108 protein-coding genes and 1 tRNA gene (2 of these 109 only partly in view) are annotated in these 112,340 nt (G+C 61.3%); 64 read left to right on the top strand and 45 right to left on the bottom strand.

The features are described from left to right. A protein-coding gene (locus B5M07_RS10610; RefSeq protein WP_120351281.1) for a DsbA family protein crosses the window boundary here: on the bottom strand, window positions 1–244 show its start. It extends 506 nt beyond the left edge of the window; the window shows 244 of its 750 coding nt (coding positions 1–244); it begins with the start codon at window positions 242–244; its stop codon lies beyond the left edge, outside the window. A gap of 96 nt (window positions 245–340) precedes the next feature. On the opposite strand from B5M07_RS10610, the gene B5M07_RS10605 reads away from it, so the two are divergent. The 5 genes from B5M07_RS10605 (at window position 341) to B5M07_RS10585 (ending at window position 8,161) form a co-directional block, all read left to right on the top strand. Next, complete coding sequence (locus B5M07_RS10605; protein WP_120351280.1) at window positions 341–1,483, top strand: pyridoxal phosphate-dependent aminotransferase; 1,143 nt, start codon at window positions 341–343, stop codon at window positions 1,481–1,483. Window positions 1,484–1,542: 59 nt separating this feature from the next. Next, window positions 1,543–2,763 (top strand): N-acetylmuramoyl-L-alanine amidase, encoded by a 1,221-nt coding sequence (locus B5M07_RS10600; RefSeq protein ID WP_120351279.1) that lies wholly within the window; start codon window positions 1,543–1,545, stop codon window positions 2,761–2,763. A 128-nt stretch (window positions 2,764–2,891) separates the two neighbouring features. Further along, the gene (locus B5M07_RS10595; RefSeq protein ID WP_120352225.1) at window positions 2,892–5,456 is read left to right on the top strand and encodes a penicillin-binding protein 1A; all 2,565 of its coding nucleotides are present in this window, start codon (window positions 2,892–2,894) and stop codon (window positions 5,454–5,456) included. Between the two features lie 120 nt (window positions 5,457–5,576). Continuing rightward, complete coding sequence (prfB, locus tag B5M07_RS10590; protein ID WP_120351278.1) at window positions 5,577–6,701, top strand: peptide chain release factor 2; 1,125 nt, start codon at window positions 5,577–5,579, stop codon at window positions 6,699–6,701. A gap of 50 nt (window positions 6,702–6,751) precedes the next feature. Beyond that, window positions 6,752–8,161, top strand: coding sequence for an amidase (locus B5M07_RS10585; protein ID WP_120351277.1), 1,410 nt, complete (start codon window positions 6,752–6,754; stop codon window positions 8,159–8,161). A 6-nt stretch (window positions 8,162–8,167) separates the two neighbouring features. Here B5M07_RS10585 and B5M07_RS10580 read toward each other — a convergent pair whose 3' ends face one another. Then, complete coding sequence (locus B5M07_RS10580) at window positions 8,168–8,965, bottom strand: helix-turn-helix domain-containing protein (protein ID WP_162931843.1); 798 nt, start codon at window positions 8,963–8,965, stop codon at window positions 8,168–8,170. 217 nt (window positions 8,966–9,182) lie between these two features. Between B5M07_RS10580 and B5M07_RS10575 the strand changes: the two genes are divergently transcribed. Further along, entirely contained in the window at window positions 9,183–9,539 is a 357-nt protein-coding gene (locus B5M07_RS10575) for a hypothetical protein (protein WP_120351276.1), read from the top strand. A gap of 12 nt (window positions 9,540–9,551) precedes the next feature. Here B5M07_RS10575 and ilvN read toward each other — a convergent pair whose 3' ends face one another. The 6 genes from ilvN to B5M07_RS10545 form a co-directional block, all read right to left on the bottom strand. After that, window positions 9,552–10,112 (bottom strand): acetolactate synthase small subunit, encoded by a 561-nt coding sequence (ilvN, locus tag B5M07_RS10570; protein ID WP_067626213.1) that lies wholly within the window; start codon window positions 10,110–10,112, stop codon window positions 9,552–9,554. A 71-nt stretch (window positions 10,113–10,183) separates the two neighbouring features. Then, a complete protein-coding gene (locus B5M07_RS10565) occupies window positions 10,184–11,938 on the bottom strand; it encodes an acetolactate synthase 3 large subunit (RefSeq protein WP_120352223.1) in 1,755 nt (584 codons plus the stop codon). 399 nt (window positions 11,939–12,337) lie between these two features. Next, window positions 12,338–13,156, bottom strand: coding sequence for an arginyltransferase (locus B5M07_RS10560; protein ID WP_067626217.1), 819 nt, complete (start codon window positions 13,154–13,156; stop codon window positions 12,338–12,340). Window positions 13,157–13,228: 72 nt separating this feature from the next. After that, window positions 13,229–13,666: an RDD family protein gene (locus B5M07_RS10555; RefSeq protein WP_067942431.1), complete on the bottom strand. Its 438-nt coding sequence runs from the start codon at window positions 13,664–13,666 to the stop codon at window positions 13,229–13,231. A gap of 58 nt (window positions 13,667–13,724) precedes the next feature. Continuing rightward, entirely contained in the window at window positions 13,725–14,132 is a 408-nt protein-coding gene (locus B5M07_RS10550; protein WP_067942433.1) for a DUF2852 domain-containing protein, read from the bottom strand. A gap of 124 nt (window positions 14,133–14,256) precedes the next feature. After that, window positions 14,257–14,739, bottom strand: coding sequence for a YbaK/EbsC family protein (locus B5M07_RS10545; RefSeq protein WP_120351275.1), 483 nt, complete (start codon window positions 14,737–14,739; stop codon window positions 14,257–14,259). Between the two features lie 115 nt (window positions 14,740–14,854). Here B5M07_RS10545 and B5M07_RS10540 point away from each other — a divergent pair, with 115 nt between their 5' ends. From B5M07_RS10540 to B5M07_RS10525, 4 genes are all read left to right on the top strand, one after another. Next, window positions 14,855–17,656, top strand: coding sequence for a glutamine-synthetase adenylyltransferase (locus tag B5M07_RS10540; protein ID WP_120351274.1), 2,802 nt, complete (start codon window positions 14,855–14,857; stop codon window positions 17,654–17,656). Continuing rightward, a complete protein-coding gene (locus B5M07_RS10535) occupies window positions 17,653–17,919 on the top strand; it encodes a hypothetical protein (protein WP_067630323.1) in 267 nt (88 codons plus the stop codon). Before B5M07_RS10540 ends, B5M07_RS10535 begins: the two co-directional genes overlap by 4 nt. A gap of 62 nt (window positions 17,920–17,981) precedes the next feature. Beyond that, window positions 17,982–19,208, top strand: coding sequence for an RSP_2647 family RNA methyltransferase (locus tag B5M07_RS10530; RefSeq protein WP_120351273.1), 1,227 nt, complete (start codon window positions 17,982–17,984; stop codon window positions 19,206–19,208). Continuing rightward, window positions 19,208–19,759 carry an RSP_2648 family PIN domain-containing protein gene (locus tag B5M07_RS10525; protein ID WP_120351272.1) on the top strand — a complete coding sequence of 184 codons (552 nt, stop codon included), beginning with the start codon at window positions 19,208–19,210 and terminating at the stop codon, window positions 19,757–19,759. Before B5M07_RS10530 ends, B5M07_RS10525 begins: the two co-directional genes overlap by 1 nt. Here the strand turns inward: B5M07_RS10525 and B5M07_RS10520 are convergent. The 6 genes from B5M07_RS10520 to B5M07_RS10495 form a co-directional block, all read right to left on the bottom strand. After that, window positions 19,756–20,439 (bottom strand): M48 family metalloprotease, encoded by a 684-nt coding sequence (locus B5M07_RS10520; RefSeq protein ID WP_120352222.1) that lies wholly within the window; start codon window positions 20,437–20,439, stop codon window positions 19,756–19,758. The genes B5M07_RS10525 and B5M07_RS10520 overlap by 4 nt on opposite strands. 73 nt (window positions 20,440–20,512) lie before the next feature. Further along, complete coding sequence (locus B5M07_RS10515; RefSeq protein ID WP_067630331.1) at window positions 20,513–20,944, bottom strand: OsmC family protein; 432 nt, start codon at window positions 20,942–20,944, stop codon at window positions 20,513–20,515. Window positions 20,945–21,018: 74 nt separating this feature from the next. Continuing rightward, entirely contained in the window at window positions 21,019–22,209 is a 1,191-nt protein-coding gene (locus tag B5M07_RS10510; protein ID WP_120351271.1) for a vWA domain-containing protein, read from the bottom strand. Further along, window positions 22,209–22,379, bottom strand: coding sequence for an apolipoprotein acyltransferase (locus B5M07_RS10505; RefSeq protein WP_067630337.1), 171 nt, complete (start codon window positions 22,377–22,379; stop codon window positions 22,209–22,211). Before B5M07_RS10505 ends, B5M07_RS10510 begins: the two co-directional genes overlap by 1 nt. Window positions 22,380–22,406: 27 nt before the next feature. Then, on the bottom strand, window positions 22,407–23,777 hold the full coding sequence (locus B5M07_RS10500) for a DUF2927 domain-containing protein (protein WP_120351270.1): 1,371 nt from the start codon (window positions 23,775–23,777) through the stop codon (window positions 22,407–22,409). A 208-nt stretch (window positions 23,778–23,985) separates the two neighbouring features. Continuing rightward, window positions 23,986–24,825, bottom strand: a complete 840-nt coding sequence (locus B5M07_RS10495; RefSeq protein WP_067630343.1) for an AAA family ATPase — start codon at window positions 24,823–24,825, stop codon at window positions 23,986–23,988. Window positions 24,826–24,993: 168 nt separating this feature from the next. Here B5M07_RS10495 and dksA point away from each other — a divergent pair, with 168 nt between their 5' ends. Both dksA and B5M07_RS10485 read left to right on the top strand, forming a co-directional pair. Further along, the gene (gene dksA, locus B5M07_RS10490; RefSeq protein ID WP_067941887.1) at window positions 24,994–25,416 is read left to right on the top strand and encodes an RNA polymerase-binding protein DksA; all 423 of its coding nucleotides are present in this window, start codon (window positions 24,994–24,996) and stop codon (window positions 25,414–25,416) included. A 136-nt stretch (window positions 25,417–25,552) separates the two neighbouring features. Further along, on the top strand, window positions 25,553–26,719 hold the full coding sequence (locus B5M07_RS10485) for an FAD-dependent monooxygenase (RefSeq protein ID WP_120351269.1): 1,167 nt from the start codon (window positions 25,553–25,555) through the stop codon (window positions 26,717–26,719). 32 nt (window positions 26,720–26,751) lie between these two features. Here the strand turns inward: B5M07_RS10485 and B5M07_RS10480 are convergent, their stop codons facing one another. From B5M07_RS10480 to B5M07_RS10465, 4 genes are all read right to left on the bottom strand, one after another. Then, window positions 26,752–27,801, bottom strand: a complete 1,050-nt coding sequence (locus B5M07_RS10480; protein WP_120351268.1) for an ornithine cyclodeaminase — start codon at window positions 27,799–27,801, stop codon at window positions 26,752–26,754. A gap of 15 nt (window positions 27,802–27,816) precedes the next feature. Further along, a complete protein-coding gene (rocF, locus tag B5M07_RS10475) occupies window positions 27,817–28,740 on the bottom strand; it encodes an arginase (protein ID WP_120351267.1) in 924 nt (307 codons plus the stop codon). A gap of 132 nt (window positions 28,741–28,872) precedes the next feature. Beyond that, the gene (locus tag B5M07_RS10470; protein ID WP_120351266.1) at window positions 28,873–29,340 is read right to left on the bottom strand and encodes a disulfide bond formation protein B; all 468 of its coding nucleotides are present in this window, start codon (window positions 29,338–29,340) and stop codon (window positions 28,873–28,875) included. After that, window positions 29,337–29,915, bottom strand: a complete 579-nt coding sequence (locus B5M07_RS10465; RefSeq protein WP_120351265.1) for a YqaA family protein — start codon at window positions 29,913–29,915, stop codon at window positions 29,337–29,339. Before B5M07_RS10465 ends, B5M07_RS10470 begins: the two co-directional genes overlap by 4 nt. A 127-nt stretch (window positions 29,916–30,042) precedes the next feature. On the opposite strand from B5M07_RS10465, the gene B5M07_RS10460 reads away from it, so the two are divergent. Continuing rightward, window positions 30,043–30,126: transfer RNA gene (locus B5M07_RS10460), tRNA-Leu, on the top strand. Window positions 30,127–30,537: 411 nt separating this feature from the next. Here B5M07_RS10460 and B5M07_RS10450 read toward each other — a convergent pair. Further along, window positions 30,538–31,548, bottom strand: a complete 1,011-nt coding sequence (locus B5M07_RS10450; protein WP_120351263.1) for a nuclear transport factor 2 family protein — start codon at window positions 31,546–31,548, stop codon at window positions 30,538–30,540. A 148-nt stretch (window positions 31,549–31,696) separates the two neighbouring features. Here B5M07_RS10450 and B5M07_RS10445 point away from each other — a divergent pair, with 148 nt between their 5' ends. The 23 genes from B5M07_RS10445 (at window position 31,697) to B5M07_RS10335 (ending at window position 58,363) form a co-directional block, all read left to right on the top strand. Beyond that, complete coding sequence (locus B5M07_RS10445; RefSeq protein WP_120352221.1) at window positions 31,697–32,752, top strand: ABC transporter ATP-binding protein; 1,056 nt, start codon at window positions 31,697–31,699, stop codon at window positions 32,750–32,752. A gap of 54 nt (window positions 32,753–32,806) precedes the next feature. Further along, window positions 32,807–34,030: an ABC transporter substrate-binding protein gene (locus tag B5M07_RS10440; RefSeq protein WP_120351262.1), complete on the top strand. Its 1,224-nt coding sequence runs from the start codon at window positions 32,807–32,809 to the stop codon at window positions 34,028–34,030. Window positions 34,031–34,175: 145 nt separating this feature from the next. Beyond that, window positions 34,176–35,198, top strand: a complete 1,023-nt coding sequence (locus B5M07_RS10435) for a carbohydrate ABC transporter permease (RefSeq protein ID WP_120351261.1) — start codon at window positions 34,176–34,178, stop codon at window positions 35,196–35,198. Between the two features lies 1 nt (window position 35,199). Further along, a complete protein-coding gene (locus B5M07_RS10430; protein ID WP_120351260.1) occupies window positions 35,200–36,357 on the top strand; it encodes a carbohydrate ABC transporter permease in 1,158 nt (385 codons plus the stop codon). A gap of 128 nt (window positions 36,358–36,485) precedes the next feature. Continuing rightward, window positions 36,486–37,025: an ester cyclase gene (locus B5M07_RS10425; RefSeq protein ID WP_120351259.1), complete on the top strand. Its 540-nt coding sequence runs from the start codon at window positions 36,486–36,488 to the stop codon at window positions 37,023–37,025. 31 nt (window positions 37,026–37,056) lie between these two features. Then, window positions 37,057–38,061: an ester cyclase gene (locus B5M07_RS10420; RefSeq protein ID WP_254693994.1), complete on the top strand. Its 1,005-nt coding sequence runs from the start codon at window positions 37,057–37,059 to the stop codon at window positions 38,059–38,061. A 62-nt stretch (window positions 38,062–38,123) separates the two neighbouring features. Further along, window positions 38,124–39,140 (top strand): LacI family DNA-binding transcriptional regulator, encoded by a 1,017-nt coding sequence (locus B5M07_RS10415; RefSeq protein WP_120351257.1) that lies wholly within the window; start codon window positions 38,124–38,126, stop codon window positions 39,138–39,140. Then, window positions 39,140–40,108, top strand: a complete 969-nt coding sequence (locus B5M07_RS10410) for a nuclear transport factor 2 family protein (protein ID WP_120351256.1) — start codon at window positions 39,140–39,142, stop codon at window positions 40,106–40,108. Before B5M07_RS10415 ends, B5M07_RS10410 begins: the two co-directional genes overlap by 1 nt. 79 nt (window positions 40,109–40,187) lie before the next feature. Continuing rightward, window positions 40,188–41,156, top strand: coding sequence for a cupin domain-containing protein (locus B5M07_RS10405; protein ID WP_120351255.1), 969 nt, complete (start codon window positions 40,188–40,190; stop codon window positions 41,154–41,156). Then, entirely contained in the window at window positions 41,149–41,853 is a 705-nt protein-coding gene (locus B5M07_RS10400) for an alpha/beta fold hydrolase (RefSeq protein ID WP_254693916.1), read from the top strand. The genes B5M07_RS10405 and B5M07_RS10400 overlap by 8 nt, the downstream gene beginning before the upstream one ends. A gap of 68 nt (window positions 41,854–41,921) precedes the next feature. Continuing rightward, the gene (locus tag B5M07_RS10395) at window positions 41,922–42,902 is read left to right on the top strand and encodes a LacI family DNA-binding transcriptional regulator (protein ID WP_120351254.1); all 981 of its coding nucleotides are present in this window, start codon (window positions 41,922–41,924) and stop codon (window positions 42,900–42,902) included. Between the two features lie 111 nt (window positions 42,903–43,013). Next, window positions 43,014–43,982, top strand: coding sequence for a TAXI family TRAP transporter solute-binding subunit (locus B5M07_RS10390; protein WP_120351253.1), 969 nt, complete (start codon window positions 43,014–43,016; stop codon window positions 43,980–43,982). 66 nt (window positions 43,983–44,048) lie between these two features. Next, the gene (locus tag B5M07_RS10385; protein ID WP_120351252.1) at window positions 44,049–45,953 is read left to right on the top strand and encodes a TRAP transporter permease; all 1,905 of its coding nucleotides are present in this window, start codon (window positions 44,049–44,051) and stop codon (window positions 45,951–45,953) included. Between the two features lie 21 nt (window positions 45,954–45,974). Next, the gene (locus tag B5M07_RS10380) at window positions 45,975–46,739 is read left to right on the top strand and encodes an HpcH/HpaI aldolase family protein (RefSeq protein ID WP_120351251.1); all 765 of its coding nucleotides are present in this window, start codon (window positions 45,975–45,977) and stop codon (window positions 46,737–46,739) included. A gap of 105 nt (window positions 46,740–46,844) precedes the next feature. Continuing rightward, window positions 46,845–48,176, top strand: a complete 1,332-nt coding sequence (gene hisD, locus B5M07_RS10375; protein ID WP_120351250.1) for a histidinol dehydrogenase — start codon at window positions 46,845–46,847, stop codon at window positions 48,174–48,176. A gap of 25 nt (window positions 48,177–48,201) precedes the next feature. Next, window positions 48,202–48,966 carry an SDR family NAD(P)-dependent oxidoreductase gene (locus B5M07_RS10370; protein WP_120351249.1) on the top strand — a complete coding sequence of 255 codons (765 nt, stop codon included), beginning with the start codon at window positions 48,202–48,204 and terminating at the stop codon, window positions 48,964–48,966. A gap of 531 nt (window positions 48,967–49,497) precedes the next feature. Then, the gene (locus B5M07_RS10365; RefSeq protein ID WP_120351248.1) at window positions 49,498–50,472 is read left to right on the top strand and encodes a LysR family transcriptional regulator; all 975 of its coding nucleotides are present in this window, start codon (window positions 49,498–49,500) and stop codon (window positions 50,470–50,472) included. A 139-nt stretch (window positions 50,473–50,611) separates the two neighbouring features. Next, window positions 50,612–53,050 (top strand): GcvT family protein, encoded by a 2,439-nt coding sequence (locus B5M07_RS10360; RefSeq protein WP_120351247.1) that lies wholly within the window; start codon window positions 50,612–50,614, stop codon window positions 53,048–53,050. Between the two features lie 104 nt (window positions 53,051–53,154). Further along, complete coding sequence (locus tag B5M07_RS10355; RefSeq protein ID WP_120351246.1) at window positions 53,155–54,168, top strand: D-cysteine desulfhydrase; 1,014 nt, start codon at window positions 53,155–53,157, stop codon at window positions 54,166–54,168. Between the two features lie 14 nt (window positions 54,169–54,182). Beyond that, complete coding sequence (locus B5M07_RS10350) at window positions 54,183–55,376, top strand: DegT/DnrJ/EryC1/StrS family aminotransferase (protein WP_120351245.1); 1,194 nt, start codon at window positions 54,183–54,185, stop codon at window positions 55,374–55,376. Beyond that, a complete protein-coding gene (locus tag B5M07_RS10345) occupies window positions 55,373–56,065 on the top strand; it encodes an aspartate/glutamate racemase family protein (RefSeq protein ID WP_120351244.1) in 693 nt (230 codons plus the stop codon). The genes B5M07_RS10350 and B5M07_RS10345 overlap by 4 nt, the downstream gene beginning before the upstream one ends. Window positions 56,066–56,078: 13 nt before the next feature. Continuing rightward, window positions 56,079–57,356 carry a histidinol dehydrogenase gene (gene hisD / locus B5M07_RS10340; RefSeq protein ID WP_120351243.1) on the top strand — a complete coding sequence of 426 codons (1,278 nt, stop codon included), beginning with the start codon at window positions 56,079–56,081 and terminating at the stop codon, window positions 57,354–57,356. Window positions 57,357–57,376: 20 nt separating this feature from the next. Continuing rightward, window positions 57,377–58,363 carry a YeiH family protein gene (locus tag B5M07_RS10335; RefSeq protein WP_120351242.1) on the top strand — a complete coding sequence of 329 codons (987 nt, stop codon included), beginning with the start codon at window positions 57,377–57,379 and terminating at the stop codon, window positions 58,361–58,363. Between the two features lie 51 nt (window positions 58,364–58,414). Here the strand turns inward: B5M07_RS10335 and B5M07_RS10330 are convergent, their stop codons facing one another. Beyond that, the gene (locus B5M07_RS10330) at window positions 58,415–59,419 is read right to left on the bottom strand and encodes a glycoside hydrolase family 113 (protein ID WP_120351241.1); all 1,005 of its coding nucleotides are present in this window, start codon (window positions 59,417–59,419) and stop codon (window positions 58,415–58,417) included. A 259-nt stretch (window positions 59,420–59,678) separates the two neighbouring features. On the opposite strand from B5M07_RS10330, the gene B5M07_RS10325 reads away from it, so the two are divergent. Beyond that, window positions 59,679–60,224 carry a YaeQ family protein gene (locus B5M07_RS10325; RefSeq protein WP_120351240.1) on the top strand — a complete coding sequence of 182 codons (546 nt, stop codon included), beginning with the start codon at window positions 59,679–59,681 and terminating at the stop codon, window positions 60,222–60,224. A gap of 38 nt (window positions 60,225–60,262) precedes the next feature. On the opposite strand, the gene B5M07_RS10320 is transcribed toward B5M07_RS10325, so the two are convergent. Then, window positions 60,263–60,709 carry a hypothetical protein gene (locus tag B5M07_RS10320; protein WP_067627385.1) on the bottom strand — a complete coding sequence of 149 codons (447 nt, stop codon included), beginning with the start codon at window positions 60,707–60,709 and terminating at the stop codon, window positions 60,263–60,265. A gap of 153 nt (window positions 60,710–60,862) precedes the next feature. After that, window positions 60,863–61,429: a carboxymuconolactone decarboxylase family protein gene (locus tag B5M07_RS10315; protein ID WP_120351239.1), complete on the bottom strand. Its 567-nt coding sequence runs from the start codon at window positions 61,427–61,429 to the stop codon at window positions 60,863–60,865. A 99-nt stretch (window positions 61,430–61,528) separates the two neighbouring features. Here B5M07_RS10315 and B5M07_RS10310 point away from each other — a divergent pair, with 99 nt between their 5' ends. Next, window positions 61,529–62,101, top strand: coding sequence for a TetR/AcrR family transcriptional regulator (locus B5M07_RS10310; protein WP_120351238.1), 573 nt, complete (start codon window positions 61,529–61,531; stop codon window positions 62,099–62,101). Window positions 62,102–62,113: 12 nt separating this feature from the next. Here B5M07_RS10310 and B5M07_RS10305 read toward each other — a convergent pair whose 3' ends face one another. Beyond that, on the bottom strand, window positions 62,114–62,728 hold the full coding sequence (locus B5M07_RS10305; RefSeq protein WP_120351237.1) for a hypothetical protein: 615 nt from the start codon (window positions 62,726–62,728) through the stop codon (window positions 62,114–62,116). A 120-nt stretch (window positions 62,729–62,848) separates the two neighbouring features. On the opposite strand from B5M07_RS10305, the gene B5M07_RS10300 reads away from it, so the two are divergent. From B5M07_RS10300 to arsH, 3 genes are read left to right on the top strand one after another with little or no spacing between them, the layout of a single operon-like run. Next, entirely contained in the window at window positions 62,849–63,178 is a 330-nt protein-coding gene (locus B5M07_RS10300) for an ArsR/SmtB family transcription factor (RefSeq protein ID WP_120351236.1), read from the top strand. Window positions 63,179–63,207: 29 nt separating this feature from the next. Continuing rightward, on the top strand, window positions 63,208–64,266 hold the full coding sequence (gene arsB, locus B5M07_RS10295) for an ACR3 family arsenite efflux transporter (protein ID WP_120351235.1): 1,059 nt from the start codon (window positions 63,208–63,210) through the stop codon (window positions 64,264–64,266). Between the two features lie 39 nt (window positions 64,267–64,305). Then, window positions 64,306–65,016: an arsenical resistance protein ArsH gene (arsH, locus tag B5M07_RS10290; protein ID WP_120351234.1), complete on the top strand. Its 711-nt coding sequence runs from the start codon at window positions 64,306–64,308 to the stop codon at window positions 65,014–65,016. Window positions 65,017–65,081: 65 nt separating this feature from the next. Here the strand turns inward: arsH and B5M07_RS10285 are convergent, their stop codons facing one another. The 10 genes from B5M07_RS10285 to B5M07_RS10240 form a co-directional block, all read right to left on the bottom strand. Further along, a complete protein-coding gene (locus B5M07_RS10285; RefSeq protein WP_120351233.1) occupies window positions 65,082–66,521 on the bottom strand; it encodes an aldehyde dehydrogenase family protein in 1,440 nt (479 codons plus the stop codon). Window positions 66,522–66,695: 174 nt separating this feature from the next. After that, a complete protein-coding gene (locus tag B5M07_RS10280) occupies window positions 66,696–67,832 on the bottom strand; it encodes a sensor histidine kinase (protein ID WP_082849486.1) in 1,137 nt (378 codons plus the stop codon). Further along, a complete protein-coding gene (locus B5M07_RS10275; protein WP_120351232.1) occupies window positions 67,832–68,842 on the bottom strand; it encodes an ATP-binding protein in 1,011 nt (336 codons plus the stop codon). The genes B5M07_RS10280 and B5M07_RS10275 overlap by 1 nt, the downstream gene beginning before the upstream one ends. Next, complete coding sequence (locus B5M07_RS10270) at window positions 68,839–69,279, bottom strand: ATP-binding protein (protein WP_120351231.1); 441 nt, start codon at window positions 69,277–69,279, stop codon at window positions 68,839–68,841. The genes B5M07_RS10275 and B5M07_RS10270 overlap by 4 nt, the downstream gene beginning before the upstream one ends. Next, window positions 69,251–69,604 carry an STAS domain-containing protein gene (locus tag B5M07_RS10265; RefSeq protein WP_067627401.1) on the bottom strand — a complete coding sequence of 118 codons (354 nt, stop codon included), beginning with the start codon at window positions 69,602–69,604 and terminating at the stop codon, window positions 69,251–69,253. The genes B5M07_RS10270 and B5M07_RS10265 overlap by 29 nt, the downstream gene beginning before the upstream one ends. Before the next feature lies 1 nt (window position 69,605). Next, the gene (locus tag B5M07_RS10260) at window positions 69,606–70,481 is read right to left on the bottom strand and encodes an STAS domain-containing protein (RefSeq protein ID WP_067627403.1); all 876 of its coding nucleotides are present in this window, start codon (window positions 70,479–70,481) and stop codon (window positions 69,606–69,608) included. A 304-nt stretch (window positions 70,482–70,785) separates the two neighbouring features. Beyond that, entirely contained in the window at window positions 70,786–71,829 is a 1,044-nt protein-coding gene (locus tag B5M07_RS10255; RefSeq protein WP_067627405.1) for a quaternary amine ABC transporter ATP-binding protein, read from the bottom strand. Window positions 71,830–71,837: 8 nt separating this feature from the next. Further along, window positions 71,838–72,863 carry an ABC transporter permease gene (locus B5M07_RS10250; RefSeq protein WP_120351230.1) on the bottom strand — a complete coding sequence of 342 codons (1,026 nt, stop codon included), beginning with the start codon at window positions 72,861–72,863 and terminating at the stop codon, window positions 71,838–71,840. Window positions 72,864–73,113: 250 nt separating this feature from the next. Beyond that, on the bottom strand, window positions 73,114–74,082 hold the full coding sequence (locus B5M07_RS10245) for an ABC transporter substrate-binding protein (protein WP_120351229.1): 969 nt from the start codon (window positions 74,080–74,082) through the stop codon (window positions 73,114–73,116). Between the two features lie 299 nt (window positions 74,083–74,381). Beyond that, window positions 74,382–74,654 carry a DUF1127 domain-containing protein gene (locus B5M07_RS10240; protein ID WP_067627410.1) on the bottom strand — a complete coding sequence of 91 codons (273 nt, stop codon included), beginning with the start codon at window positions 74,652–74,654 and terminating at the stop codon, window positions 74,382–74,384. A gap of 1,388 nt (window positions 74,655–76,042) precedes the next feature. On the opposite strand from B5M07_RS10240, the gene B5M07_RS10235 reads away from it, so the two are divergent. Next, window positions 76,043–78,955 (top strand): Hint domain-containing protein, encoded by a 2,913-nt coding sequence (locus B5M07_RS10235; RefSeq protein WP_120351228.1) that lies wholly within the window; start codon window positions 76,043–76,045, stop codon window positions 78,953–78,955. Between the two features lie 69 nt (window positions 78,956–79,024). Here the strand turns inward: B5M07_RS10235 and B5M07_RS10230 are convergent, their stop codons facing one another. Next, the gene (locus tag B5M07_RS10230) at window positions 79,025–79,627 is read right to left on the bottom strand and encodes a nucleotidyltransferase family protein (RefSeq protein WP_120351227.1); all 603 of its coding nucleotides are present in this window, start codon (window positions 79,625–79,627) and stop codon (window positions 79,025–79,027) included. 141 nt (window positions 79,628–79,768) lie between these two features. Here B5M07_RS10230 and B5M07_RS10225 point away from each other — a divergent pair, with 141 nt between their 5' ends. Beyond that, the gene (locus B5M07_RS10225) at window positions 79,769–81,079 is read left to right on the top strand and encodes a DUF2254 domain-containing protein (protein WP_120351226.1); all 1,311 of its coding nucleotides are present in this window, start codon (window positions 79,769–79,771) and stop codon (window positions 81,077–81,079) included. A gap of 7 nt (window positions 81,080–81,086) precedes the next feature. On the opposite strand, the gene B5M07_RS10220 is transcribed toward B5M07_RS10225, so the two are convergent. After that, entirely contained in the window at window positions 81,087–82,394 is a 1,308-nt protein-coding gene (locus B5M07_RS10220) for an HlyC/CorC family transporter (protein ID WP_067623667.1), read from the bottom strand. A gap of 88 nt (window positions 82,395–82,482) precedes the next feature. Here B5M07_RS10220 and B5M07_RS10215 point away from each other — a divergent pair, with 88 nt between their 5' ends. Then, window positions 82,483–83,313 carry a metallophosphoesterase family protein gene (locus B5M07_RS10215; RefSeq protein WP_254693915.1) on the top strand — a complete coding sequence of 277 codons (831 nt, stop codon included), beginning with the start codon at window positions 82,483–82,485 and terminating at the stop codon, window positions 83,311–83,313. Here B5M07_RS10215 and B5M07_RS10210 read toward each other — a convergent pair. Genes B5M07_RS10210 through B5M07_RS19445 form a run of 3 tightly spaced genes read right to left on the bottom strand, consistent with a single transcriptional unit; the run spans window position 83,250 to window position 86,037 of the window. Beyond that, window positions 83,250–84,233: a site-specific tyrosine recombinase XerD gene (locus tag B5M07_RS10210; RefSeq protein WP_120351225.1), complete on the bottom strand. Its 984-nt coding sequence runs from the start codon at window positions 84,231–84,233 to the stop codon at window positions 83,250–83,252. The two genes, B5M07_RS10215 and B5M07_RS10210, sit on opposite strands and share 64 nt — an antisense overlap. Beyond that, window positions 84,230–85,882 (bottom strand): hypothetical protein, encoded by a 1,653-nt coding sequence (locus tag B5M07_RS10205; protein ID WP_368073830.1) that lies wholly within the window; start codon window positions 85,880–85,882, stop codon window positions 84,230–84,232. The genes B5M07_RS10210 and B5M07_RS10205 overlap by 4 nt, the downstream gene beginning before the upstream one ends. Before the next feature lie 5 nt (window positions 85,883–85,887). Continuing rightward, a complete protein-coding gene (locus tag B5M07_RS19445; protein WP_007120408.1) occupies window positions 85,888–86,037 on the bottom strand; it encodes a hypothetical protein in 150 nt (49 codons plus the stop codon). 80 nt (window positions 86,038–86,117) lie between these two features. On the opposite strand from B5M07_RS19445, the gene B5M07_RS10200 reads away from it, so the two are divergent. Continuing rightward, window positions 86,118–86,714 carry a shikimate kinase gene (locus B5M07_RS10200; protein ID WP_120351223.1) on the top strand — a complete coding sequence of 199 codons (597 nt, stop codon included), beginning with the start codon at window positions 86,118–86,120 and terminating at the stop codon, window positions 86,712–86,714. Continuing rightward, entirely contained in the window at window positions 86,707–87,822 is a 1,116-nt protein-coding gene (gene aroB, locus B5M07_RS10195; protein WP_120351222.1) for a 3-dehydroquinate synthase, read from the top strand. The genes B5M07_RS10200 and aroB overlap by 8 nt, the downstream gene beginning before the upstream one ends. A 294-nt stretch (window positions 87,823–88,116) precedes the next feature. Here the strand turns inward: aroB and ssb are convergent, their stop codons facing one another. Beyond that, window positions 88,117–88,659: a single-stranded DNA-binding protein gene (ssb, locus tag B5M07_RS10190; protein WP_120351221.1), complete on the bottom strand. Its 543-nt coding sequence runs from the start codon at window positions 88,657–88,659 to the stop codon at window positions 88,117–88,119. A 281-nt stretch (window positions 88,660–88,940) separates the two neighbouring features. Between ssb and B5M07_RS10185 the strand changes: the two genes are divergently transcribed. Continuing rightward, complete coding sequence (locus tag B5M07_RS10185) at window positions 88,941–89,486, top strand: lytic transglycosylase domain-containing protein (RefSeq protein WP_120352218.1); 546 nt, start codon at window positions 88,941–88,943, stop codon at window positions 89,484–89,486. A 179-nt stretch (window positions 89,487–89,665) separates the two neighbouring features. Continuing rightward, on the top strand, window positions 89,666–90,193 hold the full coding sequence (locus B5M07_RS10180; RefSeq protein WP_120351220.1) for a hypothetical protein: 528 nt from the start codon (window positions 89,666–89,668) through the stop codon (window positions 90,191–90,193). A gap of 95 nt (window positions 90,194–90,288) precedes the next feature. Here B5M07_RS10180 and B5M07_RS10175 read toward each other — a convergent pair whose 3' ends face one another. The 5 genes from B5M07_RS10175 to miaA form a co-directional block, all read right to left on the bottom strand. Next, entirely contained in the window at window positions 90,289–92,379 is a 2,091-nt protein-coding gene (locus B5M07_RS10175) for a dipeptide ABC transporter ATP-binding protein (protein WP_120351219.1), read from the bottom strand. Window positions 92,380–92,442: 63 nt separating this feature from the next. Beyond that, window positions 92,443–93,909 carry an ABC transporter permease gene (locus B5M07_RS10170; RefSeq protein ID WP_162931841.1) on the bottom strand — a complete coding sequence of 489 codons (1,467 nt, stop codon included), beginning with the start codon at window positions 93,907–93,909 and terminating at the stop codon, window positions 92,443–92,445. Window positions 93,910–93,921: 12 nt separating this feature from the next. Further along, complete coding sequence (locus B5M07_RS10165; protein ID WP_120351218.1) at window positions 93,922–95,010, bottom strand: ABC transporter permease; 1,089 nt, start codon at window positions 95,008–95,010, stop codon at window positions 93,922–93,924. Window positions 95,011–95,320: 310 nt separating this feature from the next. Beyond that, a complete protein-coding gene (locus tag B5M07_RS10160; protein WP_120351217.1) occupies window positions 95,321–96,097 on the bottom strand; it encodes a helix-turn-helix domain-containing protein in 777 nt (258 codons plus the stop codon). A 100-nt stretch (window positions 96,098–96,197) separates the two neighbouring features. Beyond that, a complete protein-coding gene (gene miaA / locus B5M07_RS10155) occupies window positions 96,198–97,088 on the bottom strand; it encodes a tRNA (adenosine(37)-N6)-dimethylallyltransferase MiaA (RefSeq protein WP_120351216.1) in 891 nt (296 codons plus the stop codon). Window positions 97,089–97,218: 130 nt separating this feature from the next. Between miaA and pyrH the strand changes: the two genes are divergently transcribed. From pyrH to lpxB, 13 genes are all read left to right on the top strand, one after another. Continuing rightward, window positions 97,219–97,944: a UMP kinase gene (gene pyrH / locus B5M07_RS10150; protein ID WP_120351215.1), complete on the top strand. Its 726-nt coding sequence runs from the start codon at window positions 97,219–97,221 to the stop codon at window positions 97,942–97,944. A gap of 171 nt (window positions 97,945–98,115) precedes the next feature. Beyond that, entirely contained in the window at window positions 98,116–98,682 is a 567-nt protein-coding gene (frr, locus tag B5M07_RS10145) for a ribosome recycling factor (protein WP_007120421.1), read from the top strand. 47 nt (window positions 98,683–98,729) lie between these two features. After that, entirely contained in the window at window positions 98,730–99,467 is a 738-nt protein-coding gene (gene uppS / locus B5M07_RS10140; protein ID WP_120351214.1) for a polyprenyl diphosphate synthase, read from the top strand. A gap of 11 nt (window positions 99,468–99,478) precedes the next feature. Beyond that, window positions 99,479–100,270: a phosphatidate cytidylyltransferase gene (locus B5M07_RS10135; protein ID WP_120351213.1), complete on the top strand. Its 792-nt coding sequence runs from the start codon at window positions 99,479–99,481 to the stop codon at window positions 100,268–100,270. A 6-nt stretch (window positions 100,271–100,276) separates the two neighbouring features. Continuing rightward, window positions 100,277–101,458, top strand: a complete 1,182-nt coding sequence (gene dxr, locus B5M07_RS10130; protein ID WP_120351212.1) for a 1-deoxy-D-xylulose-5-phosphate reductoisomerase — start codon at window positions 100,277–100,279, stop codon at window positions 101,456–101,458. A 13-nt stretch (window positions 101,459–101,471) separates the two neighbouring features. Further along, the gene (gene rseP / locus B5M07_RS10125) at window positions 101,472–102,815 is read left to right on the top strand and encodes an RIP metalloprotease RseP (protein ID WP_441351411.1); all 1,344 of its coding nucleotides are present in this window, start codon (window positions 101,472–101,474) and stop codon (window positions 102,813–102,815) included. Window positions 102,816–102,955: 140 nt separating this feature from the next. Continuing rightward, on the top strand, window positions 102,956–103,084 hold the full coding sequence (locus tag B5M07_RS19675) for a hypothetical protein (RefSeq protein ID WP_276321492.1): 129 nt from the start codon (window positions 102,956–102,958) through the stop codon (window positions 103,082–103,084). A 206-nt stretch (window positions 103,085–103,290) separates the two neighbouring features. Beyond that, complete coding sequence (bamA, locus tag B5M07_RS10120) at window positions 103,291–105,624, top strand: outer membrane protein assembly factor BamA (protein WP_120351210.1); 2,334 nt, start codon at window positions 103,291–103,293, stop codon at window positions 105,622–105,624. A gap of 4 nt (window positions 105,625–105,628) precedes the next feature. Further along, window positions 105,629–106,213 (top strand): OmpH family outer membrane protein, encoded by a 585-nt coding sequence (locus B5M07_RS10115; protein WP_120351209.1) that lies wholly within the window; start codon window positions 105,629–105,631, stop codon window positions 106,211–106,213. Between the two features lie 82 nt (window positions 106,214–106,295). Then, a complete protein-coding gene (fabZ, locus tag B5M07_RS10110; protein WP_067628883.1) occupies window positions 106,296–106,766 on the top strand; it encodes a 3-hydroxyacyl-ACP dehydratase FabZ in 471 nt (156 codons plus the stop codon). After that, the gene (gene lpxA, locus B5M07_RS10105) at window positions 106,763–107,545 is read left to right on the top strand and encodes an acyl-ACP--UDP-N-acetylglucosamine O-acyltransferase (protein ID WP_067939984.1); all 783 of its coding nucleotides are present in this window, start codon (window positions 106,763–106,765) and stop codon (window positions 107,543–107,545) included. The genes fabZ and lpxA overlap by 4 nt, the downstream gene beginning before the upstream one ends. Next, a complete protein-coding gene (locus B5M07_RS10100; protein ID WP_120351208.1) occupies window positions 107,542–108,342 on the top strand; it encodes an LpxI family protein in 801 nt (266 codons plus the stop codon). The genes lpxA and B5M07_RS10100 overlap by 4 nt, the downstream gene beginning before the upstream one ends. Continuing rightward, complete coding sequence (gene lpxB, locus B5M07_RS10095; protein WP_120351207.1) at window positions 108,339–109,490, top strand: lipid-A-disaccharide synthase; 1,152 nt, start codon at window positions 108,339–108,341, stop codon at window positions 109,488–109,490. Before B5M07_RS10100 ends, lpxB begins: the two co-directional genes overlap by 4 nt. A gap of 6 nt (window positions 109,491–109,496) precedes the next feature. Here the strand turns inward: lpxB and mnmA are convergent, their stop codons facing one another. Next, window positions 109,497–110,639, bottom strand: coding sequence for a tRNA 2-thiouridine(34) synthase MnmA (gene mnmA, locus B5M07_RS10090; protein WP_120351206.1), 1,143 nt, complete (start codon window positions 110,637–110,639; stop codon window positions 109,497–109,499). Window positions 110,640–110,759: 120 nt separating this feature from the next. Between mnmA and sciP the strand changes: the two genes are divergently transcribed. The 3 genes from sciP to ligA all read left to right on the top strand — a co-directional run. Next, window positions 110,760–111,038, top strand: a complete 279-nt coding sequence (gene sciP, locus B5M07_RS10085; RefSeq protein ID WP_067939991.1) for a CtrA inhibitor SciP — start codon at window positions 110,760–110,762, stop codon at window positions 111,036–111,038. A gap of 93 nt (window positions 111,039–111,131) precedes the next feature. Then, window positions 111,132–111,839, top strand: coding sequence for a response regulator transcription factor CtrA (gene ctrA / locus B5M07_RS10080; protein WP_067626480.1), 708 nt, complete (start codon window positions 111,132–111,134; stop codon window positions 111,837–111,839). 86 nt (window positions 111,840–111,925) lie between these two features. Continuing rightward, window positions 111,926–112,340, top strand: the 5' end (the start) of a protein-coding gene (gene ligA, locus B5M07_RS10075) for an NAD-dependent DNA ligase LigA (RefSeq protein WP_120351205.1). The gene runs 1,706 nt beyond the window's last position; the window shows 415 of its 2,121 coding nt (coding positions 1–415); it begins with the start codon at window positions 111,926–111,928; its stop codon lies off the right edge, out of view.

The following is a 112,340-nucleotide window of genomic DNA, read 5'->3' as shown; positions in this document are numbered from 1 at the left end:
AGATTTCATCTGCGTTAGCGGTGACCAGATCAAAATCGGCCTGCATCTGCGCTTCGGCCTGACGGTTTTGCATCTGCTCAACGGCCTGCAGGATCACCTCGGGGTTTTCCATCAGATAGGCGCGGACTTCGGCGCGGAACTGCGCGCGCTCGGCGTCGGTTAGCTCGGTCAAGTCCATGGCCCCGGCGGGGGCGGCAAGGGCCAGCGCGCTGGCAAAGGCGGGGGCGATGAGGCGGGTGAACATGGGCGGTCCTTTCGGTAAAGCTGCGAAATAGGGGCCAAGGGTTGACGCCCGGCATCAGGCGCGGTGAAAGCATATGCCGAGAGTAGGAGCAAGCCCATGCGCAATTCAACCAGGTCCGCCGTTGATCCCTTTATCGTGATGGACGTGATGCAGGCCGCCAGCGCCGCCGAAGAGGCGGGCCGTCACATCATTCATATGGAGGTCGGCCAGCCCGGCACAGGCGCGCCCAAAGGGGCGGCCGAGACGTTGACACAAGCCATGGGAGAAGGCGCGCTTGGCTATACCGTGGCGCTTGGCTTGCCCGCGCTGCGCGCACGGATCGCGCGGATGTACGGGGAATGGTACAACGTGGATCTGGACCCGGCGCGGGTGGTGATCACGCCCGGATCCTCGGGCGGGTTTCTGCTGGCCTTTACCGCGCTGTTTGATTCCGGAGACAGGGTGGGCATCGGCGCGCCGGGCTATCCCAGCTACCGCCAGATCCTGCGCGCCTTGGGGATGCAGCCGGTCGATCTGCCCGCCGCACCGGAAAACCGCTACCAACCTGTGGCCTCTGATTTCGCGGGCGAAGACCTGTGCGGGTTGTTGGTGGCCTCTCCTGCCAACCCCTCGGGCACGATGCTGGACCGGCCTGCGCTTTCGGCGCTGACGGATGCCTGTGTGGCCAATGACATGTCCTTCATCTCGGATGAGATTTACCATGGCATCGAATACGACAAGAAGGCCGTGACCGCGCTGGAGGTCACCGACGACTGCTATGTCATCAACTCCTTCTCGAAATATTTCTCGATGACCGGCTGGCGCGTGGGTTGGATGGTGGTCCCCGAAGATCAGGTGCGCGTGGTTGAGCGGATCGCGCAGAACATGTTCATCTGCGCCCCCCATGCCAGCCAGATCGCGGCGCTGGCGGCGATGGACTGCGATGATGAATTGCAGGCCAATCTGGCGGTCTATCGCCGCAACCGCGACCTGATGATCACCGGGTTGAAAGAGGCTGGGTTCACCGACATCGCGCCGCCCGATGGGGCGTTTTATGTCTATGCAGATGTCTCCCGCTTTACCGATGACAGCCGCGCCTTTGCCGCTGAAATTCTGGAAAAGGCAGGCGTCGCCGTGACCCCCGGTCTCGATTTCGACCCGGCGCGGGGGCATAAGACGCTGCGCTTTTCCTATGCGCGCAGCACGGCAGACATGGAAGAGGGGATTGCCCGGCTCAAAGCCTTCATGGCCGCACGCTGAGCGCTGGTTTGCACGCGCGGCAGGTGGTAGAAGGGCGAAAACGGGCAGGGTGATCAATCATGCGGGCAATTCTTAAGGGACTGGCAGTGGCGCTGGTCTGTGCGGTGCCGGTGGCCGGGGCCGCACAGGAGTTGACCGCGCTGGCGCGGGTCGATCCGGTGGAGAGCGCGGTGAAAGACGGCTGGTTTGGTAAAACCGAGCTGACCGTGGGGCTTAGCCAAGGGGTGCCTTTTCGGGTTTTCCTGTTGGATGATCCTGCCCGTCTGATCGTCGATTTCCGTGAGGCCGATTGGTCAGAGGTGGCGCGCGGCGACCTGCTGAAGAAACCGGGCCGTATCTCTGCCCTGCGCTTTGGCGCGTTTCAGCCGGGGTGGTCGCGGTTGGTGGCGGATCTGGCCGAACCGATGATACCTGCGGAAATTGGCATGCCAGTGGATGCAAGCAGCGGTAAGGCGCGGCTTGAAATTACGTTGGAAACCGTCGCGGCGGAGGTCTTTGCCAAGGCCGCGGGCGTGCCCGTGGATCCCGATTGGACCACCGCGCTCACCGCCCCGCCAAAGCCCGCGGCGGTGGATAAGGACAGCTTTACCATCGTGTTGGACCCCGGTCACGGCGGCATCGACCCCGGCGCGCAGCGCGAGGGGCTGGACGAAAAAGATCTGATGCTGAACTTCGCCCGCGATCTGCGCGATGCGCTGCGGCGCAAGGGCGTGGATGTGTTGCTGACTCGTGACGATGATATCTTTGTGGCGCTGGAGTACCGGGTGGCCATCGCCCATCAGGCCGAGGCGGACCTTTTCATCTCCCTTCACGCCGACAGCCTGTCGCAGGGCGGGGCGAGCGGGGCCACAGTCTATACCCTTTCGGATGATGCCAGCGACGTGGCGACCGAACATCTTGCCGCGCGTCATGACCGGTCCGACATCATCGCGGGTGCGGATTTGACCGGCTCGGATGATCAGGTGGCGGGTATCTTGCTTGATCTTGCCCGCCAAGAGACCGAGCCACGTTCGGATGCTTTGGCCGCGACTTTGGTCGAAGGCATGCGTGCGGCGGGCGGGCCGATGAACAGCCGACCGCTGCGGCGTGCCGGGTTTTCAGTCTTGAAATCTGCGGATATTCCATCGGTTCTGGTCGAAGTGGGGTTCCTCAGTTCGAAACGGGATCTGACCAATCTGCGCGATCCGGTGTGGCGCGCGTCGATGGTGAGCGCCATGGCGGATGCGATCGTTGCCTGGCGTGATCAGGATGCGGCGCTCAAGCCCTTGATCAGAAAGTAAATTAGAATGATATGGCCGGTTTGGCGATGGGCGAACATTCGCCCTCGCTGGCGGCCATGTGTTTTGACCCGAGCCAGTGCATCCTGTATAGGCTCGGAACTGTCCCTAGCCAATGGTGGTCCGCGCGCGTGTTTCGATTTGTTCTGTCCTTTTTCGGGGGGATTTTTACCACCCTGACCCTGAGCGTCGGCATGGTGGCTTTGACCATCGGGGCAGTGTTCTGGATGTATGGCCGGGATTTGCCCAGCCATGAGTCGCTGGCGCAATATACGCCGCCGACGATCAGCCGGATTTACTCGGGCCAAGGCCGTTTGATCGATGAATTCGCCAAGGAGCGCCGTCTTTTTGCGCCCGCCAACACCATCCCGGATCTGGTGAAACAGGCGTTCATCTCGGCGGAAGACAAGAACTTTTACACCCACGAAGGCTATGACCTGCGCGGCATCGGTGCGGCGGCGGTGGATGCGGTCAAATCCCGTGGCCGCGATGTGCGCGGTGCCTCAACCATCACCCAGCAGGTGATGAAGAACTTCCTGCTGTCGGGTGACCGCCGGGCCGAGCGCAAGATCAAAGAGATCATCCTCGCCACCCGCATCGAAGAGACGCTGAGCAAAGAGAAGATCCTTGAACTTTACCTGAACGAGATTTTCCTCGGGCAGAACTCCTATGGCGTGGCCGCGGCCAGCCAGACCTATTTCAACAAAACGTTGAGCGAGTTGGCCCCGCATGAGGCCGCCTTCCTCGCGTCGCTGCCCAAGGCGCCGTCGGATTACCACCCGGTGCGCCGCAAGGACCGCTTGTTGGCCCGTCGGAACTTCGTGCTGCGCGAGATGAAGGAGAACGGCTATATTTCGGAAGCGGCTTATGAGACGGAAGTGGCGCTGCCGCTGCGCTCGGTCCAGAACGGTGATTTTGAAAGCTTCAAGGCCGAGCTGCCGCCGCGCGATTACTTCACCGATGAAATTCGCCGTCAGCTCAGCGAGAACTTCGGCGAGGGTGAGTTCTTTACCGGCGGTTTGACCGTGCGCGCGACCATCGACAATGAAATGCAGCCCATCGCCGCCAATGCGCTGCGCCGTCAGTTGGAGCAATATGACCGCGGGCAGGGCATCTGGCGCGGCACACGGTTCGAAATCCCCGCCGATCAGTTGACCAGCGAAGAGAAATGGCGCGCCGCCCTCGCGGACCTGCGGGTGCCGCGCGACATCGATCTGGAGAACCAGTGGTATCCTGCCGTGGTGCTGGAGGTCGGCAATAGCGATGCGCGGATCGGCATCGAAGGGATCGATGAAGATCAAGATGGTCACTGGATTCCTGCCGATGATGTGCAATGGGCGCGCAAGCGCTTGGACGACGGCAAACTGGCCTCCAAGGCTCAGGTGGCGGGCGATCTGCTTGAGGTTGGCGAAGTGGTGTTGGTGCGCCGCATGACCTCCGATAGCGACGGTTCCTTCATCCGCTGGACGCTGCGGCAGGTGCCCGAAGTGCAGGGCGGTTTCGTCGCCATGGACGTGCACACGGGCCGGGTGATCGCGATGCAGGGCGGCTTCTCTTATCAGGCGAGCGTGTTCAACCGCGCGACCCAAGCCAAACGGCAGCCGGGGTCGAGCTTTAAGCCCTTCGTCTATGCCTCCGCGCTCGACAGTGGCTATAGCCCGGCGACCATCGTGGTCGACGCCCCGATTGAGATCAACACACCGCAGGGTGTCTGGCGGCCCCAGAACGCCTCGCATAAATTCTATGGCCCCGCGCCCCTGCGCACCGGGATCGAACAGTCGCGCAACCTGATGACCATCCGTCTGGCGCAAGAAGTCGGAATGGATGTGGTCGGCAGCTATGCCGAGCGTTTCGGCGTTTATGACGATCTGGCGCCGCTGCTGTCGAATGCACTCGGCAGTCAGGAAACCACGCTGTATCAAATGGTATCGGCCTATGCGATGTTCGCCAACGGCGGCGAACGGGTGCAGCCCACGTTGGTTGACCGGGTGCAAGACCGCTATGGCCGCACCGTCTACAAACATGACGAACGCAAGTGCTACGACTGTGAGCAGATCAACCTCGCGCCCGGCGCAGCGCCGCGGATCATTTCCAACCGCGAGCGGGTAATGGACCCGGTGACGGCCTATCAGCTGACCTCGATGATGCGCGGCGTGGTCGAACGCGGCACGGCCCGCAATGCGGTCAACCTGCCGGTGCCGATCGCGGGCAAGACCGGCACCACCAACGATGAGAAAGACGCATGGTTCGTCGGCTTTTCGTCCAACGTGGTGGCAGGCTGCTACATCGGTTTCGACACGCCGCGCCCGATGGGTCGGGGCGCGGGCGGCGGGCGGCTTTGCGCGCCGGTCTTCCAGCGCTTCATGTCTGAGGCGATCAAGAAATACGGCGGCGGTGACTTTGCGGTCCCCGAACAGTGCCGCTTTATCAAGATCGACCGTTTCAGCGGCGCGCGGCTGAGCGATAACGCCTCGGGTGGAAATGTGGTGTCGGAATGTTTCCGCGATGGCGAAGAGCCGCTGTTTGGCATCTCCTTCGATGGCGGCTTTGCCATGGGGGCGGACCTGCCATTGGTCGAGGAACTGGGCGGCTCGGCTGCATCGTCTTCGCGTCAGGTCACCACATCGACGGGCAAAAAGGCCACCGTCGGCCCCAAGGCAAGCTTTGGCACGCTGAGCTCGGGCGGTCTCTACTAATCAGGTCGGCGGGGCGAAGGCGCGCTTTGCCTCCCCCCACTTGCCGCCGCTGGCGGGCTGGTCTATCTCTCGTGCGGCTCCGGTTTTCGGGGCCGCATTACTTATCAAAGGCAGGCACACATGCGCGCAGAGGCACAGAATACCGCGGACCAGATCAGCAAATCGCTGGAATTGCTGGCCCAGCGACTGGATGTGGAGACCGCGCCCTACCGGCTGGAAGAATTCAACGCCCGCGTCGAAGATCCGAACCTTTGGGACAACCCTGATGCCGCGCAAAAGCTGATGCGTGAGCGCCAGTCGCTGGTGGATGCAATCGACACCTATGAGGGCATCAAACAGGAACTGGCCGACAACGTCGAACTGATCGAGTTGGGCGAGATGGAAGAGGACGAGGAGGTCATCTCCGACGCCGAGGCCGCGCTGAAGGCGCTGGCGGAAAAGGCCGCCCAAAAGGAACTCGAAGCGCTGCTGAATGGTGAGGCTGACAGCAACGACACCTTCCTAGAGATCAACGCAGGCGCGGGCGGTACGGAAAGCTGCGACTGGGCCAGCATGCTGGCGCGGATGTATGTCCGTTGGGCCGAGAAGAAAGGCTATAAGGTCGATCTTCAGGCCGAAAGCGCGGGCGACGAGGCGGGCATCAAATCCGCGACCTATAAGATTGAAGGGCACAACGCCTACGGCTGGCTGAAGTCCGAAAGCGGCGTGCACCGTCTGGTGCGCATCTCGCCCTTCGACTCTGCGGCCAAGCGGCACACCTCTTTCACCTCCGTAAAAGTCTACCCCGTGGTCGACGACAACATCGAGATCGAAGTGAACCCTTCGGACATCCGCATCGACACCTACCGGTCGTCCGGCGCGGGCGGCCAGCACGTCAACACCACCGACTCGGCGGTGCGGATCACCCACCATCCCACCGGGATCGTCGTGACATCTTCGGAAAAGTCGCAGCACCAGAACCGCGACATCGCCATGAAAGCGCTGAAATCGCGGCTTTATCAGATGGAGTTGGACAAGCGTTCAGCCCTCGTGAACGAGGCGCATGAGAACGCGGGCGACGCGGGCTGGGGCAACCAGATCCGGTCCTATGTCTTGCAGCCTTATCAAATGGTGAAAGACCTTCGCACCAATTACGAGACATCGGACACCAAGGGTGTGCTCGACGGTGATCTGGATGGGTTGATGGGGGCAACGCTGGCGCTGGCGGTCTCGGGCAAAAGCCGGGCCGAGGCGCAGGGCGACTAAGCCGGTGCCGTCCCCCTTCATGGAATAATATGTAGCAATAGGGGGACATGATGGATTTGCTAGATTGGGACGCTTCGGACCTGTCCGAGGCGCTGGCCGCGCGCAGGATTTCTGCGGTTGAACTGATGCAGGCGACACTTGCGCAGATCGAGGCGGTGAATGGCAAGGTGAATGCCGTCATCTCCCTCCGCGACCGTGACACATTGCTGGCCGAGGCAGAGGCGTCTGACACCAGCCCGCGCAAGGGCTGGCTGCACGGTATCCCCATGGCGATCAAGGATTTGGCTGACGCAGAGGGGCTGCCAACGTCTCAAGGGTCCCCGCTTTTCGGTGCCCAGCCGGCCGAGCGGGATCATCCCGCTGTTGCGCGGCTTCGCGCGGCAGGGGCGATCGTCATCGGCAAAACCAACACGCCGGAGTTTGGCCTCGGCAGTCATACGTTCAATCCGGTTCATGGCGCGACGTGCAACCCTTATGACCTAGGCCGCTCGGCTGGCGGTTCCTCGGGCGGGGCGGCGGCGGCGCTGGCGGCGCGGATGGTCGCCGTTGCCGATGGGTCCGACATGATGGGATCCCTGCGCAATCCGGCGGGCTGGAACAACGTCTACGGGATGCGGCCGACATGGGGCAGGGTGCCGTCAGATGATGGCGGCGATCTGTTTCTGCACCAGCTTTCGACCTTGGGGCCGATGGCGCGCAGCCCCCGTGACCTCGCCGCCCTTCTTGATGTGATGAGCGGCGCCGACCCGCGCCAACCCCTGACCCGCTCCGGCCCGGATACGGCCCCGGATATCGATGCGGCCCTGCCCGCGCAGCGTGTGGGGTGGCTGGGCGATTGGGGCGGTGCCTTCCCCTGCGAGCCGGGGATCATTGACCTGAGCGAAGCCGCATTGAACCGTTTGGCCGGGCTGGGGCATGAGGTCATACCAATCGCCGCGCCTTTTGATGCAGATGCGCTGTGGGAAAGCTGGATCACGTTGCGGTCCTTTGCCGTGGCGGCCTCATTGGGGGCGATCTACGACGATCCGGCGCGGCAGGACGGGTTGAAACCCGCTGCGCAATGGGAGGTCGCGCGCGGGCAGGGGGTCTCTGCCTCTGATATCCAGCGCGCCAGCGGCATCCGCTCCGACTGGTTCCGCGCGGCACATGCTCTGTTTGAAGAGGTCGACGTTCTGGTGCTGCCTTCCGCGCAGGTCTGGCCTTTCGACGTCGAGATGGCGCACCCGACCGAAATCAATGGCCAGCCGATGGACAGCTATCACCGTTGGATGCAGGTTGTGGTGCCTGCAAGCTTGATCGGTCTGCCGGTGGTGAATATTCCTGCAGGTTTCGACAGCCGCGGCCTGCCATTGGGGCTGCAACTGATCGGCAAACGCGGCAGCGACGCGCGCTTGTTGCGACTGGCGCAGGGCTGGCATCAGGCGACAGGCTATCCGCAGGCGCAGCCACCCCGGCTGTAGCGGGCCTCAGTTGAACGGCGCGTCGGGCTGTAGCAGGCGGCGGTGATAGGGCATCAGGGCTTCGATGTCGATAAATCCCGCCTGCCGCGCTGCGGGCAGCACCGTTTTGGGATCCTTGCCAATGTATTCGTAGGTCAGCCGCGTCACCCGCGCGCCCGCGGCACTTTCGGGCGCGGTGCGGGTGACATACCCCACCCAAAAGTTATTCTCGAAAGAAGCGACATGGTTGAGGTAGTTGAACGACCCGGTCAGCGTGCGACGCCGCGATACGACGATGGAAACGCCATTCTCTTGCTGCGAAACGATGCCGCGATATTCGCGCGCCGTGGGGCTGGTGGGCAGCCCTTGCTGGCGCAGGGAATGCGCGCTCTCATAACCCCGCAGGAAGGTGCTGCTGCCGTCGCGCTTGATGTAGACGACCCCGGTCACAAACCTGTCGTGATCCAGAAACGACCGCCGTGCGAAGCGGTAAAAGCCGCTGGGAAAATCCGCCTCGGGCACGTTCTGAACCCCGGTCCCAAGGAAGTCCCGCAGGAAACTGTTGTTGATCGGATCTTGGTTGAGCGAAATCTCGGTGACTGGCTCCAGCAACACCCGCGCATCGATTTCAAAAAAGCGGCAGATCCGGGCCAGCACGTCGGGCCGGGGGAAGCTTTCGCCCGACAGGTAGCGGTTGAACTGCGTACGGTTGATCCCAAGTTGCCGGGCAAGATCGGAGATCGACGTATATTCCGCCGCCAACTGGCGCAGATTGGCGCCGAACATGCTGCGAAGTTCAGAAGGGGAGCGGTTGGAAGCGGACATGCGGCCTCGTTCTGATTTGCGACGCAGCCGAAGAATACGGGCTGTTATGGCCAGAGGATTGACCTGCTGACGCGAAGGCGCATCAGAGGTGACGCTGATTTGTGGTTGACCCTACTGGAACCGACACAAAATGCAAGCGGGCGTTGCATTTTAACCTATGTTACACCTTTTTGGATTGTCGCAGAATGAAGGTCAATTATCAGAAGCGGGGGGTACTATGATTGGTGTAGTTCTGTGGAGCGATAATACAGCTGGCAAAGCAGTGTTTTGGTGCGAAGATCAGGGCGATCTTGCCTATTACGAAGAGCCTGCGATCTGTATGGGGCACGGTTCGGGGTTCGACCCGGGCGACATGGTACAGTTCGGCATCACAGTGCATCGCAAACTACGCATCGCGGATAACCCAAGGGTGGTTCTGGAGGACGCGGCGTCATATCTGCCCGACGCCCTGCGCCATGATAGGCCCGCGGTGCAAGAGCCGCAGGCGGCAAAACCGCGCGGGGGCGCTCAGATCATACCCTTTACGATCAAGCCGGGACCGCGCCGATGCGGCGCGGCCCAGCTCAAAGCCTGACTCCCAACCCGATCAGACCCCGCGGGCGAGGGCGGCAACGCCCGTGCGGGCAACATCGGCCAGCCCCAGCGGGCGCATCAATTCGGCGAAAGCGTCAATTTTATCCGGCGCGCCGGTGATCTCGAAAACAAAGCTTTCCAGCGTGCTGTCGACCACATTGGCGCGGAAGATATCCGCAAGCCGCAGCGCTTCGACCCGGTGGTCGCCCTTGCCGACAACCTTGAAGATCGCCAGTTCACGCTCAACGCTTGGGCCTTCGACGGTGAGGTCATGCACCTCGTGCACCGGCACGATCCGACCCACCTGCGCCTTGATCTGCTCGATCACCTGTGGCGTGCCGCTGGTGACGATGGTGATGCGCGACAGATGCCCGGTGTGGTCCACCTCGGCCACGGTCAGGCTGTCGATGTTATAGCCACGCCCCGAGAACAGGCCAATCACCCGCGCCAGCGCGCCGGGTTCGTTCTCGACCAGCACTGCAAGCGTGTGTTTTTCGACCACATCCGAGAAATTGGGCCGTAGGTTATAGGCGGAATGCGAGGTCGCACCTTTCTTGATTTTTAGGGCAGCCATGTCTTTGTCCTTTTATCTAGCCGCGGGAATTTTTTAAAAATTCCCGGTCGTTTTCTTTGAAAGAAAACGGGTCACACCAGCACTGAGCCTTTTGCGTCGATCACACCTTGGGTCTCATGATCCCCCGGCAGCAGCATTTCGTTATGCGCCTTGCCGCTTGGGATCATCGGGAAGCAGTTTTCGTGCTTCTCAACCAGACAGTCAAAGATCACAGGCCCGTCGTAGTTGATCATCTCCATGATCGCGTCATCCAGATCGTCGGGGTCGTGGCAGATGATCCCCTTGGCGCCAAAGGCTTCGGCGAGTTTGACGAAATCGGGCAGGGCTTCGGACCAGCTTTGCGAATAGCGCTCGCCGTGCAGCAGTTCTTGCCACTGGCGGACCATGCCAAGGCGTTCGTTGTTGAGGATGAACTGTTTGACCGGCAGGCCGAATTGCATCGCTGTGCCCATCTCTTGCATGTTCATCAACCACGAGGCTTCGCCCGCCACATTGATCACGAGGGCGTCGGGATGCGCCATCTGCACCCCGATGGAGGCCGGGAAACCATAGCCCATGGTCCCGAGGCCACCGCTCGTCATCCAGCGGTTCGGCTCTTCAAAACCGAGGTATTGCGCGGCCCACATCTGGTGCTGGCCCACTTCGGTGGTGATATAACGGTCATGACCCTTGGTCAGCGCTTCGAGCCGCGACAGCGCGTGCTGGGGTTTGATGACCTTGCCGGATTGGGTGAACTTCAGACAATCCTTTGCGCGCCATTCCTCAATCTTGGACCACCATTTGGCGAGCCCCTCACTGTTGGTCTTGCGGCCGCGGGATTTCCAAACCTTCAGCAAGTCTTCGAGCACATGGCCCACGTCACCGACGATTGGAATGTCGATGCGGATCACCTTGTTGATCGACGACGGGTCGATGTCGATATGCGCCTTGGTGGATTTGGGGCTGAAACTGTCGATGACGCCGGTGATCCGGTCGTCGAACCGCGCGCCGATGTTGATCATCAGATCGCAGTCATGCATCGCCATATTGGCTTCATACAGCCCGTGCATCCCCAACATGCCCAGCCATTTGTCACCGGACGCAGGGTATGCGCCGAGACCCATCAACGTCGATGTGATCGGGAAACCCGTGGCATCGACCAATTCGCGCAGCAGCTGGCTGGCCGCCGGGCCGGAGTTGATGACGCCGCCGCCGGTGTAGAAGATCGGGCGCTTGGCCGTCTCCATCGCCGCCACCAGTTCGGTGATCTCGGCCATATCGCCCTTGACCTGCGGTTGATAGCGCGAGGTGGAGGGTTTGGGGGACTCGTAATGGCCCGTGGCAAATTGCACGTCTTTGGGAATGTCGATCAGTACCGGGCCGGGGCGGCCGTGGGTGGCGACATGAAAGGCTTCGTGCAGCGTGGCACCAAGGGTGTCGGTCTCTTTCACCAGCCAGTTGTGCTTGGTGCAGGGGCGGGTGATGCCCACGGTGTCGGCCTCCTGAAACGCATCAGAGCCGATCATAAAGGTCGGGACCTGACCGGTCAGCACCACCAACGGGATCGAGTCGAGCAGCGCATCCGTCAGGCCGGTGACCGCGTTGGTCGCGCCGGGGCCGGAAGTCACCAGCACCACGCCGGGTTTCCCGGTAGAGCGGGCATAGCCTTCGGCGGCATGAACCGCACCTTGCTCGTGGCGCACCAGAACGTGTTTGATCGAGTTCTGCTGAAAGACCTCGTCGTAAATCGGTAGCACCGCGCCACCGGGATATCCAAAGACGGTGTCCACACCCTGGTCAATCAGGGCTTGGACGATCATTTTCGCTCCGGTCATCTGGCGTTTCATCTTGGGTGCTCCGTAAGGCAGGTTATTGGCGTTTGGCATAAAAAAACCCCCGGTCTGACGGGGGCGCATGGGAAGGATTATGGTTAACCGTTACCGGCCCATGCGCGTGTGTCCTACAATAATGACTAGGTCGATCATCTCAGGGGTCCTCTTAGCGTGGCGTGAGATTATGAGGGGGAAAGGGGGGCGTCAACAGCGAAATGGCGAAAATCTTGTGCTTGGGTGGGGATTGATTGCTGTTTTATTTCGCGGATGCGCCATTTTGGGTTCTTTTCGAAAAGAAATCTGCCCTCAGGCGAATTTTATTGAATTACGGGGTGTGTTTATACACGTGATTCAATCTGGCAGCCCAACGGCCCGCCCCGGTTACGCGCAAAATCTATAGGCTTGCTCAGCGCCTTAGCGCGGGCTGACATCCGGCAGGGTGATATTGGCCACCTGCTCGGCAATGGGATCATTGCTGAGCGGATGCTGGTCGGGTACGAAACCCTCAGGGTCGCGCATCTTTTGCCACTGCCCGCCCATATAAACCTCAAGACCCGAGAACTTGGCCTTATACCCCATCTTTTGACTGCCCGGCACCCAGTAGCCAAGGTAGACATAGGGCAAACCCGCTGCGCGGGCGATTTCGATGTGGTCGAGGATGATGTAATTCCCCAACCCGTTGCGGGGCCGGTCGGGGGTGTAGAAGGAATAGACCATGCTCACCCCGTCGCCCAAGACATCCGTCAGGCAGACGCCGACCAGCGCGTTATCGGCCTCGGGGTCGGTATATTCGATGACCCGACTGCGGATCGGCGTTTCCTCGATCATTGCGGCGAATTCGAAGACATCCATATCCGCCATGCCGCCATCCGCATGGCGGCTGTCGAGGTAGCTGCGGAAGAGGTCATATTGCTCTTCCGTGGCCCAAGGAGAGGTGGCGCGCCGCTCAAGCCCCGCGTTGCGGTTCAGAATGCGGCGCTGGCTTTTGCTGGGGCGAAAGGCCGCCACGTCGATCCGCGCCGACAGGCAGGCGGCGCAATCGGCGCAAGACGGGCGGTAAAGGACGTTTTGAGAGCGGCGGAACCCTTGGCTTGATAGGCTGTCATTCAGGCGTGCGGCATTGTCGCCCTGAAGGGCGGTGAACAGCTTGCGCTCCATCCGGCCCTCCAGATAGGGGCAAGGCTGCGGCGCTGTGACATAAAATTGCGGTGTCAAAGGCAGTGTATGTCGCATGGGTTTCCAGCATTTATCGAGGGATGCTATCAACCCACCCCCGCTGCGCCAAGGGCAAATTTGCGTGATACCCTAGCGGCTGAGGCGGCGATTCACCGGCACCGTGCCAAGCGCCATATCCGTGAGGCTTTGACGGCGGGCCGTGGTGCAGATCAACACGACCGAGACGACCTGAATGATCGTGACCGTCATCGACAGCGAATAGCCGATGGTGTGCAAAAGCGCGGTCATGAAATCAAAGGGCCGGTCGCGGTGGTCGCGCAGCTCCATCGCCATCAGGCGCATGCCCCATGTGGCCGACCCGCTGGTCAGCGTGGCCACCCGGTAGGCAAAACCCACCACCAGCGTCAGAAAGGGGAAAAAGAACAGCCCGGTAAAGGCGGTGAAGGGCAGGATCAGCAGGCAAAAGACGATGACAAGCGTCACATCGACGATCCAAGCCATCAGCCGCTTGCCAGCGATGCCGTCATAGAATTGCGGGTGTAGATCAGGGTCGGGGGTCTGGGTCATGTCGCTTCCTGCGAAAGGCCCCCCGGCGCGCGGGCCGGGAGGCGGGGTCAGGGTGGGATCAGGCGCTTGTGGGCGTCTCGTCCCGTTTGGCGCGCTCGTCCATGAACTGGTCGAACTCGGCCTTGTCCTTGGCTTCGCGCAGACGCTCAAGGAAAGCCTCAAAATTGCCCTGTTCCTCTTCCAAACGGCGCAGCGTGTCTGCCTTATAGGCGTCAAAGGCGCTGTTGCCGGTGTTGCGCGACATCATCGCACGGCTGGATTTGCGGCTGCAGGATTTCGAAGAGAACATGCGTTTGCTCCAAGTCATATAGGCAAGAAGGGCGAGGCCAAGGGGCCAGAAGAAGATGAAGCCGAGCACCATGGCGGCGATCCAAGCGCCTTTGCCGCGTGCGTCCATCCAGCTTTCGGCCCGCGCCAGCCAGCTCAGGCGGGGGGCATAGGTCGGGTCGGTGGTCACTGTCGTCATTGTTGAGCCTTTCAGTCGTGACGGGCCTGTCGCCGGCCCGGGCGTTTCGGATGATGTGAATGTCTTTCACATTGAATAGATCGGCACGCCGGGGCCCTTTCGCAAGGGGCTATGTGAATGTTTTTTACATTGCTTGGGAAACGACAGTAAAATCAGTAACCTGCGCGCCGGAAAGCTGCGCCATTTTCTGCGGCTCAAGGCAGAAAACGTGGTGCGGCGTGCCTGCAGCGGCCCAGACCAGCGGGAATTGCAGCAGATTTCGGTCAAACCAAGCGCGGGGTGGCGTGATATGGCCCAGCGGTGCCACGCCGCCGATGGCAAAGCCGGTCTGCGCCCGGATCAGCGCGGCATCTGCCTTGCCCAATGGTTCCCCGGCCAGTGCTGCTGCGCGGTCCAGATCGACTTGCTGCGCGCCCGTGGTGATGAAAAGCAGCGCCGCGCCGCTGTTTTCGCCGCGAAGGACGATGGATTTGGCAATCTGATCGACCGCACAGCCAAGTGCGGTGGCCGCATCGACCGCCGTGCGTGCTAGGGCCGTCTCGCGTATCTCTGGCGTCGCCCCGGCGGCCTCCAGCGTGGCGCGCACCCGTTTCAAACTCTTGCTCATTCTCTGCCCCTTGCTGCATGGCGCCACCCTGGGGCGCGCGCCAAAGTCGTAGCAAGGCCGCGCCGTGCCGCAACCCCCATTGACGCCGCTTGGATCAGCCCGCAAAGCTGGCCCCATGACAGACCCATCGCTTGCCGCCCGGATCACCCGCTCCCCCCGCATCTATCACCGCGAACGCGCGCAGGATGCGGCGGCGCTCTTGCCCGATCTTGCGCCGGACCTGCGCGAGATGATCTCGGCTGCCGCCTCTACCGCGCCCTATCTAATGGCACTGTTGGAAAAGGAAGCGGCTTGGCTTGGCGAGGCCGTGGAAAACCCCGAGGCCGCTCTGGCCGCCAATTGCGCCGCGGCGGCAGCATTTGCGCCCGACCGGCTGGCCGATGGGCTGCGGCAGGGCAAACGGCGCATGGCGCTTCTGACCGCGCTGGCAGATCTGGGCGGGGCATGGTCGCTGGAAGAGGTGACCGGCGCGCTGACCGATTACGCCGATGCCGCTTGCGGGGCGGCCCTGCGGGCGGGGCTGGCGGCACAGATCAAACGCGGCAAACTGCCGGGCATGACGATGGACGATCTGGCCGACTGCGCAGGCATGGTTGTCTTTGCCATGGGTAAAATGGGCGCGCGGGAACTGAATTATTCCTCAGACATCGACCTCATTTGCGTCTTTGACGAAAGCCGCTTCGCGCCTGATGATTTCCACGCCGCCCGCAGCGCCTTCGTCAAGGCGACGCGGGCGATGTCGGGCACGTTGAACGACATTACCGCGCAGGGCTACGTCTTTCGCACCGATCTGCGCCTGCGTCCTGACCCGGCGGTCACCCCCGTTTGCATCGCGATGGAGGCAGCCGAGCGCTACTACGAAAGCCTAGGCCGCACATGGGAGCGCGCGGCCTATATCAAGGCCCGTCCGGCGGTCGGTGATATCGCCGCAGGGGAAGCGTTCTTGCAATCATTGCGCCCCTTCGTCTGGCGCCGCCATCTGGATTTCGCCGCCATCCAAGATGCGCACGACATGCGGCTTGCCATTCGCGAGCACAAGGGCTTGGGCGGCCCGATCACCCTTCCGGGGCATGACATGAAACTGGGGCGGGGCGGCATCCGCGAGATCGAGTTTTTCACCCAGACCCGACAGCTCATCGCCGGGGGCCGCGATGCGGAGTTGCGGCCCCATGGGACACTGGCAGGGTTGCAGGTGCTGGCCGAGAAGAACTGGGTGCCCAAAGAGGTCGCCGAAACGCTCGGCGATCACTACCGCGCGCACCGCACGGTAGAGCACCGCTTGCAAATGGTGCAGGACGCGCAGACCCACACGCTGCCCCGCAATGATGCCGATTTTGAACGTCTGGCCGCCATGATGGATATGGATGTCAATGACTTGCAGGCCGATCTTCACAACCGACTTCAAGCCGTGCACGACCTGATCGAAAGCTTTTTCGCCGCCACGCGGGAGGAGCCCGAAGCCGCCCGCCCGGCGCATCAATTCGACACCTCGGTGCTTGACCGTTGGCCCAGCTATCCCGCGCTGCGCTCGGAACGGGGGGCGGATATTTTCGGGCGGCTACAGCCGCTGCTGCTGGACCGTTTGGCGCAATCTGCCAAACCGGACGAAGGGCTTTTGGCCTTTGACGGTTTCCTCGCTGGCCTGCCCGCCGGGGTGCAGCTTTTCTCGCTCCTGCGGGCCAATCCGCAACTGGGCGATCTTTTGGTGGATATCGTCGCCACATCGCCTGCGCTGGCCGCGCATCTGTCGCGCAACTCTGGCGTCTTCGATGCGGTGATCGGGGGGGATTTCTTTTCGGACTGGCCGGGGCAGACCAAGCTGACCGAGATGTTGCAACAGCATCTCGCGGCAGAGGCCGATTACGAGTTGCGCCTTGATGGCACCCGCCGTTGGGCGCGCGAATGGCATTTTCGGATCGGCGTGCATCTGCTGCGCGGGCTGATCGACGCGGCCACCGCCGGGCGCCAATATGCCGAGTTGGCCCAAGCGGTCTTGCAGGCGCTCTGGCCCGTGGTCGTCGATCAATTCGCCACCCGGCATGGCCCGCCGCCGGGGCGCGGGGCGGTGATCCTTGGCATGGGCTCGCTTGGGGCTGGGCGGCTAACGCCGACCTCCGACCTCGATATGCTGGTGATTTATGATGCCGATGGGGTGGACAGTTCCGACGGCCCCAAACCCCTCGCCACGCGCAGCTATTATGCCCGGCTGACCCAAGCGATGATCACCGCGATGACCGCGCCGATGGCCCAAGGCAAGCTTTACGACATCGACATGCGCCTGCGGCCCTCGGGCAATCAGGGGCCAGTGGCCACCAGCCTCGCCAGCTTTGAGAGCTACCAGAAAGAGCAGGCTTGGGTCTGGGAGCATCTGGCCCTTACCCGCGCACGGGTGATCGCGGGGGCAGAGGATCTGGGCCGCGATGTCGAAGCGCTTCGGGCTGAAATCCTCAGCCGCGCCGCCCCGCGCGACAAGGTTCTGGGCGAGGTCGCGAAGATGCGCCAGCGCATCGCCGCCGCCCGCAGCCCTGCAGGGCCGCTCGACGCCAAGACGGGCGCGGGCCGCTTGCAGGATATCGAACTGTTCGCGCAGGCAGGCGCGCTTATCGGCGGCACCGGGGCGCGTGAGATCGACGCGGGCCTTGCCGCCGCGCGCGGCGAAAACGTGATTGATGGGCAGGCGGAAGCCGCGCTTTCCTCGGCCTATACCAACGCATGGACCCTGAATTGCGCCGCGCGTCTGCTGTCGGCCAATCCTATTGATGCGCGGACAATGGGGCAGGCGGGGGCGAGCTTTCTCTGTCGTGTGTTAGCTTGTGACGATCTTGCAGCATTGGAGGCCAAGATGCAGGGCGATTACGGCACTGCGGCTCAGATCATCGACGCGGCGCTGCCCGAGCCGGGACAGGAGGGGGCATGAGCGATCCAGATGACCCAAAAGGTTTGATCCGCGAATCCTACCGGATGGAGGGGATCGGCCCCGCCGAATGCCGCAGCATCTTTCTCGACTGGGCTTTGAGCTTGCCGGAAGGCCACGACAACGCGGTCGCCATCACCCGTTTGCTGGAACGCTACGGTGCGGCCGCCGCGGGTCACCCGATGACCCAAGTGCTGCGCGAGGGGCAGACGACGCTCACCACCCCGCGCCGCAGGGGCGGTTGGCGGGGGAGGGCGCGCAACTGAACGCCGATCTGGGCCTGCGAAACCTCTTTCCCCAGCCGCGCGAACGCAGTACGAGGGGCGCTATGACAACGCCCCAAACCCCCTCCGCCCCGCAGCCTGCCACGCTTCCCGTGGTGCGCCTTTTGCCCAAGGCCAATGCCCGCGCCATCCGCCACGGCTTTCCTTGGGTCTATGCCAATGAACTGGTCACCGACCGCCGCACGCGGGGGCTTGCCCCCGGCACGCTGGCGCTGCTGGAAGACGCCGACCGCAAGCCCATGGGGCTGGTCGCGGTCAATCCGACCTCCAAAATCATCGCCCGGATGATCGACCAAGACGCAGAGGCGCAGGTGGATCAGGCGTGGTTCGAGGCGCGCGTTAGTCGCGCCCTTGCCCTGCGCAGCCAGCTTTACGATCGACCCTATTACCGCCTGATCCACGCCGAGGCCGATGGCCTGCCGGGCGTCATCATTGACCGCTTTGGCGATACCTGCGTGATCCAGCCCAACGCCGCTTGGGCCGATGCGCTGCTGACACCGCTGGTGGCCGCGCTGCAATCGGTGACCGGCGTGGCCAACGTGTTGAAAAACGCCTCTGGCCGGACGCGCAAGCTTGAAGGGCTCGACGATGCTTCGTCCACGTTGGTGGGGGAGACCCCCGAAGGCCCGCTGCCCGTGCCGATGAATGGCGCGACCTATATGGCCGACCTTACCGGCGGGCAGAAAACCGGTCTGTTCTACGACCAACGCCCCAACCATGCCTTTGCCGCCAATCTCGCGCGCAATGGGGCACGGGTGCTCGATGTCTTTGCCCATGTCGGCGGCTTCTCCCTCGCCGCTCTGGCGAATGGCGCGTCATCAGCATTGGCCGTCGACGGCTCCGCCCCCGCCCTGGAACTGGCCGAGGCCGGAGCCGCCGCGATGAACATGCAAGACCGTTTCGCCACCCGCCAAGGCGATGCCTTCGACGTGCTCACCGCCCTGCGCGATGAGGGCGAGACCTTTGACGTGGTGATCTGCGACCCGCCCGCCTTTGCCCCCTCGCGCCAAGCGGTCGACGCGGGGCTGCGTGCCTATGAGCGTGTCGCACGGCTCTCGGCGCAGCTGGTGGCAGAGAATGGTATTCTGGGTCTTTGTTCCTGTTCCCACGCCGCTGATCTGAACCAATTCCGCACCGCTTCCGTGCGCGGCATCGGTCGGGCCGGACGCCGTGCCATGCTGCTGCACACCGGCTTTGCCGGGGCGGACCACCCGCAACTGCCGCAGCTTGCGGAAAGCGGCTACCTCAAGTCGCTGTTCTTCCGCCTGTGATGGAAACGCGCCCCCGCGTGCTGATCGACACCTGCGTGCTCTACCCCACGGTGATGCGCGAAATGGTGTTGGGTGTGGCAGCAAGGGGCGCGTTCGAGCCGGTCTGGTCGGCGCGTATCTTAGAAGAATGGGCCCGCGCGGCGATCAAGCTTGGGCCCACGGGCGAAGCACAAGCGCGGGCCGAGATCGCACTGCTGCGCGGCAACTGGCCGGGGGCCGAACGCGCGGCCTCCCCCAGCCTACAGGCGCGGCTTTGGTTGCCGGATGCGAATGACATTCACGTTCTGGCCGTCGCCGTGGCCAGCAGCGCCGACATGATTCTGACGCTGAACGCCAAGGATTTCCCGCGCCAAATCCTTGCCGAAGAGGGGTTGAGCCGGGCCGATCCTGACAGCTACCTGCATGGGATTTGGCAAGCGACACCGGAATTGGTCGCCCCCGTGGCCGACGCCGTCTTGCAAGAGGCGCGGCGGCTGTCGGGCGAGCAATGGGAGATGCGCGCTCTGCTGAAAAAGGCACGGCTGCCGCGGCTGGCAAAGGCTCTGGCCTAGCCCTCCCACCGCAGTTGCAGCTTGCGCAGCTCGGCGACACGTTCCTCGGTCTTGGGGTGGCTCAGCAGCCACGCGGGCGGGCGTCCAGCGCCGTTTTGGCTCAGCGCGTCCAACTTCTCGAACAGGGAAATCTGTGGGCCGATGCCGATGCCCGCTTTGGTCAGCAGGGCGGCTGCATAGGCGTCTGCCTCATACTCATCCCCGCGTGAGAGGCGGGCAGCCAGCAGGCTGGTCAGCCCGTTTGCGATCAGCACACCGATCCCGGGAATGATCCGCCCAAGCACCATCGCCAGCGCCGTGCGCAGGGCGTTTTGGCCCGAGAAATCAATCATCCGCCGCCGCGAATGGCCAAGCGCCACATGGCCCAACTCATGCGCGATGACGCTCGCCAATTCCTCAGCCGTTACAGCACCTTGGCGAAACTTGTTGTAAAACCCGCGGGTGATGAAAATGCGCCCATCGGGGGCTGCCAGCCCGTTGACCGGTTCGATCTCATAAAGATGCACCTTGATGCGCGGCAGGTCCAACGCCTTGGCCATCTTGACGCTCATGTCGTTGAGTTTGGGGTCCACCAAGGGGGTCGATTTCGCGTCCAACTCGCGCGCCGTGCGCCAAGCGGAAAAACGATACATGGCCAGCGCGTAAAGGATGGCCAGCAGGATGGGGAGAAAGCGGATCATGCCCGCAATATGGGCGCGCCGCAGGCCGGGGGCAAGCGGCACAAGGCCGCGCCCCCGGTTTCATGTCATGCGATCAGACGAGTTTTGCGTCCATCGTGATCTCGGCGGTCAGCAGCTTGGAGATCGGGCAGTTCTCTTTGGCGGTCTTCGCGGCTTTGTCGAAGTCCTCTTGGCTCGCGCCGGGGATGCTGGCCTCGACCGTCAGATGCACTTTGGGCACGTGGAAGCCGCCGTCTTTCTCTTCCAGATGCACTTCTGCCTTGGTCTCGATGCTGTCGGGCGTCAGGTCGCTTTGCCCAAGGATCATCGACAACGCCATGGAGAAACAAGACGCATGGGCCGCACCGATCAGCTCTTCTGGGTTGGTGCCTTCCTTGCCTTCGAAACGGGTGTTGAAGCCATAGGGCTGGTCAGACAGCACACCGCTTTGGGTTGAGACATGGCCCTTGCCCTCTTTGAGCGAGCCTTCCCATTTTGCGCTGCCGGTTTTCACGATCGAAGCCATTGGAATATCCTTTCACTGAGCTTGCGTTCGTCCCCTCAACTGGCGCAGGGCGGAAAGGTTTCAAGGCCGAGCATTCAAGATCGCGTCATGGTCTTGATGCCCCGGCTCAGCCCTTCGAGGGTCATCGGCACCATGGCCTCGGGGCCGAAAATCTCTTGGATCATCGCGATCGACTGGGTGTAGCCCCACTGACGTTCCGGCACCGGGTTGATCCACAGGTGGTTGGGCCATTGATCCCGCGCACGGGCGAGCCATGTGGCGCCGGCCTCCGCGTTCCAATGTTCATTCGCGCCACCCGGATAGGCGATTTCATAGGGCGACATGGAGGCGTCGCCCACGAAGATGCACTTGTAGTCAGACCCATAGCTGCGCAGCACCTCATGGGTGGGGATTTGCGCGTCCCAACGGCGGCGGTTGTCGCGCCAGACGCCTTCGTAAAGGCAGTTGTGGAAGTAGAAATGCTCAAGATGTTTGAACTCGCCCCGCGCGGCGCTGAACAACTCTTCGACGACCTTCACATGCGGATCCATGGAGCCGCCGATGTCGAGAAACAGAAGCACTTTCACGGCATTGCGCCGCTCTGGCCGGGTTTTCACATCCAGATAGCCATGCTCTGCCGTGGCGCGGATCGTGCCGTTCAGGTCGAACTCTTCCGCCGCCCCGTCGCGTGCCCAGCGACGCAGACGCTTTAGCGCCAGTTTGATGTTGCGGGTGCCGATCTCGACGTTGTCATCGAGGTTGCGGAACTCGCGCTTGTCCCAGACCTTGACCGCGCGCTGGTGGCGGCTTTCCTTCTGGCCGATCCGCACGCCTTCGGGGTTGTAGCCGTATGCGCCAAAAGGCGAGGTGCCCGCCGTGCCGACCCATTTCGATCCGCCCTGATGCCGGCCTTTCTGCTCTTCTAGCCGCTTTTTCAGTGTTTCCATCAGCTTGTCGAACCCGCCCATGGCTTCGATCTCGGCCTTTTCTTCTTCGGTCAAGTGCTTTTCGGCCATCTTGCGCAGCCAGTCTTCGGGCAGGTCCACGGCCTCAAGCACATCATCAAGGCTGATGTTCTCCAGCCCCTTAAAGGCCGCTGCAAAGGCGCGGTCGAACTTGTCGATGTTGCGCTCGTCCTTCACCATCGACACGCGGGCGAGGTAGTAAAACGCCTCAACGTCATAGGTGGCCAGCCCCGCCTTCATGCCTTCGAGAAAGGCCAGAAACTCGCGCAGCGAGACCGGAACACCGTGGCGGCGGAGCTGATCGAAGAACGGCAGAAACATCAGAGGCTCAGCGCGCGGTCCAGCAGAACCGTGGCGATCATGCCGACGATCAGGAAGGCAAAGCCGTAGCCCGTTGCATATTGCGCGATGTCTTTGCGGTTGCCGCCACGTTTGCGGGCCGTCAGCCCGCCGATTACCGCGCCGATCAATGCCAATCCGAGTGCTATCATAACCTATTGCCCGTCTATTTTGCGGGCCTATCCATTGCGCGGGTTCAGGGACGCGATCTCGCGCAGCTTGGCCCGCACGGCCCAGTCAGGGCCAAAGCCGTATCGCGCCCAGCCGATGCTGTCCAGCCTGACGCGGCGCGCCTCAATGCCGCGGCCTTCGATCTCTAGCGCTTCGGCCTTGAGCAGCATGAGCGTGGCCAGAAGGGCGGCGTTTTCGCTGGCTTCGGCAATGGGCAGATGCGGCTCAATCAGGGCGAGCGCGCCTGCGCCATCGCCAATGGTCACCGCATAGCCCGCCCGCTGCGTGGCGACATAGGCGCGGTGCAGCGTGGTGCCGGGGGTGCGGGCATAGAGGGTGTCTGCCATCTGGTAATGCGTCTGCGCGGCGGCAGGATCGGTCATCTGCGTGACGCGGCCCATGGCGTAGTGCGAAAATGCGTGGCGGTTGTCCTGCCAACCCTGCGCTTGGGCGATGCGCAGTGCGTCTTGGGCTGCAGACATCCGGGCGTTGCGGCCCACGTCGCGGCCAAGGGCCGTCTGGATGGCGCGGCTCCAGACCTGCGGCGTGGCGCGCGCGGGGCGGGGGGCAACGGTGCCGCCGCCGGGGTTCAGCCGCGCCAAAATGCCCGGCAGACGTGCGGCCACCTCTTCGCGGCGCATGCCAGAGTGCAGCGCCGGGTCATAGTAGATGCGCAGCACCAACATGTCGAAACCGGTCAGCACCGTATGCACGTTGTCATCGTTAAAGACCGAGTCCGGCAAACGGTAGAGATCGTTCAGCGGCCCAAGCGCTTGGGCCAGTTCCTCATGCAGGCAGTCGCGGCTTTCTTGCGGGCTTACGTCATTGGGCAGGAAAATCGCCAGTTTGCGCCGCTCGGTCAGGCGGGTCCAATCGGTGGCGGCGGAGCGCCTCGTGCGGCGGTATTCTTCAAGCGTGCTGACATTCGGCACCACGAAACAGGCCGCCTGCGGCAAGAGCCGCCGGATCTGGCTGCGGTTCACCGCTTGAATGGTGATGCTTGCCTCTCCGCCCGTGACCTCACGCAGTTCCATCCCGGCTTCCCGGCGCAGGCGTGCCAGCAGCCGCGCAAGGTCCGGCCCAAAGGTCGCGGGCGGCTGCCCCAGAACGCGCAGGGTGATCGGCCCCTCAAAGCGGGTCAGCACGCGCAGGGCGCGGCCACTTTCCATCCGGAAGGACAGATCAAGGAAATCTTCGGCCAAGGCAGCATTTGACACATGCGGCGCCGTGGGGCGGGCTTGGGCGAACTGCTTCATCGGGGGCAGAGTGCTGTCGGCGATCACCGCGCGGGTTGCCACCTCGGAATGGGAGGCCGGCACGCAGGCGTTCAGCAACATCATCAGCGGCAGGATCAGCCGCGCCTTCACCCCGCGCCTCATGCGCTTGGGCCTTTGCGCGGCCTATTCCGCTGTGATCTATCGCAAACTGCGCATGGCGCTGCCGCTGTCTGTCCTTGCATTTGCCTGCCCCATCGGTCGTTTAAACCCGGGTCTTGGTGCCCGTGATTGACCTCAGCCTAGGCAGGCGAAAATTCAAAAGCGAGGAAAATACCCGCTTTTGACGTAAAGTCGCATGGGTGTTGCCGCTCTACCGCTGGCGGCGCGCCATAAAGGCCAGCCGCTCAAACAGATGCACATCCTGCTCGTTTTTCAGCAGCGCGCCATGCAGTTTCGGCAGGGCGTTGGGGCCATCCTTGGCCAGATCCTCGGCGTCCATATCCTCGGCCAGCAGCAGTTTCAGCCAGTCCAGCACCTCGGAGGTCGAGGGTTTTTTCTTTAGCCCCTGCTGTTCGCGGATCTCGTAGAACTGCGTCAGCGCGGTGGTCAGCAGTTGCTGTTTGATGCCCGGATGGTGCACTTCGACGATTTGCTTGAGCGTCTCCATCTCTGGAAAACGGATGTAGTGAAAGAAACAGCGGCGCAGGAAAGCGTCGGGCAGTTCTTTTTCATTGTTGGAGGTGATGATGACGATGGGGCGTTGGCGCGCCCGGATCGTCTCGCCCGTCTCATAGACAAAGAACTCCATCTTATCGAGTTCCTGCAACAGGTCGTTGGGGAATTCGATATCGGCTTTGTCGATCTCGTCGATCAGCAGCACGACTTTTTCATCGGCATCAAACGCCTGCCAAAGCTTGCCCTTGCGGATGTAGTTCTTGACGTCATGCACGCGCTCATCGCCCAATTGGCTGTCGCGCAGGCGGTTCACGGCGTCGTATTCGTAAAGCCCCTGTTGCGCGCGTGTGGTCGATTTGATGTTCCATTCGATCATGCGCAAACCCAAGGCATCGCTGACCTGCCGCGCCAATTCGGTTTTGCCGGTGCCCGGTTCGCCTTTTACAAGAAGCGGCCGCTCCAAGGTAACCGCTGCATTGACGGCAATTTTCAGGTCATCGGTGGCGACGTAGTCTTTGGTGCCTTGAAATTTCATCTTGTTTTCAACCTCGTGTGACGGGCGCTTGATCCTTGGCCTTTAACCAAAAATCAAAGGGATTGTGTAGTGACAATTGTAACCCGCTCAGATAGACGCTGCGGCAGGGAAGATGTCGGGAGACAGGCCTTTTTAATGTCTGAGTTGAAAACCGCCGGGGAAAAACAAATGAAGCAGGAAGTTTTCCTGCCGGACGATTATCGTCCGGCCGAGGACGAACCATTCATGAATGACCGTCAGCTTGAGTACTTTCGTCGCAAGCTGATCCACTGGAAATCGGAACTGTTGGCAGGCAGCCGTGACACCATCGAAGCACTGCAAGACGGCACCCGGAACATTCCGGATGTGACCGACCGCGCCTCGGAAGAGACCGACCGCGCGCTGGAACTGCGGACCCGTGACCGGGCCCGCAAATTGGTCGGCAAGATCGACGCGGCGCTGCGGCGGATCGACGAGGGAGAGTTCGGTTACTGCATGGTCACCGGCGACCCGATCTCGCTCAAGCGGCTGGACGCACGGCCCATCGCCACGATGACGCTGGAGGCGCAAGAGCGTCACGAGCGGCGCGAGAAAGTCCACCGCGACGACTGACATCACCTGAAACATCACACGCCGAGGCTCATGCTTCGGCGTTTGTGATTTGGGCGCGGGGCCAGCACGATCCGGAGCTTGTGAGCTGGGGTCTACAAGCTTGCCTACGATCTGGGGCCTGCGATCTGGGGCGTGAATGAAACCTTCCAATGCAATTGTCGTGGGCGGCGGGATCGGCGGGCTGGCCTTGGCCACGGCACTGGCCCGCAAGGGCGTGGCCGTGACCCTGCTTGAACAGGCCGCGCGGTTTTCCGAGATCGGCGCGGGGCTACAGATCAGCCCCAACGGCCTTGCCGTGCTGCGCGCGCTTGGGTTGGAACATGGGCTGAAGGCCCGCGGTGCCGTGCGGGGGCAGGCGGTGCGCCTTTGCGACTACGCGAAAGGCGCGCAGGTGGCCCGGCTTGATCTGACCCGCTTGGCCAATGATCAGCGTTATTATTTCCTCCACCGTGCCGACCTGATTGATCTGCTGCGGGAGGCCGCGCAGCGCGCCAACGTGAGTTTCGAGACCGACGCGCAGGTCGCCTCGATCCATCCCGGTGCCTTGCCGCAGGTGCAGATGGCCCGTGGCGGACGGCGGCGGGCGGAGTTGGTCGTGGCCGCCGATGGCATCCACTCGGTCGGGCGGGTGCAGTTAAACGGGGCGGATAAGGCGCGGTTCTCGGGGCAGGTGGCATGGCGTGGGCTGATCCCCAACGACATAGGCCACGGCCCAGAGGCGCGGGTTACCATGGGGCCGGGGCGGCATCTGGTCAGCTATCCGCTGCGCGAGGGGCGATTGGTCAACCTCGTCGCCGTGGAAGAGCGCGCCGATTGGGCCGCCGAAGGCTGGCATCACCATGACGATCCCGCCAATCTACGCCAAGCCTTCGCAGGTTTCGGCGGAGAGGCGGCGCAGATGCTGGGCGCGTTGCAGGAGGTGACCCTCTGGGGGCTGCACTACCATCCCGTCGCCGCCAATTGGCAGGCAGAAGGCGTGGCGCTGTTGGGCGATGCGGCCCATCCAACGCTGCCCTTTCTGGCGCAGGGCGCAAATATGGCGCTAGAGGATGCTTGGGTCTTGGCCGACTGCCTGACCCGCCAGCCCCGCGACGCCGCGCTTGGCGCTTATCAAGCCGCCCGCATCGACCGCGCGCGGCGCATTGTCAAAACCTCGGAAGGCAACGCGGTACGCTATCACCTGCGGCCTGGCCCGATCCGGTTTGCGGCCCATACCGGGCTGCGCGTCGCCTCAAAACTCGCGCCCGGCGCGATGCTGGGCGCGTTTGATTGGCTCTACGCCCATGACGTTACCAAAGCGTAAAGGCCACCGAGCTTAGCCGGTGGCCCAATTGATCAGCCCGCCCGTTGCAGCATCCCGAAAAGGTCGCGCGGGTCGTCCGGGTCGGCCAGCAGATCAAGCGGTTGGAACAGCCCCGTCTCGGCGATTTGATCACGGACATAGCGCAGGGCCGAGAAATCCTCGATCGCGAAGCCCACGGAGTCAAACAGCGTGATCTGCTGCGCATCGCGGCGGCCTTCGGCCTGACCGGTCAGCACCTGCCAGATCTCGGTCACCGGGTGGTCGGCCTCAAGCTGCTGGATCTCACCCTCGATGCGGGTCTGCTCGGGGAATTCCACGTAGATGCCCGAACGGTGCAGGATCGCGGGCGCGAGTTCCGTCTTACCCGGACAGTCGCCGCCGATCGCATTGATGTGCACGCCAGAGCCGACCATATTATCGGTTAGGATCGTGGCATATTGCTTATCCGCGGTGCAGGTGGTGATGATCTGCGCGCCCATAATCGCCTCTTCGGCGGTGTCGCATTCCACCACCTTGATGCCATGGCCCGCCAGATTGCTTGCGCATTTGGCGGTCGCCGCGCGGTCGATATCGTAAAGCCGCACCTCATCCACGCCGCAGATCGCCTTCATCGCAAGGCTCTGAAACTCGGACTGCGCGCCATTGCCGATCATCGCCATGACATGGCTGCCCTTGGGCGCCAGCAACCGGGCCACCAAGGCAGAAGTCGCCGCCGTGCGTAGGGCCGTCAGGATCGTCATCTCGGTCAGCAACACCGGGTAGCCGTTGGCCACATTGGCCAGCAGGCCAAAGGCGGTCACGGTCTGAAAGCCGTCCTTGGTGTTGTCGGGGTGACCGTTGACGTATTTGAAGCCGTAAACATCGCCGTCCGAGGTGGGCATCAGTTCGATCACGCCCTTCTCAGAATGGCTCGCCACGCGGGGGGTCTTGTCGAAAAGCTCCCAGCGTTTGAAGTCGGCTTCGATATAGTCGGCCAGCCCGCGCAGCATGTCTTCGACGCCGATATGGTGGATCAGTTTCATCATCTGATCGACGGAAACGAAGGGCACCAGTGCCTTGTCGGAGGGGTTCAGATTGGTCATATTCAGGTCTTTCTATCAATAGGCACGGGTGGGGCGGTCGAACACCCGGCGGCCAAAGGCCGAGGCGGTGAGGTCCACCATCAGTTGCGCGGTGCGGCCCCGCTCATCGAGGAAGGGGTTCAGCTCAACCAGATCGAGCGAGGTCATCAAGCCGCTGTCGGAAAGCATCTCCATCACCAGATGGCCTTCGCGTACCGTGGCGCCGCCCGGCACGGTGGTGCCCACGGCAGGGGCAACGGAGGGGTCGAGGAAATCCACATCCAGCGAAACATGGAGCATGCCGCCCGCCGCTTCGACCTTATCAAGGAAGCGCTGTAAGGGTTTGGCGATACCGCTCTCGTCGATCTCGCGCATGTCGACGTATGTCACGGTCGTCTCCTGCAAAGCCGCGCGTTCGAGGGCGTCGACAGAGCGCAGCCCGATCATGGCGATATTGTCATGGGGCAGGGGCGTGTCGATCTTTGGAAAGCCGTCGAACCCCTCGCGCCCGGTGACATAGCCCAAGGGCGTGCCGTGCAGGTTGCCGCTGTCGCTGGTCTGCGGCGTGTGGAAATCCGTATGCGCGTCAAGCCAGAGCACGAAAAGCGGGCGGCCTGCCTTTTCGGCATGGCGCATTGCGCCCAAGACGGTGCCAAGCGCCAGCGCGTGGTCGCCGCCCATGAAGATCGGCATGCCGTCGTCCATCGCCGCATCGGCAGCAGCGGCGAGGCTCTCTGTCCATGCGATGGTCTCTTCCAGCGCGTGCAGTTTCTCGTGCTCTTTCGCTTGGAAGGGCGCGGGGGCGACATTGCCGCGATCGGTGACGCTGTGGCCAAGATCGCGCAGGGCACGTTCGAGCCCCGCAGTGCGATAGGCATCCGGCCCCATCAGGCAGCCGCGACGGCGCTTGCCGCTGTCCAGCGGGACGCCCAGCAAGATACAGTTTTGTGGGTTCGACATGGGGGACTCCTGAGCTGTTTGAACTCAGATAATCCGCGCATATGTCTAACGACAAGCCGTCAAACTGACCGTTTCGGGGGCGTTTTTAACAAACTGAAAGAAAGAGCTTCCAGTTTGTCAGTTTTTTGCTGGTTAGGCTGCTTTGCGCGCCGCCGCGACCCAAAGACCGACCAAGAAGAAGGAGAAAATCGCGTTCCATCCCGCCATCGACAGGCCCAGAAATTGCCAGACGATCTCATCGCACATGACCAGACCGCTCGGGCCTTCGGTGGAGAGAAGCGACCCGCCGTCAAGGCTGCCCAAGTCCATGCCACCGCCGGTGCAGGAGCTCGGCCCCGGCCACCAGCCCCATTCGACCCCTGCGTGATAAACGCCGATCAGCGCCGTCACCGCCGCCGCCAAGGCCCCCAGCCACGCCAGCACGCGCGGCCCGCCAAAGAGCATGATCGCCCCAATCAGCACTGCCGCCGCATGGGGCCACCGCTGCCAAAGGCACATCTGGCAAGGCGCGTAGCCGCCCAGATGCTGGAAACCAAAAGCACCCAGCAACAGCGCGGCTGAGCCGAGTGTCGCCAGCGAAGTCAAAGTCTTACCTGTCATAGAACCTTTACCACCATGAAGCCGCCAATCAGCAGGGCGACGGCCAATGTGAACATCAAACCCAAGCGCCGTTCAATGAAATCTCGGATCGGTGCGCCAAAGCGCCACAGCAGCCCCGCCACCACGAAGAACCGCAGCCCACGGGCAAGGATCGAGGTCATGATAAAAGTGCCCAGCGGCATCCCGGTCCAGCCCGACATGATCGTGATGACTTTGTACGGGAAGGGGGTGACCCCGGCGACCAGCACCGCCCAAAAGCCCATGCCGTTGAAGCGGGTGGAAAATTCTGCCATCGCGTCGGACTTGCCCAAACTCGCAAGGATCGGCTGTCCAAGGCTCTCAAAGGCCAGCCCGCCAATGGCATAGCCCAACAGCCCGCCCAGAACGGAGGCCAGTAGCGCCACCCCGGCGATCAGCCACGCGCGGTTGGGCCGCGCGATGATCATCGGAATCATCAGGATATCAGGCGGAATTGGAAAGAAAGAACTTTCGACAAAAGCGACAACGGCAAGCGCCCAGAGGGCATGGCGATGTTGGGCCAAGCCCAGGGTCCAGTCATAAAGGCGGCGGATCATTTAGGGGGCTCCGGCTGTTTTATATGCCTCACCATGTCGCGCGACCAAGGTCAAGCGCAACGCTGTGCAGAAACAGGGTGAAAATCCACTTGCCCCACGCGCTTTTGCAGGCTACATCGCCCCACGTGCCCAAGTGGCGGAATGGTAGACGCAGGGGATTCAAAATCCCCCGCCGCGAGGCGTGCCGGTTCGAGTCCGGCCTTGGGTACCAATATACAAACACCTGATTTTCTTACGGAAAATCAGGTGTTTTGTTTTTTTATGGTGTGTGTTTTTAGGTTCCGATGGCGTGACTCACACTCGGCTGTTCCGGAGTTGGTCATCCACGTCACTCTTGGGCCGCGCGACTTAGCTATTTCCTGCTGGCGCCCTTCCGATAGTATGCGACCATCTCAGCGCTTTGACTTGTGACCGCCTGAATCTCAGCATCGCACGCTCCGGCTTCGGCAAGCTCGACAATAGCGAGTTTGCGTAGACCATGGAGCATGTAAGGTGAGGCCCTCTCGCGATCTCCACGCTGGTCCGATTGCTGCGCGTCTAAGTTATGGCGGTGAAACATCACCTGCTTCAGTGTGACTAGCTAGCGCGATGCGGACGAGAGCAGCCTTTCACTGCAACTGTTCTACTGCCGCGATGGTGCCATACCCAAAGCCGACCCAAGAATATCGTACCCTTGGCTTTTCCAGAAATGCGGCAGATCTATGAAGACCCAATTCTCGGCGAGTTTGTCGTGGTCGCGACGATAGATGTCTATCACGCGAAACTCGCCTGCTTCACTGCCGCCGGGATACCCCATGAACCCGCCCGTGGGGCGGGCGGTAAAGTTGGGCCACCCAAAGAAACCGCCAAAGTGGCCTTCGGCAAGTCGGCAGACGTGTTGCGTTTTGGACCGTTCCGCAAAGCCTGCCCGGAACGGCGCAGAGTGCTGCTCCATATAACGGTCTATCGTGTACGTCGCGCCGATCCCCGCTGGGCCCCACCAAAGCATATCTTCTGCCCAAGTTTGCGCCAGTTCATCCCGCAATGAGAGGCCTGAGTTCCACTGACCCAGATCGCTGATCATTCTGTTAATAAGGTCCAATGTTCGCCGGCCTTCATTCGGGTTCTGTGGGTCGAGCAACAAGCCGTTATGTGGCTGTGGCCCTGGTTGGACAAGATGCGCACCGGTTTGACCGGGGAAGGGCGCAAGCCCCGCTTGAATCATCAAATGGGGAATGTCGAAATACATAGCACTTTCGATAATTTGGCCCTGATCTACGCGCGAAAATTCGCAGTATCTTAGGCTGGTAATCTTCCGAGTTGGCACGATTTCAAGCCAGGGCTCATCGAAAAGCCCCATCAGATGCCCCATTGAGACCACCCAAACAGAGCTGTCCTCGGCAAGGCTATTCACCCCCGCAAAAAAGATGTCTTCGCGCCTTTGCATATGCGTGAGTGACCGCCGCAAGGGGCGCCAAAAAGTGTCAGCGACCTGTGCTGGGCCGGTGAGTTCGTTGAACGGGTGATAACCGCGCCAGCGATAGTTGCTGCTGCAGTGGTCGCTCAGGGCTTGGGTGATTCCATCGAGCGGCGCGCTGTCTAATGCGGTGTGGAAGGCGCGGACAATGCCCTTTGCCCCTGTAATATCTGACATTTCTTCTACTCACTCACAGAGGCGCGAAACTGCGCACTGAAATTCTTGCATACGTTTGCAAAAATATGTTGCCAAACGAAATGCGGCAAGTCTACCCTACTGCATACCAATGCAAGATTTGTCGCACAGCGGCATCCGAGGAGGGACCGTGGCAGAGATCCAACTGAAGAATATCTCAAAGCGATGGGGCAGTTTTGTCGGGGTCGACAACTTTGACCTGACCATCGCGGATCGCGAGTTTCTCGTGCTTCTCGGGCCATCCGGCTGCGGCAAGACCACCACCATGCGCATGATCGCAGGGCTCGAAGAGGCGACGGAAGGAGAGATCCATATCGGAGACCGCATGGTCAACGATCTGGACCCGAAAGACCGCGATGTGGCGATGGTGTTCCAGTCCTACGGGCTTTACCCGCACCTCAACGTCTATGAGAACATCCGCTTTCCGCTCAAGGTGCGCAAAGCGGATCCGGCAACACATGACGAGCGGGTGCGCAAAGCGGCGGAGATGGTCGAGCTGACTGACTTCCTTCACCGCAAACCCGCCGAATTGTCAGGCGGTCAGCGTCAGCGGGTTGCTCTGGCACGGGCAATCGTGCGCAAGCCCTCGGTGTTTTTGATGGATGAGCCCCTGTCGAACCTCGACGCCAAACTTCGCGTGTCGACGCGTGCTCAGATCAAAAATCTTAGCCACGAGCTGCAAGTTACTACGGTCTATGTGACCCACGACCAGATCGAAGCCATGACTTTGGCCGACCGTGTGGTGGTGATGAAGGCTGGGGTGGTGCAGCAGGTCGGCACGCCGACCGAGATATACGACAACCCGGCCAATACCTTTGTCGCGAGCTTTATCGGCTCGCCAGCAATGAACCTACTCGATGGGGAAATCCTGAACGGCACCTTTACCGGCAAGAACGTTACCGTTTCAGGGCTGAACGCGCCGAACGGGCCGGTGACACTAGGCTTTCGGGCCGAGGATGCGACCGTGTCCGAGACGCCTGCTGGGGAAATCGCGGCACCGCTCTACACGATAGAATTGCTTGGGGACGCCACAATGCTGACGGTGCGGGCCGGAGGTCAATTGGTTTCGATCAAGGCACACAAGGAATTGCGGGCCCAGATCGGCGACCCGGTGGCCTTTAACGTCCCTGCCGCGATTTGCCATTTGTTTGACCATGAAACTGGCGGGCGCCTGAACCGGCCATAGCCCAAGAACAAGACAAGCGCCGCAAAGGTGCATTTCATCAACGGGAGAAAACCAATGTATCTGAAATCAATAGTCACCGCCGGCGCGCTGACCATCGCCGCCACGGCTGCCACAGCCGAATGTAGTTTTGAAAACGACACCAAAATCAGCATGTTGTCTGCTGGTTTTGAGGCTTGGAAGGCCGTAACGGACCAGATGTCTGAATGCGGCAATTTCGAAGCCGAGCTTGATCAAGAGTTCCGCACCAAACAGCCCGCAGCCTTCGCGGCCTCTCCGTCGCTTTACCACATTGGTGGGGTGTCGAATGGCACAGTCACGCCCTTGCTCAACGAAGGTACGATCCGCCCGCTCGATGATCTGGTCGAGAAATACGGGCAAGACCTGACCCCCAACCAGTTGATCCGCGTTGACGGCAAGATCATGGCGATTGCCATGATGGTCAACACACAGCACCTTGTGTACCGCCGCGACGTGCTCGAAGACCTCGGCATCGAAGTGCCAACGACTTATGACGAAGTGTTGGCTGCTGCTGAGAAAATCGAAGAAGCCGGCGTGGTGGACTATCCGCTAGGCGCGACGATGATGTCCGGCTGGAACCTCGCGCAGGATTTCAACAACATGTTCTACGGCTACGGCGGCGAGTTTGTTGATGCCGAGAACCTGCCGACCATCAACAACGAAGCGGGTGTAAAAACGCTGGAAACACTCAAAGCGATCACCGCTTACCTTGATCCCGAATATCTTGTTTCTGACTCGACCTACGTTCAGCAGCAGTTCCAGCAGGGCAAAATCGCTATGGCGAATCTTTGGGCCAGCCGGGCAGGGGCCGCTGAAGACGAGGGGGAGAGCCAAGTCGTTGGTCTGGTAGATACCGCCGCAGCCCCCACGGCGATGGAGGGCGGCGCGCCTGCGACAACAATCTGGTGGGACGGTATGGTCATCGCCAAGAATATCTCCGACGAAGAAGCCGAAGCAGCCTTCAAGTTGATTGTCGCGGGTCTGTCGCCAGAGATGGTCAAGGCAAACAATGGTGCGGCCATCTGGTTGGTGCCGGGATATGAGCCTGACCGACTTGCCAAAGGTGCGATCGACACGCTGAACACCTCGCCCGCGCCCAAGTCCTACCCATCGACCTCTGCCATGGGGCTGATGCACACGGCCGTCGGCAACAACGTGTCGGATTACCTGACCGGCGCGACCGACGCCGAGACCACATTGGCAGAGATTGAGAAAGACTACCTCGTTTCCGCCCGTGAAGCCGGATTAATCACCAACTGATCGCGCCCCATGCCCGGGCGGTGCAGTTCTGCGCCGCCCGACACTTCCATCGCTCCCGCGTCGCGTTTTGCCAGACATCGCCCCTACGAAGTCTCGCCAAGCCCGATCCGATCTTCTTGCCACCCTCTGACTGAAAGCCGGACAAATGAAATTCAAGACCTTTGCAGCGTTTGTCGGACCGTCTTTGTTCATGATGTTTTTGTTCATCGCCATGCCGCTGGTCAGCGTCTTTGCGCAGAGCTTTTACGTCACTCAGCCGGTGTTTGAGCGCGCCGAGGTGGAGACCTGCACGCCGGGTTTTCCGAACCCGGTCTGCGTCAAAGAGGTTAAGACCACCCCGGTGATCGGCGAGGACGGCAAGGTCGCGACAGAAAGTCATTTTACCGGGCTCGAAAGCTACCGCAATGTGCTGGAACTGGGCCGGGTCAAGGACGCGCTTTCCCGGGGCAGCTGGTCCGAATTGATGACCATCGACTTCTGGAAAGCGCTGCGCTTCACATTGACCTTCACCTTAATCACCCTGCCGCTGGTGCTCGGTGTCGGTCTGGTAATTGCTTTGACGGTCAATAACGCGGTCCGCAAAATCCGCGGGCCCGTGATCTTCATCTCATTGCTGCCGTTTATCATCACGCCGGTGATCGGCGGGCTGTCGATCCGCTGGCTGTTTATCGGCGATGGTATCCTGACAGCCGCGCTGGAATGGTGGACTGGCACCAATATCTCGATGTTTGCCCAAGCCTGGACCATTGAGCTGATGATGATGTTCTACAGGGTCTGGCACGTAGCGCCATTTGCCTTTGTGATCTTCTATGCCGGGCTGCAGACCGTCAATCAGGACACGCTGGAAAGCGCCATTATCGACGGTGCCAACCGCTGGGAACGTCTGCGCTATGTTATCGTGCCGCATCTGATGCCGCTTATCGTCTTTGTCGCGCTGATCCACCTGATGGACTGCTACCGTGTCTTTGAAGAGATCATCGCCTTCTCAAGCCAGAGCCATGTCATTTCACTGCAATGGCTGACCTACGATTTCCTGACCCCTGACGACTCGGGCAACCGCTCGATCTCGCGGGCCTCGGCCTCGGCGATGCTGACCATGGTGGGGATCATTGCCCTGCTGATCCTGCCGCTCAAGCGCACTTGGCGCGACCACAAAGGGAGCCACTGAGATGTCCACCCCCAAGGCAATGCAACAATCCCTCGCGCTGCGTGTCAGCTCTGCAAGCTTTCTGATCTTCTGGTGCCTCATCGCAGCCTTTCCGATCTTTTGGATCTTGGTGATGAGTTTCAAAAGCCCGGTCGATGCCTTCTCCGCGCAGCCGCTAGACGTGATCTTTGGCCCCGCTACCCGCGCCGCCGGGGAGGGATTGAGCCTGATCGATCTCAGTCTAGGTGCTGTGGTACTCTGGTTCGCTTACCGTTTCGCCTTCCGGGAGTTGCCGCAGATGGTAACCCGGTTCACCCGTCCGGGGACCGTGGTGATGGGCTGGGTGATCGCCGTGCTCGGCTTTGCAGTCGCCTTTATCGTGCTGTTCTTCGGGCTGCTGCCTTGGCTCCTTAGCGGGTTGAATGCCATTTCGGGACCTTTGGGTGAGCCTGTGCTCGGCCTTACGACACAGCATTACAAATCGGTCTGGGTCGAGAACCAGTTCTACCGCAATTTCATCAACTCAATCATCGTCACCGCCGGTGTCGTGACCATCTCTCTGACCGTCGGCACATTGGCGGGATATGGATTGGCGCGCTCTGGTTCCAACCTTGCCTTCTGGCTTCTGATCGTGGCGTTGATCTTTCGGGCCCTGCCGCATTCGGTGCTGGTCGCGGGCTACTTGCCGGTGTTTATCAACTCATCGGAAATCCTGCGCCCGATCTTTGGCGATGCGGCACCCACCCTTTACGGGCAGCCCTATGCCGTGATCGCGGTGCTGGTGGCAATCAACCAACCCTTCACCATCTGGATGCTGCGCAGTTTTTTCCAGAACATTCCGTCCGAGTTGGATGAAGCCGCCCGCGTCGATGGATGCTCGCATTTCCAAGCGTTTCGCCGGGTGATTATGCCGGTCATGTGGCCGGGCGTTATTACCACGGGGCTGTTCAGTTTTTTGCTGGGATACAACGACTTCCTCGTGACCTCGCTGCTGCTCGATGCTCAGAACCAAACGATGGTCCCGGCCATTGCGGGCTACTTCAACCGCGAGACCACGACGACCGATCAGGTCGAAGCTGTCGCAGCAGCCGTGTCGATCACCGCGCCTCTATTTTTGCTGGTGATGGTGTTCCAACGCCAGATCGTCAGCGGTCTGACAGCAGGCGCGGTGAAAGGCTGATGTCCTGCAATTCTCGCACCCACGGAATGATGCGCCACCCGGCGCTCAACCGACTGCCCCGCGATTTCATCACGATATGCGTTTGCCCCCGCTAACTGCATGTTAAGACAAGATGAAAGGATGACCCGATGAAGGGTTCGAGACCAGAACAAGCCGTGCTGACGCGCGACACCGACCTGAGTAAGACAGACGAAACCCGTGCCGTGATCGAAGGCATGGTGGACGGATTAAATGACCACCGCATTGACGACATCGGCCAGTTCTTTGCCGAGAGTTTTCGCTGGATGGGCAATCGCGGATGCGGCACCAAAGTGGGGCTGCAAGCCTTTCAGGAAAACTGGCAGCGGCCCTTTCAGGCGGCCTTTTCCGACAAGACCTGCGTGGATGAAACGCGGCTATTCATGGGCGAATGGGCGGCGGCCTTTGGCCGCCAGGAGGCGACCCATTCGGGCAAATTTATGGGGATCGAACCGACGGGCAAGCGCGTGACGATCCGCTACATGGATTTCTGGAAGGTGGAAGAGGGGCGCATCACTGACAATTGGGTGATGGTGGATTTCCCGGATGTTCTAGCGCAGCTCGGACATGATGTTTTTGACGGGGAAGGCTGGGAGGCCTTTGACAACGGCACCCGCGTCGCGCCGCGCCCGGAGGCAGCTCGTGGATAGGCACGCTGCCAACAAACGCGCGCTCGCCCCAATGCGGGCGGCGCTGCATCAGGGCGATGTCGCAGCAGCCAAGCAGGCGCTGACAGATATCGTTGCGCCCGATGCGGTGTTTCACCACTGTCATCCCTTCGGCGATCTGACGGGGGCTGATGGATATTGCGATGCGGCCCTTGCCCCGTTGCAGGCTGCATGGCCGGATCTGGAGCGGCGCGATTGGATCGTTATGGCTGGTCAAACCCCTGAGGGGGCCGAATGGGTTGGATGCGGGGGGCACTACTTCGGTACCTTCCTCTCGCCTTGGCTCGACATTCCGCCAACTGGCCATCTCACTCATATGCGCTTTCACGAGTTCTACCGATTTGAGAGAGGCAAGGTCGTCGAATCTCAGGCAATTTGGGATATTCCAGAGGTAATGATGCAGGCGGGAGCTTGGCCCATGGCGCCCTCCTTGGGCCGCGAGCTCTGCGTGCCCGGCCCTGCAACGCAAAATGGGCTGATCGAAGCGCCCCATGATGCGCAACAGGCTGCGGCCAGCACTCAGCACATTGCCGACATGCTCGATCACCTCACAAGGCATCCCGCAAAAGGCGGACCTGAGGTTATGCAGATGGAGAGATTCTGGCATCCGAAAATGAACTGGTACGGCCCTGCGGGGATCGGCACCGGGCGCGGCGTGGATGGCTTTCGCAACTGGCATCAGATTCCGTTCTTGCGGGCGATGCCGGACCGCGGTCAGCATGTGGACGGGACCGACTACCACCTCTTCGGCGAAGCCAACTATGCAGCCGTGACGGGCTGGCCGAACATGATCCAATCCGTGTCAGACGACGGGTGGATGGGTATCGCCCCTTCGGGGAAAAAAATCTCCATGCGGTCGCTGGACTTTTGGCGGATCGAGGCGGGAAAGATCCGTGAAAACTGGGTGCTGGTCGATCTGCTCGACGCCTATCGACAACTGGGCGTGGATGTTTTTGCGCGGCTGCATGAGTTCAATAAGGCGCGCAACCTAGGGCCAATTCGCCTTCCGGAAAACTGATTTGAGAACGGCCGCCTCTAGCACCGGGGGCGGAAAATAAGGCAAGAAGGACAGGACCACATATGGCTGACAGGATAACATCTTTGCAGGTGGCAGAACGGGCAGGCGTTAGCCAATCCGCCGTCAGCCGTGTGTTCACGCCGGGCGCGTCGGTCTCAGAAAAAACCGCCAAAAAGGTGCGCGCAGCGGCGCAAGAGCTTGGCTATCGCCCAAACGTGCTGGCGCGGTCCCTCATCACGGGCAAGAGCCGGATCATCGGGTTGGTCGTGGCTTATCTGGAAAACCAGTTCTATCCCGAAGCTATCGAAAAACTGTCCCATGCGCTTCAGGCCCAAGGCTATCATGTGCTGGTCTTCATGGCGTCAAACGACACTGAAACCACTGACAAGGTGATCGACGAATTGCTGGATTATCAGGTCGACGGGATCATCACCGCGTCGGTGTCGATGTCCTCCAACCTCACCGCGCGCTGCGACGCCGCGGGCATCCCGATCGTCATGTTTAACCGCCAGCAAGACGATGATCGGTTGTCTTGTGTGCGCTCTGACAACGTAGCGGGGGGACTGAAGGTTGCGGAGCATCTTTTGCAAACCGGGCACAAGCGGATTGCCCATATCGCGGGATGGGACGGCGCTTCGACCACGCGCGACCGGGAAACCGGACTGCTCATGGGGCTGGCAAAGGGTGCGCAGACATTGTTTGCGCGGGGCGAGGGCATGTTTAAGTACGAGACCGCCTGCGAGGCCGCGCGCCAGATGTTTACAGCCACAGAAATCCCTGATGCGGTCTTTGTAACCAACGATCATATGGCCTTTGCTGTCATGGATGTGTTGCGTTTTGAGCTGGGGCTGCGCGTGCCCGAAGACGTCTCTGTCGTGGGATACGATGACGTTCAGCTCGCCGCTTGGCCTGCTTACAACCTCACGACTGTGCGCCAACCCGTAAATCGAATGGTGGATGAAACGGTCAATATTTTGATGACCTGCATTCGGGAACCGAACACCGCGCCGCGCCGGGTGGCCATTGACGGCCCTCTCATCCTGCGCGGTTCGACACGTAATCAGAAAGGAAAAAGCTAATGAAAGGCTTCGATAAGAAGTGGAAGGACTTCCCCGATTATATCATTGGGATCACCAAAGAGATTTGGGAAGACCGCGGCATCGCCACGCTTGATCACTACTATGGCAAGGAAATGCCCGTGCGTTCTCCTGGGTCCATCGTCGTGGGCAATGACAATGTGGTCGCCGCGACCATGGCGACCTTGGCAGAATTTCCTGATCGCACGCTTTATGGCGAGGATGTAATCTGGTGCGAAGGCAACGACGATGGCTTCCTCAGCTCACACCGGCTGTTGTCGACAGCGACCCACGCTAACGCCGGGGTCTATGGCGCGCCCACTGGCAAGAAGTTGAAATACCGCATTATCGCTGACTGCTATGCCCGCGAAAATGCGATCACCGATGAATGGCTGGTACGCGACCAAGGTGCCATCGTGCGGCAGTTGGGCTGGGAGCCTGCGGATTTTGCGCGTGACCTGATCGCCCGCGAAGGCGGAGCGGAAGCCTGCGTAAAACCTTACTTGCCGGAGAATGACATTGCAGGCCCCTATACGGGGCGCGGCAATGACAACGAGTGGGGCGCAAAGCTGGCGGATATTCTGACGCGCATGATGGCGGCCGACTTCGGTGTTATTCCCAAGGAGTATGACCGGGCGGTAACGGGCGAATATCCTGGTGGCGTCACGGCGCTGTCGCATGGCGGGGTCGATCAGCATTGGCTGGGGCTGCGCGCGTCCTTTCCGAACGCTGAATTCAAGGTAAACCACGTCATTGGGCGCGACGATCCGATGATGCCGCCCCGTGCGGCCGTGCGCTGGTCTCTGGACGGAGCGCATGATGGCTGGGGCAGCTTTGGGCAGCCCACTGGCAAGCGCGTGCATATCATGGGGATGACCCACGCTGAGTTCGGCCCTTGGGGCCTGCGCCGCGAATACACGCTCTACGACGAAGTCGCCTTGTGGAAGCAGATCATCCTGCAAACCGGCTGACAATTCACCGTTTTTGGGAAGCCGCAATATTCATGCCCGCGCGCCAAACGGCAGTCGAGGCAATACATCGGAGAAGAGAATGACACCCGCAGACATGGAAGCCCGCATTGTCCGTTACGGCGATCTGCAACCCTGCAAGACCGCTTTCATTGACGCCCACACGCCGGGCAGCAACCAAAAGGAAAACTTCACCATCATCGGCGGTGGAGTCTCGGAAAGCCCGGACCAGCATGTTCACATCACGACACCGCATGGGTTCAATATCGGCGCGGCAGGGCAACCGCCGAAGTGTCGCAACTCGCTGCACAACCACCGCACAGCAGAGGTGTTCTTTATTCTCTCAGGCCGCTGGCGGTTCTTTTGGGGCGAGAAGGGAGACGCGGGCGAGGTCATTCTTGAAAAGGGCGATATCTTCAACATCCCCACCAATATCTTTCGGGGTTTCGAAAATATTGGCACCGACTACGGGATGATCATGGCCATCCTCGGCGGCGACGATGCTGGGGGCGGTGTGATCTGGGCGCCGCATGTTATTGAGGATGCTAAGGACCACGGGCTGATCCTTGGCGCAAACGGCAAGCTTTATGACAGCAAGAAAGGCGAGACGCTTCCTGACGGCGTTGACCCCATGCCGCTGCTGACGCAGGACGAACTTGCAAAGATCGATTGCCCCACAGCCGCCCAAGTGCTGAGCGGCTACGTGCGACGTTACCTCGATATGGTGGCGCTGTCTGGTGAAGGGCCGGTTAAGGTGATCGGGGAGAACGGTATCATCCGCGACAAACCCGGTTTTGAGATCGATTTCCTGACCCGCGCGAATGCCAGCACCGAAATGCATAGCCATGACAAACCGTCGGTTTTGATGCCGGTAGCAGGGCACTGGCGCGTCGAATGGGAAGGCGGCAGCGCCACCCTTGCCCCCGGTGACACGATGAGCGTGCCGGAAAATCTCAGGCACAGCGCGGTGCCCTCGATGTCCGGCGAAGCGGCGCTTTATCACGTGATCGCAACTGATGATCCTGCTGGACAGACATGGCGCAATGGCTGAGACACTGCCGCTCGTACTGATCCCAGGCATGATGTGCGACGCGCGGCTTTTCGGGCCGCAGATTGCCGCGCTGTCGGGGACTGTGCCGATATTGCTGGCTTCAATTGTCGCCCATGACACGGTGGAAGCGCTGGCTGCTGATATCCTCGCATGGGCACCGGCGCGCTTTGCGCTTGCCGGTCTTAGCATGGGGGGAATTGTTGCAATGGAAGTGGTGCGGCAGGCACCAGAGCGGGTTGCCGCGCTTGCCCTGCTGGACACCAATCCGCTGGCCGAGGTGGAAGCGGTCAAAGCCGGACGAGAGCCTCAGATAGAGCGTGTTATGTCGGGCGGGCTTGGCGCGGTTATGATCGAGCAAATGATCCCAAGGTACCTTGCACCCAGAGCGCATCGGCCAGACATCGAAGGGCTCTGCCGCGACATGGCGCACAGTCTCGGCGCAGAGGTTTTCGTGCGGCAGTCGCGCGCATTGCAACAGCGACCTGACCAGCAGGAGACCCTGCGCACATACGCCGGCCCTTCATTGGTGCTCTGCGGCCGTGACGACGCTTTGTGTCCCGTTGCGCGACATGAGTTGATGGCAGAGTTGCTCCCCCGTGCGACGCTTTGGATCGTCGAAGGTGCTGGGCATCTGCCGACCTTGGAATGCCCAGACGAGACGACCGGCGTTCTGAAGCAATGGTACAAAGCCGTCTAGCGATGATCTCTTCGACAAATGGCGTGAAATAATTTCAACCGCTGATGAAAGTCGGTTAAGACCGAGTCATGAAAAAGGTCACTGCCAAGGATGTCGCTGCCCGTGCGGGCGTTTCGGTCTCTGCCGTGTCGCGGGCCTACCGTGGCAGCGCGCCGATTGCTGAGGAAAAACGCAAGGCGATTTTCGCCGCTGCAACCGCACTTGGTTATGTCAGTAAAGTGGATCAGGTGCTGGCCAAACATTCCAGCAACACGATCTCCATGGTCGTCAGCGAAATGCGCAACCCGTTTTACCCGATTGCGATCGACGAATTGACCCGCATGTTGCCTGACCGTGGATTGAAGGCGATCATGCATGTCGTGCCTGCGGCTGAGGATGTGGATTCTATGATCCGGCAGGTTATCGATTTCCGGACCAGGGGTGTGATCCTCGCCAGTTCTACAATTACATCTAAGCTCGCGCGGGCCTGTCGAGAAAACGGGATCCCGGCTGTTTTGTTGAATCGGGTTCAGACAGATAGCACTATGATGGCGGTCTGTTGTGACAACTACGGCGGTGCGCGCACCATTGCGCGACGGTTCCTCGACGGGGGGCGGCAACGCATCGCCTTTATTGGCGGCCGGCGCGATACCTCGACACATCTTGAACGCATGCGCGGATTTCGCGACCAGTTAGAGGACGCAGGCCGGGAAATTGCTGTGCAATTCGACGGAGGGTTCAGTTACCGGCAGGCCTATGCCGCTGCGCAGGAATTGCTGGCTCTGCGCCCCATGCCTGACGCGGTGTTCTGCGCCAATGACATTATGGCAATCGCCACGCTTGACGCCGCACGGATGAATGGAGTTTCCGTTCCTGCCGATATCGCGGTGATCGGGTTTGATGACATTCCGATGGCGGCGTGGGAGTCCTACCGCCTGACGACGATGCGCCAACCGCTGCGCCGTATGCTGGATCAGGCAGTCGATATCATTATGGACGCGAGTAGTTATCTGGAGACAGGTGACATCCGCGTGCTGCCCGCTGAACTGCAAGAACGGCAAAGTGGGTAGTGAAAATATTTCATTAACACAGACTGCAATTGCATAGCCGCAATGCACTGTGGCTAACCTCCACCTCGAACGTCCCTTTCGGGATCGTTTCATGATATTTGGAGGATACCCATGAAACTACGCACTTTCGCTGCCGCCGCTGCACTGTCCGTCACCGGACTGGCGCTGGCACTGCCCGCCCAAGCCGAAACTCGGCTCGCTTTTGGTGCCACCAACTCGCAGAGCGCGCATTACGCCTATTTCGCCTCGCTCGCAAAGATTGTGAACGGCGCATACCCAGATGCCTATCAGGCTTCGGTTGTGGAAACCGGTGCGACGGTCGACAACCTCAAGCGCATGGCGCGCGACCAGCTTGATATCGGGCTGATCACCACCTCGACGCTTTATCACGCCTACAATGGCATCAAGAGCTTTGATGGCAATCCGATCGAGTCCAAACTGCTCTGGGCCTATTCGCTTGCACCGCAAAACGCAGTCGTTCGCCGCGATTCCGGCATCGAAAAGCTTTCAGACATCGACGGTAAGAAGTTCGGACCAGGCATGCGGGGGTCTTCGACCGAAGCCACGGCGCTGGCCGTGTTTGACCTGCTGGAAATATCTCCCGATTGGGTGCGGGGCACCAACAGCGAGCAGGCCAACGCAATCAAGGACGACCGTTCCGAAGGCTTCGTGAAAAGCGCCGTCGGCACCTCCTTTGACGCACTTACAACCGACATCGCGGCCTTTACGCCCCTGACGGCGCTTGGCATCGACGGCGAGCAGGAAGCCAAGATCCGCGAAGCGCTGCCGGAGCTCTCCATCGTGGATATGCCGGGCGGCGATATGGAGAACTCTGGCCCTTACAAGGTCTGGGGCTTCATGATCGGTGTCTCTGCACGACCCAATATGGACGACCAAACGGCCTATGACCTTACCAAGGCTGTGATGGAGAATATGGAAGAGCAATCCGCGGCCTTCCCGACGGTAAAGGGGCTCAATTTGCCGGAGCTGACACTGCAATACGCGACCAGCCCGCTGCACCCGGGGGCAATCCGCTACTATGAGGAAATCGGCCTGACCGTGCCGGACCGCCTCAAGTAACAGTCCATCTTTCAGCAGGGGCGGCGCGTGTCGCCCCTCATTTTCCGTTTGTGCCAAGGTGCCGTGATGCTCATTCCCCCGATGTTCGCCAATTTCCGACAGACAGCCATTGCCGCACTTGCCGTGCTTCTGGGGGTGTTCGTGTTCTACACCTCTTTCAATGGGCCGTTTGAATCGCTCGTGCAGCGCGCGATCTTTGTGATGACGATCACGGCTTTGGCCGTGCTGATGCATCCGCTTTTCGAGGGCAGCCGCCTGCGCCCACTTGGTATCGTAATCGATGCGGCAATTGTAGGCATGGTAACGGTTTCAGGCGTTTATATCATCGCCAACTACGAAACTATTATGAACGATCTGCCTTGGGCCAATGGTTGGGACATGGTCATGGGGTTCGGCACACTGGCCTGCGTGCTTGAGCTGGCACGCCGCAGTTCCAATTGGGTCTTTCCCCTGATTGTCATCGCCGCCGTTACCTATGCGCTCTTCGGCTATCTGATCCCCGGCCAGTTTGGGCACCGTGGCTTTGACGCAGGCTATCTCACAGAAATCATCTTCCTGTCTGACCGTGGCCTTTGGGGGATGCTGGTCAATGTGGCATCAACTACGCTCGCGGCGTTTGTGCTGTTCGGTGCGATCCTGTTGCACACCGGGGCGGGCGAGACTTTCTTTGACCTTTCGGCCCGTTTGGGCGGCTCCCGTCCCGGAGGTGCCGCCAAAATCGCAACATTCGCGTCAGGGTTCTTTGGCGCGATCAACGGGTCTACGGTGGCCAATGTCGCAACGACGGGCAACTTCACGATCCCGCTGATGAAGCGTTTAAAATATCCGCCTGCTTATGCTGGCGCGGTAGAGGCTATCGCTTCAACTGGTGGACAGTTGGCGCCCCCGATCATGGGTACTGCCGCATTCGTCATGGCAGAGCTTGTGGGCGTGAATTACTGGTCCATCGCGCTGGCTGGCGTCGTTCCTGCGCTGCTGTTCTACCTTGGCATCTATTCGACTGTTCACGTCATCGCCCGCCGTCAGGGCTTTCGCCCGGTGACTGCCGAAGACCTGCCAGACTGGCGCGGAGCCATGACCTTTGCGCGACTCGCTCCAATCGCCGCAGCGCTGTTGGGGTTGGGGTTTGGCGTCTTCAATGGCAATTCGGTCGAATTGACGGCCTGCTACGGGATGATCGCCATGTTGGTGGCTGTCCTTGTCGCACGAATTTCCAGCGGTGAAGACCCACGTGCAGTGTTTGGCATCATCCTTCGCGCACTGGAAGCGGGTGGCAAAGGCGTGGTCATCGTCGGTATTCTTCTGGTCGGGGCGCAGGTGTTCGTGGCCATGATCAACCTCACCGGTTTCGGCGTGGCAGTTACGTCAGCCGTGCTGGCAATCGGGCAGGGGCAGATCTGGCTCATCGCGGGGCTTATGGCGATTGTCTGTTTGATTGCAGGCATGGGCCTGCCAACCTCAGCCGCCTATGTCATGGTCGCTGCGGTTTTCGCCCCGGCGCTGATCCAGCAAGGGATCGATCCGCTCGTTGTGCATATGTTCGTGCTCTACTACGCCGCGCTGTCGGTCATTACGCCGCCGGTCTGCCTCGGTGTCTTTGTCGCAGCGACAATTGCGCAAGCACCTTGGATGAAGGTGGCAGGCGAGACGTTGCGCCTTGGAGCCACGGCCTATGCCCTGCCCATGCTCTTCATCGCCTATCCCGGCATGTTAGGCGGCGGCGAGTCGGGCGACATTCTGCGCGCCGTGCTGTCAGGGGGAATCTTTGCTCTCGGCGTGGCGCATCTGTTGGGTGGCGCACGGCTGCCATGGGGCGGCATTTCGCGCCTGCTTTGGGCCGTGCCGATAGGGCTTGCGCTGATGCCGCCTTGGCCCGCCACCTTGGCCGCAGTTGTGGTGTTCGGCGTGTTAGTTGTCTTCTCCCGCAGGGTGACAGACGCACATGACGCAGTTGAGTTGCAAACGGCCTGAGTGCTGAAAGGGAATGATAAAATGATGACGAATGCTGAATTCAAAGCGCGACTCGAAGCGCGCGAGCCTATGTTGGGCGCCTTTATCAAAACGCCCCATCCGATCGTCATAGAGATTATGGCCCGTGCGGGTTTCGATTTTCTGGTGGTAGATGCCGAACACGCCCCGTTTGATCGGGGCAGTGTCGATGTCATGACAATGGCGGGCCGGGCCGAGGGTTGTCCGATTGTGGTTCGGGTGCCCGTCGCCACGCCGGATTGGGTGCTCAACGTATTGGACGGCGGCGCGGCCGGTGTGATGGTACCCCATGTCGAGACGGCTGCGCAGGCAAGAGACCTCGTGCGAGCCGTAAGCTACGGCCCCGGCGGGCGCGGTTTTGCAGGCACTTCGCGGGCGGCGGATTACGCGGGGCGCAGCCTTAAGGAGCACCTTACCAAGGCGCGCGATGAAGTTGCCTTGATCTGTCAGATCGAAGACCCCGACGGCGTAATTAATCACGCAGAAATTGCGGATGTTGATGGGGTCGACGCGCTCTTCATCGGGCGGGCGGATTTGGCGGTGTCTCACGGGTTGTCAGATTTCTTTGCGCCCGAAGTGGCCGGGATGACGCGCGATATTCTTTCGGCAAAGGGCGCGGCGACTGGCCTTTACTGTGCGCCGACGGAACCTTTGGAGGGACATCGCGCCGCTGGAGGGTCTTTCTTTGTAGTCGGTTCGGAACACACGCTGATGCAACTGGGCGGAGCGTCACTTGTGCAGAAGTTTCGGCAAAGGCCCTCTGACTAAAAGAGCGTGTGAAATAATTTCAATGTTTGCAGAAAATATTGCAACGGGTGGTGCGCGGCTTAGACATGAGCCAACCTCGCTTGAGCCTGATCAAAGGACCCTCTCATGACCATTACCTTCCTAAAAAAGGGCAAGTCCGATGCTGCCCGCGCTGACGATGACGCCAAAACTCGCGCAGTCGTCGAAACAACACTCCAATCTATTGAGGCCCGCGGCGATGCTGCTGTGCGCGAGCTAAGCGAGAAGTTCGACAATTACAGCCCCGCGTCGTTCCGGCTGAGCCAGCAGGAAATCGACGACCTGATCGCACAGTTGAGCGACCGCGAGTTGGAAGACATTAAATTCGCGCAAGAGCAGGTGGTAAACTTCGCCCGCGCCCAACGCGCCTCCATGACTGATATCGAGGTCGAAACGCTGCCGGGGGTCATTCTGGGGCACAAGAATATCCCCGTTCAATCTGTCGGCTGCTATGTACCCGGGGGCAAGTTCCCGATGGTGGCCAGCGCGCATATGTCCGTTGCGACAGCTAAGGTGGCAGAGGTGCCGCGCATTGTGGCTTGCACACCTCCCTTTAATGGCAAGCCGAACCCCGCCGTTATTGCAGCTATGCACTTGGGTGGTGCTGACGAGATCTATGTGATGGGCGGCATTCAGGCCGTTGGTGCCATGGCGCTTGGGACCGAAACAATCGAGCCAGTCCATATGTTGGTTGGTCCCGGAAATGCCTTTGTCGCTGAGGCCAAGCGCCAGCTTTACGGGCGTGTGGGGATCGATCTCTTTGCTGGGCCGACCGAAACAATGGTCATCGCGGATGAGACGGCGGCCGACGCCGAGCTTTGCGCGACCGATCTGCTGGGCCAAGCCGAGCACGGCTATAATTCTCCGGCCGTGTTGCTGACCAATTCACGTAAATTGGCTGAGGACACGCTGGCCGAGATTGATCGCTTGCTAAAGATCCTGCCGACTGCGGGCACGGCAAAAATCAGTTGGGATGAATACGGCGAAGTGATCGTCTGCGATACCTATGAGGAAATGCTAAAGGTCGCCGATGATATCGCCTCGGAGCATGTGCAGGTGATGACCGACCGCGATGATTGGTTCCTTGAAAACATGACCTGCTACGGGGCGCTGTTCCTCGGGCCGCGGACGAATGTAGCCAATGGCGATAAGGTGATCGGTACAAACCACACGCTGCCAACACATAAGGCGGGGCGCTATACGGGCGGGCTCTGGGTTGGCAAGTTCCTCAAGACCCACTCCTATCAGAAGGTCACCACAGACGAGGCCGCCGCACTTGTAGGTGCCTATGGTTCGCGCCTGTGCATGTTGGAGGGCTTTGTCGGACACGCGGAGCAATGCAATGTACGCGTGCGCCGCTACGGCGGTGAAAACGTTCCATACGGTGAAGCCGCGGCCCACGACGAAGCGGCGGAATAGCCTGTAACTGTCTGAGGAGACCACAATGCAACTTCCGTCCTTCGCCGGTTTCGACCTTTCAGGCAAACGCGCAATCGTAACAGGTGCAACGTCCGGTATCGGATTGGGGGCTGCAACCGCTCTGGCAAGGGCAGGGGCACATGTGGTCTGCGCGGCGCGCAGCGCTGCACCTCTGAAGGACTTGCAGGCGGCGATGGAGGCAGAGGGTTTGAGCTGTGAAACTCAGAGGCTCGATATCGCGGACGTGGAGGCGACCCGCACGGCGCTCTCCTCGCTCGGAGCCTTTGACATTGTGGTGAACTCCGCTGGGATGGCACGCCACGGTCCTGCCTTGGAAACCACGCCCGAGGATTTTGATGCTGTAATGAGCGTCAATCTCCGGGCCGCCTACTTCCTATCATCCGCAGCCGCTGAGCAGATGATCGCGGCAGGCCGTCCCGGCTCGATCATCCATGTAGGCAGCCAGATGGGACATGTCGGAGGCATCGACCGAGGCGTCTACTGCGCGTCGAAACACGCTCTGGAAGGAATGGTGAAGGCAATGGCAATCGAATGGGGCCCGAAATCTGTGCGCATCAACACGCTTTGCCCCACCTTCATCCGCACACCGCTAGGTGAGCAAACCCTGTCAGACCCGGCGCGCCGGGCGTGGATAGTAGATAAAATCAAACTTGGCCGGGTCGGCGAGATTGAAGATATCATGGGGGCGGCGGTTTATCTGGCCAGCGATGCATCGGCGATGGTGACAGGCACGGCATTGTTGGTCGACGGCGGTTGGACCGCTGAATAGGATGTAGGTCGACCTAATGGAAGCGCCAGATTGCACGTGTTCTCTTTGGTTTGGCATCGCTGAAAGTATTTGATCAATTGACGTAGTTGACGTTAGCCGTGATCAAGGCGCAAGTGTAATCTCCGCCCACTTTTACTCACACAACGCGCTAAGATTAGTGCATTGAGCTGTGAGCCGTCTGGTCTCAAGTTGTTGATTTAGCGATAATTCGTGAGAATTCAAAATCCCCCGCCGCGAGGCGTTCTGGTTCGAGTCCGGCCTTGGGTACCACCTTGTTTCAGCAAGGTTTCCGTGAAAATCGTAGCTCTATCAAATCGCCGTTTTCCGCGTTGGTCATGCTATCTGCTTCCACGTTCTTGTTCTAGACGTCGGTCATTTCTGGGCCGCGTTGGTTCGTAGTTTTCCGAGAGCCTGAGACTTCTACAGCTTGGGCAACTTCAGAATACCATCTGCCTGCTGTGAAGTTTTGATATTTATCATCTCAAACAATGCTACACCTTAGCGCAGGGTCAGCAGGAATAGGACGCCGCCATGGCTCGGACCAAAGCCGCCAGAGATATCAGCCTGAAGTCGCTCGAACTGTTTCAAGTCTGTGCCAAGGAAGGGTCGCTGCAAGCCGCCGCGCGGGATGCGGGATTGACGGTGAGCACCGTGTCGCATCATCTGCGCAGCTTGGAAGACCACTTGGGTGTTGAGCTCTTCAACCATGCCCGGCGTCCGATGGTCTTGACGCCCAAAGGGCAGGTCTTTTCGCGCAAAATCGACGAGGCGCTGCGCACGATCCGCAAGGCCAAGGCCGAGGTCTCCGCCGGCAGCGTCGCCGACGCGAGCTTCCTTAGAGTCGGTGCGATCGAAGATTTGGAGAGCGATATCGTGCCGTATTTGGCAGTCTCCCTGACCAAGACGATGCCCAGCTGCGATTTCAGCTATCATACCGGGGTCAGCCACGACCTGATCGGCATGCTGCGCAACCGCCAGCTCGATCTCGGTATATGCACCGCGCCCGGGGAAACGATCAGCGACCTGCAAGAGCGCCCGCTTCTGCGTGACCCTTTTATCATCGTTCTGCCCCGTCTCGCGTCGGAAACCCTCTCACAGATCATGGAGGGCAGGGCAAAGCTGCCCTTTTTGCGGTTTTCCGGCAACCTGATGATCGCCCGGCAGATTGACACTCACTTGCGGCGCTTGGGGGTCACGTCGCCGCATCGGTTCGAATGCAGCAACAACCAGACCCTGATGGCGATGGTGGCGGCGAATGCGGGCTGGACGATCACAACCCCGCTGTTGTTTTCCCGCGCCGCGCGGTTTCATGGCGATCTGCGCATGCACCGCTTTCCGGGCAAGGCTTTTGCCCGGACATTGGCCTTGATGACCACGCCGGATTGTTCGCGCTCTGTCGTCGAATTGGTCGATGCCGAGATGCGCGACCTCATTCGTCAGCATGTGATCGAGCCGCTGCACGCCAGCACGCCTTGGTTGGCAGAGAGTTTCCAGCTGATAGAGTAGAGGGCAGGGCTATTGCCGCTTCGGGGTCTAATCAAGCTATCGAAACTATCTTGCGATTTTTTCCAACACCCGCATTAGCGTTTGTTGTTTAACCCTCTTTCTGGCCCTCTGATCTCAGTATCTATCGGAGGCGCACCCCATGAAATCTCGGACCAAGGTGGTTGTCATCGGCGGCGGTATCGCTGGTTGCTCGACGCTTTATCATCTCACTCAAGAAGGCTGGACAGATGTCGTCTTGGTCGAGCGTGATGAGCTTACGTCAGGCACAACTTGGCATTCGGCGGCGCAGGTCACGAATTTTGGGGCCAATCAAACGATGGTCGGGCTGAAAACCCATTCCATCAACCTTTACAAACGCTTATCCGAAGACCCGGAGTATCCGATCAACTACCACCATGCAGACGGCGGCATCCGACTGGCCAATACCGAAGCGCAGATGCAGGGCTATCGCCACTTCTCATCGATGGCGCGCGGCATGGATGTGGATTTGGAAGTCATCGACGCCGAAGAATGCGCCCGGCGCCACCCGCTCATCTCAACCGAGAACCTGTTGGGCGGGCTTTGGGATCCGCTTGACGGTGATATCGACCCGGCCCAGCTCTGTCAGGCTTTGGCTTTTCACGCGCGCAAGGCCGGGGCTGAGGTCTATCGCAACACGCCGGTCACCGCCCTGACGCAGCACAAAGACGACACTTGGACGGTCCACACCAAACATGGCGACATCGACTGCGATATCGTGGTCAACGCCTGCGGTTACCGTGTGAACGAGGTCGGCAGCATGATGGGGGTGCATCATCCCGTCGCCTCGATGGAGCACCAGTATTTTCTGACCGAAGACATCCCAGCCATCGCCGAGGCCGGTCACCGGATGCCGCTGCTGCGCTGTCCGATCTCGGACTATTACAGCCGCCAAGAAAAGAACGGCTTGCTGGTCGGCTTTTATGAGCAGGACTGCAAGACGTGGGGAATGGACGGGATCGACCCCAATTTCGTCAACGCCCTGTGCCCGGATGATCTTGAGCGGGTCATGGACGTGCTCGAAGGCGCCTTTGAGCGCATGCCCGCACTGGCCGAAACCGGCATCCGCTCCATCGTCAATGGTCCGATCACCTATACCATCGACGGCGCGCCGCTCGTTGGCCCGATCCCCGGCAAGCGCAACGCCTTTTGCATCATCGGCCTGCGTGCAGGACTGGGCGAGGGCGGTGGCCACGGGTGGCTGCTGGCCCAGCAGATCGTCCATGGCGAGGCGCAGTATGACACTTGGGTCATCGACCCGCGCCGTTTTACCGGGCACGCCAATGTGGAACTGACGGCGCTTAAGGCCATCGAAGATTACCAGAACGAATTCCGCTTCCACTTCCCGCATGAGCACCGGCCCGCCGCGCGCCCTGCCAAAACCACACCGTTGACCCCGGTGATGGCCGCCGAAGGGGCCGACTTCACCGTGGTCAACGGTTGGGAGCGGGTCGATTACATCAAACCGTCGCCCGATTTTCACCCGACCCTCAGCTTTGACTTCGACGAGGCATTCGACGTGGTCGCGGCTGAAGTGAAGAACGTGGCCGAGAATGTCGGCCTTTGCGAGGTCAACGGCTTCAACCGGTTCGAGATCACCGGCAGCGACCGCCACAGTTTCCTTGACCGGATGTTCTGCGGCGCGGTCACAAAACGCGACGGACGGGTGGGCTTGGGCTATCTGCTGAACCACCACGGCATGGTCAAAGGCGAGGCTACAGTGGCCAACTTGCCCGCCTCGGACCGCGGCCCGCAGCGGGTCTGGTACGGGTCGGCAGCCGCCAGCGAATACCACGACATGGACTGGCTTAATCTCCATCTGCGCGACGACGAAGATGTGCAAATCCGCAGCCTCACCAATGACCAGACGATTCTCGTGCTCGCCGGGCCAAAGGCGCGCGACGTGCTCAGCGCCTGTGCGCGCGGCGATTGGTCGAAAGAGGCGTTCCCATGGCTCAGCCTGCGCGAATGTTTCATCGGCTTTGCACCTGCCACGGTGCTAGGCGTCAGTTTCTCGGGCGAGTTGGCCTATGAAATCCACGTACCCAACAACGCGCTTTATGCCGCCTATCTGGCCCTGCGCGACGCTGGCAAGACGCATGGTCTGAAGCTCTTCGGCGCCCGTGCGGTGGAATCGATGCGGATGGAGAAAGGCTTTATGCACTGGAAAGCTGACCTGCTGACCGAGTTCGACCCATTTGAGACCGCGCTGGACCGTTTCGTAAAACCCAAAAAGCCCGCCGATTTCATTGGCAAGGCCGCCCTGCACAAGCGCATGGAAGAAGGGCCGCGCAAAAAACTGGTGACGCTCAAGGTCGACGCGACCCATGCCCCGGCCCATGGCGGTGCCTCACTCATGCAAGACGGCAAGGTTGTCGGCACCGTAACCTCAGGCGATTGGGGGCACCGGGTGGGCATGAACCTCGCCTATGCCTTCGTCGATCCGGCGCTGGCCACGCCCGGCACGCAAATCCCGCTTGATCTCTATGGGGAAATCGTTGGCACCGAAGTGATCGATCCCTCGCCATATGATCCTTCCTATGCGCTAATGCGCGGATAACATGATGGGCAGGGGCCGGTGCAACGCTGGCCCCCGTCTCGCACCAAGGTCAACCAGCGGCAACGCGCCCCGCTGCACACCCATAGCTACGACAAGGATTATCCATGCACCTCTCTCGTTTTCCCCGCGTCCACCTTGCCCATCTGCCAACCCCGCTTGAGCATATGAAACGCCTGTCAAAAGAGCTCGGCACCGAAATCTGGATCAAACGTGACGATTGCACCGGGCTTTCCACGGGCGGCAACAAGACCCGCAAGCTGGAATTCCTGATGGCCGAGGCCATCGAACAGGGCGCGGACATGGTGATGACCCAAGGTGCGACCCAGACCAACCATGGCCGCCAGACCGCCGCGGCTGCCGCCAAGCTGGGCCTTGCCTGCCACATCCTGCTGGAAGACCGGACCGGCTATGACGATGCCAACTACAACACCAACGGCAATGTGCTGCTGGATCATTTGCACGGCGCCACGACCGAAAAATTCCCCGGCGGCCATGACATGCCCGGCGAGATGGAAAAGGCGGCTGAAAAGAAGCGCGCCGAGGGCCATAAAGTCTATATCATCCCCGGCGGCGGCTCGAACCCCACGGGCGCTTTGGGCTATGTGAACTGTGCGTTTGAGCTGCTGAACCAAGTGAACACCTCCGGCATGAAGATTGACCGACTGGTCCACGGCACCGGCTCTTCCGGCACGCAAGCCGGGCTTGTCACCGGCATGTGCGCGATGAACGCCCAGATCCCCATTCTCGGCATCGGCACCCGCGCGCCGCAGCCCAAGCAAGAGCAGATGGTCTATGACCTCGCCTGCAAAACCGCCGAGAAGCTGGGCTGCGCGGGCGTGGTCAAGCGCGAGGATGTGATGGCCAACACCGATTACGTCGGCGAAGGCTACGGCATCCCGACCGACAGCGGCATTGAGGCGATCCAGATGTTTGCCGAGCTCGAAGGTATCCTGCTTGATCCTTGCTATTCCGCAAAGGGGGCCGCTGGTCTCATTGATCTCGCCCGCAAAGGCACGTTTAAGGACGAGCGTGTGGTCTTCCTCCACACCGGCGGCGCGGCGGCTCTGGGCGGCTATGACTTCGCCTTTGACACCGCCAACCGCTGGGTCAACCTGTAAGAAAGGCAGCTTAAGTGGCGCGCAAGTTTACCGGCAGTTTCACCCAGCAAGAGGGGCTTTCCCAAGACGCCATCGCGGCGGCGGTCGCGGTGCTAGAGTCAGGCCGCTTGCACCGGTATAACCTCGCGCCGGGGGAGGCTGGGGAAGTGGCCCAGCTTGAGGCCGAATACCGTGATTGGCAGGGCAGCAGCTGCTGCCTTGCCGTCACCTCGGGCGGGCAGGCGTTGCAAATCGCCCTGCGCGCCTGCGACGTGGCATCGGGCGACAAGGTGCTGACCAACGCCTATACACTGGCCCCGGTGCCCGGCGCGATCCGGGCGGTGGGAGCTGAGACCGTGCTGGTCGAGATCGACGAGGATCTGCGGCTCGACCTTGATGACCTCGACGCCAAAATTGCCAGTTCCGGCGCGCGGGTGCTGTTGCTGTCGCATATGCGCGGGCATCTGTGTGACATGGACCGGCTGATGGCGATCTGTGACGCGGCAGAGGTAACGGTGATCGAGGATTGCGCCCACACGATGGGCGCGCGGTGGAACGGCATTCGGTCGGGCAATTTCGGCAAAGTGGCCTGTTTCTCGACCCAGACTTACAAACACATGAACTCCGGCGAAGGCGGGTTTCTGACCACCGACGACGCCGCAATCGCCGCCCGCGCGACGATCTTGTCGGGCAGCTACATGCTTTATGAACGCCACGGGGCCGGGCCGCAGCCTGAGGCCTATACCGATGCGCGCTATGACATGCCCAATTGCTCGGCGCGGATGGATGCGCTGCGCGCCGCGATCCTGCGTCCGCAGCTTGCCGACCTCGACAGCAACATCGCCCGCTGGAACGCCCGCTACACGCAGGTTGAGGAGAGGCTGAAAGCACAGGACGGCGTTACAACCATCAAGCTACCCTCCGCCGAAACGCATGTGGGTTCCTCCATCCAGTTCCGCCTGCCAGACTTCACCGCCGCGCAGTGCCGCGCCTTGCTCGATGCCGCAGCCACTCGGGGCGTGGAGCTTAAATGGTTCGGCGCGAAAGAGCCTGCAGGCTTCACCTCGGCGCATCCATCTTGGCGCTATGTTCCAGCGCAGGACATGCCCAAGACAGACCGCGTCATGGCGACGCTTTTCGACATGCGCCTGCCGCTGAGTTTTTCGGAAGAAGACTGCGCGCTGATCGCCGAGTTCATCTGCGAAGCGGTGGGCGAGGTGGCATCATGAACCGCCCAGTCGTCGGCGTATTGGGGGGCATGGGGCCGGAAGCGACGATCCTGCTGCAGCAGCGTGTGCTTGGCACAGTCGATGCCCAAGACGACGCCGACCATCTGCCGCTTTTGATCGACATGAACCCGCAAGTGCCCTCCCGCATCGCCCATCTGATTGAGGGCACAGGGGAGGACCCCGCCCCGGTGCTGGCCGCGATGGCACAGCGGTTGGAACGGGCAGGGGCCACGGCCCTCGCCATGCCCTGCAACACGGCACATCACTACGCCCCGGCGATGGAGGCGGCGGTTTCGATCCCTTTCCTGAATATGGTGTCCCTATCGGTCGACCGCGCGGCGGGGCAACTTCCCTCGGGCGCCTCCGTTGGGATTCTCGCCTCTCCTGCCGTGCGCATGGCCGGGGTGTTTGACGCAGCCCTTGACCGCGCCGGGCTGACGGCGCTCTGGCCCGCCGATGCCGAGCGCATACTGGCCGCGATCCGGCTGATCAAGGCGCAGGGGATCACCCCGCAGGCGCAGCAGACGCTGGCGGAAGCGGCGACCGAATTGACCGTGCAGGGGGCCGAACTTCTGTTCATCGCCTGCTCAGAGTTTTCGCTGCTCGCCCCCGCTTTGACCGCCCCCGTGCCGATCCTTGACACGATCGACGTGCTGGCCGAGGCGATCCATCGACATTCCCAATTCTAACCGAGGTAAGCCCATGGCGATCACCTATCTGAAGCAAGCCGAGACCCGCCCGGCGGTTGAGGGCAAAGACATCCGCGGTGTGGTTGCTCAGATGCTCGCCAAGATCGACGAGGGCGGTGAGGCTGCCGTGCGGGACTATGCGCGCGACCTTGACGGCTGGACCGGGGATATCGTGGTCACTGCAGCGGAACGGGCCGCCGCCTCTGTGCGGGTGCCGCAAGAGCTCAAGGATGATATCCGCTTTGCCCATGCCAACATCCGCCGCTTTGCCGAAGCGCAAAAGGCGACGATGGGTGATTGCGAAATCGAGATCATGCCGGGGCTGATTGCGGGCCAGAAGCAAATCCCCGTCTCAAGCGCGGGCTGCTATGTGCCCGGCGGACGCTACAGCCATATCGCCAGCGCTTTGATGACGATCACCACCGCCAAGGTCGCGGGCGTGCCGCATATCACCGCTTGCTCGCCCACGCGCCCCGGCATCGGCATTCCCGATCCGATCATCTTTGCGATGGACCTTTGCGGCGCGGACCTGATCCTGAACCTCGGGGGGGTGCAGGGGGTCGCTGCCATGTCGATGGGGCTGTTTGGCGGTGTGCCTGCCGATATCCTCGTCGGTCCCGGCAACAGCTATGTGGCAGAGGCTAAGCGCATGTTGTTCGGCGCTGTGGGGATCGACATGTTCGCCGGGCCAACCGATTCACTGGTGGTCGCCGATCACAGCGCGGACCCTGAAACGGTGGCATGGGATCTGGTCAGTCAGGCGGAGCACGGGGCCGACAGCCCGGTTTGGCTGGTCGCGACCGACCGCAGGCTGGCGGAAACCGTGTTGCAGCGCGCGCCCGAAATGATCGACAGCCTACCGGAGCCGAACGCCAGTGCCGCGCGGGTGGCTTGGGCAGAGCGCGCCGAGGTGGTCTTGTGCGAGACCCGCGAGGAGGCCGCCCAAGTGGCCGACCGCTACGCGCCGGAGCATCTTCAGGTGCAGGCCGAAGACCTCGACTGGTGGCTCAACCGCCTCTCTGCCTATGGCTCGCTGTTTTTGGGGGAGGAGACCACGGTCGCTTTCGGCGACAAAACCTCGGGGCCGAACCATGTGCTGCCCACCAGTGGGGCTGCGCGCTATACCGGGGGGCTCTCCGTGCACAAGTTTACCAAGACCGTGACATGGCAACGCTGCGATGCCGAAGCCTCGCATGAGCTGGCCCTGCGCACCGCGCGGATCAGTCGGATGGAGGGGATGGAAGGCCATGCCCGTTCTGCCGAGCTTCGGCTGAAACAGCAGACAGCCTGACGCCGCGCCGAGGAAAATCTATGCTACTGACCGTCAAATCCCGCGTCTCCCCCTATGCTGGGGGGCTGCTGCTCGCGACTGTCATCGCGGTGGCCGCCACGTTCTTGTCGGATCACTACGGCGCACCGGTTATGCTCTTTGCGCTGCTGCTTGGGATGGCGTTTCACTTCCTGTCGGAAGACAGCGCTTGCGCCATTGGGGTCGATTTCGCCGCGAAGGCGCTGCTGCGCTTTGGGGTCGGGCTGCTGGGGCTGCGGTTGGGGCTGGCCGAGGTTATGAGCCTTGGCTTTACCCCTGTCATTGCCATCGTCGGTTTGGTTTTGGCGACCTTTGGATGCGGCGTGGTGATGGCCCGTATCTTTGGCCGCCGCACCGCTTTTGGCATGCTGGCGGGCGGGGCCGTCGCCATCTGCGGGGCATCAGCGGCTTTGGCGATCACCTCCGTCCTGCCGCCGCATAAAGACCGCGAGCAGGACACGCTGTTCGTTGTCATCGGTGTCACGGCGCTGTCGACCATCGCGATGATCGCCTATCCCATTCTTTTCCAATCGCTGGGTCTGAGCGATATTGAAAGTGGTTTTCTGGTTGGCGCCACGATCCACGATGTCGCGCAGGTGGTGGGGGCAGGATACTCCATCAGCGACGAGGCCGGGGTCTTTGCCACCTATGTCAAGATACTGCGCGTCGCACTTTTGCCCGTCGTGATGCTGTTCGTGATGTTCAGCTTCAGAGGCGCGCAGCAGCAATCTGTCGGCGTGCCTTGGTTTCTGATGATGTTTGCAGGCTGCGCGGTTTTGGCAAATCTGGAAGTGCTGCCGAGCGCAGTGCTCGCGTTCCTCAACGAGCTATCCCGGTGGTGTCTGGTCATCGCCATCGCGGCCTTGGGGGTGAAAACCAGTCTGGCGAAGGTCGTAAAGGTCAAACCCAGCTACAGCATCATTCTGGTGGTTGAAACGGTATTCCTGCTCGGCGCAGCCCTCGCCTTTGTGCTTTTGTTCGGCATTTAGGTGGGCCGAGGCTGCTCGGTGAAGCCTGAGAACATCGCCGGGATTTTTGGCTCACCCCTTGCCCCAAAAATCTGCGATAACCTCCTCCGCCAGCTTGTTTTGCACGGTGAAATCAGTGTCTTCCGCGCCGCCGCTCTCAGGGTCGGTGAACCAGCGCCAGACCCATAGGTTCGGGATGTCCCGTGCCTCAAGGGCGCGAAGCCAGCGGCGCAAGACGTCGGCCTGAAGTGCCATATCGGCGGGGGCTGCGCGTTCTTCGGCGCTTTCCCACGGGCGCTCGGTCGCCCCTTCGGCAGAGCGGATGCCGATTTCGGCGATCCAAATGGGCTTGGCATGTTTCCGCGCGACGGCCTCGACCCGGTCCAATTCTTTGGCGATGGCGCGATCCCAGTCGGCGGTCGCCCCGGCTGCGCCCAAGACGGGGTAGAGCGACACCGCCACGGCATCCAATAGCGGCCAGAACGCAACTTTCTCAGCCTCGTCCGCGCCATGGGCGACATAGGTGATTTTACCGCTGAACGCTTCGCGCAGCCCGGCGATGGTGCCCTCCCATGCCTCCGCCCCCGATACGCCGCGCAATTCGGTGCCGAGGACCAGCACCTCGGCGCGGCTTTGCTCTGCGGTGACCGCGATGGCGCGCAGGGAATTTTCATAGGCCGCGTGCCAATCGCCTTCGGTGCCCGCCGCGGGGACGATGGCGCCCGCCCAGCTTTCGGGCACCCAGACATGCGGTTTGACGATGGCGGCCAGCCCGGCTGCGTGCAACTGCGCGATCCCGGCGGCGATCCTGTCATGGGGCAGCGCGTCCCCCATGACGATGCCGCTGGAGGTGGGCGCGGGTTGCCATAGAAACGGGATCACCGTTGCCGCCGTCGCGCCCGTCTTTCGCAATTGAGCGATGCTTAGCGCAGCGCCTTGGCTTCCGAAGGGCGCACTCGTTGTCTCGATAAGGTTGAACCCGCGCAGAACCTCGCCACTGCTGCTTTGGGGAAACGCTCCCGTCGCGGTGAGCGCGGTAGAGCCGAGGGCCCAAAGAAACGTGCGACGTTTAATCATAGGGGCAAGGTAGGATGACTTCCCCCGCCGCACAACGGCATCTTAGGTGACAGGCGGGGCCTTTCGGGGGCTGTATTCGGGGACCTGCAATTCGGGCCTGTAATTCGGATGTTGGCAGGTGCCGACCAAAAGCAATCTCGCGAAACCGCTGAACGATCGCAGTCGCGCATACCAACGCGCGCAACGCCCAAGGACTATTCCCTTTCCCCGGTCGGCCCAACCGCGTAGGCAGCCCCTACCTTGGAAAACGAGACATATCATGGCGCAGAATGCCACCATCTACAAAGTCGAGCTTTCGGTCTCCGACATGGACCGCCACTATTATGAGACCCACAAGCTGACCATCGCCAAACACCCTTCGGAAACCGATGAGCGGTTGATGGTGCGGCTCGTCGCCTTTGCCCTCAACGCGCATGAGCATCTGGAAATGACCAAGGGTCTATCGACGGATGATGAGCCGGACATCTGGCAAAAAAGCCTGAGCGGAGAGTTGGACGTTTGGATCACGCTGGGGCTGCCCAGTGAGAAAGTCCTGCGCCAGTCCTGCAATAAGGCCGCCAAGGTCGTGGTCTATCCCTATGGCGGCAAATCGGCTGAGATCTGGTGGGACAAGGTCAAGAACGGCACCACCCGCTTTGACACCCTCGAGGTGGTGAACTTGGCCGAGAGTGACACCAAGGCGCTGGCGGAGATGGCCAGCCGCGCGATGAAGCTTCAGGTGATGATCCAAGACGGTGAGGTGACAGTGAACCTTGACGAGGCGCTGGTGACGCTCACACTCGACCGATGGAAAACCGCCGGATAAAAGGCGGCAGAGGGGCAAACCCGGCTGCCGCCGCTTCTTCAGGCTGCGCGGCGTTGCAGCAGGGCAATGGCATAGCCGATCACCATGGCCATGCCGACGTGCCCCACAAAAGATGACTGCGTGTAGGCCCCGAAATCCATCATAAAGCTGCGCCCCACCACCGGGGCCAGCAGACCTTGGGCGACGAACCACAGCACAAGCCCCGACAGCGCCCCCGACAGGACCAGCCCAAGCCGCGTCAGGCGGTGCACCAGCCAAACAAAGACCGAGAAACCGACGATCCCAAGCGCGATATGCAGCGCGAAGCCAAGCCAATAGGGCAGGGTGATCCCAAGGGCGATCTTGCCAAGCGCAACCACAAGGTTCGCCGGGGCGAGTGCGACGCCAAAGAGGAGGGGGGAGAGCAGCCAAGCATAAAGCTCGAAGGCGATCTCGCCCGCGAGCCCGGCCAGCAGGAGCGTGGGAACGGTTTGTTTGAGGGGCATAAGCAAAGTCTCTTGCAAAAGGACAGCACATCGGCGCGGCCGCAGCCGGATGGCGCGGGCGCTATGCTTTGTAAGTGGAAGTAGGGGAAAGCGCCGGACCGATGCGCCCGAGCGGATAGAAAAAGGCGCGCCACCATGGGCGCGCCTTTCAATTTAAACGTCGAGCTTGTTGTCGCCGCGCTTCCATGCCAGCGGCTGGAAGACTTCGTCGACCGGGGTTTCGGCCACGTGGTTGACGTAGTTCGAAATGGTCTTCTGCGCCATCCCAAGGATCACGTCCAGCACCGCACGGTGGCTGTAACCTGCGTCAAAAAACGCCTGCATCTGCGCGTCGGAGACAAAGCCCCGGTTGCGCACCATCTGAACGGTGAACGTCCGCAGCGCTTCGAGTTTGGGTGTCGGCAGGGCGGTTTCATTGCGCAGCGCGTCGCTGATCTCGTCCGAGACCTTCATCATCTTGGCAATGCCGGTGTGGGCGGGCACGCAGTAGTGGCACTCGTTCTCGACGTTGATCGACTGCCAAACCACGGTCAGCTCTTCGGCGTCGAAATCCGTCTCGGTGAAAAGCTTGTGCAGCACCTGATAGCCTTCATAGGCTTGCGGGCTTTCGGCCAGCACCTTGTGCAGACCCGGCAGGCGGCCAAAGGCCTTTTGCGATTCCGCCAGCAGCGGCTTGGAGGCTTCGGGTGCGGAGTCTTGGTCGTGGGACGGGAATGTCATGATCTCTACCTTTGTTAGTCGTCGATATTTGCTATTTAGGGTTTTTTGAGCGATCACTCAAGTATATATTTGAGTGATCGTTCAACACATGGTGATATCATGCCCCGCAAACCAAACCACGACCGAGCCGAGCTGATCGACCGCGCCCGCGATCTGTTTTGGCGTCAGGGCTGGGCGGGCACATCGCTGAAAGACCTCGAAGCGGTGCTGAAAATGAAGCCCGGCAGTTTCTACGCGGCCTTCGGGTCGAAAGAGGCGCTGTTCGAAATCGCCTTGGACAAATACGCCGAGGATGGGGCCGGGCGCTTGGCCGAATTGGTCGAAGCCCATGGCCCGATGGCGGCGCTGAAACGCTATCCCGAATTGGCGATTTGCCGGGAGGAGGCCCCGGCCAAGGCCTGTATGCTGTCCAAAACCCTGTTGGAATTACAGGCCCATGGGCATCCACTTGCCCAACGGGCCAGCGCGCATCTCATGGGGATGGAGGAACAGTTCGCGGCGCTTTTTGCCCAGATGCAGCAGGACGGAGAGATCGCGCCGGAACATGATCCAAAGTCACTGGCCCGGCGCTATCAAAGCGATCTGCTCGGCCTGCGTGTATCGGCCGAGCGGGAGGGAATCGACGCCCATGCCATCGCCCGCGAAATCGCGGAAGGTCTGGACCGATTGTAATCTCAGACGACGCTATTCGATCTGTTCTTCCAGCATGGCGGTGATCTTGCGCCGTTGAAAGATATTGCGGATCTGATGCGCCATGATCCGTTCCGGCACGAAATAGGGCTTGCCGTCTTTCCATTCCGCCCGAAACGCATGCCGCGCGGCGATCAATCTGGTGGTATGGCCATCCGCAGCCGCGACGGTGAGGTCCATCTGGCGGACCTTATCGAACAGGCCCTCGGTCCCGATGCGCGCTTCGGCGCGGCGCAACAGATCGAGAAAACTGCCGATATCGATGAATTCACCGCTTTTGATCGGCCCTTGATTGGTGCGGGTCAGGGGGTTTTGCACATCGTTCAGCGCCACTTCTTCGCGTTCGGTGACCTTGACGTGATAGGTCTTATCCTCCGTCACCACCCGCGCCATGACTTCGAGCAAGTAAATCGGCTCGGCCCCCATATTGGTTACGAAACAATGGGCATTCTCATCCCGCGCGATAGAGCGGTTGATCAAGATCACCGGCTGCCGTTGCCGCCGGAAATTGAGCCATAGGATATGCAGGTAAGCCAGCCAGACCACCGCCGTTAAAAGGCTGACCGCCACCTGCAACGTACCGGAATTCTCTGCGATCCAATCGAGCATCCTTTGTCTTCCTTGCGAGTGCTGTTGGGGTCGCCAGACCAACGCGCGGGGCGGCGCTTCGTTGCACAGGGATTGACGCGACGCTTGACCTGCCGCTATTATATCAATAATTCACGATATATGGATAATGAAAACGCTCTCCTAGCCTTCGCCGCCTTGGGCCAACCGACCCGTCTGGATGTCTTTCGCCTGCTGATCAAAGCGGGGGGCAAGGGAATGTCAGCGGGGGAGATCGGCGTGGCGCTCGACGTGCGGCAAAACACCATGTCCGCCAATCTGTCGGTGCTTGCCCGCGCGGGCCTGATCCGCAGCAACCGCGAAGGCCGCAGCATCCGCTATTTCGCCGATATGAACGGGCTGCGCGCACTGCTGGGGTTCCTTTTAGAGGACTGCTGCGGCGGGCAGCCAGAACTTTGCCAACCCCTGCTGGATGAATTGACCTGCTGCTAACCCTCGAAAATTACGCACGAAAGACCGCCATGACCGATACCGCACATCCCGCACCCGCTGGCCTTGGAGCATTTGAACGCTGGCTCTCGCTCTGGGTGGCGCTGGCCATCGGGGCGGGGCTTTTGCTGGGCAATCTCTTTCCCGGCATCTTCGGCGCGCTGGCCGCATTTGAGGTCGCTTCGGTCAACCTGCCCGTGGCGGTGCTGATCTGGGCCATGGTCTATCCGATGATGGTCGGTGTCGATTTCGGCGCGCTGCGGCAGGTGGGGGACAAGCCCAAAGGGCTGGTGGTGACGCTGGTGGTCAATTGGCTGATCAAACCCTTCACCATGGCTGCCCTTGGGGTGCTGTTTTTCAACCATGTCTTTGCCGGGCTAATCCCGCCCGATGACGCGCAGGCCTATCTGGCCGGGGTGATCCTGTTGGGGGCCGCGCCCTGCACCGCGATGGTCTTTGTCTGGTCCAACCTCACCCGTGGTGATGCGACCTACACGCTGGTGCAGGTCAGCGTGAATGATGTGATCATGGTCTTCGCCTTCGCGCCGATCGTGGCCTTCCTTTTGGGTGTGACCGACATCACCGTGCCTTGGGACACGCTGCTGATCTCGGTCGGGCTCTACGTCATGCTGCCGCTGCTGGCGGGGTATCTCACGCGCGAACGGCTGGTGGCCAAGGGCGGCGAAGCGGCTGTCGACGCTTTTAAAGCCCGCGTGCAGCCCTTTGCGATCATGGGGCTTTTACTGACCGTGGTGCTGCTTTTCGGCTTTCAGGGCGAGGTGATCCTTGACCGTCCGCTCGTCATCGCGCTGATCGCCGTGCCGCTGCTGCTGCAATCCTACGGCATCTTCTTCATCGCCTATGGCGCCGCGCGGGCTTGGGGCATTCCTTTCAACGTGGCCGCCCCCTGCGCGCTGATCGGCACCTCGAATTTCTTTGAACTGGCGGTTGCTGTGGCGATCAGCCTCTTTGGGCTGGGGGCGGGTGCTGCCTTGGCCACCGTTGTGGGCGTCTTGGTCGAGGTACCGGTCATGCTGTCGCTCGTGGCCTTTGCCAACCGCACGCAGCATTGGTTTCCCGCCTCCAAGTGAACCTCACCTGATAACCCACTGCCGCCTAAGGAAATTCCCGTGACCGATACGCCGAACATCGAAGAAGACCACTTCAACCCCATCGACGACGCCCGCCTGCTGTCGCCTGAGCGCGCCACCCACGGCCCGCGCATCCTTCTGCTCTACGGCTCGCTCCGCCCGCGCTCCTTCAGCCGCCTGATGACCGAAGAAGCCGCCCGTATTCTCACCCGCCTCGGAGCCGAGACGCGGACATTTAACCCCTCGGGGCTGCCGTTGCCCGACGATGCCGCACCCGAACATCCCAAAGTGCAGGAACTGCGCGATCTGGTGCAATGGTCCGAGGGCATGGTCTGGTGTTCGCCCGAACGTCACGGGGCGATGACGGGCGTCATGAAAACCCAAGTTGACTGGATCCCCCTGTCGCTCGGCGGGGTGCGCCCGACCCAAGGCAAGACTTTGGCCGTGATGCAGGTCAGCGGCGGCTCGCAGAGTTTCAACGCCGTAAACCAGCTGCGCATCTTGGGCCGTTGGATGCGGCTGCTGACCATCCCCAACCAATCCTCAACCCCCAAAGCCTTTTTGGAGTTTGACGAGGATGATCGGATGAAACCCTCGCCCTTCTATGACCGGGTGGTCGACGTGATGGAGGAACTGGTGAAGTTCACCCTGCTGACCCGCGACAACAAGGACTACCTGCTCGACCGCTATAGCGAGCGTAAAGAAAGCGCTGCGGAGCTTTCCAAACGGGTGAACCAAAAAGCGATCTGACCGCTAAAACGCAAACGGCAGGGCCAAATCTTGGCCCTGCCGCATCGTGCTACGCTAAAAAGCGATCAGTCGTTGGACCAGCCCGAAACGGCTTTGACTTCGCAGAAGTCCTCGATCCCCCAGACGCCACCTTCGCGCCCGTTGCCCGAGCGTTTCATGCCGCCAAAGGGCGCGCCCGCGCCACGGCTTTCGCCATTCATCTCAACCATGCCCGACCGCAGCTTGGCCGCCAGACGGTTGCGCCGCGCGCCATCGCTGGACTGGACGTAGTTGGTAAGGCCGTAGACCGTGTCATTGGCCATCTCGACGGCTTGATCTTCGTCCTCGAACTTCATGATGGCCAATACGGGGCCAAAGATTTCCTCGCGGGCGATGGTCATGTCGGACGTGACATCGGCAAAAACCGTGGGTTTGACATAGAAACCGCGGTTCAGATGCTCTGGCCGTCCGGTGCCACCGGCCACCAGCCGCGCGCCTTCGTCGATGCCCTTTTGGATCAGGTCTTGGATCTTGCCCCATTGCGCTTCGTTCACGACCGGGCCGATGTGGCGCCCCTCTTCGCTGGCGGGGCCGACTTCGACCTTATTGGCGACTTCGGCGGCGGTCTCGACCGCTTGGTCATAGGCGCTGGCTTCGACGATCATCCGGCTGGGTGCGTTACAGCTTTGACCGGTGTTGTTCATCATATGCAGCACGCCGCGTTTCACGGCCTTGTCGTCGGCATCGGCAAAAACGAGGTTCGCGCCTTTGCCACCAAGCTCCAGATGGACCTTTTTCAGCGTATCCGCCGCGTTCTTGGAAATCGCAATGCCCGCGCGGGTGGAGCCGGTGAAGCTCACCATATCCACGTCCTCATGGCCGGTCAGGGCGGTGCCCACGGTCATGCCATCGCCGTTCACAAGGTTGAAGACACCGGCGGGGAAGCCTGCCTCATCCATCATTTCGGCAAAGACCACGGCGCTCAGCGGGCTTTCCTCAGAAGGTTTCAGCACCATGGTGCAGCCAGCGGCGACAGCAGCGCCCACTTTCAGCATCACTTGGTTCATCGGCCAGTTCCACGGCGTGATCATCGCCACGACGCCAACCGCTTCGTGGATGATCCGGTCGTTCGGCGCGTGATCGCCCAAGGGCTTTACGAATTTGAAATCTTTCGCCGCTTTGATGAAGTTCTTCAGGTGGCTGTAACCTGCGCCCCATTGCGAGCTGCGCGCCATTTCGATGGGCGCGCCCATCTCGGTGCTGATCGCTTGGGCCATGTCTTCGGTCCGGGATTTATAGACCTCGGCCAGTTTCTCCATCAGCGCGATACGCTCTTCGGGGGTGGTGGCCATCCAACCGGGCAGGGCGGCCTTGGCCGCTGCCACGGCGGCGTCCACATCCTTGGCCCCGCCGAGCGAGATCACGGTGCAGGGCTCTTCGGTCGATGGGTTGATGACCTTATGTTCGCTGCCCTCAAGCGGGGCGACCCATTTGCCGTCGATATAGAAATCACGTTTTTCGATCATGCTCTGTCTCCGTTATTGGCCAAGCGGGCGTCTTTTTTGCCGCTTAGAAGTGTCCGGGAATCGCCGGCTCCCGATATGCCTAGGACAATTTTACGGGGCGGAAAAGTTCAGAGGTGGTTTTTGATCAAAAATACGGACGTGGCGGCCCGAAACCAGCGGGCCCGCGGGGGACGCTTAGCCCTGGGCTGGGAAGCGGATCTCGACACAAAGCCCGTCTTGGCCCTCGACCTTCAGCGTCGCCTCATGCTGGAAGGTGAGCGTGCGGATCATCCGCCAGCCCAGCGAATCCGACCGCTCGGGCCGTTTGGCATCTTCGGGCAGGCCGACACCATCGTCATAGACTTTCAGCGTCAGACCTTCATCGCTCTCTTGTGTGACCTCAATGGTGATCACCCCTTTGTCGCGCCCTTTGAAAGCGTGTTTATAGGCGTTGGTGATCAACTCGCCCACGATCAGCCCGATGTCGACGGCCAGTTTGTTGTCCATCTTAAGGCTGGGGCAAATCAGCTTGATGCCAATGCTCTGGCGATCCCCGGTAAAGGCGCGTTCGGCGTTCTTGGTGACCTCATCCAGCATATCAGACAGATCAAGGTCGGTGCTGTCGGTTGAGCGTTGCATCAACTCATGCGCCTTGGAGAGCGAGCCGACGCGGGTTTCCAACTCGCGCAGCACTTGGCGGGTCTCGTCCTCTTTGGCTTGGCTCTTGCTCATCCGGATCAGCGCCACGATCAGGGCAAGGTTGTTGCCCGTGCGGTGGTGCAATTCCTGCATCAAGAGGTCACGGTCGGCGATGCCTTCGCTCAACTCGCGGTTCTGTTCGGTCAGCGCGGCGGTCGGGTCTTTGGCGTTATAGGCCTCCAGCGCCGCGAGGGCGTCGGCCTTGATCTGCTCAACAGCGCATTGCGGTTCGGGCAGCAGAAACTCCGCATGGACCCGCGTGCCCTCTTGGCCGGTGTCCACATCAAAGCGGGCCGCGATACGTTGCACGCCGCGCAGGCCCAGCCCCATGCCCGTCTCCGACACGATGTCGCGGGTGGGGTCAAGCTTGTCTTCCTCAATGCCGCGGCCCTGATCAATCACTGTCAGGCCAAGGGCAGGCTTGCCGTTGACATCCGTCAGCGAAAACCGGGCGCGGCCCTTTTGCCCATGCTCAATGGCGTTGCGGCCCAGTTCCACAGCGGCGGTGACGGTGCGCGTCCGCTCAAAAGAGGTAAAGCGCATCGCTTCGGTCAGGGTCAGGGCAATCTGGCGCAGAGCCGCGATATCGCCGCCTTTTTCAAGGTTAACCGACGTGAGGTTCGTAGCTTTCATCAGTCCGCGTCCCGTGCAATGCGTATGACCACGATGGAGGCGTCGTCACGCCCGCGAAATGCCCGGTCGAGCAGGAAGCCAGCGATCAAGAGCGGGGATTTCCACAATAGACCCTGTGGAAGATAGCTGTCGCGCAGGGTTTTCAACCCGTCGCTGTGCAGGATCATCAGATCCCCCGGTTCAAGGTCAAAGGTCTCTTCATAGCCCCGGGTGGCGCGTGCGCCGATCCGGCCGTCGCGGACCGGCAGGCGTTTGACCTCGCCATTGCGGACCCGCAGGGTGGCGATATTGCCCAAAGCGGCATAGCGCAGCACCATCTGCGGCTGCGCGATATGCACAAGGGCCGCCACCGCGCCGCGCTTGCCGATCAATTTCTCGGTCACCTCACGCATCACGGCGCCCGGCTCGCTGTTGAAGCTGCGGGTGGCGGTGACCGCCTCTGTCACCTCCAGCGACGCGGCTGCGGCCTCGGGGCCATGGCCCAAGCCATCGCAAACCAGAATATCAGTGGCTTTCGGCGTTTGCCGCAGCAGATAGTCGTCGCCGCATTCCTCTTCGTTCGGGTGACAGACCCGCAGGCCCACGGCCTCAACCCCATGGGTCGCGCAGAGGGGGCTGTCTTTGGCAAAGCTGCAAACGATGGTGGTGCCGACCTCGGACCCGCTGAAGATGTCGAATTCATCCGACAGACGGCGGATCGCGCCAAGGCCCAGCCCGGCGGAATCGCCACTGCTCATGCCGTCTTGGAACATGTGATCCATATCGCTGATGCCGGGGCCCCGATCGGTAAAGATCATCACGATCTTGTCGCCCTTGCCCTCGGCCGGCGCGTTGATCAAGGCGCGGCCTTTCTCGGCGTAGCGCAGGATGTTGGTGGTGGCTTCGGTGGCGACGATGGCCAACTCGTCGGTCCGGTGTTTCGGCCAATCGTGCTGGGCGGCCAGACGCCGTGCGGCGCGGCGGACCACGGCGATGGCGCTTTGGTCCTGAACTTCGACCCATTGTTTCATAGGTTCACACTCATCATCACGCTGGTGCCCCCGCCGACGGCGGTGCGGATTTCAAATTTCTTGGCCAGCCGCTGTGCGCCGCCCAAACCACGGCCAAGGCCGCCGCCCGAAGTATAGCCGTCCGTCAGGGCCAGTGCCACGTCCTCGATCCCCGGTCCCTTGTCCCAACAAACCACGCTAAGCTGCTTGGCCCTTGGGTCGATATAGATGGAAAATTCACCTCCGCCAGCGTGAACGATCGCATTGCGGGCGATTTCGCTGACGGCGGTGGCGAAACGTGTGACATTCAGCGCCGAAGCGCCGTGTTCTTTCATGTAGCGCGCCACGGCTTGGCGCACCGTCACCGCGTCACCGCTGGTATTTAGTTTGAACTGAGAGAGAAGAACCTGCGCCCCTAGGTCCTTTTCGTCAAACGCGGCGTAGCTGGGCAAGGGCATGTGTCAGGCTTAACGCGGTGCGAATTTCCGGCAGGTACATGCCAAGCTCGACCAACGTGACCGCCACCGTGGGGCGCATGCCGACCACATAGGTATCCGCCGCCAGCAGACGGGAAATCCCCGCCAACTGCGCGATCACACGGCCCACGAAGGTGTCGACAATCTCAAGCGCTGAGATATCGAGGATCACCCCGTCGATGCGGTTCTCGGATATTTTGTTCGACAACCGGTCTTGAAGCTCCAAGATCTCGGTGTCCGTGATGTCATCCTGTATCGAAACGAGGAGCGCATGTTCGACCAGATTAATCGACGTGACACCGGCCACCTTATTGGCCCTCGGTCTTCTTGATCACGTAGCCCACGGTCAGCAGCGCGTCCGACAGGGCGGTGCGGATGCTCGACCGGGTGGAAACGGTGCCGACATCAATGCCAAGCTGCACCATGGTCTGAGCGATCATCGGGCTGATGCCGCTGATGATGCACTCGGCACCCATCAGACGCACGGCAGCGGCGGCGCGCAGCAGGTGTTGTGCCACCTGCGTGTCGACGGTGCCGACGCCGGTGATGTCCATGATGACCACTTCGGCCTGCCGTTCCAGAATGGTTTGCAGCAGATTCTCCATCACCTCTTGGGCGCGGGCGGAATCCAGCGTGCCGATCAGCGGCAGGGTCAAAACACGGTCCCAAAGCTCGACCACGGGGGTCGACAGTTCCAGCATCTCTTGGCGTTGACGATCAATGATCTGCTCACGCTCAAGAATGAAAATCTCGTTGGTGTAGATGGCAAAGGCATCGACCAGACGGGTGACCAGCATCACGTCGCGGATCAATACGCCGTGTTCGCTGTCTTGCATCGCTTCGAGCCGTTTGAACAGCGGCGCTTTCAACGCCAACACAAAGGTCGCCATCTCGGTTGGGGTCACGCCGCGGTTGACACGTTCACGGCTAACATCGGCCAGAACGGCGCGCAGATCGTCCCATTGGGTATCATCGAAATCGAAATCTTCGCCCGAGATGCCATCGCGCACACCTTTGGAAAAGGCTTTGAGCAATTCGCGGTTCTGGTTCCGGCTCTCCGCATCGGAGAACAGGTCAGAACGTTTCACGCCCTCTTTGACCTGCGTTCCCAGCCACTCCTCGATGATACCTTTGAAATCGGTGTCGAGAACAGTCAGAATATTGGCCGTAGCAGATTGCGGCATCTTGAACCCCAGTGTTTATTTCACCCCCCATAGGCCAATCGTGGGGCCAAGTGTCAATAGGACGCAGGGATTTTGATCGGCGGCAAAGCGCCATCGGGGGCGCGCCATGTGATTGACTATGACCGCTTTTCGCGTGCCGCGGCGGGGGTGGGGCAGGCCATCGACGTTGGGTCTTCGCTTACGAGTTTGGAGGTGGAGGTGATTGGAGCGCTAGGGGCCCACGGCTCCACCATAAAGGGGTAGCCCCCGTCGCATCGCCCACCCGCAGGCAGGCGATGACTGTCTCTTAGTCGCGGGTGGCGGCTTATGCCGCCTCGCCGGGATGCCGTGGGACCAGCGCGCGGACCAGATCACGCATATGCAACACGCCGACCTGTTTGCCCTCGCGCATGACGCGGTAGTTGTTGGTCGTATCCCCTCCAGAAACCGCGATGATGCTTTCCAGCGTGTCGTCGAAATCGACCTCACCGGCCACATCTGCAGGCGGCACCTCGGTCTTCTCCATGACCGACCGTACCCGCAGCACCCGCGCGCGGTTGATGTCGCTGACGAAGGCTTCGATGTAGGGATCATTGGGGTTCAGCAGGATATGCTGTGGCTCGCCCTGCTGGACGATGAACCCGTCTTTGAGGATCACCAGATGGTCCGCCAGTTTTAGCGCCTCGTCCAGATCGTGGGTGATGAAGATCACGGTCTTATGCAGCTCTTCTTGCAACTCGATCAGCAGATCCTGCATGTCGGTCCGGATCAGCGGGTCGAGCGCGGAGAACGCCTCGTCCATCAGCATCACGTCAGAGTTCGACGTGAGCGCGCGGGCGATGCCCACACGCTGCTGCATCCCGCCAGATAGCTGCGCGGGATACTGCTCTCCTTGCCCCTCCAGCCCGACGCGGTTCAGCCATTTGGTGGCCTCAGCCGCGTATTTGCTGCGGTTCTTGCCTTCGATCTCCCAGCTGAGCCCGGTGTTTTCCAACACCGTGCGATGCGGCAGCAGGGCGAACTTTTGGAACACCATCGACATCTTGTGCTTGCGCATCTCGCGCAGGCGACGCTCGTTGTAGTCGAGGATGTTCTCGCCGTTCATGATCACTTCGCCCGAGGTGGGGTCAATGAGGCGGTTGAGGTGCCGGATCAGGGTCGATTTGCCCGAACCCGACAGCCCCATGATCACCGTGGTCTTGCCCGCAGGCATGTCCACGTTGATGTTGTTAAGACCCAGCACATGGCCGGTCTCGGCCTGAAGGTCGGTCTTGCTCATGCCGCCGCGCACCTTCTCCAGCGCGCCCTGCGGGTCATCGCCGAAGATTTTATAGAGGTTGCGGACGGAAATCTTGATATCGTCTGTCATGTCTGGCCTCACTTCTGCGCCGCGTTGATCCGCGCAAGCGCGGCTTTGGTGACCCGGTCGAGGATGATCGCAAGCAGCACGATCCCCAGACCCGACAGGAGGCCCACGCCCAATTCAAGGCTCCGAATGCCGCGCAGCACCAGCACGCCCAGACCGGGGGCCGAAACCAGCGAGGCGATAACGACCATGGCGAGGCTCATCATGATGGTCTGGTTCACACCGGCCATGATGTTGGGCAGCGCCAGCGGGATCTGCACCTTGTAAAGCTTTTGACGGTTGGTCATGCCAAAGGCGTCGGCGGCCTCGATCACGTCTTTGTCGACCAGACGGATGCCAAGGTCGGTCAGACGCACCACCGGCACGATGGCGTAAAGGATGATCGCGATGCCGTAGAGCTTGGGCTCGGTCACCGAAAAGAGGAAGATCAGCGGGATCAGGTAGACGAAGGGCGGCAGGGTTTGCAGCATGTCCAGCACCGGGATCATCGTGCGCTGCACACGGTCACTGCGCGACATGGCGATGCCGATGGGCACGCCCAAAAGCACACATATAAAGGCGCAGACAAAGATGATCGCCAGCGTCTGCATGGTGTGTTCGTAAAAGTCGATAAAGGCGAGGAAGCCAAAGACCAGCGCCACCAGACCCACCAGTTTCAGCGAGCGGCCCACGGCAAAGGTGATCGCCATCAAAAGCGGGATCATGATGAACCATGGTACCGCCTGCATGATCCAAAGCGCATTCTCTAGCGCCCAGCTCAGCGGTTGGGTCAGCGGATCGACAACGACTTTGAGACTGTCCTTGATGGCGAGGAAGCCCTCTTCCAGCCCTTGGGTCAGATCACGCGACTGTGGGATCGCGTTGCAACTGTCATGCAGCGCATCGAGCGAAGGGAAGGGGGCGTCCCAAAGCGTCGTATCGGCATCGCCGCCCGCTTGGCCCATGAGATCGGCCATGGAGCTAAGCCCACCGCCTTGGTCATCGCCGCACCAGCCGCGCAGGCCGAGCGAGTCAAAGAAGTTATCGTAGGTCGCCATCTGTCGCTTTCCCGGTCTGCATCAGACCGTTTACTTTTGGGGAGGGGGCCGGTGCGCCGCGCGGTCTGCGCGGCGTCGGCTGCCCCATGCAGAGGCGGCAAATCAAACCCATGTCCTTGCAAAGAAACTGCGCAGTCGGCGGGGGCCAAGGCGCAGTCGGTGTGAAAAGACGTAAGTCTTGCCGCCCGTTCTGAAACAAACGGGCGGGAAACCCAAATGAGTTCCCCGCCCGCCGTTTTGTCACTCTGTCTTACTGCTCAAGCAGCTTGGACAGGTTGCCACGGGCGTCTTCGCTCAGCCAATCGGCCCAGACGTCCTTGTTGTTCTGCAAGAAGTAAACAGCCGCTTCTTCATTCGAAGCGTTGCTTTCGCCCTGCCATGCCAGCAGCTTGCTCATCTCTTCGGTCTTGAAGGAGACGTTGCCGATGAATTCCGCGATCTCAGGATTGTTGTCGTGGAAATCCTTGGTCATCACAGTCAGAACCGGCGCCGTCGGGAAGGCCGAAGGCTTGGGCTCTGGGTTTTCGGCGTTCTGGTTGGCGCTGTGCGCGGCCTCGTCAAATTCGCCCAGATCGACGCTGGTCATGTCGTATTTGCCCAGCGGCGTGGTTGGGGCCCAATAGTAGCCGAACCATGGCTCTTTGCTTTCATAGGCCGACGCCATCGAGGTCACCATCGTCTCACCCGAGCCGTGGTCAAAAACTTCGATGCCATTGCCTTCGAGGTCATAGGCGCGGGCGAGGTTGTCGCTCACGATGCGGCAGCCCCAGCCATCGGGACAGTTGTTGAACATGCCGCCGACCAGTTCGGGGTTTTCCAAGATGCCTTCGATGGTGGCAAGCTCGGGATGCTCATCCACAAGATAGGTCGGCACCCACCAGCCTTCGACACCACCGGGATCAAGCACGGAAGTCAGCTCAACAATCTTGCCGTCCGCTTTCAGCTTTTTGTAAGCGTCACCGGCGGAGTTCGGCCACAGTTCGGGCACGATGTCCGGCTCGTTGTTCTCGGACAGCGATGTCACGGCGGGCGTGGTGTCCGACGGTACCACGGTCACATCGCAGGAATAGCCCTGAACCAGCAGGAATTCGGTCACGGCGGTGACGATCTGTGCCGAGGCCCAGTTCATTTCCGCGATCGAGACTTCGCCGCAGTCCTGAGCGGCGGCAGCCATGGGGGTCGCGACGGCGAAAACCGTGCCAAGCAAATAGCGTTTCATAGTGATATCTCCTCTAGTGTATCCGCAGTTCCACGCAGGCGCGCACCGCTGATCTTTGTCCCTTTGCATCAAGAAGAAGCCGGTCGCGCGATAGGGCGCGGCAGCTTTCGATGGCCGGGTTTGCTGGAGATAAGAAAACAAATCGCGCGTCCCTGTGCAACACGATTGCCGAGAGGATGACGCAAGTTCGGGCACCGCGCCGGGTGTGGCGCGGTGCGGTTATGACCGGTGCCCCCCTGCAGGACGCCATATAATTAAGGCCCGCCGCGACCCTTCAAGCGGGGCGCGGGTGGGGCTGTTCAGCGGCGGGAAAAACTTTCCATGTCGCGGATATGCTGGGGGATGTCTTTGCGGTTCAGGCCAATATCCTGCAGCAGACGGTCATCCATCGCGTTCAGCGTCGACAGCGTGCGGTTGCGCTCCCAACGGCGCGCGGTGTCGCGCAGGGCACGCCGCAGCATGGCGACAAGGGCCAGACCCTCGGCGTTGGCGACTTGACCGATGGTGCCGTTAAAGGCGGTTCCGGGCATCCCGGCGATCTGGTTGGTGTTCTTCAGCAGGCGGAAATGCATGGCATGCTCCATATCAGAAAGGTCGTAAAAGGAAGGATCCGCAAAAGACGACGGTCAGTGCCAAGAGGCCGGGCCGGGTCGGTTGTGTGGGTCTCATCCCGAGTGTGATCCGGAAAGTCAGTTGGAACCCCGATGGTCCGAACAGGCGGATCGGCCTGTCCGACCGGGGTTACCGGCGGTTCAGCAGCGTGCCCGGTTTGCGCGGGCGCCTCTTATGAACGGCATACATCAACATGCGGCGCATTTGGTCTACCCGAGCGGCCATTGCAATAGGGTGAAATGGGGGGTGCGACACCCTGCCGCAGGGGCGGGGCGCAGAGTGCACTATGGCTGGGGTTTGCGCGCCATCGGCGCGGTGTCGTTTGTGGACTTTGAAATGTCGTTTTGAGGGTCGGATTTGGCGCATTTTGGCGCGGATGTTCGGGGGGAGGTAAGCGGCTAGTGAGGTATACGTTCGAGACCAGCAGCCGCCTTTGCGCGATTAAGTCTGCCGCAAAGAGGCGATAGGCCGCTTCTTATAGGCCCACCTCGCCGCGCCGGTTGCGGTTCCGATGTGTTTCCGGCGAAATGCCTTGCATGAGCTTCTGAATCCCCCTGCAGGTGCGCGACTGATTCGGCGGGAATAAGGCGCTCTACCAGTGGCTTTGTCACCAGTTCCGCAGGTTTTCGGGCCATTGGTTCCAGCTTGTGAACAAGCAATCAAAAAGAATGACGAAAACAAGGCGGCACAGATGCGGCGCATTTGCGGCAACATTGTCTCTCACCGCGAAACAATCTTGACCGGGGGTGAAAGGGCGCGGCCGCATTTTGGCGTTAATTTTCCTTAATCCTATGGCGAATCGCGATTTCGGCGAGGAATGCCAGGGAAACAATCGCCGCCATGAGATCGGCTAAACCACCTGAATTGCGGCAAAACTTCATTTGGTTCCGGCAATTTTCAAACATTTTTTCCTTTGTCCATTCGTATAGGAGGGCTATCCCTTTAGGTGCCCAACTGGGGGGCAAAGAAGTCTGTAGGTCACGGGGGCGGCCGCATTAAGCGCATCACGGATGCGGGAGATGTGGGTACGCCGCAAGTTAGCGCCGTAAGCACAACATACCGGGGAGGTGTTCTTCTCGGTTTGTGGGCCTCGTACAGGCTCTTCCCTTCGTTGCTGCAAGTATGCAGGCCGCCTGATCTGGATTTCAGCCAGCGGGGCGCGTGTGAATGGAGGGAGAGACGACATGAGACATAAGCGACAGGTCCTGCCACTGGCCTTCTGCGGGGCAAGAATTGCCCGGTTCGATCGCTCTGCCGTTCGGCGCTCCATACATCAGATTGAAACAGCATCTACTTCCAAGACGGCCGCGTTGCGCGCCGCGTGCAACACCGCTCAGGAGATTTCACAATGATTAGAACACTTGATTTCAACGCGTTCAGCGCAGGCACCATCATTGACGATGAATATGCAGCTCTGGGCGTTACGGTTTCGGCCAGCGGCGGAGCCGGCGATGCGATGATCTTTGACAGCAGCAACCCGACAGGTGGCGACAGCGATCTGGCCTCCGACACGCTTGAAGGTCTGCTGATCGTCTCTGAAGACGGCGATCAAAGCGACCCGGACGACAACGCCGGCGGCGGCAGCCTGTTCTTTGATTTCGATGACATGGTGCGCATGAAGGGCGTCACCTTCAAAGACATCGAAGAGACCAGCGGCGAGGGCACCCGTGTCATCTTTTACGATGACAATGGCGACGTGATCCAGAACCACTACGTTCAGCCCACCGGCGACGGCGGCGAACGGTTCGTTCAGTTCAACATTGACGGCGTGTCGCGCTTTGAAGTGCGGTTCGAAGGCTCCGGCGCGATCGACAATGTGATCTTCGACGACGACAAGCCAGAGGGCGGCGGCAACGATGCGCCCGTGGCCGAAGACGATGTGCTTGAGATCGACGAAGACACCTCCGGCACCGTTGACGTGCTGGGCAATGACAGCGACAGCGATGGCGACACGCTGACCGTCACCATGGCAACCTGCCCTGCGGGGCCTGTGGTCATCAACGACGATGGCACGCTGACCTTCACGCCCGATGCGGATTTCAACGGCGACACAACCATCACCTACACCGTGGACGACGGCAATGGCGGCACCGACACCGGCACCGTGAATGTCACCGTGAACCCGGTAAACGATGCGCCCGAGGCCAATGACGACACGGCCAGCACCACCGGCACCGAAGCGGTCGTGATCCCGGTTCTGGACAACGACACCGATGTGGATGGCGACACGTTGAGCGTTGCAGATGCCTCCAGCGACGATGGCACCGTGACCATCAACGACGATGGCACCATCACTTTTGTTGCCGATGACGGTTTCACCGGCGACGCGACGATCACCTATACCGTGTCCGACCCCGACGGTTTGACCGACGAAGGCACCGTGACTGTCACCGTGGGTGACGGCGATCCGACCCGCGACGGCTATGTTGACGGCACCGCAGGCGATGACATGATCGACACCGCCTATACCGGCGACCCCGATGGCGACATGATCGACAACGACGACGCGATCCTGCCCGGTGCCGAAGGCGATGACGACTATGTCCGCGCAGGTGACGGTGACGACACCATTCTGGCAGGCGACGGCGATGACATCGTCGAAGCCGGTGCGGGCTCTGACGTGGTCGACGGCGGTGACGGTGACGACATGATCACCACCGGCAACGACGATATCGCGCCTGATTTGGGCTACCCGGAAAGCGACAGCGACAGCTTGAGCTTTGACCCCGATGCCGATCCCGAGAACGACCGCGACTCCGTCGATGGCGGCGCGGGCAATGACACCATCTCGACCGGCGACGACCGTGACACCATCACCGGCGGCACGGGCGATGATGTGATCGACGCGGGCATCGACGACGATTGGGTTGATGGCGGCGACGGCGATGACCGTATCGTCGGCGGCGAGGGCAACGACAGCATCCTTGGTGGCGCTGGCAATGACACGATCTTTGCCGGCAATGATCCCGACCTCGGCCTTGATGTGCTCGACATCCCCGACGAAGATGATGCGTCCAACCCCTTCACCCCCGACCGTGTTACGGACAACGGGAGGGATACGGTCGACGGTGGTTCGGGCAATGACGTGATCTATGGCGCCGATGACGCCGACATGCTGCGCGGCGGTTCTGGCGATGACTATATCGACGGTCAGATCGACGATGACATCATCGAAGGCAACACCGGCAATGACACGCTGCTTGGCGGTCAAGGCGACGACAGTATCTCGGGCGGTCAGGGCAATGATGAGCTTGACGGCGGCACCGGCGATGACACGCTACGCGGCAACCGTGACGATGACCTGCTGGTCGGCGGCGAAGGCGATGACCTGCTCGACGGTGGCGGCGAGAATGACACGCTGATGGGCGGCGAGGGCGACGACACGCTGCAAGGCGGTCAGGGCGACGATCTGCTCGACGGTGGTGCGGGTGTCGACGTGATGACCGGCGGTGCCGATCAGGACAGCTTCGTCAACGTAAACGCAGGCGATGATGTCGACGGTGGCAGCGCTGGCATGGACTTTGACACGCTCGATCTGCGCGGCTCGGCCCCTGAGGGTGGTCGCTTCGAGATCACCTATACATCGGACGACCGCGAAGACGGTTTCGTCGACTACTTCAACGAAGACGGCAGCGATGCCGGGCGTTTGAACTTTGTCGAGATCGAAAATGTCATCCCCTGTTTCACACCGGGCACCAAGATCGCCACACCGCGTGGTGAGGTCCGTGTGGAGGCGCTTGAGGTCGGTGACCGGGTCATCACCCGCGACAACGGCATCCAAACGATCCGTTGGGTCGGCGCACGTGAGATGACGGGGGCCGAATTCGAAATGGCCGCCCATCTCAAGCCGGTGCTGATCCGCAAGGGCGCGCTTGGCAATGCACTGCCAGAGCGTGACATGATGGTCAGCCCCAACCACCGCGTGTTGGTCGCCAACGAGAAAACGGCGCTCTACTTCGAAGAGCGTGAAGTGCTGGTTGCGGCGAAACACCTGACCGGCATGGAGGGCATCGACGTGGTCGAGGTCTCTGGCACCACCTACATCCACGTGATGTTCGACCGCCATGAGGTGATCCTGTCGGATGGCACATGGACCGAGAGCTTCCAGCCTGGTGACATGTCGCTGGCCGGTATCGGCGAAGAGCAACGCAACGAGATCCTTGAGCTCTTCCCTGAGCTTGCGACAAAGGACGGCATCGAAGGCTACACCGCCGCCCGCCGGTCGCTGAAAAAGCACGAGGCCAGCTTGCTGGTGAAATAATCCCGTAAGGGCGGGACGCGATGCAGCTTGGAAACGGGGCGGGTGACCGCCCTGTTTTCTTTAGTGGGGCTATTCCTGCGGCTTTCGCCACGCGGCCCAATCTTCGGGCGTGTCGAGGTCGAGCCGCGCGCGTTGACCGGGCAGGGGCACCATCTGCACCCGCGCGCCTGCGCCACACACCACCGCACGGCCCCCATCATCGCCGCTCAGCTGTTTGAGTTGGTCAAACAGCGCGGCGGCAAAGATGATCGGATGCCCCGGCCTGCCATCCTCTGTCGCGGCGCGCCAGATCAACGTCTCACTGCTAAGATCAACCGAAGCCGCAAGGCGGGCCAGATCGCTGGGCTCAAGGTCGGGCATGTCGGCCAACATCACCATGGCCGCCGCCGTGTCCGGGGGCAGGGCCGCAAAGGCGCGGCGCAGGCTGGCGCCCATGCCCTCGGACGCATCGGGAATGGGAAGCGGCGTGATATCCAGCCCGGTCACGGCCGAGTAGCGCGGATGCGGCGCGGGCGGCAGGGCGACCATCACGGGGCCGACGCTTTGCGCCACCCGCGTCTGACGGCGCAACAGGGGCTGGCCGTCCACGTCTTCCATCAATTTGTCGCGCCCCCGCATCCGGGAAGAGGCTCCGGCAGCGAGGAGGATCACAGGCAGAGAGGCTTTTGTCATAGCGCCAGACTACCGGGCGCAGCGCGCGGGGATAAGGGCTTTCTTGCACCTTGCCACGGGCCAGATATCAGCGCCGCCAAAGGTTGCAAATTCCTGCTAAACCACCGTTGGCAGGGCGCTTTTTCGTGCTACCCTTGCCCCATGAACATCAAAGACCTGATCCCGCACACACTGTTTCGCAAAGCCCGCGAATATTCTCGTAAACTTTGGGTGCGGGTGGTCGTCATGGGGCTGTTGGCCTTTGTCGCCCTCGGGATGACGCAGCTGTTTGAGCCCTTGGTGCCCAAGGAGGTCGCCACACGTTTGACGGGCGAGGCGGCGGATCGGCTTTTGCAGATCATCGCGGATGCGATGCTTGCGGTTACGATCTTTTCGATCACCATCATGGTCACGGTCTACCGCTCTACCTCGGCCCAATTCACGCCGCGGGCGCATCGGCTGATCATTCAGGACCGGACCACCCAGAACACCCTTGCCGTTTTCATCGGGGCCTATGTGTATGCTTTGGTGGCGATCATCATGCGCGAGTTGGGCATCTATGTCGACGAACGCTCTTTCGTATTGTTCCTGACCACGGTGATGGTGCTGGCGATCATCGTGATCTTTCTGATCCGTTGGGTGCTTCACCTGCAAAGTTTCGGTAGCCTGATCGACACCACGCGCCAAATCGAAGCCGTAACCACATCGCTGTTCAAGGAGCGGCTAAAGACCCCCTGCATGGGCGGCCACCCTCTGACCGGCCCCACCCCTGACAACGCCCGCCCGATCTTTGCCCCCGAAAGCGGCTATATCAAACATATCTACCCCGAGGCGCTGGACCAGCAGGCGCGCGATCATGGGGTGGCGATCTATCTTACCCGCCGCATTGGCGATTTCGTTTTTGTCGGAGAGCCTTTGGTCATGGTCACCCAGCAGGGCAGCCCGCAGGACGACGAGCACGACTGGGACAGCCTTGAGCAAAAGGTTTTCGACACCGTGCAACTGGGCGATCTGCGCACCTTTGACCAAGACCCGCGTTTTGGCCTGCGGGTGCTGGGAGAGGTCGCCTCCAAAGCGCTGTCGCCGGGGATCAACGATGGTGGCACGGCGATTGATGTCATCACCCGCATCGGGCGCATCCTGTCATATTATTCGGACGAGGCGAAGCCGGGCGGCAAGGTCAACCTGCCCAACCTGCATATCGCGCCGATCCCGTCGGATGCGCTGATCGAAGATGGCTTTGGCGCGCTGGCCCGGGATGGGGCCTCGGTCGTTGAGGTGCAGATGGCCTTGCAAGAGGTGCTGGCCGGGCTGATGCACCACCCTGACCCCGGCCTTGCCGCCTCGGCCCGGGACGCGGCAGAGAACCACCTGCGCCGCGCTTTCGAAGAGGTGCCCTTTGGCCCCGACCGGGCGCGGATCTGGGCCGCCGCATGCAAAGAGGTGCGCGCGGCGGTGGAGACACCGGACTAAGCGGAGGTCAGAGGGGGCGGATTTTTAGCTGCGTGATGCGGTTTCCGTCCCGTTCCATCACTTCGAACCGGAAGTTGTGGAAAGAGAACACCTGCCCCACGGTTGGGATCATCTGCGCTTCGTGGATCACCAGCCCGGCCACGGTATTGGCCTCGTCATCGGGCAGGGACCAGTCGGTGGCCCGGTTAAGATCGCGGATCGTCATGGCCCCTTCAACCATCAGATGCCCGTCCTCGGATTGTTTGAGCGGGTGATCTGCGTCGGGGTCGAATTCGTCTGTAATCTCGCCCACGATCTCTTCGAGGATGTCTTCGAGCGTGATCAGCCCTTGCAGTGAGCCATATTCATCCACCACCAGCGCAAAATGCGTGCGGCGGCGCAGGAACTGGCGCATCTGTTCATCGAGGGTAGAGGTTTCGGGCACGAAATAGGGTTTCATCACCACATCGGCCACGTTGAACCCCTTGAGCGCCGCCGCATTGCCGTTGGGGCCGCCGATCAGCTTGTACATGGCGCGCAGCAGGTCCTTGGCGTGGATCACGCCGATGATGTTTTCCGGATCATCGCGGAAGACGGGCAGGCGGGTGTGGTTGGATTGCAGGCATTTTTCCATGATGTCGGTCGGGTCGGATGCCGCATCGATCATCTCGATCCCCGAACGGTGAAGCATGACCTCTTCCACCGCGCGTTCGCGCAGGTCGAGCGCGCCCAAGATACGGTCGCGGTCTTCCTTTTCGACAACGCCTTCGGAATGGCCAAGTTGCAAGGCGCCGGCGATCTCTTCGCGGACGGCCAGAATGTTGCTGTCCGGGTCAATCTGAACGCCGAACAGCCGCAGCACGCCGCGCACGAAATAGCGCACCGCCGTCACCACCGGCGAGAAGACAAGCACCACGATGCTGATCGGGCGCGAGACCAGCGCCGCCGCCGTTTCGGCATTGGTGATGGCATAGGTCTTGGGCAGCACTTCTGAGAAGACAAGCACCAGAAGTGTCATCACCAGCGTCGCCAGCGCCACGCCGCTTTCGCCGAAAAGCCGGGTGAACAGCGCCGTCGCCATGGAGGCGGCAAGGATGTTGACCAAGTTGTTGCCCAGAAGGACCGAGCCGATCAGCCGCTCGTTATCCTCGGTGATTTTGAGCGCCCGTATCGCCCCGCTTGCCCCTTTGTCGGCCTGCGCGCGCAGCTTCCCGCGCGAGGCGGCGGTCAGTGCTGTTTCGGACCCCGAAAAGAAGCCCGACAGGACGAGGAGAAACAGGATAATTCCGGTACTGATCCAGAATGCGGTGTCAAAAAGGGCGGGGCCCGTTTCCATGAGGTCTAAATCCATCCATTATGTGTTGCGAATGTTATGGGCGCAGGGGCTGCGTCATTCAAGGGTCGCAACGGGTGAGGGTGGTGTGATGCAGGCGAAAATCAACTGTGCAGAGCTCGGGGTTCTGGACGGGCCGCTGCTGTTGTTCGGCGGGCCCTATTCCAACCTTCAGGCGGTAGCAGCGCTGGCGGGTTTTGCCGCCGCGCACGGCATCGGCGGGGATCAGATGATCTGCACCGGGGATATCGTCGCCTACTGCGGGGCACCAAGCGAAAGCGTGGCGGCGATCCGGGCGCTTGGCTCTGCCGTGGTGGCGGGCAATTGTGAGTTGCAACTGGCCGGCGGGGCCGAGGATTGCGGCTGCGGCTTCGCGCCGGGCAGCAGTTGCGACATGCTTTCGGGCGCGTGGTACGCCCATGCCGCAAGCCAGTTGGACGCGGAGGCGAAGACGTGGATGGGGTCACTGCCGGATGTGGCCGTGTTTCAGCATCAGGGGCAGCGCTACGGGGTGATCCACGGCGGGGTGTGCGATGTGGCGCGGTTCATCTGGTCAGAGAGTGCAGAGGCGGTGTTTGAGGGGGAGTGGTGCGCCTTGGAAGAGGTCACAGGCCCCGTCGATCACATCATCGCCGGGCATTCCGGTCTGCCCTTTATCCGCAAGACGGCGCGCGGGCGCTGGATCAATGCAGGGGTGATCGGCATGCCGCCTCACGACGGTGGCCAGCAAACGCGGGTGGCCGTGTTGGACGGGGGCGAAGTGCGGTTTCGCCGGCTTAGCTATGATGTGGCAGGGGCCGTGGCCGACATGACAAAGGCCGGTCTGCCGCGCGCCTATGCTGACGCGCTGCAAAGCGGTTACTGGCCGTCGGAAGACGTGCTGCCACCGGGGTTGCGCGTGCCGTCCTTGGCCAGAGGGTGACGCTCTAGCACGAGGTCCGACAGGCGCTCTTCCAGAACATGGGTATAGATCTCGGTCGTGGCGACATCGGCGTGGCCCAGCATGGTCTGGATCGCGCGCAGGTCCGCGCCATTGGCCAGCAGATGCGTGGCAAAGGCATGGCGCAGGGTGTGCGGCGTCACCTTTTCAGGGGGCACGCCCCCGGTCACGGCAAATTCCTTGATCAGCAGATAGAACCGATGCCGCGTCAGGTGGCCCGTTGCCCCGCGCGACGGGAAGAGATGCCGTGCGGGCGGTTTGCCCTTGGCTTGGGCCGCTTCATCCGCCTTATCGCGCACCACCAGCCATGCGGCCAGCGCGTCCCGCGCAGGCTCTGACAGGGGCACCAGCCGCTCGCGGCCCCCCTTGCCCGAAATTAGCAGCAGGCGCGGATCGCCGCGCGCGGCGCTGACCGGCAGGCTGACCAATTCGCTGACCCGCATGCCAGTGGCATAGAGCAGTTCCATCAGGCAGGTGTTGCGCAGCTGGTCTGCCAGCGCCCGGCCAGAGTTGCGCGCGGCATCCAGAAGCCGGTCGACTTCTTCTTCAGAGAGAATCTTGGGCAGACGTTTGTCTTGCCCCGGTCCGGCGATTTGCACGGCGGGATTGTCTTCGCGCAGCCCTTCCTCAAAGGCAAAGCGGTAGAGCTGTTTGATCGCCGAAAGCCGCCGCGCGCGGGTGGATTTGGCCAGCCCTTGGGCATCGCAATAGACAAGGTAATCCTCAACCTCGCCGCGGCTGGCGGTGAGGAAATCGTGATTGCGCTGCGCCAGAAAGGAATCGAAATCCTTGAGGTCGCGGCCATAGGCCAGCTGCGTATTGGTGGCGGCACCCTGTTCGGCGGCGGCGGCCTCCAGAAAGCTGGAGATCCAATGGAAGGTCGGGGTCTGGGACATCATCATTGCTGGAGCAATACAATCTGCAAGGCGGCACGTCGGGCGGTGTCTTCCAACCCGAGGGCGCGCAGGGTGGCTAGGGCGTCGCGGAGCGCCGATGTGTCACCACTCGCCCCGTCATGCAAGAGCGACAATAGGCGCAAAATCGCCATGCCCAATTCCTTGTCCCTCGCCAGCGCCATCAGGTCGGCGCGCGGGGTGGGATTGGCGAAAGCATCGTGAACAGCAGCGGCCAAGGGCGCATCCGGGGCGGGGCCTTCGGGGGCATCGCCAACCGCTACGGCGCGCAGCAATTCGTCTTCGGGGGACTTGCCGATCACCCGCGCCGCGGCGGCCTCGTAATTGGGCGACAGCAGCGCCACATCCCGCGCCAGACGCGCGGCATGGCCCGCAAGCGGCATGGTCGAGAGGGGTTCGGCAAAGAGCGTGGCAAAGGCCACTTCGAGAGAGGCCTCGCGCATCGCTTCCCATGCTGGCGGCAGGGTCTTGGCCACCGCCTCTGCGCTGCTGGTGCGCAGGGCTGTCTCAAAGCGTTGCAGCGCCGCGACACGGTCCCAGACGCCCCCCGATGCAGCGGGCTGGCGGTCTGTGTACAGCCCCAGCAGCAGGTTGTCGGGCAGGGCGCCCGCGCGGGTCAGACGCTCGGCGGCCTCAAGCTGGGCTTTCCATCCGGCGATGTCGCGCAGATCGGCCACCGCATAGGCGCGCGGCAGGATGTTGGAGGGCAGCGGCTCACCAATGGTTTCAAACAGGCGAAAGGTCATCGGGTCCATCTGGCGCGGCACGCGCAGCGGTTCGGCCCCTTCGTAGAAATCCGGGTTGAGGAAACGGTCAAAGAGTTCAAGCTGCGCCTCTGGCAACAGGCCGAGCGCCTGCGCCGAGCCAAAGGTCAGAGCCGCGTTTTCCCAATTGCCCGCGCGGGCGTTGCAAAAAATTCGGGTGCCATAGTCATGGGTCAGATGCGGTGATTTCATCAGCCGCTCGCAAACGCGGTGTTCGGTGCCAGTGAGCAGGGAAAGCTGCATCCAAAGGTCGAAATGCGCGGTCGAGGTGGTCACCCCGGCCTGTTCGATCAGCGACAGCGCCGGATCGAGCGCGCCAAGCTCCATCAGTTTTTCGCCCCGTGCCAGCGCCAATAGATCGCCATTGCGCGCCTCGCCCTGCGGGGCCTGCGCCTCGGCCAGAAGCACGGTATAGAGCAGGGCCTGCGCGGCGGGCAAATGCAGGTCGGGCAGGTTGCGAATACGCTCGATCAGGGCAGTGGTATCGCTGCCCATCCAGATGTCCCCACGCAGCCCAGTGACCGAGCCGGGCACCAGCCCGATGCGGCGCGGCGCGCCATCGCCCAGTGGGGTGACCTGCACCGCGGGGGGCAAAGCGTTGTTGGCGACAGGCGGTTCCGCCACCCGGCCCGGATTGGGCGGGCGTTTGGGGCGGTTTTCAGGCGGCGATTGCGCCCCGAGCCAGTCGATCACCGACAGCGGCTGGTCATTGGCAGCGGGGGGCTTTTCCTGTTCCCGGGCCTCTGAGGTTTTGCGCGAATCGCGGCCCAGATTGCGGTCTTCGTCGGATTCGGCCAGCAAGGCGCTGGCACTGACCGAGCAGATCAACGCAGCGCAAAGGGCCAAACCGCGTTTTGACAGCGCGTTTGCCACCCCGCTCAATCCGCTGTCAGCGTGACGGGCTGGCGTGTCTCAATCTGTTCGGGCGAAAAGTCCACGCCAAAGAAGGGCCCGACGTAGGCATAGCCCACCAGCCCGATGAAGCCGACAATCAATAGAAATATCAAAAGCTTAAAAAGTTTACCCATGATTAATGCCTGCCCGGAATTCTGCTATTTTGCCAAACTATATATGGCCTTTCCGGCAAGATCACGTCATTCAGAGAAAAATGAGCGGAATTAAGCACAGCATAACCGATGGCGAAGAAATGCCGCCCCGTTACCGTCTGAACAAGACGGTGGCGCTGGTTGGCATGATGGGGGCGGGCAAGACGGCGGTGGGGCGTGCGGTCTCGGCCAAGCTGGGCGCGCCCTTTCTGGACAGCGATGCCGAGATTGAGGCGGCGGCCAATCTGAGCGTGCCCGAAATCTTTACCCGCGACGGAGAACCGTTCTTTCGCAAACGCGAGACAGAGGTCATCGCCCGGCTGCTGGCAGAGGAACGTTGCATCCTGTCCACCGGCGGCGGGGCGTTTCTGGCCGAGGTAAATCGCGACAATATCGCGGCTTACGGTGTGGCGCTCTGGCTGGATGCGGATCTTGATCTGCTGTGGAACCGGGTGCGCTATAAGGACAGCCGTCCGCTGCTGCGCACGGCTGATCCCAAGGCCACGCTGACCGCGCTCTACCGCGACCGGGTGCCGCTTTACCGGCTGGCGGATCTGTCGGTGCGCTGTGATCCGCGCCTGTCGATTGACGCCATGGCCAATCGGGTGATCGATAAGCTGCTGACAAGGCCGGATGTTTTGGAGAAATTGGATGCGTGAGACGGTATCCGTAGCCCTGCCGGGGCGGGAATATGATGTAATCATCGGGCCGGGGTTGCTGGCCGATGCGGGCGCGCTGATCGCGCCGCTGCTGCGCCGCAAGCGGGTGGCCGTCATCACCGAAAGCCGCGTGGCCGCGTTGCATTTGCAAACGCTGCGGGACGGGTTGGCCGCCGAGGGCATCGCGATGTCGGCGCTGGAACTCGCGCCCGGAGAGGGGACCAAGGACTGGGCCAATCTGCAGCGCTCGGTCGACTGGCTGCTCGACGAACAGGTGGAGCGCGGCGATATCGTCGTGGCCTTTGGCGGCGGGGTGATCGGCGATCTGGTGGGCTTTGCCGCCGCCGTGCTGCGGCGCGGGGTGCGTTTTGTGCAGATCCCCACATCGCTTCTGGCGCAGGTCGACAGTTCGGTGGGTGGCAAGACCGGGATCAACGCAAGCCAAGGCAAGAACCTGATCGGGGCATTCCATCAACCCAGCCTCGTGCTCGCCGATACCGAAGTGCTGGGGACCATGCCGCCCCGCGATTTCCTCGCCGGGTATGGCGAGGTCGTAAAATACGGCCTGCTGGGCGATGCGGATTTCTTTGATTGGCTAGAGGCGCAGGGGCCAGCCCTTGCGGCGGGCGATATGGAAGCTCGGATCGAGGCGGTGCGCCGTTCGGTCCAGATGAAGGCCGATATCGTGGAACGCGACGAGACCGAGCAGGGCGACCGCGCGTTGCTCAACCTCGGCCATACTTTCGGCCATGCGCTTGAGGCGGCGACCGGCTATTCCGACCGTCTGCTGCATGGCGAAGGGGTGGCGATCGGCTGTGCGCTGGCCTTTGAGCTTTCCGCGCGGCAGGGCCTATGCCCGCAGGAAGACCCCAGCCGCCTGCGCGCCCATCTGGCGCAGATGGGCATGAAGACCGACCTGCGCGACATTCCCGGCGACCTGCCAGAGGCCGAAGAGTTGCTGCGCCTGATGGGGCAGGACAAAAAGGTTGTCGATGGCCGGTTGCGTTTCGTTCTGGCGCGCGGCATCGGCCAAGCCTTTGCGGGGGCCGAGGTCGACAATGCCGATGTGCTGGCCCTGCTGCGCGACGCGCTAAGCGCGCGCCAGTGACCCGCGGCGTGCTGGGCCCGGCGGTTTAACTCTGTTCTTTAAGGTGTTGTGGTGCCGAATAAAAAGGGCGGCGCCGCCAAGTCGGATGTTTGAGACAGGCGTCACCCTGCATGTCTGAACGTCTTGACATGGCGCCCGCGTGGAGCGCCTCTGATCCGGTTGCCGAACTGATGAATGCCCGGCGGGTATCGCGATGGGGAGAGGTCTAATCCGGCGCGGTTAAAGACCTGTCACGGCCGCGGTCGCAGAGGGTGGGCAGGGCGCAACGGCGCCCCGCCCGAAATCGCATAGGGTTTAGAACGGGATCTCGTCATCGAGATCACGGCTGCCGCCACCGCCGCCGCCGCCACCACCGCTGCCGCCGCCCGAGGAGGACGGGCCGCTGTCATAGCCGCCGCCGTAGTCATTGCCGCCACCACCGTAGCCGCCACCGCCGCCACCACCGTAGCCGCCGCCACCACCACCGCCGCCGGACCCGGCGCCACCGGGACCGTCGAGCATGGTCAGCGTGCCGCCAAAGCCCTGCAGCACCACTTCGGTGCTATAGCGGTCCGCGCCGGATTGGTCTTGCCATTTGCGGGTTTGCAACTGGCCTTCGATATACACTTTGGAGCCCTTCTTGAGGTACTGCTCGGCGATGCGAACGAGCCCCTCTTGGAAGATCGCCACCGAATGCCATTCGGTCTTCTCGCGGCGCTCACCGGTGTTGCGGTCTTTCCATGTTTCCGAGGTGGCGATGCGCAGGTTGCACACTTTGCCGCCGTTCTGGAACGACCGCACCTCGGGGTCGCGCCCGAGGTTGCCGATAAGGATCACTTTGTTCACTGAGCCGGCCATCTTGCCCCCTCGTTTGTCATTGCTGTGTCATTGCGTCGGGCGCGAATCCGAGCGCGCCCAATTCGGCCGTTTATATCGCGGTTGTCCGCCGGATGACACCGGCTTTCCCACCTCGCCGCCCATCAAGGCACGCCGCGTGGCGGGCCGGTTTCCGGGGGCTGGTAGGCCGCGCGGTTTTGGGTATACTGCGCGCAATGCAACGGCAGGGGGCAGAGATGCGAAAGACGGGACGTTTGGCCGGTCTGGCCGCGGTAGGTTTGGCGGCAGCCGGGATGATCGCGATGGGGGCAGCGCCGGCGGCAGCCGATATGTTTGCCAGCAAAAACCGCGCGGGTTTGTTTTCTTCTCAGAAAAGCATCCTCGATAACCGCGCATCCAAGCAATATTCCGCCTCCGTTCGGCTGCAACCGCCCAAGGTTGTCACCCCGACGAAATGGGATGCGCCGAAATACAACGGTTCCTACAAAGGGGCCTTTCTGACCCATGCCCGCGCGGCGGCGACCCGGCATGGTATCCCGGTTGATCTGTTTCTGCGGCTGGTTCAGCAGGAAAGCGGCTGGAACCCCAAGGCGCTGTCGCACAAGGGGGCGATGGGATTGGCTCAACTGATGCCCCAGACCGCGCAGGCGCTGCGCGTCGACCCGACCGATCCGGTGCAGAACCTTGAAGGCGGCGCGCGCTACCTCAAAATACAGTACCGCGCTTTCGGCAGTTGGGAGCTGGCGCTGGCGGCTTATAACGCGGGGCCGGGGGCGGTTAAGAAATACGGGGGCGTCCCCCCCTATAAAGAAACGCGGAATTACGTTAAAGTGATCACTGGCAGCTAAGCCATTGATATCCATGGGTCTGTATGGCGCGGTGGGCGTTTGTCCGCCTATTTTCACGTGCCTATGCCCCCTTGGCCCGGCGCCCTAGGGAACCGCTGGGGCGATCTTGGGGTTCTTTGATCAGAAACTTTGCAGCGGGAAATTCTCGCCTCAGAGATAAAAGATCAAAGGAGAACGACATGCTGACGAATATGAAAAACATCGCCCTTGCCGCCGGTGTAAGCGTTATTGCGCTGAGCAGCTCTGCTTTTGCCCAAGATAAGATCATGGTCTCGAAAATCGACGTTGAATCCTCTGTCAGCGCGGCTGCAGAGAGCAACGCCATGGACTTCTATCCTGATCTGGAAGAAGACCTGCGCGCCGAAGTGGCAGAGCGTGTGCCGATGAGCAGCGATGGTGCCGATCCGCAGATCAAGATCGATATCCGCAAGATCTCTCTCAACGGCGCAACCATGTTGCCCGACAGTAAAGAATTCAACGAGTTGGAAGGCGTTGTTGATATCACAAGCCCCACCGGTGACAACGCTGGTCTGAGCTTCCCGGTGAAGATCTCAGCCTATAGCGGCGAAGACATCGCACCCGAAGGCTATGTCAACGTGCCGCCGTCTGAGACTGAATTCTACGTGGCGCTCGTGTCGACCTTTGCCGATGTTGTGGCCGAAGGTCTGGCCAATGTGAACACAGCCGGTTCGTCCGTCGACCCCTAAATCCGGCCCCTAAAACCGGATCACGATTACCTCAGGCCGTTCCCCCCTTAAACCGCCTGAGGGAGCAGGCGCGGCTCTTCGGAGCCGCGCCTTTTTCATTCTGCTGCCGTGCCCACTTCGATCACCGGCTCCATCTCGGCGAATTGCTGGGCTGAGAGGTGGCATTTAATCTGATGCCCGTCCGCCATGGTGACCATCGGCGGGACCTCCCGTTCGCAGAGGTCCCCCGGCACCTGTGATTTCCAGCGACAGCGCGTCTGAAAAGGGCAGCCCGGCGGCGGGTTCATGGCCGAGGGCACGTCGCCTTCGAGGACGATGTGTTTCTTCTTTACCTTGGTATCGGCAATCGGCACGGCACTCAGCAGCGCCTCGGTATAGGGGTGATAGGGCGGCGAGAAGACCTGATCGGTGTCGCCCAATTCGACCACATGGCCCAGATACATCACCATCACCCGGTCGCTGAGATAGCGCACGATGGAGAGGTCATGGCTGATGAACAAGAGCGTCGTCTTCTGCTCGCGCTGGATCTCCATCAGCAGGTCGGTCACCGCCGCTTGTACGCTTACATCCAGCGCCGAGACAGGCTCATCCGCCACCACGATCCGCGCGTCACCCGCAAAGGCGCGGGCAATGCCGACCCGCTGCTTTTGCCCACCGGACAGTTGCCGCGGCATGCGGGTTGCGAATTCACGCGGCAGTTTGACCAGATCGAGCAGTTCCAGCATGCGCTGCTTGCGCTCTTTCTCATTCTTGCCGATGCGGAAAATTTCCAACGCGCGGATGATCTGCCGCCCGACGGTCATGGAAGGGTTCAGCGTGTCGAAGGGGTTTTGAAAGACCATCTGAACATCGGCGACGTTCTTGGTCGTGCGGTCGTCGATGGGCACCCCGCCAATATCCTTGCCATCAAGGTAGATGTGCCCCTCGGTCGCCGTCTCAAGCCCCATGAGGACCTTGGCGAAGGTGGATTTGCCGCAGCCCGATTCCCCGACAATGGCGAGGGTTTCGCTCTCATGGGCCTCGAAACTCAAGGATTCGTTGGCTTTGACCACCTTGGTATTGCCGCCGCCGAACATGGCATTTGCCGCGACCTGATAGTATTTCTTGAGCTTGTCCATCTTGAGGACGACCTCGCCAACCTCGCCCTTTTCCTTGACCTCGGCCAGTTCCAGTGGCGCTTGCCAGTCGATTTCTTGAAAGCGAATACAGCGGGTTTCGTGCCGGTCGTTGCCGGGTACGCTTTCCATCGGGATCGGCGCGGCATCGCAGCGGCCCGCCATGAAATAATCGCAGCGGGGGCCGAAGTTACAGCCGGGCGGGCGTTCATGGGGCAGGGGGAAGTTGCCGGGGATGGCCACAAGAGGCCGCGCGTTCTTGTCGGCGCCGGGCAGTGGGATCGAACGGAACAGCGCCTGCGTATAGGGGTGCTGCATCTCGTCGAAGACATCGTGGATGGAGCCTTTCTCGACCGCTTCGCCGGAATACATCACGCAGATGCGGTCGCAGGTTTCCAGCACCAGCCCGAGATTGTGGGAGATGAACAGCATTGAGGTGCCGTATTTCTTGCCCAAGTCCTTTACCAGATCCACGACCGCCGCTTCGACGGTCACGTCAAGCGCGGTCGTCGGCTCATCAAGGATCAGAAGCGAGGGTTCGGACATCAGCGCCATGGCAATCACGATGCGCTGTTGCTGCCCGCCCGAGAGTTGGTGCGGGTAGGCTTTCAAGATGCGCTCTGGATCGGGGAGTTTCACATCCGTGACCACCTGAAGCGCCCGCACATAGGCTTCTTTTTCGGACATGCCAGCGTGGATCATCGGCACTTCCATCAGCTGTTTGCCGATCCGCATGGCGGGGTTGAGGCTGGCCATCGGCTCTTGATAGATCATCGCGATCTCGCTGCCGCGAATGTCGCGTAGCTCTTCGGGGCTCATCTCGCTGAGGTCGCGGCCCTTGAACTTGATGGAGCCGCCGACGATCCGGCCATTGCGGCCCAGATCCTGCATCACGCCCAGCGCCACGGTCGACTTGCCGCAGCCGCTTTCGCCCACCAGCCCCACAGCTTCGCCCGGTTGGACGCTGACAGAGAAATCCATCACGGCGGGGATCTCGCGCAGGCGGGTGAAGAACGAGATCGACAGGTTGTTGATCTCAAGAATGGGGCCGTCGTAATCAGTCTTTGGCATTTGTCTCTCCCAGTCGGGGGGATCAAAAGGGTCCGGGAGGGGGCGCCCCCCGGAGGATGTTTCTTAGTCGCGCAAGGATTCTTCGCGCAGGCCGTCGGCCAGCAGGTTCAGGCCCAGAACGAGGCTCAGAAGTGCAAGCGCGGGCGCGATGGCCGCGTGCGGATAGAGCGACAGCAGGCGGCGGCCTGCGTTGATCGTGCTGCCCCAATCCGGGCTCTCGCTTTCCAGCCCAAGGCCGAAGAACCCCAAAGTGCCGAGAAGGATCGTGGTATAGCCGATGCGCAGGCAGAAATCGACGATCAGCGGGCCACGGGCGTTGGGCAGAATTTCCCACAGCATGATGTACCACGGGCCTTCGCCACGGGTCTGGGCGGCGGCGACATAGTCGCGCGTTTTGATGTCCAGCGCGAGGCCGCGCACGATGCGGAACACCGTGGGCGAGTTCACGAAGACGACCGAGACAAAGACCACCAGCACACCGGCGTCGATATCAAAGAGGTCGATCATGCTCGGCAGGCCAGGGATGCGGTAGGTGTCCGTCGCCACGATCGCACCGTCGGTAGAGACCAGCGACAGGTACAGCCAGCCGACCACGCCCAGCACCACGATCAGCAGCGGCGTGCGGAACGAAGGCTGCGTGTAGTAGCGTGAGTTCAGCAGCACCGCGAGGAAGATCAGCGGGAAGATAAACAGGAACACGGCCATGTAGTTCGGGATGCCGGTCAGCACGATCTCGGGCGTGACCAACAGGTAGAACAGCAAGATCACCGGAAACGCGAGGATCAGGTTCGCCAGAAAGCTGAGGATCGTATCCAGCCGCCCGCCGTAATAGCCCGCAGGCAGGCCCAGCGTGATCCCGACCATAAAGGCAAAGAGCGTCGCCAGCGGCGCGATCTGCACCACGACCCAAGAGCCCTTGATCAGCCGAGAGAAGACATCGCGGGCAAGGTTATCACCGCCCAACAGGAACCACGGGTATTCGCCCTCATCGGGGCTGCGCAGCGGGGTGCCGGGCAGCTTGTTCTTCATGCCCGAAGTTTGGCTAAGGCTGTCGTGCGTCACCAGCAGGTCGAACAACCCGCCAAAGACTCCGGTGAATACCCAGAACATGACGATGGCAAAGCCGATCATCCCCACGGTGCTGTCGAATAGCTTGCCGTAGAGGCCAAGGCGGCGTTTGAAGTGGATGGAGACGGCGAAGGTCAGGATCAGCGCGATCCAGACCGGCAGCATCTGCTGCGACATGCCGCCGAAGATGCCTGCCTGCGGCCCCATGAAGGCACCGGCGACGATATAGATCAGCACCACAAGGATCAGCAGCGCAAACAGCAGGATCACCGCACGGTTCAGTCCGCCCGCCACACCGCCCCGTCGGGCAACGGTGCCGTCGGGGTTGATCTCTTGTGCCTCACTGGCAGGCAGGAAGGAAACGACAATCTGCGCCGCGACAGCCAAGGCCAGCATCACGCAAAGGCCGAGGAAGATGATGTTGAGCCCCGCAAGAGACCCGGTCCATGTCAGTTGTTCCATGTCCATGCTCCCTTAAGAAATGCGAATGCGCGGGTTGAGGAAAACGTAGCCGATATCAGAGATCAACTGCGTCACAAGCACGACGATGACCGACACGACCGAAACGGCGAGCAGCAGTTCGATGTCGTTGTTCGCAGCCGCTTGGACGAGGAGCCAGCCGAAGCCCTTGTAGTTGAACAGCGTCTCCACAATCACCACACCGTTCAGCAGCCATGGGATTTGCAGCATGATCACCGTGAAGGGCGCGATCAGCGCGTTGCGCAGGGCGTGTTTCAGCACGATCTCAGAGAATTTCACCCCCTTGAGCCGCGCTGTGCGGATATACTGCGCGGTCATCACCTCGGTCATCGACGCCCGCGTCATCCGGGCGATATAGCCCATGCCGTAGAGCGAGATGGTCAGCACCGGCAGGAAGAAGTTCCAGAAGTTGGCGTCTTTCATGGCAGACGTGGCGGAGCCAAGAAATAGGGTTTTACTGTCGATCCAGCCCCATTCCGCCAGAAGCGGCGAGAGGCCAAAGCGCGAGGAGGCCAGCACCGCGATGAAGATCACGCCCGAGACATATTCAGGCGTCGCCGTGGTGGCGATGGAGAAGGTCGAGAGCGAGCGGTCAAGCTTGGAGCCTTCGCGCATGCCCGCCAGCACACCGACGATCAGCGCCGAGGGGACCATCAGCATCAGCACCCAGAACATCAACTTGCCGGTGAGTGCGAGGCGCGTCAGGACGGTTTCGCCCACGGGTTCTTTGAAGACGGTCGAAAAGCCCCAATCGCCTTGCAGGATGCCGCAGCGGGTGGCGCGCGCCTCTACCGGGGTGCCGGGGGCGAAACAGCGGCCAAAGGTCTCTTCCGGCGTGTCGCCTTCGGTGACCCATCCGGGCAACACGCCCAGCCATTCGCCGAACTTGTCGACGGTGGGTTGCAGATAGCCGCGGCTTTCAAGGTAGCTGGCCACTGCCTCGTCGGACATGCGGAAGTTGCCTTGGGTCTTGGCGAGCTTTTCGAGGTTCGGATAGAGATTGGTCAGCCAGAATACGATGAACGTCAGGCAGAGCGCCGTCAGCAACATCACACCCAGCCGGCGCAAAATGAATAGTCCCATGTGGTCCCCTGTGGCAGGGTCGGGCGGTGACTTGGCCCGACGATGCGGCCTTTGTGGCCTTTTTGATTTGTGCGGCGCCATCACAGCGCCGGTTCTGTTCGCGGCAGACGTTGCTGCCTGTGCGCACTGTGATGCCTAAGACCCATTGGCGGTCTTTCCCAGCGTCACGCGCTTGGTCGTTGATCTGACTGTTTTCAGAGCAGTTCAGCCATCAGGCACATAAATTGGTCGCGCGTCAACATTCGGCTGAGCCGTTTGAGGGAGTTTTTGCGACATTTTGAGGGTCTGAAAGCGACATTTCGGGCGCGGATCAGCGCAGCTTGCTGGGGGGGAGGCCGCTGTGCTGCTGCATGAAACGGGTGAAATAGGCAGCGGAGCCAAAGCCCAGAGAGGCTGCGATCTCGGCGGCGGTTTGATCGGTTTCGGCCAACAGACGCCGGGCGGCATGGCAACTGCGTTCCGTCAAGAGATCAGCGGCGGATTTGCCGGTGGCCGCTTTGACAGCGCGGGTCAGATGGGTCGGCGTGACGCCCAGTTCCGCTGCGTGATCGGCCATGCTGCCACCCTTGGGCGCGCGCTGGGCGATCAGGGCGCAGAACCGCGCGCTGAGCCTGTCGCCGGCCTTGGGCCGGGGGGCGGCATGTTCGTCTGACATGATCTGCCGGCGGAGCCATACCGATATCAGCGCGACCTGAGCCTTCAGCGCGTCTTGTTGGAGGGGGCGGCCTTGCTGAACCTCCCGCTGGGTCTGTTCGATCAGGGCCGCAATTTCGGATTGGGCTACACCGTCGCGGATGCGCAACTGGCGCGGCATTTCGGGCAAACGCACATCGCGGTCTTCCGGGATCAGCACCGCATGGCCCAGACATTGATAGCCCAGCTCCAGAGCAAAGAGCGACCGCGCCGGTATCCAGAGTGCGTTATGGGGGCTGATGCCCCGGCGTTGCCCATCCAGCAGCAACCGACCCTGGCCCCGGGTGATCCAGATCAGCAGATGGTGGTCGCGCTCATGGGCGAGGGTCAGCCGCCAATCTTGCCCCGCCGAAAGCTGGGCCAAGGTGTGGGTTTGTATCTGCGTTTGGGGCACGCGGCGCTTTCGTCGAGAAATGGCAACCCTGTCGGGACAATCTACAACGTCAGGCTATCGGATGGTTGGAATAACGCAAGAAACTGTGTGCGCCCTGCGGTTATTGCGGCGTCACCCGATGCCAATCTGCCATTTTGCTACGCATCCAAGTGCGCTGCCGTTTGGCGAAGCGGCGGGTGGCAACCACGGCGGCTTCGCGGGCGCGGTGCAGGGGCCAATCGCCGTCAATGTGGCGGATCAGTTCCGGCACGCCGATGGCGCGATGGGCGGGCAGCGTGGGGTCATATCGCGGACGGAGGGCGGCGACCTCTTCCAAGGCGCCTTGCTCTAACATCAGGTCAAAGCGTTGGGCGATGCGGGCGTTCAGCCAATCCCGCTCAACATCGAAAACGATAGGCAGGCAGTCCGCGAGCGGCAAAAGCGGCGCGCCGGTATCGCGTTGCCAGTCCGACAGGCCGCGGCCGGTGGCCTGCCACACTTCCCAAGCGCGCTGCACCCGCGCGCGGTTGCGCTGGTCAATGCCCGCCGCGGTCTCAGCATCAAGCTGCGCCAGCAGGTCTTCGAGCGTCATGTCATCGCCTTGGGCGCGGACCTCTGGCGGGGTTTTCGGTATCTCAGCTAATCCTTGGGTCAGAGCCGCGAAATAAAGCCCGGTGCCGCCGGTGATGATCACCCGCTGATCGCCGCCCAGCAGCGGGGCCACCTCGCGCAGCCAATGGCCGGTGGAATAGGACGCATCTTCGGCCAGATGACCATAGAGCAGATGCGGCGCGCGGGCCTCTTCTTCGGCTGAGGGCCGGGCGCTGATGATGCGCAGGGGCGCATAGACCTGACTGGCATCGGCGTTCACGATCACGCCGCCCTGCGCCTCTGCGATGGCGAGTGCCAGGGCAGATTTGCCACTGGCGGTTGGCCCGGCGATCAGCACAGGCCGCTCGGGCGGCAGGTCTTGCAACAGAGCATCAAACTGGGCCTTGGGAATATCCGGCATTTCTTTGCGTCTTCCTTACGTCCCGCATTGAACCTTGGACGTATTTGCGACATTTTGGCGCGAAATGAAAACCCTTCACCGCCGTATGGCTCAAATCTCCTCCGGTTGGTGAAATAATAAGGTGTGCCCGATGTCCCAAGACACCCCCCAAGTCTCCTTTAACCGCGTGATGCTAAAGATTTCCGGGGAGGCGCTGATGGGTGACCTCGGCTATGGCCTGCATCCACCAACCGTCGAACGCATCGCCCGCGAAGTGCAAACGGTGCATTCGCTTGGCGTCGAGATCTGCATGGTCATCGGCGGCGGCAATATCTTTCGCGGGCTGCAAGGCTCTGCGCAGGGGATGGAGCGGACCACGGCGGATTATATGGGCATGCTTGCCACCGTCATGAACGCTCTGGCGATGCAGTCCGCGCTTGAGGGTCTGGGCATCCACACACGGGTGATTTCGGCCATTACGATGAACGAAGTGGCCGAGCCTTACATCCGCCGCCGTGCTGTGCGCCACCTTGAGAAGAAGCGCGTTTGCATCTTTGCCGCAGGCACCGGCAACCCCTATTTCACCACCGACACCGCTGCGACCCTGCGCGCTAATGAGATGTCTTGCGAGGCCATCTTTAAGGGCACCAAGGTCGATGGGGTTTACGACAAAGACCCGGCGAAATTCGATGATGCAAAACGCTATGACACGGTAAGCTATGACGACGTGCTGCAAAAGCGGCTTGGCGTTATGGATGCCTCTGCCATCGCATTGGCACGCGACAACAACCTGCCGATTATCGTCTTCTCGCTGGATGAGCCGGGCGGGTTCAAGGGCATTCTGGCCGGGCAGGGCACCTATACCCGCGTCGGCTAAACGCGAAATGCACCGCAGGTGATCGTCCTACGGCTGGACGATCCGCTTAAGGCCGCCGCGGCTCTCTTGGGGTCGCGGTTGGCGCATGGTGGCGAAGTAATGGGCAGTTGTGAAAGCGCCGCGCCACCGTTAGAAAGCCGTAACGCAAGGAAACAACAAGCAGGCCTCGCCATGTCAGACGAATTTATGCTCGATACCGATGATCTTGAACGGCGGATGAACGGCGCAATTGCGTCGCTTCGGACCGAGTTCGCATCGCTGCGCACAGGGCGTGGCTCGGCCTCTATGCTGGAGCCGGTGATGGTTGAGGCTTATGGCCAGATGACCCCGGTGAACCAAGTCGGCACCGTCAACGTGCCAGAGCCGCGCATGGTGACGATCAACGTGTGGGACAAAGGTCTGGTCGGTAAGGTTGAAAAGGCCATTCGCGAAAGCGGTCTGGGCATCAACCCGCAGCTGAACGGCACCATCATCATGCTGCCGATCCCTGAGCTCAACGAAGAGCGCCGCACCCAGCTGACCAAGGTTGCCGGGCAGTATGCAGAACACGCCCGCGTTTCGATCCGCAACATCCGCCGCGACGGGATGGACCAGATCAAGAAAGCCAAAAACGACGGCGCGATGTCCGAAGATGACCAGAAGATTTGGGAAGGCGAAGTGCAGGACCTGACCAACCGCTTCATCACCCTCATCGATGACCAGCTTGAGACGAAACAGGCCGAAATCATGCAAGTCTGACCCGGCCCAAGGGCAGGGACACAGCACTTGAAAGAAAAGGCCGAGACATGAGCACCGCCGAAATTCAACCTAAGATTGCTCCCGGTGGGCCGCGACATGTGGCGATCATCATGGACGGCAATGGCCGCTGGGCCACCCAACGCGGGCGGCCCCGGCTGTTTGGTCACCACGCCGGTGCCAGACGGGTGCGCGAAATCGTTGAGGCCTGCCCCGATGTGGGGGTGGAATACCTGACGATTTTTGCCTTCTCGACAGAGAATTGGAAGCGCACGCAGGTCGAGGTGGCGGGGCTTATGTCGCTGTTTCGGCGCTATATCTCCAAGGAAATGCGCAGCCTTAGCGAATATGGCGCGCGGGTTCGGTTCATCGGGGATCGCGACAGGCTGGATGACAAGCTGATCAAACTGATGGGCGAGCTTGAGGCCCATACCGTGCAAAACACCCGCATCAACCTCACGATTGCGCTGAACTATGGTGGCCGCGATGAGGTGGCCCGCGCCACGCATCGTTTGGCCCAAGATGTCGCCAGCGGCAAACTCGACCCCGACAGCGTGGACGAAGAGACCCTGCCGCGCTACCTCGATACCCATGTGCTGCCCGACCCCGATCTGGTGATCCGCACCAGCGGCGAGGCGCGGATTTCGAACTTTCTGCTGTGGCAGTCGGCCTATGCGGAATATGAGTTCATCGACACGCTGTGGCCGGATTTCACCCGCGAGGAATTCGCCCGGCTCTGCGCCGCCTATGGCGGGCGTGACAGGCGGTTCGGTGCGGTCAAGACCTGAGGAGACTTGCGATGAAATCACCTGAACAATGGTCCGACCTGCGGGCGCGGATGCTGTCTGCCAGCGCCATGATCCTGATTGGCCTGCTGGGCATCTGGCTGGGCGGTGTGGTGTTTCATCTGCTGGTCGCATTGATTTGCGGCATGATGGTCTGGGAACTGGTCGGCATGCTGCGCGGGCCGGGGAAGGCGGAATCTTGGCAGCTTGGGCTGGTGACGGGCGTGGCCGTGTTGGCCTCGGTCTATCTGCCGGTTGGCTTTGGCCTGCCGCTGTTGCTGGCACCCGCGCTTTTGGGCTTCGCGCTATTGAGCGCCAACCGCACGCTTTACATGAGTTTTACCGCGCTGATCCTGCTGGCGGGCTTTGGCCTGATCCAGTTGCGTGACGACATGGGCTTTGGCTGGCTGATGTGGCTGGTGCTGGTGGTCGTGGTCACCGATGTGGTAGGCTATTTCGCCGGTCGCGCCATTGGCGGGCCGAAGTTCTGGCCCAAGGTCAGCCCCAAGAAAACATGGTCCGGCACCGCATCGGGCTGGGTCGGGGCGGCTGTTGTCGGGCTGATCTTTTCGTTCAACACCGGCTTTGGGCTGCAGCTCGTCGGCATCTCGGTCGCGCTGTCGATGGCTTCGCAGATGGGCGATATGGCGGAATCGGGGATGAAACGTAAGATGGGCGTCAAAGACAGCTCGGCGCTGATCCCCGGCCATGGCGGTCTGCTGGACCGCTTTGATGGAATGCTGGGCGCTGCGGTGTTCTTGCTGATCGTCGGGCCGCTGATCGGCTTCCCGCCGGGCGTGAACTGATCCGCTATGCCGCGCAAGATTTCGATACTGGGGGCGACCGGGTCCATCGGTCAAAACACGATTGACCTGATCCGCCGCGCGCCTGACGGCTATGATGTCGTGGCGCTGACCGGGGCGGGCAATATCGCGCAACTGGCGGCGGATGCGAAAGCGCTGAACGCCGAGGTCGCGGTCACCGCGCGCGAAGACCTGCTGGAGGATCTGCGCGACGCGCTTAGCGGCAGCGGGATTGAGGCGGCGGCAGGGTCTGACGCGATCGCCGAGGCGGCATCGCGTCCGGCGGATTGGACCATGTCGGCGATCATCGGTGCTGCGGGGCTGGCACCGGGGCTGGCCGCCCTGCGCCAAGGCGGCACACTGGCACTGGCCAACAAGGAATCGCTGGTCTGCGCCGGGGCGCTGATCATGGGCGAGGCTGAGCGCAATGGCGCGACGATCCTGCCGGTCGACAGCGAACATTCCGCCGTTTTCCAAGCGCTCGTGGGCGAGGATATGACCGCCGTTGAGCGCGTCATCATCACTGCCAGCGGCGGCGCGTTTCGCGATTGGCCGCTAAAAGACCTCGCCAATGCGACGCTCGACCAAGCTTCAAACCATCCGAACTGGGACATGGGTCAGCGGATCACCATCGACTCAGCCTCGATGTTCAACAAAGCGATGGAAGTCATTGAAACGAGGGAATTTTTCGGCGTCTCGCCTGAGGCTATCGAAGTGCTGGTGCATCCGCAGTCGATGATCCATGCGTTGGTGGGGTTCTGCGATGGTGGGCTGATGGCCCATGTCGGACCGCCTGACATGCGTCACGCGATTGGCTATGCGCTGCACCACCCGCAGCGGGCACCTTTGCCGGTGGAGCGGCTGGATCTCACCAAGATCGGACGGTTCGATTTTACCGCGCCCGACGACGCCCGCTGGCCCGCGCTGCGCCTCGCGCGGGAGGTCATGGCAGCAGGCGGCCTCATGGGCGCGGTGTTTAATGCGGCCAAAGAGGTTGCGCTGGATGGCTTTATCGCCGGGCAGTTGCGCTTTACCCAAATGGCCGAAATCGTCGAAGAGGTATTGGACGCGCGCGCCGCTGACGCATCGCTGGGCCGGGGCAGCGACGAAATGACACTTGATCTGGTGGCCGAGGTCGATCATCTCGCCCGTAAGGCCGCGACAGCCGCAATTCATAATAGAGCAGGATAGCACGTTGGACATCATGGGATATTTGCCGGAGTTCGGCGGGCTGATTTGGACGATATTGGCCTTTGTCGTGGCGCTGTCGGTGATCGTGGCGATCCACGAATACGGCCATTACATCGTTGGCCGTTGGACCGGGATCAAAGCGGATGTCTTCAGTCTGGGCTTCGGCCCGGTGCTGTTTTCGCGCATCGACAAGCGCGGCACGCGCTGGCAGTTCGCGCTGCTGCCCTTTGGCGGCTATGTGAAATTCGCGGGCGATTCCAATGCGGCCTCCGGCAAGGACGAAACCGCGATGGAGGCGCTGGCCGAAGACCCCGAAGCGCTGCGCCACACGATGCACGGCGCGCCGCTTTATGCCCGCGCGCTGACCGTGGCGGCGGGGCCGGTGTTCAACTTTGCCCTGTCGATTCTCATCTTTTTCGCCGTGGCGATGACCGCTGGCACCGCCCGCGATCCGCTCACCGTGGGAGAGCTGCGGGCGCTTCCCAACGCTGCCTATGAGTTGGAGCCGGGCGACATTCTGCGCGCGGTCGAAGGCGCGCCGGTGCCCTCGCTTGCTGCCGGTGGGGGCTATAGCGATTTCCTGACGAATTTGCCCCAAGAAGCGGTCTTGAGCTATGACATCACCCGCGATGGGGCCGACCTGACCGTGCCCGGCCCCTATCTGATGCCGCCGCTGGTCAGCAATGTCGCGCCGCAATCGGCAGCGCAAGAGGCCGGTTTGCGCAGCGGGGATGTGATCACCGCCGTCAACGGGCAAGAGATCGTGGCCTTTGGTGAGTTGAAAGAGGTGGTCGAAGCTTCCGAAGGGGCGCCGCAGGAGCTGACCGTCTGGCGCGACGGCGAGAGCCTGCCTTTCACCCTCGTTCCCAAAGCCACGGATGAGCCGCAGCCCGATGGCAGTTTCAAGCAAAACCTGCGCATCGGCATCGTCGGCGGCATGGCCTTTGTGCCCGCAACCGATACGCCCGGCGTGGGGGAGGCGCTTAGCTCGGGCCTAGACAACACTTGGCGCATCATCACGGGGTCGATCTCGGGCCTGCGCGAGATGATCGTCGGCAATATCAGCACCTGCAACCTGAGCGGCCCGGTGGGCATCGCCCAGACTTCGGGCGCGATGGCGAGCCAAGGGGCGCAGTCCTTCATCTATTTCATCGCGGTGCTGAGCACGGCGGTCGGTCTGCTGAACCTCTTCCCAATCCCGGCCTTGGACGGCGGGCATCTGGTGTTTTACGCCTATGAGGCCGTGACCGGCAAACCGCCCAGCGATGGCGCGCTGCGGATTTTGATGACCATGGGCATCGCCTTGGTGCTGACCTTGATGCTCTTTGCGCTTGGGAACGACTTGTTCTGCCCATAAGGCCGGGCGGCGCCCCTGACAGTGAAAGACATCCTGCGCCTTGCCCTTACGGGCAGGGCGTAATGCCTTGAAATGGTCATAATTGAACAAAATCGTGCCGCAATCCTTGGCTACGGTCATCTTCCATCAAGAAGGAACCCATGATGCACGTTTTACAAGGATCATACCGCGGCCTCAGCCTGCTTTTGGACCTTAACTGGGACCGTGCGTTCTTTGCCGCGGCCATTGCAGCGGCGCTCTCTGCCGGGGCCTTTGTCGCCTCTCTCTGAATGCTTGCGAGTGCGTGATAGAGTGCCTTATCGGGTGCTTCTGCACGATCTTGGCTCATGATGTCATTCTGGCCCAACTTGCCGCATGATATGGTATATTTTCTCGGCCGTTGCTTTTGACAAACCCCGTCAACCTGCGTAGTCAGGTTGACAACAATGTCGTAAAAAAACGGGTCGGTGTAATGGGACTGAGGAACGAGGGCAGAATGCCCGTCGAGTGGGCGCAGCGCAGCAATGTTGGCAAGACCCTTCGGGGGGCATCGCTTTGTGTCATGTTGTCCGTGGCCTGGCTCGTGCCGGGCAGCCAAGCGCAGGCGCAGCAATATCAGTTCAACACGGTCGTCATCGACGGCAATGAGCGGATCGGCGACAGCGCGATTCTGCGCCGGGCCGGTATCGGGCGCGGGCAGGCGGTGTCGGGCGGTCAGTTGAACGACGCCTATCAGAACCTGCAAAACTCGGGCTTGTTTGAATCCGTCGCTCTTGAGCCGCAGGGCAACACGCTGGTCATCACGGTGGTCGAACTGCCGACGCTGAACCGCGTCAGCTTTGAGGGCAACCGCCGCATCAAAGATGAGATGCTGGCCGAACTTATCGGCTCGACCGAGCGTCGGGTGTTCAATCCCAGCCAAGCCGAGCAAGACGCCGCCGCCATCGCCGAGGCCTATAGCAACGAAGGCCGTCTGTCGGCCCGCGTGCAGCCCCGCATCATCCGCCGCGATCAAAACCGCGTCGATCTGGTGTTCGAAATTTTCGAAGGCGACAACGTCGAGATCGAGCGTCTGAGCTTTGTCGGCAACCGGGTCTATTCCGACCGGCGTCTGCGCCGCGTGCTGGACACCAAACAGGCGGGTCTGTTCCGCCGTTTGGTCAAACGTGACACCTATGTCGAAGGCCGGGTCGAGGCCGATAAGCAGATGCTGCGGGATTTCTACCTCTCGCGCGGCTATGTCGACATGCGTACCGAGGCGGTCAACGCCGAGCTGACCGAAGAACGCGATGGCGTCTTCGTGGCCTATAACATCACCGAGGGGCAGCAGTTCCGTTTCGGCAACGTGTCGGTCGAGTCCGAAGTGCCGGGTCTGAACGCCGCCGTGTACCGTGACCTGCTCAAAATCCGCCCCGGCGTGATCTACTCGCCCACTCTGATCGAGAATGACATCGCCCGGATCGAGCGCCAAGCGATCCGCGATGGTGTCGATTTCCTGCGGGTCGAGCCGGTGATTGACCGCAACGACCGTGATCTGTCGCTCAACGTGACCTACAAGCTGTCCCGTGGCGAGCGTATCTTTGTTGAGCGGATCGACATCGAAGGCAACACCACGACGCTTGACCGGGTGATCCGCCGCGAGTTTGACAGCGTCGAGGGTGACCCGTTCAACCCGCGCGAAATTCGCCAAGCGGCAGAACGTATCCGCGCGCTGCAGTATTTCGAGACGGCAGAGGTCAACGCCCGCCAAGGCTCCAGCCCCGAGCAGGTTGTGATTGACGTCGATGTGGAAGAGAAGCCCACAGGTTCGCTGAACTTCGGCGGCTCCTTCTCGAACAACGACGGTTTCGGGGTGGCGGTCAGCTTTCAGGAGGACAACTTCCTCGGGCGCGGCCAGCGGCTGAACCTGTCGATCTCCACCGCCGAAGATGCCACGCGCTATGGCGTGACCTTTGTCGAGCCGCGCTTTTTGGGGCGTGACGTGGCGCTTGGTCTCAAGCTTGATTATGCGGAAACCAATTCGTCTTACACCAGCTATGACACCGAACGTCTGGTGTTCCAGCCCAGCCTGACTTTTCCGGTCAGCGAGAATGGCCGTCTGTCGACGCGCTATACGCTCGAAGGGATCGAGATGCTGGAGCGTGATGATGAGGATAACAGCGCCACCATCGCGAATGAAATCGCGGAAGGCGCGTTGTTCTCTTCCTCCCTCGGCTACACCTACACCTATGACACCCGCCGCACCGGGCTGGATCCGACACAGGGCATTCTATTCGAGTTCGGTCAGGACTTTGCCGGGCTTGGTGGGGATAACGAGTTTATCAAGACGACTGCCAAGATCGCGGGCGAAAAGCGCATCTTTAACGAGGAAGTGACCCTTCGCGCCACGCTTGAAGGCGGTGCGCTGGCATGGAACGGCGGCACCAACCGCGCTGTTGACCGCTTCATCCTCGGCCCGTCGATCATGCGCGGCTTTGAGCCGGGCGGCATCGGTCCGCGCGATCAGAGCAACGGTGTGGATGACGCGCTTGGCGGCAACCTCTTTGCCGTGGCCCGTTTCGAGGCGGAGTTCCCGCTGGGGCTGCCCGAGGAATATGGCATCTCTGGTGGTGTCTTCTATGACGTGGGCAACCTGTGGGATCTGAGCGATGTTGACACCACGGGCGGCACCATCGTCGGCGAAGGCGGTTCTTTCCGTCATGTGATCGGCTTCTCGGTCTTCTGGGACACGCCACTTGGCCCGCTTCAGTTCAACGTCTCCGACGCGCTGAAGAAAGAGAGCTTTGACAAAGAGCAAAGCTTTGAGGTCACGCTGCGGACGACGTTCTAAGCCCATGCGCCGCGCTCTCATCCCCTTGGTGATGATGCTGGCCGGGGCCACCCCCGGCCTCGCGCAGCAGGCCCCTGTGGCAGAGCCGCAAACAAACACGCCAGCCCCCGCGCGGGGCGGTGTGATCAGCCCCGTGCTGACCATCGATTCCGAGCGCCTGTTCCGCGACAGTGCCTTTGGCCAGCGCGTCACCCGCGAGATCGAAGCCGAGAGTGAGCAACTGGCCACCGAAAACCGCGAGATTGAGGCGGCCCTAGAGGCGGAAGAACGCGAACTCACCGAAAAACGGTCGCAGATGAAGCCCGCTCAGTTCCGGCTTCTGGCCGATGCCTTTGACGAGAAGGTCCAGCGCACAAGGACAGAGCAGGCGGCGAAAAACCGGGCGCTGAGCGAGGCGTTGGATCTTGAGCGCGAGCGGTTCCTGTCTGCCGCGGCCCCGGTGCTTGAGCAGTTGATGCGAAATTCCGACGCGGCGGTCATTCTTGAGCGGCGGCGGGTCTTTGTTTCTTCCTCGGTGATTGAGGTCACGGATGAGGCGATTGCCCTGCTGGATGAGGCGATCGGAACCGGGCTGACCGACGCCGACTGATCCGCGCGCCCTGCGGGGATGCTTGCCCCCAGCCGCCTGAATTGGTAGCCATTCAGCAACCTTCTGAGACAAAGGACAGTCCATGACCGAAGAGCTGCTGCGCGCCGATATCCAGTTGATCCAGCGCATCCTGCCGCACCGCTATCCCTTTTTGCTGGTCGACAAGGTCGAAGAGATCAAGGGCACCGAGAGTGCTGTCGGCTACAAAAACGTCACCATGAACGAGCCGCATTTTCAGGGCCATTTCCCCGGCACGCCGATCATGCCGGGCGTCACCATTGTTGAAGCGATGGCGCAGACAGCAGGCGTGATGGTGGGCACCGCCCTTGGCATGCAGGACCGCGACATGCTGATCTATTTCATGTCGATCGACAAATGTAAGTTCCGCCGCAAGGTTGGCCCCGGCGATGTGCTGCGGATGGATCTCACGACCCTGCGCGGCAAGCCGGGTGCGAAAATCTGGAAATTCGGCGGTGTTGCCACGGTCGAGGGCGAAATGGCCGCCGAGGCCGAATTCATGGCGATGTTGGATCTGCCGCAGGACGCGGCATGAGCAATATCCACCCCAGTGCCGTGATCGAAGAGGGGGCGCAGATCGACCCTTCGGCGCGCGTCGGCCCCTTTTGCGTCGTCGGGCCTGAGGTCGTGCTAAAGGCGGATGTGGAGTTGAAATCCCATGTCGTCGTCACTGGCCAGACCGAGGTTGGCGCGGGCACGGTGATCTTTCCTTTCGCGGTGATCGGTGAGATTCCGCAGGATTTGAAGTTCAAGGGCGAAGCCAGCCGTCTGGTCATTGGCGAACGCAACCGCATCCGCGAACATGTCACGATGAACTGCGGCACCGAAGGCGGTGGCGGGGTGACGCGCGTGGGCGACGACGGGCTGTTCATGGCGGGCTGTCACATTGCCCATGACGCCATCGTCGGCAACCGCGTGATCGTGGTGAACAACGCCGCCGTGGCGGGGCATTGCGTGCTTGAAGATGACGTGATCATTGGCGGGCTTTCGGGCATCCATCAGTGGGTCCGCATCGGTCAAGGCGCGATCATTGGCGCGGTGACCATGGTGACCAATGACGTGATCCCCTATGGGCTTGTCCAAGCGCCGCGGGGTGATCTGGACGGGCTGAACCTTGTCGGGCTGAAACGCGCGGGCGTGGCACGGAGCGACATCACGGCGCTGCGGGCAGCGTTTCAGATGCTCGCGCAGGGCGAGGGTACATTCTCGGACCGAGCGCGGCGTTTGGGCGACGAAACCCAAAGCGATTACGTTCGCCAGATCGTCGATTTTGTCATGGCCGACACGGGCCGTCATTTCCTGACGCCGAAATGAGCCTTGCGCTGATCGCCGGGCGCGGCGGCTTGCCCGCACGGGTGGCGGCAGCGCAGGCCGAGCCGCCGTTGGTCTGCGCCTATGAGGGCTGCGCGCCCGATGGGTTGAAGCCCGATCTGACCTTTCGTTTGGAGACCTTGGGCAGCCTTCTGGCGCATCTTTTGGGCGTGGGTATTCGAGATGTGTGTCTGTGCGGGGCTATCGACCGGCCCACGCTGGACCCCGCAAAGCTCGATATCCGCACAGCACCTTTGGTGCCGCAGTTCAAACAGGCGCTGGCCGCGGGCGACAATGGCGCGCTTGAGGTGATCAAGACGATTTTCGAAGACCATGGCCTTCGGGTGGTCGGGGCCGATGAACTGGTGCCCGACTTGTTGGCCGACAGCGGTGTGCTGTCGCGGGAGTTGCCAGATGAGCAGATGCGCCGGGATGCCGCGCGTGGTGCTGCCGTGCTCGATGGCTTGGCCACGCTCGACATCGGGCAGGCTTGCGTGATTGGGCGTGAGCAGGTCTACGGGGTTGAGACCATCGGCGGCACGGATCACTTGCTGACGACCTTGCCAGAGATGGTGCGCGGGGCGCGAGCGGTGCTCTGCAAAGGCCCGAAAACTGACCAAATCCGCGAGATTGATCTGCCCACCATCGGCCCCGACACGCTGCGCGCCGCCCATGCAGCGGGGCTGGCGGGCGTGGTCGTAAAAGCAGGCGGTGTGATGCTGCTGGAGCGTGACGCTTGCGTGGCGCTTGCTGATGAGCTTGGTCTGGTGCTTTGGGTCCGAGAGAAAGACGCGACATGAAGGTGTTCATTCTGGCAGGCGAGCCTTCGGGCGATCGGTTGGGCGGCGCGCTGATGGCGGGGCTGAAAGAGCTTTGTCCCGAGGTGACCTTCGACGGCATCGGCGGGCCGATGATGATGGCTCAGGGGTTGGAAAGCCGGTTCGACATGAACGAGCTCAGCGTCATGGGGCTGGCCGAGATCCTGCCGAAATATCGCGCGCTGATGGCCCGGATCAACGAGACGGCGCAGGCGGTGGTTGAGACCAAACCAGATGTGCTCATCACCATCGACAGCCCCGATTTTTCCCTGCGTGTGGCGCGTAAGGTGAAAGAGAAATCCGACATCCGAACAGTGCATTACGTTGCCCCGACGGTCTGGGCATGGCGCCCCGGTCGGGCTGAGAAGATGGCCCGCTCTGTCGATCATGTGCTGGCGCTTTTCCCCTTTGAGCCGCCCTATATGGAAGCGGCGGGTATGGCCTGTGATTTCGTGGGTCACCCGGTGGTGGCCGAGCCTGTGGCCGATGACGCCGCCGCTGCGGCCTTCCGCGCCGAGCACCGTCTTGCCGATGCACCGCTGTTGCTGGCGTTGCCCGGCTCGCGCCGGGGCGAGGTCACGCGGCTGGCGCCAGTGTTCCAGCAGGTCGTCGCGCGGCTGGTCGAGGCGGAGCCGGCCTTGCGCGTCGTGGTGCCAGCGGCCAGTCCGGTGGCGGCATTGGTCAAACAGGTGACGCGCAATTGGGCCGGCAACCCGCTGGTGCTGGACCCGCGTGATATGGCGTCCGAAGAGTTCACCGCCACCAAACGCGCCGCCTTCCGCGCGGCGGATGTGGCGCTGGCGGCCTCGGGCACCGTGTCTCTGGAACTGGCTGCGGTGAACACGCCAATGGTCATCGCCTATGACATGAACTGGATCAGCCGCCAGATCATCGGGCGGATGCTGCGGGTGGATACGGTGACGCTGGTCAACCTCGTCTCGGAAACCCGCGTGGTGCCGGAGTTCATCGGGGCGAACTGCCGCCCCGGACCCATCGCTGAAGGTGTCTTGCAGGTGCTGCGCGCGCCCGGCGCCCAGAAGGACGCGATGGCGCTGACGATGCAACGTTTGGGGCAGGGCGGCGAGGCACCGGGCCTGCGGGCCGCGCGCGCGGTGCTGGCCCGGATGTAGGCGGGATCAGCCCCGGTGGATCCAGCCGCCGCCGAAGATGCGGGTGCTTTCAGGATCATAGAACACGCAAGCCTGCCCCGGGGACACGCCTTCCTCGGCGGTCAGCAGTTCAACCTCGGCCTCGGTCGCGCTGATCGGGCGCAGAATCGCATCGCGCGGCGGACGGGTGGAGCGCACGCGCACGGCGATGTGCCACTCCGGGCGCGAGGTCAGGGGCTCATCGCCCAGCCAGTTGATCTCTCGCACCGGGATCTTGCGGGTGGCGAGCATGGATTTAGGGCCAACGACGACCTCTTTGCGCTCGGCATCCAACCTCACCACATAAAGCGGGTCGGCCAGACCGCCGATGCCCAAGCCGCGGCGCTGACCGATGGTGTAGTGGATCACACCCTCATGATTCGCCAGCACATTGCCCTCGGTATCGACGATATTGCCCGGATCGGCAGCCTCAGGCCGTAGTTTGCGGATCACCGCGGCATAGTCGCCATTGGGGACGAAACAGATATCCTGACTGTCAGGTTTGTCCGCGACTTCCAGCCCGTATTTCGCCGCCAGCTTGCGGGTGTCGTCCTTGCTGGGCAGATGGCCCAATGGGAAGCGCAGATAGGAAAGCTGCTCTTCGGTGGTGGAGAAGAGGAAATAGCTCTGATCACGGTTGCCGTCGGCGGCGGCGTGCAGTTCCGGGCCGTTCTCGCCCATCTTCCGCTGGATATAGTGACCTGTGGCCATGCAGTCGGCCTCAAGATCTTTGGCGGTTTCCAACAGGTCTTTGAACTTCACCCGCTCGTTGCAGCGAATGCAGGGCACAGGTGTCGCACCGCCAAGGTAGCTATCGGCAAACTCGTCGATCACGGCGTCCTTAAAGACGTTTTCATAGTCCAGAACGTAATGCGGGAAGCCCATTTCCTCGGCCACGCGGCGGGCGTCTTGGATGTCGACACCCGCACAGCAGGCACCTTTTTTAGCCAGCGCCGCGCCGTGATCGTAAAGCTGGAGGGTGACGCCGACGACGTCATACCCCTCATCAGCCAGCATCGCGGCAACCACCGAACTGTCCACACCGCCAGACATCGCCACCACCACCCGCGTATCGGCGGGGGCTTTGGCAAAGCCAAGCGAATTGAGCGGCGGGGTCTGATCAAGGGCCATGGGTCTCTCCGGAGTTTGTGCGCGAATATAGGAAAATCCTACCTAGTCACAAGGGCAGGCTTCACGCCGCGTTAAGGCAGATGGGGGTTATTGGCCGCCAGAACAATGGCGGATGATGCGATGTACCTGAAAAAAGTCGATGGGCCACGGTCTGTTACCCTCGCTGACGGGAGCGTGATGTCACGCGCCGATTTGCCCGGCGCAGATACGCGAAGGTGGGTCGCCTCGCGCAAGGCAGCGGTGGTGCGGGGGGTGGTCTATGGGCTGATCACCCAATCCGAAGCGCTGGAGCGTTATGGCATTAGCGATGACGAATTTATGGAATGGTTGCATGCGGTTACAGAGCATGGAGAGGCCGCGCTGAAGGCCACTGCCTTGAAGAAGTATAGACAACTTTAAGTTGTTAAGCTAGCCTATCTAGTATCGGTAACGGGTAGTTAACCTTTTTTGCTCAAGATTAGCCAATCGTCCTAGATGAGCCGGAGAAACCGAATGCGTGTATTGTTAGTTGAAGATGACCCGACGACCTCTCGCAGTATTGAACTCATGCTGACCCATGCGAATCTTAACGTCTATGCCACCGACCTAGGCGAAGAGGGAATCGATCTGGCCAAGCTCTATGACTATGATTTGATCCTGCTCGACCTCGATCTGCCGGATATGAACGGCCATGATGTGCTGCGCCAATTGCGGCTGGCGCGGATTGAAACGCCGATCCTGATCCTGTCGGGGTCCGACGATACGGAAAACAAACTCAGGGGATTTGGATTTGGTGCCGACGATTATTTGACCAAACCATTTCACCGCGAAGAATTGGTGGCCCGGATCCACGCCATCATCCGTCGTTCCAAAGGCCATTCCCAATCGGTGATTGAGACGGGGCAAGTCGCCGTAAACCTTGATGCCAAGACCGTCAGTGTCAACGACAGCCCCGTGCATTTGACCGGCAAAGAATACCAGATGCTGGAACTGCTGAGCCTGCGCAAGGGCACGACCCTGACCAAAGAGATGTTTCTCAACCACCTCTATGGCGGCATGGATGAGCCTGAACTGAAGATCATCGATGTCTTTATCTGCAAGCTGCGCAAAAAGCTCAGCCAAGCCACAGGCGGAGAGAGCTATATCGAAACCGTCTGGGGCCGGGGCTATGTGCTGCGCGATCCCGAACCGGCGCAGATGGATCTGGCCGCCAGCGCCTGATCTGCCATCAACCGGACCTAAAATCGCTAGACCTGCCCCTGATCGCCACCTATCTAAGCCACAGGTGACAATGTCGGGGGCAGATCGTGACATCCCAGATCGAGGTTGAAGCGCTGACCAAAGCGCAGGCAGAGACGGAGCTGGCCCGGCTGGCCGAGGTGCTGAACGCGGCGAACACCGCCTATCATACGGAAGATGCACCAGAAATTTCCGACGCGGAATATGACGCGCTGAAGCGGCGCAATGCCGCAATCGAAGCGCGCTTCCCCGACATCAAGCGCGCTGACAGCCCGTCAGAGCAAGTCGGCGCGCCGGTCGCCGAAGGGTTCGGCAAGGTGCGACATGCGGTGCCGATGCTCTCGCTCGCCAATGCTTTCGACGCCGAGGAAGTCACTGAGTTCGACGCCCGGATCCGCAAATACCTTGGGCTGGGGTCGGATGCGCCATTGGCCTATACGGCCGAGCCCAAGATCGACGGGCTGTCGCTGTCCCTGCGCTACG

It is taken from the genome of Sulfitobacter sp. D7 (assembly GCF_003611275.1).
GTDB lineage: Bacteria > Pseudomonadota > Alphaproteobacteria > Rhodobacterales > Rhodobacteraceae > Sulfitobacter > Sulfitobacter profundi.
The sequence above is the reverse complement of the archived record's forward strand: the minus strand, read 5'-3'. Positions and strand labels throughout refer to the sequence as shown.

What these genes read in the sequence shown, in the direction of transcription:
- B5M07_RS10605 (WP_120351280.1), top strand. Translation starts at nt 341, where the DNA reads ATGCGCAATTCAACCAGGTCCGCCGTTGATCCCTTTATCGTGATGGAC.
- B5M07_RS10600 (WP_120351279.1), top strand. Translation starts at nt 1,543, where the DNA reads ATGCGGGCAATTCTTAAGGGACTGGCAGTGGCGCTGGTCTGTGCGGTG.
- prfB (WP_120351278.1), top strand. Translation starts at nt 5,577, where the DNA reads ATGCGCGCAGAGGCACAGAATACCGCGGACCAGATCAGCAAATCGCTG.
- B5M07_RS10585 (WP_120351277.1), top strand. Translation starts at nt 6,752, where the DNA reads ATGGATTTGCTAGATTGGGACGCTTCGGACCTGTCCGAGGCGCTGGCC.
- B5M07_RS10580 (WP_162931843.1), bottom strand. Translation starts at nt 8,965, where the DNA reads ATGTCCGCTTCCAACCGCTCCCCTTCTGAACTTCGCAGCATGTTCGGC.
- B5M07_RS10575 (WP_120351276.1), top strand. Translation starts at nt 9,183, where the DNA reads ATGATTGGTGTAGTTCTGTGGAGCGATAATACAGCTGGCAAAGCAGTG.
- ilvN (WP_067626213.1), bottom strand. Translation starts at nt 10,112, where the DNA reads ATGGCTGCCCTAAAAATCAAGAAAGGTGCGACCTCGCATTCCGCCTAT.
- B5M07_RS10565 (WP_120352223.1), bottom strand. Translation starts at nt 11,938, where the DNA reads ATGAAACGCCAGATGACCGGAGCGAAAATGATCGTCCAAGCCCTGATT.
- B5M07_RS10560 (WP_067626217.1), bottom strand. Translation starts at nt 13,156, where the DNA reads ATGCGACATACACTGCCTTTGACACCGCAATTTTATGTCACAGCGCCG.
- B5M07_RS10555 (WP_067942431.1), bottom strand. Translation starts at nt 13,666, where the DNA reads ATGACCCAGACCCCCGACCCTGATCTACACCCGCAATTCTATGACGGC.
- B5M07_RS10550 (WP_067942433.1), bottom strand. Translation starts at nt 14,132, where the DNA reads ATGACGACAGTGACCACCGACCCGACCTATGCCCCCCGCCTGAGCTGG.
- B5M07_RS10545 (WP_120351275.1), bottom strand. Translation starts at nt 14,739, where the DNA reads ATGAGCAAGAGTTTGAAACGGGTGCGCGCCACGCTGGAGGCCGCCGGG.
- B5M07_RS10540 (WP_120351274.1), top strand. Translation starts at nt 14,855, where the DNA reads ATGACAGACCCATCGCTTGCCGCCCGGATCACCCGCTCCCCCCGCATC.
- B5M07_RS10535 (WP_067630323.1), top strand. Translation starts at nt 17,653, where the DNA reads ATGAGCGATCCAGATGACCCAAAAGGTTTGATCCGCGAATCCTACCGG.
- B5M07_RS10530 (WP_120351273.1), top strand. Translation starts at nt 17,982, where the DNA reads ATGACAACGCCCCAAACCCCCTCCGCCCCGCAGCCTGCCACGCTTCCC.
- B5M07_RS10525 (WP_120351272.1), top strand. Translation starts at nt 19,208, where the DNA reads ATGGAAACGCGCCCCCGCGTGCTGATCGACACCTGCGTGCTCTACCCC.
- B5M07_RS10520 (WP_120352222.1), bottom strand. Translation starts at nt 20,439, where the DNA reads ATGATCCGCTTTCTCCCCATCCTGCTGGCCATCCTTTACGCGCTGGCC.
- B5M07_RS10515 (WP_067630331.1), bottom strand. Translation starts at nt 20,944, where the DNA reads ATGGCTTCGATCGTGAAAACCGGCAGCGCAAAATGGGAAGGCTCGCTC.
- B5M07_RS10510 (WP_120351271.1), bottom strand. Translation starts at nt 22,209, where the DNA reads ATGTTTCTGCCGTTCTTCGATCAGCTCCGCCGCCACGGTGTTCCGGTC.
- B5M07_RS10505 (WP_067630337.1), bottom strand. Translation starts at nt 22,379, where the DNA reads ATGATAGCACTCGGATTGGCATTGATCGGCGCGGTAATCGGCGGGCTG.
- B5M07_RS10500 (WP_120351270.1), bottom strand. Translation starts at nt 23,777, where the DNA reads ATGAGGCGCGGGGTGAAGGCGCGGCTGATCCTGCCGCTGATGATGTTG.
- B5M07_RS10495 (WP_067630343.1), bottom strand. Translation starts at nt 24,825, where the DNA reads ATGAAATTTCAAGGCACCAAAGACTACGTCGCCACCGATGACCTGAAA.
- dksA (WP_067941887.1), top strand. Translation starts at nt 24,994, where the DNA reads ATGAAGCAGGAAGTTTTCCTGCCGGACGATTATCGTCCGGCCGAGGAC.
- B5M07_RS10485 (WP_120351269.1), top strand. Translation starts at nt 25,553, where the DNA reads ATGAAACCTTCCAATGCAATTGTCGTGGGCGGCGGGATCGGCGGGCTG.
- B5M07_RS10480 (WP_120351268.1), bottom strand. Translation starts at nt 27,801, where the DNA reads ATGACCAATCTGAACCCCTCCGACAAGGCACTGGTGCCCTTCGTTTCC.
- rocF (WP_120351267.1), bottom strand. Translation starts at nt 28,740, where the DNA reads ATGTCGAACCCACAAAACTGTATCTTGCTGGGCGTCCCGCTGGACAGC.
- B5M07_RS10470 (WP_120351266.1), bottom strand. Translation starts at nt 29,340, where the DNA reads ATGACAGGTAAGACTTTGACTTCGCTGGCGACACTCGGCTCAGCCGCG.
- B5M07_RS10465 (WP_120351265.1), bottom strand. Translation starts at nt 29,915, where the DNA reads ATGATCCGCCGCCTTTATGACTGGACCCTGGGCTTGGCCCAACATCGC.
- B5M07_RS10450 (WP_120351263.1), bottom strand. Translation starts at nt 31,548, where the DNA reads ATGTCAGATATTACAGGGGCAAAGGGCATTGTCCGCGCCTTCCACACC.
- B5M07_RS10440 (WP_120351262.1), top strand. Translation starts at nt 32,807, where the DNA reads ATGTATCTGAAATCAATAGTCACCGCCGGCGCGCTGACCATCGCCGCC.
- B5M07_RS10435 (WP_120351261.1), top strand. Translation starts at nt 34,176, where the DNA reads ATGAAATTCAAGACCTTTGCAGCGTTTGTCGGACCGTCTTTGTTCATG.
- B5M07_RS10430 (WP_120351260.1), top strand. Translation starts at nt 35,200, where the DNA reads ATGTCCACCCCCAAGGCAATGCAACAATCCCTCGCGCTGCGTGTCAGC.
- B5M07_RS10425 (WP_120351259.1), top strand. Translation starts at nt 36,486, where the DNA reads ATGAAGGGTTCGAGACCAGAACAAGCCGTGCTGACGCGCGACACCGAC.
- B5M07_RS10420 (WP_254693994.1), top strand. Translation starts at nt 37,057, where the DNA reads ATGCGGGCGGCGCTGCATCAGGGCGATGTCGCAGCAGCCAAGCAGGCG.
- B5M07_RS10415 (WP_120351257.1), top strand. Translation starts at nt 38,124, where the DNA reads ATGGCTGACAGGATAACATCTTTGCAGGTGGCAGAACGGGCAGGCGTT.
- B5M07_RS10410 (WP_120351256.1), top strand. Translation starts at nt 39,140, where the DNA reads ATGAAAGGCTTCGATAAGAAGTGGAAGGACTTCCCCGATTATATCATT.
- B5M07_RS10405 (WP_120351255.1), top strand. Translation starts at nt 40,188, where the DNA reads ATGACACCCGCAGACATGGAAGCCCGCATTGTCCGTTACGGCGATCTG.
- B5M07_RS10400 (WP_254693916.1), top strand. Translation starts at nt 41,149, where the DNA reads ATGGCTGAGACACTGCCGCTCGTACTGATCCCAGGCATGATGTGCGAC.
- B5M07_RS10395 (WP_120351254.1), top strand. Translation starts at nt 41,922, where the DNA reads ATGAAAAAGGTCACTGCCAAGGATGTCGCTGCCCGTGCGGGCGTTTCG.
- B5M07_RS10390 (WP_120351253.1), top strand. Translation starts at nt 43,014, where the DNA reads ATGAAACTACGCACTTTCGCTGCCGCCGCTGCACTGTCCGTCACCGGA.
- B5M07_RS10385 (WP_120351252.1), top strand. Translation starts at nt 44,049, where the DNA reads ATGCTCATTCCCCCGATGTTCGCCAATTTCCGACAGACAGCCATTGCC.
- B5M07_RS10380 (WP_120351251.1), top strand. Translation starts at nt 45,975, where the DNA reads ATGATGACGAATGCTGAATTCAAAGCGCGACTCGAAGCGCGCGAGCCT.
- hisD (WP_120351250.1), top strand. Translation starts at nt 46,845, where the DNA reads ATGACCATTACCTTCCTAAAAAAGGGCAAGTCCGATGCTGCCCGCGCT.
- B5M07_RS10370 (WP_120351249.1), top strand. Translation starts at nt 48,202, where the DNA reads ATGCAACTTCCGTCCTTCGCCGGTTTCGACCTTTCAGGCAAACGCGCA.
- B5M07_RS10365 (WP_120351248.1), top strand. Translation starts at nt 49,498, where the DNA reads ATGGCTCGGACCAAAGCCGCCAGAGATATCAGCCTGAAGTCGCTCGAA.
- B5M07_RS10360 (WP_120351247.1), top strand. Translation starts at nt 50,612, where the DNA reads ATGAAATCTCGGACCAAGGTGGTTGTCATCGGCGGCGGTATCGCTGGT.
- B5M07_RS10355 (WP_120351246.1), top strand. Translation starts at nt 53,155, where the DNA reads ATGCACCTCTCTCGTTTTCCCCGCGTCCACCTTGCCCATCTGCCAACC.
- B5M07_RS10345 (WP_120351244.1), top strand. Translation starts at nt 55,373, where the DNA reads ATGAACCGCCCAGTCGTCGGCGTATTGGGGGGCATGGGGCCGGAAGCG.
- hisD (WP_120351243.1), top strand. Translation starts at nt 56,079, where the DNA reads ATGGCGATCACCTATCTGAAGCAAGCCGAGACCCGCCCGGCGGTTGAG.
- B5M07_RS10335 (WP_120351242.1), top strand. Translation starts at nt 57,377, where the DNA reads ATGCTACTGACCGTCAAATCCCGCGTCTCCCCCTATGCTGGGGGGCTG.
- B5M07_RS10330 (WP_120351241.1), bottom strand. Translation starts at nt 59,419, where the DNA reads ATGATTAAACGTCGCACGTTTCTTTGGGCCCTCGGCTCTACCGCGCTC.
- B5M07_RS10325 (WP_120351240.1), top strand. Translation starts at nt 59,679, where the DNA reads ATGGCGCAGAATGCCACCATCTACAAAGTCGAGCTTTCGGTCTCCGAC.
- B5M07_RS10320 (WP_067627385.1), bottom strand. Translation starts at nt 60,709, where the DNA reads ATGCCCCTCAAACAAACCGTTCCCACGCTCCTGCTGGCCGGGCTCGCG.
- B5M07_RS10315 (WP_120351239.1), bottom strand. Translation starts at nt 61,429, where the DNA reads ATGACATTCCCGTCCCACGACCAAGACTCCGCACCCGAAGCCTCCAAG.
- B5M07_RS10310 (WP_120351238.1), top strand. Translation starts at nt 61,529, where the DNA reads ATGCCCCGCAAACCAAACCACGACCGAGCCGAGCTGATCGACCGCGCC.
- B5M07_RS10305 (WP_120351237.1), bottom strand. Translation starts at nt 62,728, where the DNA reads ATGCTCGATTGGATCGCAGAGAATTCCGGTACGTTGCAGGTGGCGGTC.
- B5M07_RS10300 (WP_120351236.1), top strand. Translation starts at nt 62,849, where the DNA reads ATGGATAATGAAAACGCTCTCCTAGCCTTCGCCGCCTTGGGCCAACCG.
- arsB (WP_120351235.1), top strand. Translation starts at nt 63,208, where the DNA reads ATGACCGATACCGCACATCCCGCACCCGCTGGCCTTGGAGCATTTGAA.
- B5M07_RS10285 (WP_120351233.1), bottom strand. Translation starts at nt 66,521, where the DNA reads ATGATCGAAAAACGTGATTTCTATATCGACGGCAAATGGGTCGCCCCG.
- B5M07_RS10280 (WP_082849486.1), bottom strand. Translation starts at nt 67,832, where the DNA reads ATGAAAGCTACGAACCTCACGTCGGTTAACCTTGAAAAAGGCGGCGAT.
- B5M07_RS10275 (WP_120351232.1), bottom strand. Translation starts at nt 68,842, where the DNA reads ATGAAACAATGGGTCGAAGTTCAGGACCAAAGCGCCATCGCCGTGGTC.
- B5M07_RS10270 (WP_120351231.1), bottom strand. Translation starts at nt 69,279, where the DNA reads ATGCCCTTGCCCAGCTACGCCGCGTTTGACGAAAAGGACCTAGGGGCG.
- B5M07_RS10260 (WP_067627403.1), bottom strand. Translation starts at nt 70,481, where the DNA reads ATGCCGCAATCTGCTACGGCCAATATTCTGACTGTTCTCGACACCGAT.
- B5M07_RS10255 (WP_067627405.1), bottom strand. Translation starts at nt 71,829, where the DNA reads ATGACAGACGATATCAAGATTTCCGTCCGCAACCTCTATAAAATCTTC.
- B5M07_RS10250 (WP_120351230.1), bottom strand. Translation starts at nt 72,863, where the DNA reads ATGGCGACCTACGATAACTTCTTTGACTCGCTCGGCCTGCGCGGCTGG.
- B5M07_RS10245 (WP_120351229.1), bottom strand. Translation starts at nt 74,082, where the DNA reads ATGAAACGCTATTTGCTTGGCACGGTTTTCGCCGTCGCGACCCCCATG.
- B5M07_RS10240 (WP_067627410.1), bottom strand. Translation starts at nt 74,654, where the DNA reads ATGCATTTCCGCCTGCTGAAGAACACCAACCAGATCGCCGGGATGCCC.
- B5M07_RS10235 (WP_120351228.1), top strand. Translation starts at nt 76,043, where the DNA reads ATGATTAGAACACTTGATTTCAACGCGTTCAGCGCAGGCACCATCATT.
- B5M07_RS10230 (WP_120351227.1), bottom strand. Translation starts at nt 79,627, where the DNA reads ATGACAAAAGCCTCTCTGCCTGTGATCCTCCTCGCTGCCGGAGCCTCT.
- B5M07_RS10225 (WP_120351226.1), top strand. Translation starts at nt 79,769, where the DNA reads ATGAACATCAAAGACCTGATCCCGCACACACTGTTTCGCAAAGCCCGC.
- B5M07_RS10220 (WP_067623667.1), bottom strand. Translation starts at nt 82,394, where the DNA reads ATGGAAACGGGCCCCGCCCTTTTTGACACCGCATTCTGGATCAGTACC.
- B5M07_RS10215 (WP_254693915.1), top strand. Translation starts at nt 82,483, where the DNA reads ATGCAGGCGAAAATCAACTGTGCAGAGCTCGGGGTTCTGGACGGGCCG.
- B5M07_RS10210 (WP_120351225.1), bottom strand. Translation starts at nt 84,233, where the DNA reads ATGATGATGTCCCAGACCCCGACCTTCCATTGGATCTCCAGCTTTCTG.
- B5M07_RS19445 (WP_007120408.1), bottom strand. Translation starts at nt 86,037, where the DNA reads ATGGGTAAACTTTTTAAGCTTTTGATATTTCTATTGATTGTCGGCTTC.
- B5M07_RS10200 (WP_120351223.1), top strand. Translation starts at nt 86,118, where the DNA reads ATGAGCGGAATTAAGCACAGCATAACCGATGGCGAAGAAATGCCGCCC.
- aroB (WP_120351222.1), top strand. Translation starts at nt 86,707, where the DNA reads ATGCGTGAGACGGTATCCGTAGCCCTGCCGGGGCGGGAATATGATGTA.
- ssb (WP_120351221.1), bottom strand. Translation starts at nt 88,659, where the DNA reads ATGGCCGGCTCAGTGAACAAAGTGATCCTTATCGGCAACCTCGGGCGC.
- B5M07_RS10185 (WP_120352218.1), top strand. Translation starts at nt 88,941, where the DNA reads ATGGGGGCAGCGCCGGCGGCAGCCGATATGTTTGCCAGCAAAAACCGC.
- B5M07_RS10180 (WP_120351220.1), top strand. Translation starts at nt 89,666, where the DNA reads ATGCTGACGAATATGAAAAACATCGCCCTTGCCGCCGGTGTAAGCGTT.
- B5M07_RS10175 (WP_120351219.1), bottom strand. Translation starts at nt 92,379, where the DNA reads ATGCCAAAGACTGATTACGACGGCCCCATTCTTGAGATCAACAACCTG.
- B5M07_RS10170 (WP_162931841.1), bottom strand. Translation starts at nt 93,909, where the DNA reads ATGGAACAACTGACATGGACCGGGTCTCTTGCGGGGCTCAACATCATC.
- B5M07_RS10165 (WP_120351218.1), bottom strand. Translation starts at nt 95,010, where the DNA reads ATGGGACTATTCATTTTGCGCCGGCTGGGTGTGATGTTGCTGACGGCG.
- miaA (WP_120351216.1), bottom strand. Translation starts at nt 97,088, where the DNA reads ATGCCGGATATTCCCAAGGCCCAGTTTGATGCTCTGTTGCAAGACCTG.
- pyrH (WP_120351215.1), top strand. Translation starts at nt 97,219, where the DNA reads ATGTCCCAAGACACCCCCCAAGTCTCCTTTAACCGCGTGATGCTAAAG.
- frr (WP_007120421.1), top strand. Translation starts at nt 98,116, where the DNA reads ATGTCAGACGAATTTATGCTCGATACCGATGATCTTGAACGGCGGATG.
- uppS (WP_120351214.1), top strand. Translation starts at nt 98,730, where the DNA reads ATGAGCACCGCCGAAATTCAACCTAAGATTGCTCCCGGTGGGCCGCGA.
- B5M07_RS10135 (WP_120351213.1), top strand. Translation starts at nt 99,479, where the DNA reads ATGAAATCACCTGAACAATGGTCCGACCTGCGGGCGCGGATGCTGTCT.
- dxr (WP_120351212.1), top strand. Translation starts at nt 100,277, where the DNA reads ATGCCGCGCAAGATTTCGATACTGGGGGCGACCGGGTCCATCGGTCAA.
- rseP (WP_441351411.1), top strand. Translation starts at nt 101,472, where the DNA reads ATGGGATATTTGCCGGAGTTCGGCGGGCTGATTTGGACGATATTGGCC.
- B5M07_RS19675 (WP_276321492.1), top strand. Translation starts at nt 102,956, where the DNA reads ATGATGCACGTTTTACAAGGATCATACCGCGGCCTCAGCCTGCTTTTG.
- bamA (WP_120351210.1), top strand. Translation starts at nt 103,291, where the DNA reads ATGCCCGTCGAGTGGGCGCAGCGCAGCAATGTTGGCAAGACCCTTCGG.
- B5M07_RS10115 (WP_120351209.1), top strand. Translation starts at nt 105,629, where the DNA reads ATGCGCCGCGCTCTCATCCCCTTGGTGATGATGCTGGCCGGGGCCACC.
- fabZ (WP_067628883.1), top strand. Translation starts at nt 106,296, where the DNA reads ATGACCGAAGAGCTGCTGCGCGCCGATATCCAGTTGATCCAGCGCATC.
- lpxA (WP_067939984.1), top strand. Translation starts at nt 106,763, where the DNA reads ATGAGCAATATCCACCCCAGTGCCGTGATCGAAGAGGGGGCGCAGATC.
- B5M07_RS10100 (WP_120351208.1), top strand. Translation starts at nt 107,542, where the DNA reads ATGAGCCTTGCGCTGATCGCCGGGCGCGGCGGCTTGCCCGCACGGGTG.
- lpxB (WP_120351207.1), top strand. Translation starts at nt 108,339, where the DNA reads ATGAAGGTGTTCATTCTGGCAGGCGAGCCTTCGGGCGATCGGTTGGGC.
- mnmA (WP_120351206.1), bottom strand. Translation starts at nt 110,639, where the DNA reads ATGGCCCTTGATCAGACCCCGCCGCTCAATTCGCTTGGCTTTGCCAAA.
- sciP (WP_067939991.1), top strand. Translation starts at nt 110,760, where the DNA reads ATGTACCTGAAAAAAGTCGATGGGCCACGGTCTGTTACCCTCGCTGAC.
- ctrA (WP_067626480.1), top strand. Translation starts at nt 111,132, where the DNA reads ATGCGTGTATTGTTAGTTGAAGATGACCCGACGACCTCTCGCAGTATT.